Genomic DNA, 83020 nt, shown 5'->3' with positions numbered 1-83020 from the left:
CTGATTAATCACGAAAATTGCCGTTGAACAGGTGGAGAGGTTTGCAGTATGATGCGTTCAAGAAGATAGAGTGGGAGACGATTATCCATGCAGATCCCTGTACGACCAGACAGTGTTAGCGACTTGCACCGCCTCGCCGCCTTCATCCTCGTCGGCGCGACGGCGACCGGCAAGAGCGCCGTGGCCCAGATTCTGGCGGAACGCCGGGGCGCGGCGGTGGTGTCGGCCGATTCGATGCTGGTCTATCGCGGCCTGGATATCGGCACGGCCAAGCCGTCCGCCGCCGAGCGCGGCGCGGTGCCCTACTTTGGCCTGGATCTCGCCGATCCCTCCGAATCAAACAGTGCGGGCGCGTGGCTGCGGGCGGTGACGCCGGCGTTCCGCGCGCCGGCCGCAGCCGTTCCGATCGTCGTCGGCGGCACCGGGCTGTACATCCGGGCGCTCCTCGACGGTCTCGACGCGCCGGCGGCGGGCGGCGACGCCCGCGCGCGCTGGCAGGGCGTGCTTGCGGCTGAAGGCGTCCCGGCGTTGCAGCGGGCGTTGCGCGCGCGCGATCCGCGGGCGCTGGAGGCGCTGGCCGACCCGCTCAATCCGCGCCGCCTGATCCGCGCTCTGGAGCGTCTCGATGCGGGGGGCGGCGCCGCGCCCCGCAGCGCGCCTCCGGCCGGGCCCCTGATCGTGGGGCTGCGCATGCCCCGGCCGGTCCTGCATCGCCGCATCCGCGAGCGCGCCGAACGGATGTTTGCCGGCGGCCTCGCCGAAGAGGTGCGCGCCTTGCGCGCCCGGTTCCCGGTCTGGTCGGAGACCGCCCGCGCGGCCATCGGCTATGCCGAGGCCGGCGCATGGCTCGACGGGCGCATGACCCGCGCGGAAGCCATCGAGCGCACGGTGATCCGCACGCGTCAGCTCGCCAAGCGGCAGGAGACGTGGTTTCGGCATCAGGCGCAGGTCGTCTGGGTGGACGCCACGGGCTTGGAATCGGCCGCAGCCCTGGCGGACCGCGTCAACGAACAGTGGGAGGAACATGGAGCCGCAATCCTCAGAGGTCTTTGACCCGACAACCGCTTACAGCGCCAGCGCGACCTGCATCAAGAACATCCCGACGGAGCTTCGTCCGCGCGAGGAATTCGTCCGCCGGGGAGGGACGGCCGTTGCGGATGAGATTCTGATCGCGATCCTGTTGCGGAGCGGCACGCCGAAAAAGAATGTGATCGCTCTGGCCCGCGAACTGCTGGTTCGGGCCGGCGGCATGGCGGCCCTTTCCAAAATGGGCTTTGAAGAACTTCTGGCGCTCAAGATCAAAGGATTGGGGCCGGTAAAGGCGATGGAGCTGGCTGCGGCCATCGAGATCGGACGACGGGCCTGCGCGCGAACGCCCGGCGAGAAATCGTCTCCGGTGCGCGAGCCCGCGTCGGTCTATCGTCTGGCCGCGCCGCTCGCCCGCGAGCAGACCCAGGAGGTGTTCTGGGTGCTGCTGCTCGATATCAAAAATTGCCTGATCGGCCGGCCGATCGAAGCCACCCGCGGACTGATCAATTCCAGCCCGGTTCATCCGCGCGAGGTGTTCAATCGCGCCATCCGCCACGCCGCCGCCGCCGTGATCCTCGTTCACAACCATCCATCGGGAGACCCGACGCCCTCGGCCGAAGACATCACCATCACCAAGCGGCTGGTCGAGGCGGCGCGGATCATCGGCATCAAGGTGCTGGATCATGTGGTGATCGGCGCACCCGGCGCCGACACGCCCGGCTATCTCAGTCTGCGCGAGCGGGGCCTGGTGAATTTTGACGCGTGAGGCGCTTGCAAAACCTCCTTCGTCGGTTCTGCAAGCGCAGTATTCAGAAGCCAGAATTCAGTATTCAGAATTGGAACCCTCTCACGGGCAACGTGTTCAATTATTCTGACTCCTGTCTTCTGTATTCTGACTTCTCTCTTGCAAACACCCCGGAGGGGTTTTGCAAGAGCCTCGCGTGACGGCGCGCCACGCCTCCAACTGCCGCTCCGTGGGCGCGCCGACGATCTCAAAGAGGCGCCACGGTCCGTAATTGTTGTAGACGAGCATACGGCCGCCCCCCGAGGCGTAGAGATCCGGGTGACGGATATGGACGTTTTCGGCGGCGGCCGCGCCGACGGGCGCGGGGACGAGCAGGTAGAGGTTTTGGCCGTAATAATCGGCGCGGAGGGCCTGAACATACAGGTCGAGGTTGGGCTCGATGCGTTCGCTCGCTGAGCCGGTGAGCAATTGAAGCCCGGCATAGCCACACACAAAGACCCGCGCGTGAGGCGAACGCGCATGGACATCGGCATCCACCTGCTTTGCAATCGCCCCGGCAGGATGCGCCACCGGCGCGGTCAAGCCCCGCACACCGATCACCGCGACGACCCCAAAGAGCGCCACATCACCCGCCGTCACCCAGGGCGTCCGCCAGACGGGGCCTCCGTGTCGGAGATGCCAGAGCGCGAGCGCCCCCGACACCATCAGCACGGTTCGTCCGGCGGCATCAGCCCATACCGCCGACCCGCCGCGCAGCACCACCAGCCAGACCCAGAAGAGCAGACCAAGGATGCCGAGGGCGACGGCGCGACGGTTGCGGGTCAGCAGGCCCGCCGCCAGCGCATACGCAGCGGCAGCGGTCGCCGCGATCTCTTCCGGCCGATTCGGCAGCCACTGCGCGCCGTTCCAGTGCAGAACCCGACCGCTGCCCAGACTTTCCAGGAAAAACAGGCTCGATCCGAAAATGAGCCTGTTCATCAGCACCCAGACGCCAAGCGCGTAGAGCATCGGCAGCCAGCCCAGAATCAGTACAGCCGGGAGGCGGTGCCGGGTATCGGCGCCGACCCCTGCGCCCAGCGGCACGGCGAGCGCCAGCGCCAGCGTGATCCCCAGGACGGGCATGCCGCAGAGGATCAATCCGGAGAGTCCCGCGCCGAGTTTCACCAGATCGCGCAGCCGCTGCTCGCGGCTCCACAGGGCCGCCGAGCGCAGCGCGAAAACGGCAAGCGCCGCAGGCACGGCGGCCGCGGGCGACGCCCCCCCTCCAGAGGCGGTGATGCCGCAGGCCGCCAGGGCCATGAGGGCCACGCCGGCCCAGGAGCGCTCCACGATGCGTCCGCAAATCACCAGGGCGAACGTCCACGCCAGCCACGCGGTCGCCCACCCCGCCAGCGGTGTTTCACCCAGCAGCCAGACAAACGGCAGCGCGACGACCGTCACGAGCGGGCTGAACCAGCAGGATCCCACAAGCGCCTGCCGCCCTTGATCGGTGCCGGCCACCACTTCCCGGCATACGGCGAGGGCGGTGGTGTCGCCCGGCCCGGCCGTCAGCAGTCCGATCCAGACAATCGCACAGGCGATCAGCGCGGCGGGGACGCCATCATAGAGTCTATTTTTGAACGAGCCCATGCTGGGTCTTCTCCCAATAGAACGGATTGCTGAAAAACTGGAACAACGCCCGCCAGCCGCTGTAGCTCATCAGCATCCAGTAAATCGGCGTCAGCAGGTTCCACAGCAGCAGCGCGTCATAGCGCCGTTTGTAGCAGCCGAGCAGGTTGACATAGACAAAGGCGAAGTTGCCCACGAACAGGCAGAACGTCCCCGCCGCAAAGACAGGCCCGGGGAACAGCGCCGCGACTCCGATCGGCTGGACGGCGAACCACACGATCGCCAGCGTCCAAAAGACCGGGTTGACCAGCGCCGAGAAGACGACGCCGCCGACCAGAAGCTGGAAGTGGAAAAAATTCAGCCAGCCGATGTCGCGCGCCAGTCCAAACGGCCGGCGCATGTGGACGAACCAGGTCTGGATATACCCTTTCTGCCAGCGGGTGCGTTGTCGAATCCAGAAGCGGAGGCTGGAGCAAGCCTCCTCCCAGGTGGTCGTCTGCAGCATGCAGGTGGTGTACCCAGCGCGGCAGAGGCGCACGCCCAGATCGCAATCTTCGGTCACGTTGTAGGCGTCCCAGCCGAGCAGGCCGCGCAGAACCTCCGTGACGAAGTGATTCGACGTGCCGCCGAGGGGAATCACGGTTCGCAGCGCGGCGAGGCCCGGCAGTTGCATATCGAACCAGGCGGAATATTCAGCGGCGAACCAGCGGGTGAGGAGATTCTGGCGCGGATTGTAGTAATTGAGCCGCGACTGCACGCATGCCGTCTGGGCGGGCGCCTGTTCAAAGGCCAGAACCGCTTTCTTGAGCTGGTCGGTCTCGGGCTTGTCCTCGGCATCGTAAATCACCAGATAGCGGCCGCGCGCATGCTGGAGGCCGACATTGCAGGCCTTGGGCTTGGTACGGGGATGCGAGGCCGGAATCAGGGTAATTCGGAAACCGGGCGGCAGGGTCATCGCCTGTGCAGCGGAGACGGTGAGGGCGTCGTCTGCCTCCAGCAGAAGCTGGACATCCTTGCGGTCGGCGGGGTAATCGAGCGCCTGCAGTCCGGCGACCATCTGCGGCAGCGTCTCCGGCTCCTTGTACATCGGCACCAGGATCGAATAGAGCGGCCAGTCGCGCGGCCCGGCTGCGGCGATATCGGCCTGCGAAAAAGCGAGCGACGCGCCAGGCTTGATCGATGCCCGGATCAGCCAGAGTTTGTAGAGGGTGACGGTCAGATAGAAGGCGGTGCAGAAAAAGATCAGCGCCCGCCCCGTCGCAAGCGGGGCGACGCACAGGCCCGTCACAAGGGCCGCGGCCAGCACCGCCAGAGCCAGCCACTGCGGGCGGGTCACGGGCTCGGCGGCGCTCCACTCGGGATGAATTCGCGCCAGTGCCAGCGGCTCGCGGGCCAGATCGGGAGGTGTGTTGTCGGGGTCAGTCATGGTTTCGATAATAGCGAGATTATCGATAATGTCGATATTATCGATTCATGGGATAAAGAACCCGGCGGAACACCTCCGCCGCCTTGCGCATCCCGCTCGGCGTCAGGACACCGCCGACGATCAACGGCTGATCGCCCGCGTCGAGCGAGAACGCTGTGTAGAGATCGGCGACGATCAGTCCATAGGCGTCGGCCACCCGGTAGACGATTTCGGCATAGAGGCGGCCGGCGCGAGCATGGACGCAGGGCGCGGGGCCCGGCTTGCAGCCGCAGCCAGGCAGAACGTCGAACGCAGGCGGCGCCACCAGAATCAGGTGTGTCTGGCCAGCCTCGGTCAGCGCTCCGGCAAAAGCGGCGAGCATCCGCTCAAAACTCTCGAGCGTTTCACCGTCACGGGCGCCGGACAGATCGGGCGCCAGCAGCACGGCATCGACGGGCAGCACTCCCCTCAGAGCGGCGAGCGGCGTGAGCCGCGCCCCACCGCGCGGATCATCCGCCTGCTCCAGCGTCTGCAAACCACGTCGTTGATAGGCCACCGAAACACCGTCTGGTCCGTTGGCCACGGCGCGGTCCAGCTGTTCCGCCGCCGCTGGATCGACCACGCCAGCGGCGGCCACAAAGCCATCGAGAAAGAGCAGGCGCTGTCCGCGACGCAAACCCTTGAAACGGGCATCTTCGCCCCGCGAGGCCCGCCGGGCGATCAGGGTCACGCCAGCCCCCCCGCGCAGGAGCGAGACACCGTCCACGGCATCGGGGAGACTTTCAAACGGCGGGACGTCAAAGACCCAGCGGCCGCTGTGGAGCACGACCCCCGCGTGCAGCACCTGCCAGCGGATCTCACGAAAGGTGTCCGCTTCGCCCGCAGGCAACACAACGCGTCCCCACGAGCGCGTGAGGGTGAGGGGCGTCTCGCTGACGACCGGAGGTCCGTCGTGGCCGTCCAGTTCGACGCGGAGGATGAAATCGGTGGCATCCGGTGAGGTCGCCCGCACTTGGATTTCCGGGTTCACGGGGTCATTGCCATAGCACACCGCCGGCGCTCCAATCAACACCGATGAGAGGCGGTATTCGGCGGCCGGAACCGTTGCGGCGGGCAGGGTGATGGTCGTCGACCCATTGGTTCCATCCGCAGCGCGGGACACCGTGAGTCCGACCACGAAATTCGTGCCATTGGTCGCAACCAGAATCGTTTCGACACGCCGGCCGTTCCCGACCGGGGCACCGTTGATCTGCCACGCATACGCCAGCGTTCCGCCCGACCAGCAGACACTCTCGTCCTCGAGCGTCACGGGGCAGAACAGCGCCGGGATTCCCTGAAACCGATAGGGCAGCCCTCGCCGCGTGCGGGCGAAGACGTGCAGGTCGCCATCCCGGCGCTCCACGCGCCCCTCCATGAGGGCGCCGCCGGTGACGAGCGTCGGCCGTGCGGCGTTGGTATCGACCGGGCGCCACTGCACACCGAGGCTGTAGTTGGTGCGGACAGCGGTGTCGACAATCAGACGGTGGAGGCCGGCGGTGAGGGTGATCGGAGGGCCCTCCTGGATGGTTGGCCGGCCGCAATTGTACTCCTGCCCCACGACCTCCTCGCCGTTAATCTGCAGCCAAGCGGCGTTTTCTCCCGACAGGGAGAAGACATAGCGGCCCTCCTGGGGCACCGCCAGCCAGGACGTCAGCCGCAGTAGCGCCAGAGGCCGGTCCCAACCGGCGCCCTTGGAAAACCTGCCGAGACCCGCCGCAACGGCGTCGAAATCCGGAAACACGAAGAAGGTCGATTGCGGACCCCGACGGATCACCAGCCGATTGAGGTCGTTCAGTGTCGCGGGCGGGTCCTGCCCAACCGAATGGCGCGCGGCGACGCGGATCGGTGTGGGGTCCACAACACCCTCTAATTCCGGATCGACGCGCTGCTCCCCCGCAATGCCGTAAACCGCAACCATCGCTTTTTCGGGAAGTTCCTGGCAGTCGACCAACACATGGATTTGCCGGTCATCGGCCGCGACGACCCGTATCGGCTGCGCCTCGCCGGCGGCGTCCGCCTTCACCGCAGCCACGGGGCGTCCGCCCACTTCCGACGGCAAGACGCACAGGGCAAACGCATCCTGCGCCCCCCGGACAAACACCATCCGAATCGCCGACTCTCCCACACACCAGGGCGGAACCGGCTCGGATGCGACAACGGGCCGGGTTGCCGCCATGGTCAGCACGCAAAAAACAACCGCGAATACGCGCACTCCAGTATGCACTCCCGTGTGCGCACGCGCAGCGAGACGGCTGGCGCAAACGCGACGCGCAACGTCCCACACCCGCGCGCAGCGGGTGCTAGGCATCTGCGCAACCCTGTAGACAAACTCCAAAATGCAAACTCCAAATGCCCTTGGTCTTGATGACTGTCAACCATCTATTCCGTTTGGCACGCATCCTGCGTTATTTCCTTGTGTGAATAGGAAACCAGCCATAGAACGGGGGGGAGAGCGTACCAAAGTCCGTCCCCCCCTTCAATGGAAACATTCGCAATATCCGTGCCAGCCCTTGGCTAACGATGGTGATTTTGATCGGCTCTATGATGGCGCCTGGAGGCGGATCCAAAGGCCTTGGCAATCGTCTTTCCGTTCCGGATTTACGCTGCTGGAGATGTTGGCTGTGATGTTCATCCTCGCCATTCTCTCCACCATGATGGCCAGCGTGGTGAGTGCGGGTCGGCGTCAGGCTCGCCAGACCGACTGCAAGTCGAACCTGCGTCAGATGGGCGTCGCGATTCTGGTCTACCGCGGCGAGCACAACGGCGCCAACCCGCCCTGGCTCTCGAATCTCTACCCCGAGTATCTGGATGACAAACGGGTGTTTGTCTGCCGGAGCGACAAAGGGAAGGGGCTGGGGCCGATCAGGCCGACCGATCTCCCCAAAAAGGCGGAGCCGGAGCGTTTTCCCGAAGTGATCGACAACGACTCCGAGATTCATGCGCGGCACGAGGCGCAAAATACCGACATTCGCGCCAACAGCTATTTTTACGAGTTTTCATATGCCGAGTGTTCCTGGGACTCGCAGGTTCCGAAACGCAAATGGTGGGAAGCCAAGGAGGAGCAGCTTCGCTTCGGCGATGCCGCGAACGGTGGCGGGGTGGCTCCGGCTGTTCCGGCCCCTTACAGCCAGTCGAAGCTCCCGATTGTCCGCTGCTATCATCATCACAAGGAATCCCGGATACCGGCTTATGCTGATGTGGCGGCCAAAACGGGCCAATTACTCTCTGATGAGGGCATCACCATCAACGTCGCCTACGCGGGCAACGTTTATGTGGGTCCACTCTGGTGGGAGGGAATGCCCGAACCCGGCGAGCAGTAATGCTTTACCATTCTCTCTGCTCACGGTACACTGCTATATCTTGAAACCAGCGATTGCCCCTGTTCAGAGATCCGATCACCACGCAGAAGCGACCAACCAATAACCGATAACCCGTCACCGCTTATGAAAACACTCCTCCTGCGACGCTCCTTCCGTTGCGTTCTCTCAGCCGCGTTGCTGACGCTCGCCGGCTGCACGACGTCCGATCCGGCCGTGTCCGCACGGCCCGCAGCCGAGCCTCCCGCACGGGCGGTGCGCGATGCTGAAGAGCTGTTTCAGCGCGGACGCGCGACCGAGGCGATCATGGCGTGCATTGAGATCGCCCGCAAGGACCCCCTCACGCCCGGTCTCCCGGACCTGCAGCGCCGCATCCTGACCCGGCTGAACGAGCAGCGCAGCGCGTCGATCAGCGCACGCGCCGCCGCCTCGCACGAAGCCATGACCCAGGATGCCCGCCGCCACGGCATCGTCCCCGACACCTACGGCGTCTCGCGCCACATCATCGGTGACGTCTCTTCACACGACTCGCCGCGAACCCAGATGCAGCAGGCTCTCACCAACGAGATCTCCATGCATCTCGAGGACGTCGGCCTGGCCGACATCATCGACGAACTCGGTAAATCGGGCATCAACCTCGTATCCGACAGCGATGTTTCCAGCAAGACGCTCACCATCCACACCGAGAACACCCCCTTGCGCGAGCTGCTCGAGTTCATCGGCCGCAACCTCGACGTCTCCTTCAACGTCGGCGAGACGCTCATCTGGGCCACCTCGCGCCTGCCGACCGACGGCCCTGTTCCCCTTGAAACCCGCGTCTACCGGCTGCGCAAGGGCCTCTCAGGCGCCGAAGTCCCCGGGGGCACCGTCCTGGGCACTGCCGCCGGTGCCAGCACGGGTGAGCCCTCCATGATCGAAGCGATCACCCGCTTCGTTCCCCAGCCCGAAGGATCCGACATGCTCTTCGATCCCCGCGCCCATGTCCTGCTGGTCAAGAATACCAAGGAGAACCTCGTCTCCACCGAGGCGATCATCAACGCCATGGACGTTCGGCCCAACCAAGTCCTCATCGAAGCGCGATTCGTCAAGACCAAGGTCAACGACCTGCAAAAACTCGGCATCGATTGGCTTTTCGGATCCCCTGTCAGCACCGGCGCGGAGGGGTTTGAGAACACGCTGGACCTGACCGAGTCGACTGAAGGCGCTCCAGATATCTCGCTTGCGGGAAGGGATATTCTCATGGGACGCGCGCCAGTCGAGGGGGGGCTGACTGCGGGTTATTTCGGTGTGATCGACCGGATCCGTCTCCGTGCCGTGATCAACGCCCTCGAATCATCCGGACAAGGACGCACGCTCACCGTGCCGCGCCTGACGACCGTCAACAACAAGACCGCCTCGATTTTTATCGGTCAGGAGTTCCGTTATTACGAGAACTATGAACTGGCTGAGGTTTTAAATGAAACCGAAGAGAATCGTACGACCTATCAATCGCAGCCGGTTCCAGAGGGAGACGCCGTCGTAAAAGAGCTGGGCTATCAGTTGAAAGTAACCCCGAGTGTGGGCGCCGATCTTTCGACCATCAACCTCGTTCTACTGCCAGAGATCAGCGACGTGGAGAACGGAAAAGCCTGGGCCGACGCTTACAAACCGACCCCGAGCGGCGCGGGCAACGATTTCTCGTTAATGGGTAAGCTCCCCATATTTAACCGCAAAACGATAGAGACCGAGGTCGTTGTGCGCAGTGGCGAGACGGTCGTGTTGGGCGGTCTGGTCACCAGCGAGCAGACCCATGACGACAAGGGAATCCCCTGGATCTCCCGCATCCCCCTCATCAACAGGTTGTTTGGTTCCAGGTCGGACGAAGACATCACCGAAAATCTGATCATTTTCGTCACCGCCACCCTCATCTCCGACATGGGCGAGGACTTGATCCCACTCACCCCTCGCACCATTCCCGGAACCGAGGTGCCGACGACCCTGATTCGCGAGGAACTCGGCATCGAGGAACACCAGCCCGAACCTCTGTTGGCGCCCCCTGAATGATTTGAAAGCGTCGATCGTATCGACTTAACACAACCCCTATGCCGCGCATCAAACAGATCGTTGGACTCGACATCGGCTCCCGGACCGTCCGGGCCGCGTGGGTGTGCATTCGCGATCACAAGCCCGTGGTCGTTCGAACCGAGCACCTGGCCCTCCCGCCCGATGTTCAGGATTCGGCGGGCATCATTCGCGCCTGGATCGCCAAGTGCGGGCTGACCCGGCAGTTCTGCGCGATCGCTTTGCCCGGATGCAGCACCATCTTCCAGCCGGGCAAGATCCCGCACGCCGATCCCCGCAGCGCCCGTCAGGTCGCCGCGATGGAGCTGGCCGCGTTCAATGACATGGCGGGCGACTCGATGACCTTTGACGTCACCGACTACCGTCTCGCGACCGATCCGGCCCATCGTTACTACCTGATGGCCATGGCCCGCCCGGTCATCGTTGATCGCGCCATCCAGTTCGCCGCGCAGATCGGGGTCCGGCCTGCCGACCTCGTGCCGGCGCCCGTGGCCCTCTTCAACCGCCTCGAACGCATCGCCGGACCCCATGCCACGCCCAATCTCTACCTCGACATCGGCCACCAGCAGACCGAAGTCGCGGTCGGGCTCCCGGCTGGGCTGCTCTTTGCCCGCTCCATCCCGATCGGCGGCAAGGCCCTCACCGACACCCTCGCCCAGGCGGCCGGCATCTCGGCCCATCAGGCCGAAATCCGCAAACACGCCGACGGCCTGACGGGCGAGACGGCCGCCATTCTCAAGCCTGCGGTCGACCGCTGGCTTTCTCAGGTGGCCTCGTGCATGAGCGTCTGCCGCAGCACCCTGACCTCGCCGGCCCTGGCCCCTGGCCAGATCGTTCTCGCCGGCGCCGGCGCCGCGCTGACCGGCCTGCGCGACGTCCTCGCCGACCGCTTCAAGTTGCCGGTATGCCTGGCCTCGGAACTTCCGGGATGTACGGATCTGGCGGAAGATGACGCGACGTCGCGTGCTGCGGTCTCCCCATTCAGCCTCGCGGTCGGCCTGGCCGTCTCCGCTCTGGAACTGGGTGCCACGCATCTCTCGATGCTGCCCAGCCACCTCCGGGATGAGGTCGTCTTCCGCGACAAAAAGCCCTATTGGATCGCGGCGGCCATCTGCGCGGCGCTCACCCTCGGCGTCTTCACGGTTGGCGGCCTGCGAGCGCTCGCGCGCGAAGCTCGCCTGCTCCAGGATGAGCGGACGCATCTACTCGAACGCGAGCAGATCGACAAACAGATCAGCGCCATTCGCAGTCGCGCCAGCAACCACCGCACCCGCGCCGATCTCGTGCTGGATCTGCTGATGAACGCGCCGCTGGCCCGCGAGGCTCTCACCTGGGTCGCCAACAGCATGGGGCCCGACGATTGGATCGTTCTCTTCTGTGACGAATCGAGTTACACCCCGCAAGCCCCCGATCACACGCCTCCCGCCGCCAGACGACCGGCTTCGGGCGGGTCCCGCTTTTCACCCATCACCCTCGCACCGCCCAAGGCGAAGCCGTTGCCGGTCCCCGCGCCCGTGCGGGCACCCGCGTCGGGTGTCCTCGCGCCCCGTGCGGCGACCCAGACCTTCATCGTTGAGGGCTACACGACCGACCCGAGCTGGGATTCGGTGAAGAAGATCATCAGCCGTCTGCGCACCTCCCCTCGAGTCGCTGCGGTCGACCTGCGCGCCGATGATCGTGTGTTGCCGCCCGTCGGACTCTCCGGGTCGGTTGATCTCGCCACCCTGCCGGTATTCAGGCGGTTTGTCATCTCCCTGGAGGTGAAACGCCCATGATCCGACGCCCCCATATTTCCGAGCGCCAGCAGGTCGCGCTGATCCTTTTTCTCGCCGTCCTCGGCCTGGTGCTGGTCTGGACCCTGCTGCTTCAGCCGCAGATGCGCGTCCGCGCCGAAAACGAACAGATTCGCCAGCAACTGGCCAGCAGCCCCTACGCGAACCTGAGCATGGAAAGCCTGAAGGAGGTGGCCGAGCAGGAGACTCTGGCCGAACAGCGTCTGCAGAACGAATGGACGGCCGCGTGCCTGAGGCTGGCCACCTTCTCCAATCAGAAGGCGTTGCGCCGCGCCAATGTCGCGCGCATCGAATACAAGGTCGAGCTGTTCAATACCCGCCAGCGTCTCCTCGCCAAGTCCGATTCGCTCGGCATCCCGCTCATCCCGGTCGATCTTGGGCTTGACGAGTCCCTCGCCACCCATGCGCAGATCCGCGACCGTATGCTCCAGCTCAAGGCCGTCGAATACCTGGCCGACCTCGCCCTCGACAACCGCATTCAGCAACTGGTCGCACTCGCGCCGATGGGGGCGGTTGAACATCCCGGTCCGGACGGCCGCATCGTGTTCACCGAATATCCGGTCCAGGTCACCTTCGACGCCGACTTCGTCAATCTCTATCAGCTCTTCCAGTCCGTCTTTGAGGAAGACCGCGTCTTCGCTTTTCACGCCATCCGGGCGATGTCGGGCCCCGATCTCGAATCGCGCCTGCGGATTCAGGCGGTCCTCAGCGCGCTTGTCTTTGAGTAAATTCGGGGAGCATCCACATGGAAAAACTTTGGAAATTCCTGATGCAGACCAACGCGAAGGCGCTTTTCGTGCTGGCGCTGGCGGTCTTGCTAGGCGTTTCCGCGTGGCGGGGGTGGGTCGAGATTGCCGCCGCCCATCGTCCACCGCCTGAAGAACCGGTCACGGGGCGCGCGCTGTTCAAGCCCGGCAAGGATCTCGGTCTCATCGCCTTCGCAACCAACCAGCTCGCCGCCGTGCATGAATTGCCGGTCAATCCGTTTCGGCCCACCCTTGAATCACTCGCGGCCAATCCCGACACGCTTGAGGCCATCAGGAAAGGCACGTGGACACGGCCGAACCTTTTGACGAACAACCCGATAACGTTCTCCGCCACCAACTTGTTCGCTCACCTGCGTCCGTCTCCCAATAACACCACGGGGGGTGCCGTCGCGACCCCGGTCGTCGCGCCCCGACTGACCTACACGGGGTTTTTCAAGCGGCCAGACGGCCGGACTGCGGCTCTATTCCACGACTCGATCGCCGACACCTCGGTCTTCAAGCTGCCCGGCGACACCCTGCGCGGCGCCACCCTTGTGGAGGCCGATATCCGTCACGCCACACTTCTCCTCCCGAGTGGCACAGAGGTTCTCCTGGCCATCAATGAAGCCATCGATCTGCCCCCGGAGCCGACGAAGCCATGAGCGAACCCGACACCCCTCTTTTGGCGGCCGCCAACCGGCCGGACGAGAAGCGCCCCGATCACGGCGCCTTTCTCCGTTATTACGACGCCGGCATGGTGCTCGAACTGGCCGAACGCCTGATTCAGGACGGCCTGCTCACCGAGGCCCAGCTCGGCGAGATGCAGGGGCGCGCCTCGCTCACCGGCAAAACCCTTGACACCCTGCTTTTCGATGAATCGGCCATCGACGAGAAGGCGCTCCTCGCGCGCTTCGCCGAGTTGAGCGGCATCCCTTTTAAAAATATCGGCGAGTTCAAGATCGATCCTGACGCCGTCGCCAAGGTTCCGGCCAAAATCGCCTTGCGCCACCGCATCGTCCCGCTGACGCTTCACAGCGGCATTCTGTCCCTGGCCGTGAACCGTGTCCCTTCGCTCACCACCGTAGATGGCCTGCGGATGGTGCTCGATACCGGGATCGACTGGGTGCTCGTCCCCACGACCGATGTTGCCCGCTCGCTGACCCATTTCTATGGCTTGGGCGCCGAGACGATCGACCAGCTGATTGCCGAGGCCGAGGACGCCGAGAACGTCGCGAGCGACGCAGACATCGCCGTCCACACCGAAGAGACCGGTATGGTCCGGTTCATCAACATGGTGATCGCCGAGGCGATCCGCATGGACGTGACCGACATTCACATCGAGCCGTTTGAGCACGCCCTCCGCCTCCGCTACCGCGTGGACGGCATACTGCAAGAGATCCCCCTGCCCAAGGGCGTGGAGCGCCTCAAGCGCGCCGTCGCCTCGGCCGTCAAGATCATGGCCAACGCCGACATCACGGAACGCCGCAAACCCCACGACGGGCGCATCAAGGTTCGTTGCGGGGCGAGCGACTACGACCTACGCGTCTCGGTATTGCCGACCGGATGGGGCGAGACCTGCTGTCTGCGCATCCTCAACCGCGGCTCCATTTCGGTCGACCTCGACAAGCTCGGGCTCTCATCCAACCAACTTCCCAAAATCGCCAAGCTCACCGAACTCCCGCACGGGGTCATCCTGATGACCGGCCCCACCGGCAGCGGCAAGACGACAACCCTCTACGCCCTTCTCTCCCGGATCAACACCACCGGGGTCAAGATCATCACCGTCGAGGATCCCGTCGAATACCAGATGGCCGGCATCAGCCAGATGCAGGTTCACAGCAAAATCGATTTGACGTTTGCCACAGCCTTGCGCTCGATCCTCCGTCACGACCCCGACGTGATTTTGATCGGTGAAATCCGCGACTCCGAAACCGCCGACATTGCGGTGCGCGCGTCGCTCACCGGCCATCTCGTCCTCTCCACGCTGCACACCAATGACGCCCCGTCGGCCGTCACCCGTCTGACCGACATGGGGGTTGAGCCTTACCTCATCGCCTCGTGCGTCGAGGGCATTGTTGCCCAGCGGTTGGTGCGGCGCGTCTGTCCGCTTTGCACCGAGCCGTTCCACCCGCCGCAGCCGCTCCGCGACGAGATCGCCGCTTTCTACCCGGACCGCATCGACTCCGCCCGGTTTGTCATCGGCCACGGCTGTCCCAACTGCAATTTCACCGGGTATCGCAGTCGCAGCGCCATCAACGAAGTGATGATCATGAACGATCCGCTGCGCGCGCTCGTTGTCTCCCGCCAGCCCGCCAACATCATCAAGGACGAAGCGTTGAAGCACGGCATGGTGACGCTCCGCCAGGACGGCTGGCTCCGCGTCATCGAGGGCCGCACTTCGGTCGACGAGGTGCTGCGCGTCGCCGGCCGGATGGAGGTCTAGCATGAGGGGTCGGGGTTCAGGGTTCGGCGTTCCGGGCGCGTCGCCCCGAAATCGGACTGCGGCGGGTGCCCGCGCCGGACTGACCCTCGTCGAGGTTCTCTTCGTCATGATCATCTTCGCCATCCTGATCGGGCTGGTCATCGGCCTCGGCCGCTATGCCGACACGGCCACCCGGATCAACCAGGCCCGGGCCGATCTCGGCGAATGGTCCGTGGCTTTAAGCCGGTGGCACGACACCTTCGGCGAGTATCCGACGTCCCCCGACGACACCGTTGGTGGCCTTGTGTCCAATACGGTTCCGATCACACGCCTCACGGTCGCCGAACAGCCAACGGATTACGCCGCCGCCGGTGCTGGGTCGAACACGCTCGCCATGACCGCATTCTTCCGCGACATGCCGCTTCAGGACCCGTGGCGGCAGTTCTATTTCTACGAGGCCCGCACCAACGCGGCAGCCACCGCGTCAAGCCATTCCCTGTATTCGGCGGGCCCGGACGGTAATCCAGAAACACCCCATGACAACATCTATTTTTCAAACTGACGTCCGCACACCCCTCGTGACGGACGGCTCCCGCTTCGGATTGGGCGCGGTTGGCCGCCGCGCCTTTACCCTCGTCGAACTCTTGCTTGTCATCTCCATCATCAGCATTATCCTCGGAATGCTCGTCAGCACCGTGCGCGCCGTCCGCCGCTTCAGCCGCCAAACCATCACCTGCGGCGAGATTAAAAACATCGAGGCCGCCTGGAAGCAATTTTACGCGCACTATCAGTATTGGCCGAACGCGGAGATGATCGGCGATGTCCCGCGCACGGATGTCAATGGGGATGCCCAGTACGAGCTCCTCGCCCCGCTCGCGCGGATGCTCGAAGGATCGAACATCACCAGCATCGTCGAGATCCCCGCCGGCATCACGACCTACAACGCCGATAAGATCGCGTTCCTCGAACTCGCCCGCTTCAATGCCCAGGCCGATCCGGTCAACGCCTGGGGGCGTGATCGCACGATTCCCCTCGCCGGCAAGACCCCCAACACCTATGTGGTCATTTTCGATAGCAATGGCGATAATCAGATCACGGTTCATTTTCCAAGCGAATTTGGGGTGCCGGCGACCAACATCTTCCGCTCGGTCGTCGTGTGGACCGAGAATCCCGAGTACAGCGTGGGCGCAGCCGCAGACGGCGGTCCGCCGCGCTATTTTGGGAGTTGGGTGGAGTAAATGAAACGCGCCTTTACCATCGTCGAGTTGCTCGGGGTGATGGTGATCCTCGCCACCCTCTTCGGCTTGATTCTCCCCGCCGTGAAACTGAGCATCCGCGCCGCCCAGAAGAAACAGGCGGCAGCCGACGCAACCGCCTTGTCCCAGGCGATCATCCGCTACCGCCAGACCTACGGATTCTGGCCGGGGCTCGAAGCCATTGTCGACGATACGGGGACCTCGTCCTTCCTCATCGTCGGAACCAACCTCCCGGCGTGGGCCAATCCGGCGGCGCTCAATCTCGATGCATCCGGCGCGCCAGACCTCGCTGACGTCATTCTCGCCCTGACACCGGCCGATGACAGCGCCAACCCCCGCGGCATTCGCTTTCTGGACATCCCGGACTCGCGCCTCCGAGACGGTGATCGCTTTCTCGATCCTTGGGGAACCCCCTACGCGATTGTGATCCATCCCCCAGACGAGATCGCGGGACGCCCGGTCGGATGGAGCGATGTCGTCGCCTTCTCCTTCGGTCCTCCCGGCCGCATCGTCTCAGACGCCGATAACCTGATCTTTTCCGCGGGGGTGCCCCGATGACTGTGCGCACACGCACTGGCCGACACGGCTTCTCCGTTCTCGAACTGGCATCCGTGCTCGCCATTCTCCTGCTGATCCTCGGCGCGATGACGGGGGCGTTTCTGGGCTGGCAACACGGCGCGGCGGTCCGGGGCGCCGAAGACCAGATCACTGCAGCGCTTTCCCACGCGCGCCAGATGGCCATTCTCAGGCGCATGCCCATCGGGCTGGCCCTCGGGGTGACAACGAACGCGCCCGGCTACCCGCCTCGAGGGTATTGCTTCGCTTTTACCAACGATTTCAACACGCCTGTCTCCGAAACCACCTTCCTCCCCCTGCGCTCGTCCCTCTCGGTTTCCAATGCATGGGCGACGATCCATCCGGATCTCGGCCCGTTTGTCATCCAATTCCTCCCCGACGGCCGCACCCAGCCCGATCTCGACAGCGACCCGGTGGTCGTCACCATCGGAATCACCCGCAACGGCGCATCCACCTCCCGCAGCATCCGCCTGGACCCTCTCACCGGCATCCCGCGCAGTCTGGAAGGTGAACTATGAACACTACGCCCGTGATCGTATCGCGCTCACGCCGACGCCGCGCAGGCTACACCCTCATCGAAATCGCCTTTGCCTCGCTCATCATCGGCGTCGCCTTTCTCGCGCTCATCGGCCTCGGCCGCCTGGCCGTGCAGGGAGCGGTTGACGCCGAGAACGATACCCGTTGTGCCCTCCTCGCGGATGATGTCTTCACCACGCTGCGCGGCGTCTCAGATACTCTGTGCGCCTCGGGCGGCCCGTCCGACTGGGCTGCGTTCTGGCTGGCGTTTACAACGACAGACGGCGTCTCCATCCCCTTTCAGACCGCCACGAACATCCCCGCCGGATACGTGGACGCCGTCAGCGTCGACCCCTTAACAATCAACGACACGCCCCGTCTTTACGGCGATGGCACCGTCACCCGTCTGGCGTTTGTCGACACCCACCGAACCCGCCAATGGACCGCCCAACTTCAGATCACCGCCACCGCCACCAACGCGCTCTACATCGGCGCGGATTACGAATACGTCACCGGCCCCGCGACGAACGTGAACCTGGTCGCCGTGACGCTCCACATCTGGCCCAATGCGTTCGACCGCCGCGATCGATCGCACAGCGTCCTCACATTCATCCCCTACCAAGGACTGAACCATGGCCGCGTGGTTGAAGATTGATCGGAAACCGATAAAATCGATACTATCGACAGTATCGAAAGCGTTGCCCGCGCGCCCCCCCCCGAGATCCGGCTTTACGCTCATCGAGTTGATCGCGGCCATGGCTATCTTCATGCTTCTGGTCGGCGCGCTGATCGTGGGCACAAACAACGCTTTTGACACCTGGCAGGGCGCCTCGTCGCGCACCCGAACGCTGGGCCGGGGCCGCGCAGCGCTCGGCCTCATCGTCGAAGACCTCCTGCATGCCACCAGCCTCTCCCATGCCTTTGTCCTCGCCCACGAGCCCACCCGTCCTCCATGGGCCTTTGACGACGATGACGCCGTTTGGTCAAACGTTGCGGAATTCGACCGCGTCGCGCCAGCCCCGTCTGCAGTCGGCGTTGCGCCGGATGGTCGTGTGCGCTGGCGACTCGAAACAACCAACACCATCTCGACCCTCATCCGGGAGATCACCTATGCGACGAACGACACCACCCGTGTCACCGAGGTGCTGGACGGCGTGACCCGCCTCCGTTTCGTTGCCCTTGCGGAAGACCCCGAAGCTGAATCCCTCACCGCGATCACAACCAACACCCTCCCGGCTTCCATCGATGTCTTGATCGAGCTTGTGCCGCCGGACGCCTTGCGCAAGGCCTCAGGGATGGCCGATGAAGACCGAAAGGCCTTTCTCGCCCGCCAGACGCTTCCGCTCACCGCCCGCGTCACCTTCCCGCATTCGCGCGTCCCGCCGCTGGTCTCAGCCACCAACAGGGTCGTCCTGTCGGGGCAGGTGTTGCAGGCGGACAGGACGCCCCTCACCGTCGCTATCGACCTCGCGGGCGGACAAACCGGGTTCATCCAGGCCGATGGAGGCGTCTACGGCGTCACGGCCCGCCAGACGAGCCGGCCCATCCGCCTCACGCCACAGGAACCCTCCAGCGGCCGCGCCGGACGCTACACCCCGCGGTGGCGCGTCTGGTGGCCCGCATCCGGCAGCCGCGACGGCTTCGATTTCATCTGGCGAGAAAGCGACATCACCCTCTCGGGCCTCATCACCCGCCAAGGAACGGCCGAACCTGTCCCAGGCGTGATCCTCGACTTCCCCATGGCCGGACAAGCCATCACCGGCAGCGACGGCACCTACCGCATCGGCGTGGATTCCGGTTGGCCTTACGACGGCTCGGAGGCGCGTGTCACGCCTATCCATCCCCGGACGCCCGGTGGCCGGTTCGAAGCCATCGGCACCGGCGCGGCTGGCGAACACCATCTCTTTCGGGATGTCCTCGAGGACCAGACCGACCGTGATTTCATCTGGTTCCCGCCGGACCTGGTCCTCACGGGCGAGGTGGTTTGCGGCGAATGCGCGACGCCCGTGGACGGCGTACGCCTCCGCGCCGCCGGCGACGGCATCACGCGGGATGACATCACCGCCGATGTCGGCCGCTACACGATCCCCGTGCCGTACGGCTGGAGCGGCACCCTCAACGCCGTCTGGTTCTGGGATGACGATGAAGATGACACTGTGGGCGTTTTCTTCAACAGCCCCGTCCGTTTCAACACGGTCACCGAATCGGCGTACACACGCTTCCGATGGCTTCCGAACGCGGTGATTTCCGGATCCGTTTATCGTGCCACCTTTGACACCCACACCGTTCCGTTCTCGCGCGCGTTCCATCTCTACACCCAGTGCCTCGACCGCGCCGAAATCCCGTCCGGGATTTACCCCGGTCGCACGGCGGCAATCAGCAACGGCACCTACACGATATCCGCCCCGCACCAGTGGTACCATACCGGGGAAGACCGCATCCTCTTCATCAACCCCACCCACAGCAGCGGCGGTGACAGCCACGGCGTCTACGACCCGCCTTTTGTTCGTTTCAGCGCACCACCGAGGAGCAACACCTCCGCCGATTTCATCTGGTTTCCGTGCGACCTCTCCATCAGCGGTGCGGTCACCAACGGTCTGGGCGAGGCGGTGGCGAACCAAGCGGTTTTCTTCATCTCCAATTGCCTCGACATCGCCCCGACCAACGCCATCGAACACCTCGTGCTCACGAACATCGTCACCACCACTACCCCGGCCGTGACCACCCTCACGGCCGTCGTCATTCTTAACGACACGACCAATCTGGCTTCTTCGGTCGAGATCGAGCGTGGCTTTGCCTTCCTGTTCAACGACAGCCGCCACGCCTTTGCCGAAACCCCGCGGGTCTACACCGCGACCACCGGCGTCTACACCAACTGGGTGAGCCTCGGCTGGAGCGGCGCGATCCTGCCGATCGCGACCAACCGGACGTTTCTGCCGACCGCGGTCTTTGTGGAGAACCTCACCAGCAACCTCACGGGAGTGGTCTTTGGCCGCGACTGACGCGGCGCCAGCGATCCGATAATCTCGATAATGTCGATATTTTCGATTCAGCAGATAAGAAAGGAGGACTCTTGGACACACCCCAAAAAACAAGCCCGCACCCTTTCGCCGCTCGTCAGTCCTCCCGCTCCGGCGTGGCGCTCGTGATGACGCTCGGTATCCTGGCCCTGATTTGCGTGGCGGCCATTGCCTTCATCGCCTCCATGCGACTCGAGCGCGCCACCGCGCGGCTCGAAGCCGACCGCGCCACCCTCCGCGGGATCCACCCGGTCGCGCTGGCCTCGGCCATGCGAGATGTCACCTGGCAGCTCTACGAGCGCGTCTATCCCATTGCGTGGTGGGATTATCATGATCCGGACGGCACGCCGCAGGCACCCCCTTCCTCCGGAGCCTGTCTGGGCAGTTTCTACCTGCAGGAAAGTGGCGTCTCCTTCCCCGCCACCTCCGTCAAACTCTTCACAGGTGCCGTAACCAATCTGGTCCCCGGCGCGGTCCACAGCAACGCCGCTGCGGTCGAATCGATCTGGGTGCCTGTCACCAGCGTCTTGACGGAAAGCTCGGAACCCGGAGAGCAAACCGACCCCCTCGCGCCGCTCATCGACACCGTTGTCATGAGCCGTGTCGCCTACCTCATCATCGACTGTTCCGGTTTTCTCCCGCCGGTCCCAACCAACGCGATGGACGCCAGTCCCGCCCGCTACGCCGCCCAGATCCACCTGCCACCCGAGCTGCGCGACCACACCTTCTACCTCGCCCACGACCCAGACCCCGAGCAGTTCTTTACGGTCCGGACAGAATTCGTCACGAACACCCCTCCGGCCCCAGGGCTCTTCAGCACGCGCGTCATCAATAAATTCGATGTGAACAGTTGGACCAACAGGCTGTCGACTCTCGCGGAGGGCGAGGCACCGCTCGCCTATGACCCTGCTGTCGGAATGCCCTGGCTCGCCGCCGACACACTCGAACCGTGGTATGCGGCCGTGACGCAAAACTTCTCTTACGCCGGTTTCACGGACGACGGTCATGCCGAGAAACTCACCTGGAACCTCCTCAACCTGCTCGATGCCGACCGCATCCCGCAATACCGTCAACGGGATGGCACCCCCGAGCCGCTGCCTCCGTCACGCATCCCCTACGGCTTTGAGGATCTCCCCATGATCAACGAGGTGGCGGTGAACGCGGTCGGGGGAGACGCCTACAGCGTCTCGGTGGAACTGTGGTATCCGTTCGAACCGGACACCGCTCCTGAAAATCTGGTGCTGGCGGTCGGCATCTACACCAACCGCGCCGACATCCCTGATCGGGCCACTGTCCCAGGGCCAGCCGAAGGCCTCGGAGCCTTCGGCTTCACCAACGTCATCCCGGTATTGTACAGTCCGGATCGGCAAGTCCATGTCGCCGTATCCACGCGACTGGTCGTCTTCGAGCCTGAGGGCGATCCGCCGAGACATCCACCACTCGGGCCCGCCCATCCCCTTTACATCTGGCCTCGCCTCTACCTCCTCGACACGAACACCACGCCGAACGTCCACGTCTGCGTCGACGAGGCCCTGCTCGTCGCTCCAGCGGGTTTCGAGGCTGTCGATACTGTCGATATTTTCGAATGGACCGACACCGGCTCCTGGCAAGCACGAAACCCCTTCTTTAACCGGGTGGCCGACGACGGCGATTTCGACGGCCCGCCGACCCTGTGGGAGCGCAATGCCACCCTCGAGAGCGGCTTCGAGTACCCGCGCTTTCATTTGAATCGCCCGATGCTATCCGTCGGCGAACTCGGCTATCTCGGGCTTGCGCAAGCAGGCACCGGCACGGTGGCGCTCGCAACGGCTGAAGGAGCCGCCTTGCTCGACCGCTTCACGACGCTTCCGACCAACCGTCTGGAGAAGGCATCCGCCAGTCGCCTGCAGCCGAACTCGCCCTACCCGGAAGTGCTTGCCGCGTTTTTTCGCGATCCGGTCTTCTCACGCCCCATCGGCCATGCCGACACCCCCGCGTATGAAACACTCACCCGCGCATGGGTCGAGGCCCGCACGGCCTGGACCAATGCCAATCCCGGCACCAGCTGGAACACGTTCTCAGATCTCTTCCCCGTACTCGCCCCGGCCCTGGACGCCGTGCTTCGCGAGACGTCTATCGGGCTGGATGAGACCGATCCGGCTGTGTTCACCGATATCACAACACTGCCGCGGGGGCAGATGGTCGAGGATCTGCTGCGCGGCCTAGTCGACCAGACAACCTTCCGGCAAAACCTCTTCGTCATCATTGTCGCAGCCCAACGCCTCTCGCCACCGATCGGCACCGCCACCCAGCGCGTCCTGGCCGACCAGCGTGCCGCCGTCACCGTCATCCGCGACGCTTACACCGGTCGTTGGTCCGTCCACGACTGGTGCCCGCTGACCGAGTGAGCCTGAAAGATCCCGCAACCCGTTGCACCACACACCTCGCACCGAGTGGCGCATCGGCTGTTGACTGTTTCGTCTCATTGACGGGGCACTGCCACTCGTGATACTCTAGCGCTACTGATCGTTTTGGGTTTGTCAACGGCGTTTCCCGGAGATTGAGCGGCGTGCAGAAAACAATCTATCTATCACGAGCCGGGCGACTGCGGGTCGTCGTCTGGGTCTTGGCGGCCCTGTGTTTCGCCATGCCGGCGTTCGGGCAGATCCAGGCGACCGTGCGCGAATTGCGTGAAAGCGCCTTCAAAAAATTCACTCTGGGCGAGTTCGAGTCGGCGATCCCTGAATTCCAGATGCTTATCGAGACTCTGGGATCTGTCACGAGCACACAGGGGCTGGCCGAGATGGAGGCGGTCTACTACAACCTCGGCCTCTGTTATTTCCTCACCGGGCAGTTTGCACAAGCCGAGCAGGCGTTTGTCGCCTATTGCAAGAAATACCCCCGCGGGGCGCGTCTTTCCGAATCGTTTGTTTACATCGCTGACAGCCTGCGCTTTGTTTCCAAGCATCAAGAGGCGATCAAGGCCTACAAGGCGGCCTTGGCCAAATTCAGTTACGGATTCGACATGCTCGCCGACATTCATGCCGCAATCGCACGCTGCTACCTGGCTCTGGACGACTGGGCGGCGGCACGCGAACCGCTGCGCGACGCCTTCCGCACAGCCCCCGATTTCCTGCGCCGCAACCGGGCCGCCACGCTGCTGGCCACGTCGTATTTGAAGACGCTGACGCTTGATCAGCTCTACCCCATGATCCCCTTTCTGCTGCGGCGTGACTCCCACGCCTCGCGCTCGATCGCCTTCAATCTTTCGGCCATCGAGGCGGGCGACGAATTGTTCGGCGACGAACGCTATCGTGAGGCGTTCTGGCTCTATCGGTTGGTATTTCCTTACGAAGAGGTGCAGATGCGCACCGAGTCCCATCTCGAATACCTCAAGCGGCTCGCGGAGTATGAGAAACGCTTCATGACCGATCCCCGGCGACTGATGCGGATCATGGAGTGGATTGGCGATACGGAATTCGAACTCAAATCGCTCGCGGAGGTCGAGAATTACGATCAAGACCTGTTCTACCGTCTCGCCCGAGGCTACATGGAGGCGCTCCGCTACCGCGAGGCGTGTGCAGGGTTTCTCCACCTCCACACCATCGCTGGAAAGGAACGAGCCGAGGAATCGCTCTATTTAGCGTTTGTCTGTGCCTCGCGCATCCAGCCCAACGACCGCTGTTACACCATCGCCCGGCAGTATATGGATAAATACCCGGCGGGCACCTATTACGACGACCTCACGATGTTGGTGGGTCAAATGATTGCCCAAGAAAAGCGCTGGCCCGACGTGATCCGTCACTTCACCGAAGTGTTGCAGGTTCGGCCGGATCACCAAATGGCCGCCGAGTGCCTCTTCCTCCTTGGCTACGCGCATTTCATGGAGGAACAGTTCGAGCAGGCGACGGCCCGGTTCCGCGAGCTGCGCGAGCGGTTCTCCGGCTGGGAGCAGATCGACGCGGCGATCTATTGGACGGCGATGTCCGAGATGTTCGCGACCCATTTCGAGGCGGCTGAGAAGGACTTTGGCCTGTTGCAAGAAAGCGGCGGGACCTCGACCTTCATCGAAGACGGCAGCTACCGCCGGGCGGTCTGCAACTATGCCTTGGGGCAGTACGATCTGGCCGACACCCGTCTGAAGGCATTCATCGAACGCTATCCCAAGGGGAGTCTGCGCTATGAAGCGCACATGCTTCGCGGCGACGTGGCGGGCACGGTCGGCCGCACCGACGACGCCGTGGTGTGCTATCAGACGGCGCTCACCGCCCCGGACGATCTGATGAACATCGAGTTTTACAACCATTGTGCTTTCCAGGCGGGGCAGATTCTGTACGACGCCGAGAAGTTTGAGGACGTGCGCACGCATTTTGCCTCCTACATCCAACGCAACCGCCCGGATTCAAACATCCCGCTGGCCGTTTATTGGACGGGCCGGGCGCTCTTTAATCAGGGCGAGCAGGTCGGTGCCATCCGTTACTACCGCGACGCCGTCACGACGTTCGGCGCTGATCGAAAAGCGATGGGGGTCGACCTGATCCTCGACGAGTGGATCGGGACCACGAAGCGCCTCTCGTCGAACGACGTCGCTAATGCCTGGTCGGAGATGGAGGCCGCCTGGAAGCGGGCGGCCGCCTCGGGCGACACCGTCAGCCGACTCCGCTACCAGCGGGTCCTGTTGTATCGACCCGGCTTGACGCCGAGCGTTTACAACAACATCCTCTCTAATTTGCTGCAACCCGAAAACCTCGAGCACGCCAGCCCGGCGGTGATGGAGACGATGCTGGAAGGGGCGCGGACACGCTTCCAGACCAATCTCGCAACCCGCGTGGCGCAGGCGATCCTCACCGACTACCCCGAAACAGATTTTGCCCTCGATGCACGTATGTTGCTGGCCCAGTTCGCCATCGAACAGGCGCGTGAAGCACCTGCCGAAACCGCGCAGAAACTCCTTGGCGAGGCCGTGGCCCATCTCACGATCATCCGGGATGTGTTCGCAACGAGCGGCGAAGCGGCCGAGGCGCTGTTGCTGCTGGGCGCGATCTTCCGGGATCAGGGCAAACTCGACGACGCTCAGAAATGCTTTGAATCGGTGTTGGGTGTCAAGGGCTGGCGCGGCGCGTGGCCCGAGGCGCTTCACGGTCTGGGCCTCTGTGCCGAGGCGCGCAAAGACTGGCTCAAGGCCACCGCCTACTACGAGCGGATCTACGTCATGTACGGCAACTACCGCGCGTGGACGGCCAAGGCCTACCTTCGGCGCGCGGAATGCTTGCGCCGCGCCTACCAGGACAAACAGGCGCGGGAGACGCTGGCGGAGATGCTGGCGCAAGACGAATTAAAGGCTTTCCCCGAGTATGTGCAGGCCGGGGAATTGCTCACCCAGTTGGAGGGGCGCGGCTTATGATGACTCAGGCCCATCACACCGTACGCACGGACCGAATGGCCAAACCGATTTTGGCGGGGGCATGTTCGCGGTGCGCGTTCCGCACGCGCACTCTCGCCGCGCTGGCGATCGCCGTCTGCGGGGTTTTGCATGCGCAAACCCCGGTGGCCGCTCCGCGGCCCGTGACGCTCCCGCCGATCAAGGCCCGGCTCCTGATCCGCGAAGGCGACAAGGACGCGACCATCAACCGCGAAGTCGTCCTGCTGGGGCACACCGCACAAACGCTGCTGGCGCAGGCGGCCCGTGGCGATTCCGCGTCCTTCCAAGTCGATAAGGCGCGGGTGTTGCGGTGTGAGTTTGCCCTTGACTACGACCACGCGGCGCTGTCCGCCGCCGTGCGGGACTATGACTGGGCGGCCGCCGTGCGGACGCTGGCTCCGAGCCTGCGCGTGGCGCTTCCCTACCTCGATCTGGCGGACAACAACGGTCTCGACCTGGCCATGGATCTGGGCACGTACATGATCTTATCGGCTGACCGCGAGCGGCGCGCGGCGTCTGACGCGGCCACCCGCGAGCGGGCGATGAAGCAATACGAAGCCGCGTACGATGTGTTTCGCGACGCCGGACGCGCCGACTGGTCGCCGCTCGCCCCCGTGGCGATCCTTAAGGGATGTCGCGCCCTGCTCTCTCAGGGCAAGGACGAGGCGGCCGCCACCAACCTCAAGCGGGTCGAAAATCCGGATCCCGGAGATCCCGCCTACGGCCACTACTGGCTCGTTCAAGCCGAACTGTTCCGCCGCGCCGGCAAGACACGCGAAGCGATCGATGCCATCGTCAATTCGATCGTCTTTGCCGACAAGGACGCTGAAACCTTCCCCTCGGCTCTGCTTCTGTCGGCCGACTGCTACACGGCGCTCGGCGAGCACCACCGCGCCCGCGACGTGTACTACGAGGTCGCTGTTCTTTTCACGGGAACCGACTGGGCGGCCGACGCTCGAATCGGCCTCCAAGCGATTATGGACGGTAAAAAGACGCTCGAACCCGAAAAAACGCCGATTGAGAATGTGTTCTTCAATATGACCGAAGACATGAACAAGCTGGCCGATGAACTGCTCAAAACCCCTGCCGAACCGAAAACCACAGTCGGCGCGCCGAAAGCAGTTGCATCCGGTAATTTCTGACGACGCCCCAGCGGCGCGTCTCGTGTGACAACAGGATGAAGGAGTGAGGATGATGAACGGGAAAAGTCAGGTAAAGCTTGGGGTGATGATGTTTTTGGCGACCGTGGCGGTGCTCGTGGTACACGCGCAAACCGGCGGCGACGGCGGATCAGCGGCGCCCAAGGCCGGCAAGTCTTTGCTGGACTTGTGGAACGTCGGCGGACCGGTCATGTGGCCGATCGGCCTCTGTTCGGTGCTCGGGATCGGACTGACGGTCTATTGCGCCATCCAGTATCGGCTTGAAAAGATGGTCCGGCCGGACATTCAGCCGACGCTGCGCAAGGCGTTCGGCGCGCTCGATTTCAAGACCGCGAGCGCCGTGTGCTCAGGCGCACCCTGCATGCTGACGACGATCCTGAGGGCTGGCCTGATACGGCTCGAAAGCAGTCAGGACGCCGATGTGGCCTCGTTTGAAAAAGCGATGGAGGAGGCATCCGTGGAAGAGGTCTCGGAATGGCAGAAGCCGCTTGGACACCTTTCGCTGGTGGCGCAGATCGCGCCGATGCTGGGATTGCTCGGAACCGTGACCGGCATGATCGGGGCGTTCGACAAAATCGGCCTGGGTGCCATGGGCTCCCCCGAGAAACTGGCGGCGAACATCGGCGAGGCGATGATCACGACTGCGGCCGGCTTGATTGTGGCCATTCCATCCATGTTCACCTATTTCTATTTCAAGGCGCAATTCACCAGCAACGTCGCCCGGGTGTCGCTCCTTCTCGGCAATCTTTCGCACCACCTCGGCATGGCGCTCAAGTGTGGCGGCCTGGTTGAGGAAAGCTCGCCTGCCGCCGCCCCGTCAGCCCCAATCGGACGAACCCTGTAACACCCTCCCTGAAGCGGCCGGCGGCGAGAGCGAGGTGCGTGATGCGCATACCGATGGATGATAAAGAAGAGACCAAGGTGCAGATGGCGCCGATGATTGACATGGTGTTTCTGCTGATCATCTTCTTCATGACGGCCTCTCACATGAGCGCGAGCCGGAGCAAGGATCTGGACATTCCGGTCGCGGATCGCGGCGTGATTCCCAAAGATCGGCCCGCCCGCTGGACGGTAAACATTGCTCAGGAGGGGACGTCCTTCCGGATCTTCAGCGGCCTCGAACCGGTGACGGTCGCCGAATTGAAGCGATTGGTTACGGAACGTCTGAAACAGGAACCGGATCTGAAGGTGTACCTCCGCGCCGACAAGCAGACGCCCCACAAGGATGTCAAAGCCGTGATGAGCGCCATGGCCGAGGCGGGGATCGGCGACTTTATCTTCGGCGTCTTCTCAACAGGCAAGAATGGGGGCGACCAATGAAAATGAAGCTCCCCGATCAAGGCGATCCCGATCTGGACATGGCGCCGATGATCGATATGACCTTTCTTCTGCTCATCTACTTCATCTGCACCTGCACGCTGATCATGCCAGAGGCCGATCTGGGTATCCGGCTGCCCGGCATGATTGCACAGGCCACGACGGTTGACATGCCCGACGAGCAGATGATCGAAGTCCGCAAGACCGGGGAGGTGTATCTGAACGACCGCTCGTTTGATTCCTCCACCTCGACCGATCTGCCCGATCTGGTCGCCACGCTCACCCGTTACCGCCTGAGCGCGGAAGCGGCAAGCGGCAAAGCGTTAATCACCATCATGGCCGATGGCGACACGTCGCACCAACGGGTGATCGACGTCATGAACGCCTGCGCGGCGGCCAAGCTCAAGGACATCTCGTTCGCTGGGGCGTCCGAATAATGCTTCGGATGGGGAGAAGTCGAGTATGAGTTTTATAAAAACGTTAAAACGCTGGGTCAATCCAGATGGTCACGCCTCGTCGCGCAAGCAGGTATTGCGCCTGGTCCTGATCGGCAGTCTGGGCCTCCACGCGCTGGGCGCTGTCATTTTTGGCGGCATCCGGCTCGTCACCTCGATGATGAAGGAAGAGACTGTCTTCGTGGCGCAACCGCCGGTGCGGACCTACGAGCCGCGCCAAGTCGAATTAAAGGTTAAGGTGCAAAACAAACAACGCAGTTCAAGCCGACCCCAGGTGGTGCCGCGACTGGTGGCGGCCCGCCCGGCCAACATTTCACTGCCCGACATCAAGGTTGACCCCAAACTGGTGACCACGACGTTCCAGCCGAAGTTCAAGGCCGTGAGCGGAACGGGCTTGGGCGTCGGTCTCGGCTCTGGCTACGGAACGTCGGGCTTCGGCCAGGGAGTGTCGCAGGTGAACTTCTTCGGCATTCAGGCGGTCGGGGAGCGGATTGCGGTGTGCGTCGATGTGTCGGTGAGCATGGTCGAGGAGGAGCGCGGCGGACCGGCTGGATTCCTTCGGGTCAAACAGCGGGTCGGCGACGTCATCGATGCCATCAAGGACGGCACGCAGTTCAACCTGATCGTCTTTGCCGACGGATGCTCGATTCTTGAACCGGGAAAAATGCTTTTCTCCACCCCGGAGACCCGCACCCAGGCCAAACAATTTTTGACCCCGTTCAACACGGAAGGGCAGTGGGGCCATGACGGCGGAAATTTCAGCGGATTCGCCCATGGCCTCAAGGGGGGCGGCGGCACGACGCGACTCGATCTCGCAATTGCGGCGGCGATGTCTCAGGGCGCCGACACGCTGCTGATCATCAGCGACGGTCTGCCGCAGGTGCGGAAAGTGTTGACCGAAGAGCAGCGTGAGGCCCGCAACCGCATGCTGGCGGACTGGCAAGCCCAGAACGCGGGGGCCCTACAGGCTTACGAACGGGCCGCAGCGGCCGCACCGCCGGCCCAAGTTCGCACCCGCCGCGTCTGGGTGCCGCCACAGGCCGCGCAGCCGGCGCGGCCGCCGTCCAAGGCAGCGCCCCGCGAAGGGAAACCAATTGATCGCGGCAGTCCCGCCCGTCCCGCCCGCGAAGGCTATTGGACCGAGGTGACGGAAACCATCGGCGGCGGTGGCGGCGGTGGCCCCCCCCGGCCGACACCGCCCGCGCCCCCGCCGCTCGGCAATTGGACCCTAGCCGATTTCGTGCAACATATCAGTCTGATCTATAAGGATGTTTACGTCGCCAAGGGCCTCAAGCTGCCCCGCATTCACTGCATCGGCTATCAGATCGACAAGGACGGCGGTGATTTCCTGAAGCGGCTGTCCGAGCAGTATAAGGGACAGTTCCGTATGGTGCGCAAACTGCAGTAGGGATACATGGCGACTCACGCGCCACGGCCTCGAACCAAACAATCGCCCCTCACATCGGGTGGAGGACTCCCGCTCGGGCTGCTGGCGCTGGTGCTTCTGACGACTGCGGTCGCATGCGTCTCCGTTCTGGCCGTGACCCTCAGACACGATCCAAAAACCTCGTTGGATCAGCTTGTTCCCTTCGGCCTGTACGCCGCATCGCTGCCGCTGGTGTGGGTGTGGCTTCGGCTTTCAGGGTATCGCGGCGACGGAGTCATTCCCGCAGCGGCGCTGCTGCTGACGGGTCTCGGGATCGTCATGCACTTCCGGATGGGAACTGATGCCGGGACCCGCCCCGGGGCCATGGCCTGGCTCGCCTATCCACTGGGGCTGGTGGGCTTTCTCGCGGTGATCGGACTTCTGGGAAAGCAGCGGGTGGCCGCCTTGAACCGTATCGGCTGGCTCTGCTATCTGCTGGCCATCGGCGTGCTGCTGGCGATGGAGGTCTGGGGACGGCGGTACCGCGGCGGCGTCTACATGCCCGGCAATTTGAATCCGTCGGAAGCGGTCAAGCCTTTGTTGACACTCTTTCTCGCCAGCTTTCTCGCCCGGCGGACGCAGGCGTTCTCAGAAACCCAAACGGGGCGGCCCGTTCCGCCCCTGCGGGACCTGCTCGTGCTGGGCGCGCTGTGGAGCGTGCCCATGGTGCTGATTCTCCGGCTGAACGATCTGGGTCTGCTGGTCCTGTTGAACGGGGTCTTGATCGTGATGCTCTTTGCCAGCACCCGCCGCCTGGGTTATCTTGCGTGGGGTGCGCTCGGCATGGCGGTCGTCGGATTTGCCGCAGCGACGGTTTCGCATCACGCGCGGCTCCGGCTGGATGTCTGGCGGAACCCGTTTGCCGATCCGACAGGCACCGGCTGGCAGATCCTCCAGGCACTTTCGGCGATGTATTCCGGCGGCCTGTGGGGTTCGGGGATCGGCGCAGGTGCGCCGCACACCGTGCCGATCGTCACGTCGGATTTTATTTATGCGGCCTGGGCCGAGGAACTCGGTCTGGTTGGTTGCTCGCTTTTGCTCGCCGTGTACGCCATCCTGTTCGCACGGGGATGGCGGGCCTCAGCCGCTGCGTCCACGCCTTTTGTAACCACAGTCGGCGCGGGTCTAACCGCAGCGCTCGCCTTCCAGACGATCCTCAACGTCGCGGGCGTCACCAAGGCGATGCCGATCACCGGAATCACCCTGCCGTTCATCAGCCACGGCGGCAGCAGCCTCGTCACCTGCCTGATCATGGCCGGGCTGCTCGCCGCCGTATCGGACAGGCGGTGACCCGCGAACCCACCGGATGAAACAGGCGCGCCAGATCACAGTTCGCAGAATGCGCCGTCGTCCGCGAGCGTCTTGCACGGATAGCGCCAGGTCCGCCCGTCGCGTGCGAGGATCGCCTCGGCTTCCGCCGGGCCCCATGTTCCGGCCGGGTATTCAAACAAGCTGCCGGCTTGCGCATGGTAGCTCAGAATCGGATCAATGAACGCCCAGCAGGCCTCCACGGCATCGCCCGACGCATAGAGCGTGGCATCGCCGTTCATGCAGTCCAGCAGCAGCCGCTCGTACGCATCCGGTATGGCCGTCGCTGCGAGATCCTTGTAGTGAAAATTCATGTTGACATTCTTCACCTGAAAACCGGCGCCCGGCTCCTTCATGCCGAAGGTCATGAGCACGCCCTCGTCGGGCTGAATCCGTATCACGAGCTTGTTCGGCAGGGCGCCGGGAACCGCCCCGAAGACGGGATGCGGGCTTCGCTTGAAATGAAGCACGACTTCGGTGACGCGGGTGGGCAGCCGCTTCCCCGCTCGCACATAGAACGGCACATTGTGCCAGCGGGAATGATTGATGAAGAGCTTGATGGCGGCATAGGTTTCGGTGCGGCTGCCGGGCGCGACGCCCGGTTCGTCACGGTAGGCCGCGACGGCCTCTCCGCCGATGCGGCTGGCCGTGTATTGTCCGAACACGACATCCCGCGCCAGTTCGTCCTGCGTGAGCGGCCGCAGGCCGCGCAGCACCTTGAGCGTCTCGGTATGCACGCACGCGGCGTCAAACTGCTGCGGCGGATCCATGGCGGTCATGGCCAGCACATGAAGCAGATGGTTCTGGATCATGTCGCGCACAATGCCGCTGTGATCAAAATAGCCGGCCCGGTTCTCCACGCCCAGACTTTCCGAAGCGGTGATCTCGACCGCCTCAACGTAGCGGTAGTCCCAGACCGCATCGAACAGCACGTTGGCGAATCGGAGCACGACGAGGTTCTGCACGGTCTCCTTGCCGAGGTAGTGGTCGATGCGAAAGATCTGATGATCGGCAAACCGGCGACGGAGCGTGTCGTGCAGCTCCCCGGCCGAGGCGCCGTCGTGGCCAAACGGCTTTTCGATAATCAGACGCTTGAATCCATCGGCTTCGTTATGCAGGCCATGCTCAGCCAGAAATACGGGAATTCGGCGGGAGAGATCCGGCGGCGTGCTCAGGTAGAACACGACGTTCGCCGGCAGGTTCCGACGGGTCTGAATGTCACGCAGCCGCTCCGCGAGGCGGACGTAATCCGCGCCATCACCGGTGTTTAACGTGAGATAGGAAAAGCATTGGACAAAACACAAACGCTCCTGCGGGTGCTCGTCGGCGCGGACGGGAACAAACCGATCCAGACTCGTGCGCATCTCGTCACGGAATTGATCGTCGGTAAAAGGCGTTCGCCCAACGCCCAGCATCACAAACGGCAGCGGCAGCAGGTGCTGCCGGTGGAGGGAGAAGAGGGCCGGGAAGAGTTTGCGCCGTGCCAAATCGCCCGAGGCGCCAAAAATGACGAGGCTCTGTGGGACAGGGACGGTCGCCGACATACAAGATTCCCCGCGTCCGCTGTAACTGGCACCCCCTAGGGGAGTCGAACCCCTCTTACTAGGATGAGAACCTAGCGTCCTAGCCGATAGACGAAGGGGGCGCTTTGAACAACGAACGGTGGGCACTATACGCATTTTAGCCCCCGCTGTCAAGACGCTGATTTTTGTCGCATACAAACACACGAATTTGTCGCGCATGCCCCTGGCCGTGACGCAACGGATCGGCCGGCTGCCCGGCGTGCAGGCCACGCACTGGCAGTGCTGATCGTGCGTGAGACTGCTAGCGATGGGTCCGTCGCGGCGTCTGGTCGGCGACGCGCTTCATGGCTTGGATGTGCGCCGGTGTTGTCCCGCAGCATCCACCGATGATCGCGGCGCCAGCCTGGATCAGACGGACGACCTGGCTGGCCATGTCTTCCGGTTCTTCGGGAAAGAGATCGACGCCGTTGACGTTCCGCGGCAGGCCAGCATTGGCATGCACCAGGATCGGCGTGTCCGGGGCGACAGCGGCCATCGCCGTGACGATGTCGATCATCCCCGCGATCCCATTGCCGCAGTTGGTGCCGATGATGTCGGCGCCCGCCGCGATCATCGCCCGAGCCGCCTGTTCCGGTGATACGCCCATCATGGTGCGGTAATCGCCGTTTACCGTTTGGGCGAACGTGAAGGTCGCGATGGCTTCACAGGAGGTGTTCTCTTTCACCGCCCTCACCGCCAGCGCGGCTTCCGTAATGTCGCTCATGGTTTCAATGCACAGGGCGTCCGCGCCGCCGCGGGCCAGCGCCAGCGCCTGCTCCCGAAAGCTGTCATACAGCTCCTGCTCGGTCACGTCTTCCATCACCAGCATCTTGCCCGTAGGCCCGATCGAGGCGATGACCCATTTCTCACCACCGGCTTCGGCAGCCGCCTCCGCCGAAAGACGGGCACCGGCTTCATTGATCTCAGCCGCGCGGTTTTTCAAACCGTAGTGGTCCAGCTTGAAGGAATTTCCGCCAAACGTGTCGCTCTCGACCATGTCGGCGCCGGCCGCGAAGTAGGCCTGGGCGATCGCTTTCACGTCGGCCGGACGCTCCACCGCCCAGAGCTCCGGGCATTCGCCCGGTTTCAGGCCTTTTTTCTGCAGGAGCGTGCCCCAGGCACCGTCCGAAATCAGCACCCGTCCACCTTTCAGCGCTTCCATTAGTTTTCGCTTTTGCAGAGCCATTGGCATCCTCCTTTTACTACGAGCAGCAACCGTTCACGGCAAGGAACGCCACCGTCTCTGTTTCCAAGGCCGGTCTCAAGCAGCCCCGTGAACGGCTAAAACTCCTCAAAACTCTCTTTGCGCGTCTCGTTGATATCCTTGATCTGCGCCTTGGCGCGCTGACCGGCGTCCACGGATGTCTTGCCGGTGAAGCCTTCGATCACCTGATTGACCGTCGATTTTTCGGGAGCCGTCGCAGTGGGAAAAGCCGTTCTTTCCGCAGGCGTGCATCCGGCCAGGCCGAGCGCTGTCATTCCGGTCAGAAAAAAGAGCCGCAGAGCAGACGATGCCCGAATGCACCCGCTGCTGCCAGCATGAATAAACGTTTTCATAGTCAGAAAATACCAGATCTGCGGCGGAAGGGCAAGCGGGCGCATGGCATTTCCAGCAATTCTAATCATGGGGTGGATTGCAGGTTACGTCCAAAGCGGGTATGATATAAACGCCACATCGACGAGGCGCGGACGTGTTCCGGCCCTTCAGACGATGTGCGCGCGGAGTGTGCGGTGTGACGCGTTACATTGTGCGGCGAATTCTGGAGGTCATCCCGACAACGGCGGGCGTGCTGCTGTTGACGTTCACGCTTTTCCATGTGGTTCCGGGATCGCCCGCCGAGGTGGTGCTGGGTAAAAACGCAACCGCCGAGTCGCTGGCGCTCTTTGACGCGAAGCACGGCTATGACAAGCCGTTGCTGGCGGGCAACTGGGCCGCGTCGCGCGCCCTGGCCCCCGGCGCGGTGATCGCGCCCGACGGAACCGTGCCGCTGGCTTTTCCAACCGGTCCGGGCATCTGGCGGCTGGCGGGACGGTCATCCGAAGCCTGGTCGGTGCGCATCCGCGTCGTGCTGCGCAGCAGCGTTTCGGGCGAGCGTGAAACGCAGCGTGTGGACGCTGACGCGGGCGGCACGGGCGGGGCGGACTGGTCGGCGCGCATCACGATCCCCGAAGGCGCAGTGGCCGAGGCGATCACCGTCGAGGGCGCGGCCGGCGCGGCGGTGTGGATCGCGCGCCGCACGGCCCATTTCTTCGATTCGCAACTGGTCCATTTTCTGGCCGGCCTGCTGCGGGGCGACCTGGGCGAGTCCTCGGATCTCGGGCGCCGGGTCGGCGCGGTGCTGCGCGAGGGGGTCGGCCCGTCGCTCGCGCTGACCGTGCCCATTCTGACGGGCGGCACGGTCCTGGCGGTGATGTGCGGGCTGTGGTGCGCCCTCTGCTGCGGTGGCACGGCGGACCGTTCGGTGCTGGCCGTCTCGACGCTCCTGATGAGCGTCAACTACGTGATCTGGGTCTTGGCGGGTCAGTTTGTGCTGGCGTACAAACTCCGGCTTTTCCCGATCTGGGGGTTCGAACATTGGACCTATCTGGCGCTGCCGGTGCTGATCGGCATTGCCAGCGGACTCGGACGCGACATCCGCTTCTGCCGCGCGGCGATTCTCGACGAAGTGGACAAACCCTACGTGCGGACCGCGCTGGCCAAAGGCCTCTCGACGCAGCGGGTGATGGTCCGGCATGTGCTCCGCAACAGCCTGATTCCTATCATCACCTATGTGAGCCTCTCGGTGCCGTTCCTCTTTACGGGAAGCCTGCTGCTCGAGAGTTTCTTCGGCATTCCGGGGCTGGGAAACGTCAGCCTCAACGCGATGCATTCGAAAGACATGTCGGTCGTCCGCGCGGTCGTGGTGATCGGCGCGCTGCTGTATCAAGGGGTGAACCTGTTGGCGGACCTGAGTTACGCGTGGCTCGACCCGCGGGTCAGACTGAGGTGAGCGAATGAGCGGTGGCATGAGATCGGTGGGTCAACGGCTCTGGGCGCGACGGGACGCCCGGTGGAGCCTGATCGTGGTCGGGATCTACCTGGCGGCCGCGATTTGGGGCGAGTGCATCTACCGGATCAACCGTCAGGCCGACCGCACCGCTGCGTACAACCGCGTGGACGAAACCCAGCGCTACCTCCCGCCGGCCGCGCTGCGCTGGGGACGGGGCGCATCGGCCTATCCCGGCGTCTCCGCTTGGACTTATCCGCTGGGCAGTGATAACCTCGGCCGCGATGTGTTGGGGCGCGTGGTTCAAGGCGTCCGTATCGCGTTCCATGTCGGCATCATCACCTCGCTGATCGCCCTGCCGCTTGGTGTGATTCTTGGTTGTTTGGGGGGGTATTTTGGCGGTCGCACCGACAGCGTCGTCAACTGGCTGTGCGCGACGGTCGCCTCCATGCCGGGGCTTCTCTTCATTCTGGCGGTGGCTCTGGTGGTCGGGCAGGGGCTGGCCGGTCTCTATCTCGGCATCGGGCTGACCACCTGGGTCGGCGTGTGCCGGAACGTGCGGGCCGAAACGATCAAGCATCGTGATCGGGCCTATGTCCAGGCGGCGCAGGTGCTGGGGTACAGCCACGCGCGAATCTTGTTCAGGCACATCTTGCCGAATGTCCTGCATATTGTGCTTATCTGTTTCTCGTTACGGTTTCCTTCGGCTGTGGCGACCGAGGTGTTTGTCAGCTTTCTCGGCATCGGCGTACAGGGCGAGCCCTCGTGGGGAGTGATGATCAACAATGCGCGCCTGCGCCTGTGGCAGGGCGTCTGGTGGGAGATGACTTTTGTGTCGGTGGCCATTTTTGCGCTGGTGATGAGTTTCAATCAGTTGGCCGATGCGTTGCGTGACGAGTTGGATCCGGCCTTGCGGACGAGTGCGTGACGACGGGGCGGCTCAGGGGGAAGGGAGCGAAACATGAAGATCGCGGTGATCGGTGCGGGGCATGCGGGTGTTGAAGCGGCGGCAGCGGCAGCGGCAGCGGGCGCGGAAGTGGACCTGTTCTCAAATGAAGGGGTGCTGCCGTATTTCCGTCCGCGGCTGATCGCGGTGGCCTGTGGCCAGTCCGATCCGCATGCGATCATCATCCATCCCGCTGAGTGGTACGCTGCCAGGGGGATCCGGGTTCACCTCGAGACGCCGGTCATGGTGTTCGATCCGGAGACGCGGCGGGTGGTGTGCAAGGCGACTGACGCGGCCTATGTCGCCGTGGTGCTGGCCTGCGGATCGTTGCCGATCATCCCCAAGATTGCCGGGTGGGGTGACGGCCTGCCGGTGATGACGCTGTGGACGATGCGCGAGGCGGTCCTGCTGCGCGACCGGATCACGCCCGGGGCACGGGTGCTGGTGATCGGCGGCGGCGTACTCGGCGTCGAGACTGCGCTCCGCGCGGCCGCAGTTGGCGCGAAACCGGTTGTGGTCGAACGCCTGCCGCGTTTGCTGAGCGCGAATTTGGGCGGGACGGCCGCAAGCCTGCTGAATGAACAGGTCGCCACCGCCGGGGTGGACATCCGCTGCAACCGATCCGTTCAGATGTTCCGGCGCGAGGCCGGCGGTGCGGTGACGGCCGTCCTAGACGACGGCTCCACAGTCGAGGCGGATGTCGCGGTCTGCTCGATCGGGGCGTCACCCAACCGGACGCTGGCGCAAGCCGCAGGGATAGAGACCGATCGGGGCGTGCTGATTGATGCCAACCTGCAGACGCAGTGGCCCGGTGTGTTTGCGGCGGGAGATGTGGCGCAACGGCGGGGAAGCGGGGTGCGTTGTTCGGCGCGTGAAGCGGCCCTGCAGGGCAAAGTCGCTGGCGCGAATGCGGCCGTCTGCGCCACCCCGCAGGACCTTCAGCCGTACACGCCGCCGCAACCGGTGATCGCGCTCAAGGTCGGCGAGGTTGAGGTCTATGCCGCCGGAGAGGCGGGGGGTGGCGAGGCCCACCGCGAAGAGCGATTGGACGACGGTTCGCTGCGCCGCGTATGCCGGTTGCTGGTGCGCCGCGGCGATGCAGTCGTGAGCGTACAGATGGTCGGCTCGCGCGAGGGTTTTGACGCCGCATGCAAACACTGGAGCGGACAATGAGCCACGTATTCAACGAGCCTGCCGCCTATCCGGCGGTACACCACGTCGGCATTGTGGTCGAAACGGCGTTCTCATCCTTGGGTTTGCTGGAGGCGGTGCTGGCCGACGTAGAGATCGTCACGCCGCTGCACGACGGGCGCACCTCGCGCACCGGCAAATACCGCACGCTGCGCGTGTCGATACGGGTCGGATCGCGCGCCGAACTGGATGCGCTAGACCGCAACCTGCGGGCGGTCGCAGGCGTGAAACTGTTGTTGTAGGGGACACACGATGACTCGATTGGGCATATTGGGCGGGACGTTCAACCCGGTTCACAACGGCCACCTGCTGATGGCGCATACCGCCGCCGCCGCATTTGGGCTGGAGCGGGTGCTGCTGGTGCCGTCGTCTCTGCCCCCTCACAAGGATCTGGCGGGCGGCGTGTCGGCGGAGCACCGGTTGGCCATGCTCCGGCTGGCGGGCGCGGGCGATCCGCTAGTGGCCATTGACACAGTCGAGATCGACCGCGGCGGCGTCTCGTATGCCATCGACACCGTGCGCCACCTGACGGATCGCTATCCTGGACACGAGTTGTTCTTCATCATCGGCCTGGACTCGCTGCTCGAACTCCATCGGTGGAAGGACATCGCGACCTTTCTCAAACTATGTCGCGTGGTCACCGTCAACCGGCCGGGGATCCTCGGCCGCCCGTTGCAGGAAGAGGACTTGAACCTCCCTGAAGCGCTGGCGCAGCGCCTGCTGGCGGACGTCGTCACGCGCGCGATGAGCGACGCATCATCATCTGAGATACGAGAGAGAATTGCCAAACGGCTGCCAATCAGCTATCTTGTTCCCCAATCGGTCGAGCAGTACATCCGGGATCACGCGCTGTACGGATCGTCGAATCAGGAGGCGGACTATCAAAGCACAAGAGATTGCATCTGAGATCAGGGTGGCGCTGGAAAACAAGATTGCCAAGGATATTCGCGTCTGGGATGTCCGGGGGATCTCTTCGATCACCGAGTTTTACGTGGTGGCAACGGGGACATCCGGGCCACATCTGAAAGCGTTGCTTTCAGAGGTGCAGCGGCACATGAAAGACCTCGGTGTGACGAGCTACCGGACTTCCGGTACGCCCGACAGCGGCTGGATGGTTCTGGACTTCGTTCACGCCGTCGTCCATATCTTTGCGCCCGAGGCGCGCGGTTATTACGCGATCGAGACGCTGTGGAAGGACGCCAAGCCGCTCTAGCCAAACCGTGGCATTCACCGTTCAGATCTCGTCGCTGTTTTCCGTGTCCCCATCGACGAACCCCTGCAAATCCAGCATCCGGCGCGTCAGCGCCTCGATGTCAGTGCTGATCGGATGCATGACGACCAGTTCTTCCTCCCAATCGGTATCCATGGCCATGGCCAGCATCAGAACGCCGTCCAGCGTAACCAGCGGGTGCACCGGTTCTGTCTTTTCGGGGGTGCGGAGCGCCAGCAGGGTTGCCGCACCGACTATGGATGCGGCGGCCGCAGACACCAAAAATGGCCGGATCCGAGCGAGAAAGACCCGCTGGCGGCGTGTGCGGAGTCCCCGCGCCGCTAGAGCGTGGATGCGGGCAAGCGTCTCGGGGGACGGTTCTCCAGAACTGACGGCCTGGACGGCAGGCCCCCACGTTTCAGCAAAGGCATTCAACCTCGCCTCATCGATCAGGTCCTCGGTTTTCATCGTTCCCTCCATTCGCTGGCCAAGACATTGCGCAAACGCGCGACCGCATAGTGCATCCGCCCCAGGGCTGTGTTCAGCGGAACCTTCAGGATCTTCGCTATTTCTTCGAAGCTCAATCCGCTGGTCGTTCGCATCAAAAAAACCTCCCGCTGCGGGGGCGGGAGCCCCGCCACGCACGCAGCGATTCGGACGCCGAGGTCGGCGCCATCCACCTGATCGGGAACCGATAGGCCGTCGGCGGCGATCTGGTCGGCGAGCCGCAAACCATCCTCCCCGACCGGCCGATCGAGGCTGTCATTCGGTTTGCGTCGGCGCATGCGGTCAATGACCGCATTCTTCGCGATCCGCCAAATCCATCCGCGAACGGTGCCCCCGCGGAACGACGCCTCATGCCGGATCACCCGCGCCCATGCGTCCTGAAAGATATCCTCTGCCTCCTCCTGGTGGCCCACCATGCCGCGAATATAGGAGAAGAGCGCACGCGAATGGCGACGCACCAGCTCGTCAAACGCATCAACCTCGCCGGCCCGGTAGCGTTGCAACAGAACCTCGTCATCGCTCAGAAGGCTCGCGGCCATAGGTAACCAGATAGAACGGTTTAGACGGTGAATTATTGTGCAGGCTGACCACCGAATGCAGCCCCTCACCCTGCCCGGTCGAGCGTGCGGTACTGGATCGCCTCGGTGATATGGGCGCATTGGATGGCATCCGACTGGTCGAGGTCGGCGATGGTCCGGGCGACCTTGAGGATGCGGTCGTAGGCGCGCGCGCTGAAGCGGTATTCGGTCATCGCCAGCCGCATGAGGTCTTGCGTGCCGGCGTCCAAGGCGCAATGGGCCTGGATGTCGTGCGGCCCCATATCGGCATTGCAGAGGATGCGCGGACGTTTCTTGAACCGCGCGTGCTGGCGTGTGCGGGCCGCGCAGACCCGGTTCCGGATGATCTCGGATGTTTCGCCGCGCGGTCCGGAGGCCAATTCGGCGTAGCGGACGGCCGGAACCTCGACATGCAGATCAATCCGGTCGAGCAGGGGCCCGGAGATGCGGCTGCGGTAGTGGAGCACGGTCTGGGGCGTGCAGCGGCATTCATGGGCTGGGTCGCCATAATACCCGCACGGGCAGGGGTTCATGGCCGCGATCAGCATGAACTGACAGGGGAAGGTGACGGTGCCTGCGGCACGGGAGATGGTGACCCTGCCGTCTTCCAGGGGTTGGCGAAGCACCTCGAGGGCATTGCGGCTGAACTCGGGAAGCTCGTCGAGGAACAAGACCCCCCGGTGGGCGAGCGTGACCTCGCCGGGTCTGGGATTGGCGCCGCCACCGAGCAGCCCGATGTCCGAAACGGTGTGATGCGGCGAGCGGAATGGCCGGTTGAGCACCAGCGCCTGATGGTCATCGAGCAGGCCCGCGATGCTGTGTACGCGGGTCGCCTCCAACGCCTCGTCCATGGTCATTTCGGGAAGAATCGCGGCCACGCGTTTGGCTAGCATCGACTTGCCCGACCCCGGCGGTCCAATCATCAGAATGTTATGGCCGCCGCTGACGGCTATCTCGAGCGCCCGCTTGGCCGTTTCCTGTCCCTTGACTTCGGCAAAATCATCGCACGGCCGTCTGGAGCGGAGACACACGCTGTCGAAATCGAGAACGATCGGCTCGATGTCTGCGAGACCCGACAGGAAATCGACGGCTTGGCGGAGCGAGCGGACGGGATAAACGCGGATGCCCTCGACAACTGCGGCCTCCTCCGCATTGTCGGCCGGCACGATGACCCCTTCCAATCCGGCCCGCCGCATCTCCAGCACGATCGGTAGCACACCGCGCACGCGGCGGACCTCGCCGCTGAGGGCCAACTCGCCGATCAGGCCGATGCGGCCGATGCGGCCGCCACAGTCGGCCTCATCCGAAGCCGCAATGAGGCCCACCGCGATGGGCAGGTCAAAACTCGGTCCCTCCTTGCGCACGTCGGCGGGCGCGAGATTGACCGTGACGCGACCCACGCGGGGGCGGAAGCCCGAGTTGTGGATGGCGGTCCAGACGCGATCCTTGCTTTCACGCACGGCGGCGTCTGGGAGGCCCACGATGACCGTCAGGAACTCGCCGCCTCCCGTATGGACTTCGATCCGAACTTGGAACGCGTCCACGCCAAAGACAGCCCCAGACTCAACTGTTGCCAATGCCATAATCGCGTACCCAGACGAGCGATCTAGCTGCGGCCGCGCTTGCCGAGCTGCTTGTCGGCCATAAACAGGGCGCCTTTGGATCCGGCGCTCATTTCGAGCATCCAGATAACGTCATGGGCGTTGGATTCTTCTTCCACCTGCTCGTTGATGAACCACTGCAGCATGTTCTGTGTGGCGAAGTCCTTCTCCGCAGCGGCCAGCGCGGCCAGCTCGCCAATCCACGCGGTCACCTTGTTCTCGTGTGCCAGCGCATCCTGGAACATCTCCAGCAGATCGGCCCACTCGGTCTTCGGTGCATCGATCGCCGAGAGGACAACCTTGGCGCCTTGGTCCTCCAGATATTTGGCGAAGCGGAGCGCATGTTCCTGCTCCTCCTTGAACTGGACGGTGAACCAGTTTGCGGCCCCTTTGAAGCCCTTGACTGTGGCATCCTTGGCCATCGCCAGATAGAGGAACGCCGAGAAGAACTCGCGGTTGATCTGTGTGTTGATTGCCTGTGCGCATTTCTTGCTGATCATGGTTGTCTCCTTTTCTCAGGGCCCTTCCCGGCTGATCTGTTGATCGCCGCCAATCGACCCGTTTTGTCAGCAGTGTATCACATCCCAACCTCCGTTGCCACTGTCATTAGCGTCCCGTGGAAAAACGGTCGATACCGGTCGATACCGCGTCAAGGTCAGCGGCCGACCCGCGCCACGCCGCCGCCGTCGGACAGATCGCGCAGGGCGGCCGCGGTCGCGCCGATCATCGCGTCGGCGCCGACCGACACGCCGGGGATCACCACCGCATTGGACCCCACCAGCGCCCGCGGACCGATATGGCACCCGCCCGACACACGGGCTCCCGGGCATATCTGGGCAAAGGCGTCCACCGCCGCGTCATGCCCCACCGTCGCCTGATGGTTGACGATCACGCCGGCACCGAGTTGGGTGCCGCACGAGATCACGGCACCGACGCCGATATAGCATCCCTCCCCCACCCGGGCATCGGCGGCCACCACAGCCGTGGGGTCGCACACCGTCAGTGGCCGCCAGCCGCACGTGATCGCCCGCACCGTGAGCCGTTCCCGCGCCGCATTGTCCCCCACGGCCACATGAAACCAGACCTCGCCACCACCGACGCAGGCGGCCCCAAGCGGTCCCAGTAGCGGCAGTCCGCGCCACACCCCGCACTGTTTTCCGGGCGCGTCATCGCAAAACCCGATGGTCGCCGTTTCGCCGAATTGCGCGGCCATCCGTTCCAACACCCAGGCGACCTCGCCGCCAAAACCGCTCGCGCCGATGATGATGACCTTTTTCATGGTTGTGCACTCCTCCGTTTTGCGGCTGCGTCCGCCCGAATCACCACTCGTAGCGGATGCAGTTCCTCTTCCAGCGACAGCGGCATCGACCCGGTGCCGAGGCAGTCGGCCACGACACACCCCAGCCAGTCGGGAGGCCTGACCGAAACGTCCAGCGGTCCGCGATCTTCCCGCCCCACCACCAGCCGGGTGCGGCTGCCGCCATCCGTTGCTTCGGCCATCCCGTCCGTTCCGAACACGCGCAGCATCTCATTGCCCCAGCTTCCGCTGCCCGGCGGATTGAGGTAGTTGGCCGTGACCGAGGCGAGTCCTCCGTTCTCCAGCCGCGCCATCAGCACGGCCGCCAGGCGCAACCCGCCGTCACCGCCAGGATTGCCGCAGGTCGTCTCCATCGCGTCGACCTCGGCCACACGAACCCCCGCCACCTGCTCAATGAAACGGACGGCATGGATCGCGCACTGCCGGATCAGGCCGCCGTCGAGGGATTCGTCCCGGGGGCGTCTATCGTGCCAGGGATACGATTTCTGCGCCGCGACTTGGACAACGGTTCCGATCACTCCTGAGCGCACGGTCTCGCGCATGCCAAACCACGGCTGCTCAAACGCGCTCCCGGCCATCTCGTGAAAGCGCCTGTCCGACGCCTGGGCGGCGGCGAGGATCGCGTCGAGATCCGCCTCGGTCAGCGCGGCCGGCTTCTCGGCATACACATGTTTGCCGGCCCGCAGGCAGGCGATAGCATCGGCGGCCTGATCGCCGCGCCGCGGGGAGCAGAGCGCCACGAGATCGACATCGGGGCGCAGCAGAAGCGCAGTGAGATCCTCCGCGACGGCAACCGCACATCCGCTGGCGCGCAGCGCTTTCACCATGCCGTCTGGAAATGCGGCCACGGCTGTCAGCGCCGCCGGGTAGCGGTGGGGACGCATCAACGCGTGATGGATCTGATGCCCGTGGGTCCCGTACAAACCAATGCGCAACAGGTTCATGCGCTCCTCCATCTGTTGCCTCTAAGCATAGCCGAAAATCGTCCGGACATGCGAAACAACGGCCGCTTTTATACCAGCCATATCGACCGCCCGGCCGAGGACGCACGCCATGGAGGTGACCCCAGCCGAGGTGAGTCCACACGGCACAATGCCGCCGTAATCGTCGAGGCGGGTGTTGACATTCAAGGCAAACCCGTGCATGGTGACCTGACGGGATACGCGGATGCCGATGGCGGCGATCTTGTCGTTGCCGACCCAGACGCCGCGGTTGCGCGAGTCGCGTCCGGCAGGAATCGCAAAATCCGTCAGCGTCCGGATCAGCACCTCCTCAACGGCTGTCACATAGGCCAGCACGCTCAGGCCGCGTTCGCCGAGATGGATGATCGGGTAGCCGACAAGTTGACCGGGGCCGTGGTAGGTGACATCGCCGCCGCGCGAGGTGGCGAACCGCAGGATCCCGCGCCGCTCCAGTTCAACCGCATCCAGCAGGATATGACTCGCGTTGGCTGAACGCCCCAGCGTGTAGACAGGCCGATGCTCCAGCAGCAGCAACGTATCGCCAACCGTCCCGGCCACACGCCTGGCGTGAAGCTCATCCTGGAGCGCTGCGGCGGCACCGTAATCCACGCCGGCCCCAAGATCGCGCAGATCAATGCCTCCAGACTCCATCGCGCACCGGGCCTTTCCCGAAACAAAAAACCGTACAACCGGCGCAGGCCGGATGCACGGATGTCGCGCCTGGAAAAAGAGATGCTACCGCTCTCACGCCATTGCGCTGACGCGGGCGTGCAGACGGGATTTCTTGCGGGTGGCGCAATTGGCGCTGATAAACCGCCGTTTCGCTGCCTTGTCCAGGACCGAGGTGAAAGCGGAATACTGCTTCTCGGCCTCGACCTTGTTGCCAGCTTGAATCGCCTCTTCCAGCTTGCGGCCGCCCGTCAACACCTTGCTCTTGCCGGCACGGTTGTTCGCGCGGCGCTTCAGGGCTTGGGTCGCCCGCTTCTCTGCACTCTTGATGTTCGCCATGTAACAATGCTCCTTGATCGTCCACTTCTTGCCTAAACGCGTCACTATGATACCGTATAAACGGCCGGGGTCAATAGCGAATTTCACAATCGGTGTCTTTAGCGGCCGAGCGCCAGCCGATTGATGAACCTCTGGGGGATGTTGGCGTGGATATTCCGATCCATCGCCGCATCGACATCATAGGCCACGCGACGGAACTCGACCCGGCGTGTCTTGGAATTAAAAATGACGTATGAACTCCGCGTGTCGCCATCCCGCGGCTGTCCAACACTGCCCACGTTGATGAAGTATTTCGTTCCCATCCCGGCGTGGAAGGTTGCAGGATCAAACCGCATGACATCGTTTCCCTGCTTCGCAAAGACCAGCGGCACGTGCGTGTGTCCATGGAATGAAAGCGTGGTGGTCTGGTAGGTGAAATGGGCCTCCGCGTCCAATAGATCAAAGACGTAGCCCCACCGATCGGGCATGTCGAGGGTGCTGTGGACAAGTCCGATCCCCATGTGCAGCTTCTGCAACGGCAACGCGCGCAGCCAGGCCATGTCGATATCGGACAATTGCCGCCGCGTCCAGTCGATCACGCTTGCGGCCAGCGGCTGGAAATCGTCCAGCAACTCCTCGCTGAAGGCGCAATAGTGGTCATGATTGCCGCGAACCGTCACGGCGGCCAGTTCGTCGCGGATCATCGCGACGCAGCCCGTGGGGTCGGCGTTATAGCCGACAATATCGCCAACGCAGAGAAAGTCGGTCACTGACTGGCTGCGGGCGTCGTCCACAACGGCCTTCAAGGCATCGATGTTGGAGTGAATGTCGCCCAGAATGGCAAATCGCTTATCCATGCGTAAGGAGTCCGGCCTTTCGCCTCGCGATCAACCGTTGATCCGCAACAGGGCAGCCGCCACCGCCAGGTCATCGACCGTGGTGATCTTGACGTTCGGCTTCTGCCATTCCACCAGCCGCACAGGCTCGCCCAGCAATTCAACGGCCGCCGCCTCGTCGGTCACCGTGACGCCCTCGGCCTCGACCTTCTGATAGGCGCGCAACAACAAGTCCAGCTTGAACGCCTGGGGCGTCTGCACGGCCCAGAGCTTCGTCCGGTCGACCGTGTGATCGACGACCGTCCCCCGTTCAACATGCTTGACGGTGTCGACGATCCGGTTGGCCGCGACGCCGCATCCCGTCTTCTGCGCCGCCTTGATGGTCTCCGCGATCAGTTCGGCTGTGACGCAGGGGCGCGCCCCATCGTGGATCACAACGATCCGCGTCTCGGGAGCGAGCGAGGCCAGTCCTTTGGCCACCGAATCCTGCCGGCGCCCGGCGCCAGCCACGATCTCAGAAACCTTGGAAAGCCCGAACATCTGAACGACAGCCTTGGCCGCCACCATTTGCTCCCGGCGCACAACGAGGACGATCTTGTCGATGTCGGCGCTGTCCTCAAAGGCCAGCAACGACCAGACGACCACGGGCTTGGGCCCGAGACTGAGGAACGCCTTGTCCGTTCCCGTCCCCATCCGCTCGCTGCGGCCGGCGGCCACAATAATCGCTGATACCATAGAAGCTCCTTGTTACTCGATGATCGCCTTGAAGAACGTGTTGGCGTGGGTTGGAAATGCCGGAAGCGTATAGCGTCCGCTGACATTAAAATTGGCATTGCTCACGGTCGCATCCGCAATGACACTCCAGTCGGCCGTATTCAGGGTGGGCTTGCCATACAGCTTCACCGCGCCGTTGATCGTGGTTGATAGCGGATCGCCGCCGTCAGACAGCTTCACCGTCACCGTGACGGCATTGCTGATCGTGATCGATTCTATGGCGAAGCCAATGGCATGGCTGTTGGTGGGGCTGATGTTCAGCAGATAATCTCTGGCGATGTTCGCGTTCGCGACTGCTGCGGCTTCGCTCGCGGGATAGTAAGCGGCGGCCCAGGAGACGGGGACGCTGTTCGTCAGCCCGGTCTGCGTCCAGGTTGCGTTGGTGAATGTCACCTGATTGCTGATGGCCGACTGGACGTTCACAAACGCCTGTGTGTAAACCTTCAAGCCCGGGGCCTCAGCGACCGCCACACCATTGGTCCGCATCGTGCCGAGGCGATACCACTCGTTCGCGGTGTAGACAATGCTCGTCGAACCCCCCGGCGCGACTTCGATGCTCTCCACGGCATCAGAGCCGAGACTGTGCGCCCCGTTAGGCCCGATGACCGAGTAGATCATGTAGAAGCTGACCGGGACCGCCGAGTTGTCAATCAGGCGCTGGAACTTGTTGACGGCGTCTGGCGTGGCCTCAACGGTGCCCCACGTGAAATCGCTGGCTTTGGAGCCGAGATTGGTGCTGGTGCTTCGCAGCGACAGCGTGTATTCCGAGTCTCTGGCACCCGCATAGGTGTACCCATACTGATTGACCAGCGATTCGGAGCCCCAGCCCCAGGCGACGCGATCTTCCCATGCGCCGTTGCTCCGAACCACGCGCACTCCGCCGGCCCGCGGCATGTCATCCCATCCCGCCGCCCACCCGGGGAACAGCATATGATCGCCGTAGCTGGACATCGCGTCATCGCCCCAGATCAGGAAGCCCCATCCGTTGGTGACGCTCTTCAGAACGAAGCCATTGGTAATGACGCTCTGCTTGTTCACGGTGTTTTCCGTGCTCATCATCTGAAGCTGCCACCCGCCCAATGAGGCTCCCGCAGGCCCGATGATTTCGATGAATTCCGTGTCGAGTTCCGGCCAATCCCAATAAAAGTACCGCAACTCATTGACCCACACGGATCCGGGCGGACAGGCATAGACATAATAATAGGGCGACCATCCCAGACCGCCGAGCGCCGGCAGTCCGGGCTCCCTGGGCGTCACGGCGTTGAGGTCGGCGGGATAATACCACGGCGGATTCACGAAGGAGTTGGTGTCCTGCAGGATGGGCCTGTCGCCATGTTCAATGTCGATGCCGCCGTGGACACCCCAGACAAAGAACTGCACGACGTCGTCAACCGCGCCGGCGGGCAGGACCACGTCATCCGGGGTCTGGAAGACCCGCAGCGCGCCCGGACTGTTCGTCAGTTCGACCTTCGGATAGGCCGTCGTCCACCAGTTGGTATAGCCCCAGGTATTGGTGCCAACGAACCAGCTCGCATAAATTCGGATATTCGTGGGATTCATGATGAATCGGCCGATCTCAACCTTCAATCCCGGCGGTTCCCCCACCAGCGGCTGCGCCGGGAGGAGACTGACCAGACGGAACTCGTAGCCCGCTCGCACCGGCTCGGTCATCAGCACGTTGTCAATGCACACGCGGTTCGCGTTGGTTGAGCCGTACAATCGCAGGACTTTGAGGTCTGGCTCGTAGATCTGGTCGTTCGAGAAATAGAGATAATTCGTCTGCGTGCTCGCCACGACGAGGTTGGTCAAGGTCTTCCAGGGGCCGTTCTCATTCTGTGCGGCCTGCAGCGAAATCACGGCATCCCCGCCGTTGGTGTCCCAGACGCGGTACCAGAAGGTGATCTCGCCGATGCCGGTCCCGACATTGGGCGTCTGGATGAAAGGCTGGTGTTGATCCAGCCGCTCGCTCAGCGCGACCCCATTCGTCGGGTCATTGTTCAGGAAGGCGGTCTGCGCACCCGGCTTGGTCGGCTCAAACGCCCGGGACGGCTGTGCCTCGGTGATGAGCGCGTTATACGCCTGCCAGGTGGTGTCATCCCGCGGCGGGTAGTCGCGCACGACCAGGTTGTCAATCTTGAACACGGCGTTGGGGGCGGTCCCCTCGCACAGGCGTATGCGGATCCGTCCCGGATAATCGGTTCGGATGGAGAGATTCACCGTGCCGGAGAGCGCGTCGTTGGTGACGATCAGGACCGGACTTGCAACCCAGGCGGGATAGGCAAACCGGTCGGTCCGGTCGATGGCAAAAACGACGTTGCTCACGCCGCTCGCGCGCCAGTCGAAGGCGATCGAGCCGATGTTGTTAGCCAGATAGGGACTGACGAGCGCCTGCACCAGATTGGTGTTGGCTCGGCTGCGGATGAACTGCGCCTCGCCGCCCTTGGATCCGGCGGATGTGTTTAACCATCCTTCCATCACCAGCCAGCCTGTATTGTCTGCCGCGTCCATCCACGCTTCCTGCTGGGCCTGCGACGTCCAATCGTAATACAGCACATTGTCGACCTTGGCCTCCTGCAGGGCCGTGGTCTTGTCCGAACGGGTCACGGCCCGCCACGGTGACAGGGAGAGCTCGTCAACCACAGCGTTGATCTCGCCTGACGCGGCGTTCTGGATCTCCGCAAAATGGGGATCCCAGGCCATAATCGGGACGGAAAACAACGTGTAGCCGAGGCTGGTCACGACGAGGTTGGTGATATTCCTCTTGGTTCTGAAATCATCAGGATGCCAGTTGTTCCCGTCAGACATGGGATAGGTGTAAATCTTGAGCGTTTGGGATGGAATGTCTCGGACAAGGGAATTTCCGCTGATCCTCCAGCGAAACGCCCCGTCTGTGGAGATCCGTTTCCCGCCCATGTTCCAGTTGGTGCTGCTCAGACCGCCCGCAGGGCCCCAGTTGTCACCGGGAAGCAGGTTGATGGTGTTCGTTCCGTCAAACACCTTGAGGGATGAGATTTCAGGCTGCGCATCGTAAGAGCCGAACCCCACGGTTCCGATGTCCGTCAGCGGTGCCGGATCGCTAAAAGCGGCGGTGTAGTACCAGATATTCGTGCCCGTGGACTCCTCGATTCTGCCGACACGGGCGGTGACGGTGTTGCCGCTGGCGGGCATTTGAACGCGCAGGGCTTTGGGCGTGGTCAATTCGTTCTCGTTGGGCTGCCCCCCGGTCACCGTCTGCGGAGTGCCCACGAGCGTCTCAACCCCGTCCTTCCATCGGTACAGCGCCAGTTGAAGCTGGCTGGCACCCCCCGCCGTCGGATCGGCCTGCGTCACACGCGTCTCATAATAACTGGGCTCGCCCGATTCGGTTGACGCCCCGGGCGTAAACCACGTGAGTACCGAGCAGGATGCCTGTCCCGGCGACAGGGATGCGGCTCTGAATTGCGTCTCCACGCGGTAGCCCTTGGGCCAGGTCGGGCTCTCCATGAATGGATTGAATCCGTTGGTCCCCTTGAAGTAGGAGAAGTACCGGTCATTCAACGACAGTCTCGCCTGGAATCCGAACTTCTCGATCCCCAGCGTCTTGGACGCAGCCGTATTCCAGACATGCCCCCGCGACGCGCCGCCTTCCAGTTCGATCGCGCCACGGGCCGCAGTCAATACATTCCGCTCCTTCACGACACGGGCGTAATCGTACGCCCAGAAATTCCATGTCAGCGCAGGCGATCCACGGACAAACCCGGACACCGGTGTGGTGTCGACGGGTTCCGAAGCGTATCGGCCGGGCGCGTAGGCGTCATAGCCATACCCCCAGAGATTCGTGTTGAAATCCTGCTTGAAGGTCTGAATCGCGAATAGTCCGAGACTCTCCTCGAAATCCGTCTGACTGGCCGGCCAGACGTCGAAGTTCTGGTAGACCGCGCGTTTGACGAGGTATTCGCCGGTCTGGCCATTCATCCGGATCAACAACGTGCCGTTATAAACCAGATCAGCCTGGATGCTGTTCGTGGCACTGCGCTCGGCATATCCGGCCACCGGCGGATAGGGAAAATCCTGATCGTTGTCGCCCCAGGACCAGACGTTGGTGTCGAAGGCCTCCGCGTCGTTGACATATCCATTGGTGCCGACAAACGTCCACAGCAGGTTGGTGATCCCCGACACGAGCGTCAGGCCCTGCCACACGTGGTCACCCACCAGGTCCATGGGATCAATGGATGCCGAGGGCACATTGGAGCAGACGACCCGCATGACGTCGACGTCGGACCGGTAGCGCCGGATCTCGTAGTTGCGATAGGCGTCCTCGCCCTTTTCGATCAGGTAAACCGGACTCTGCCCGTCCTTCTCGTTACGGGTGGGCTCCGGCCCGCCGGGTCCGTCTGGATCACGGCTGTAGAAGTAGCCGTCCAGGTCGCACTGGAACCAGTAATACATCCTCCCCGCACCGTGCTGCGGGATCACCCCCTCGTAAACCCCCCTCTCGGCCGTTTCCAACAGGTTGGTCTGGGTCCACGGCCCGCTTTCGCTCTCCCAACTGTACCAAACCTTCACGCGCCTGTTGACGGACGGCACGGTGAGATCCACGTCGTCCACCTGGCACCGCACGTTCACGTCCTGATCCTGCGCGGGGTAGCCGGGGTTGTACAGCTTCTCGGCGAGCGTCACCCCCGTGGGCGGGCGCGAGATGTAGATGTTATCGAGATAGATCGCTCCCAAAATTGGAGATATGGGCAACGTTCCGTCCGATCTGGCGCCGTCATCCGTCCGCCAGAATCGCACATAGCGCACATTGCGGTTGTTGAGGACAACGGGTATAGCGTTTGTGCCCTTGGCCCACCGATCAGGCAGTGCGGGGTAGTTATTGTAGTTGTTCGTCCATGCGTTCTGCCAGTTCTCCGGCAGGTTGTTCGTCGTGTACTGGATGATCATCTGGGCCGAGTAGCCCACTCCAGACATGACACTGGTGTAATAGATCGTGCCCACGCCCTCAGCCAGATAGGGCGTCTGCAAATAGGAGCCTCCTTCTTGGAGCGAATAGAGGCGAAGCACCGTGTTGCTCCCGCCGGGCGGCCGATCAAGAGCGATGGGCGTCAGGAAGATGTTCGCCTTTTCCGCCGTCCATGTTTTCGACCCGGTGGTATAGACCCAGTTAGATGTTCCAGGCGTGTTCACCCACGCGTTATCGATCGCAACCGCGTTGGTGACATTAAAATCGGCATAACGCACGTAGTCGAGCAGCGTCGACGACACGGCATTCGAGGCTGTGGATGACCCCGCCGCGTAGGTCGCGCCGTCCAACGTGTACTGCCAGGCAACCGAATAGGACAGGGATGTGACTGCAGGGGGGATCGTCGCCGTATACAGATTGGTCCCCGCCACGGCCGTCATCGCCTGAGTGATGACGCTGCCGTTGTTCCAGAGGTAGGAGAGCACGACGCTTCCCGTGACGACTGCCGCGCCGTTGCCCGCAGTCAGTTGCACCACGACCGTCACCGGGGCGCCGTTCGTCAGTCCCGCCCCGCTCGCCGGCGACAGGACTTGCGGTGTCACATAGGTTTCAGTCACGACTCTGTAGCGGCCATTCGTGCCGTTCATTTCGATCGTCAGCAGGCCGTCTGCCAGACCGGTGATCACGATATTGGTGGTCGAGCTGCGGACCGCGACCCCGTTGGTGATCGGCAGGCCAAGGGGCGTCAGGTTGGTGACGCCCCAGACCCACGGCGCGACCGCGTAACCGGCTGCATCGTTCGTATAGCCATCCACGCCGGCAAACGTCCAGCTCAGGCCCGTGATCCCGAAAACGGGCGTCCGGACGCGCCACAGGTGGTTGGACACCAACTCCATGGACAGAGCGGACGCGGAGACGTTGGTCACCACCTGCATGACCCTCACGTCGGACCGGAAAGGCCGGATCTCGTAGCGGAGGGGCGCCTCCGTCGTGCCCAGCGAGGCCGGATTGATGGCCTCAGCCTCCTGGTGGCTGGGCTGCGGTCCCGCGCCGTCAGGATCGTGGCCGTAGAAATACCCATCGTAGCCACAGGTGAAGTAGTAATAATTCGTGCCTGCGCCAAGCGGAGGAATCGTCCACTCGTACACGCCTGCGCCGTTCAGAACCATGTTGGTCTGCGTCCACGGTCCGCTTTTAGTGTTCCAACTGTAATGCACCTGAACCACCCGGTTCGTGGACGGATTCCCGGCGTCCACGTCGGCTACCCGGCACCGCACCGTCACCGCCTGATTCGACGCCGGGTAGCCCGGATTGTGCAACGCCTCGGTAATCGTGACTTGCGTCGGCGGCGGGGAGAGGTAGATGTCGTCAAAATTGATCAGGCCGACGTCGAGACCCCCGATGCTGTCCTGCCGCACAAAGCGCACATACCGGACGGCGCTGTTGTTCAGGGTCACGGGGGCCGAATTCGTCGCGCGGTATCCTGAACTCGCGGCATAAACCAGGGTCGTCGCCGTCTGCCAGTTTTCGGGCACGCTGTTCGTCGTGTATTGAACCGCCACCCGGCCACCCTGCCCGGTGTCGCCCATGACGCTGGTGAAGTAGACGGTACCCACCCCGTTGGTGAGGCGGGGCGATTGTAGGAAGGCATTGGTCTGCGCACGGAGGCCGAACGCCGGAGACACCGATCCGGGCGGCAGGGGCGCCCCGTTGGTCACGGGGTATTTGCCCATCTCGGCCATCCACCAGGTCGAGGTGGCCGCCACGTCCACCTGGTACGCGTAATTGGTTTGTTCGGCGTCCTCAGGGGTCCACGTGCCCAGGCGGAAGTCCGTGAACCGCGACGCGTCCAGAGCATCCGTCAGCGTGTAACCAATCCGTTGCGAGGTGATGGCGTTCGTGACCCCGCCGATGTTGTAAAGGGTTAGCACGTAATTGGTCAATGCCCCGGCAGCCAGCCGCGGCACCACCCCCTCGTAGCGGTTCGCGGTCGTCGCGGTCATCTGGTTGGTGACAACGGCGCCGCCCCCCCAGGAGTAGACCAGCCAGACGCCGACGATCTGGACCTCGCCTGGAATCAACGGCGTGATGTCCGCACCCACGGTGAAAGCCCGGCCGATCGGCACGTGGGTGCCCGGAACGGGCGAGATGTTCCAGAGCGCCAGATCTTCGGCGGTGGCGATGTACTCCCCGGTCTGGCTGTTCAGCCGGATCATCAGATTGCTGGCGATCCCCGTGGCCGCGATGGGGGTCGCCGTGTCACGCTCCGCAAAGCCGTTGAGCGGGATGTCATGTGGGGCCGGCTGATTGGTGTCACCCCACGTCCAGGGCGAGGCATCATACGCAGACGCATTGTTCGTATAGCCCGCGAGGCCGGCAAACGTCCAATCCAGCGTGCTGCTCGTCGCATTGGTCAACGTCCACTGCCACACATGGTCACCCACCAGATCCATGTTGACCGCCGCCGATGGGTTGGTGACGACCTGCATGACCTCCACATCCGATCGGAACGGCCGGATGCCGTATTCGACCTGGTTCAGCTCGGCGCGCCCGATCCGTTCGTTCCGGTTGGTTTGCAGATCGCACGCAGGGCCGTCTGGATCACGGCTGTAAGAATACCCGTCGAACTCACAGGTGAACGAACAGGAATTAGTCCCCACACTATGGGGGGGTATCACGCCTTCGTAAACACCCCCGCCGATGGGAACCAGATTGGTCTGCCCCCAACTGTGCGTCACCGTGACCCGCCGGTTGACCGACGGGATCGCGGAATCGACATCGTTCACCTGGCACCGCACACGGACCTCCTGAGCCTGAGACGGATAGCCCGGGTTCTGCAGCAACGGGGTGATCGTCACATCCGTCGGCGGACGGGAAACATAGATGCCATCGAGGTAGATCGCCCCCAACGTCGGCAGGGGTGGCAATGCGCCGTCGTGTCGTTGGCCGTCATCCGTCCGCCAGAACCGCACATACCGAACGTTGCGATTATTGAGGACAACGGGGATTGCGTTAGTGGTCTTGGCGAGCTGCGCAGGCAGCGCAGGATAGTTGTTGTAGATGTTGGTCCAGGCGTTCTGCCAGTTCTCCGGCAAACTGTTCGTCGTGTATTGGATGACCAACTGAGCCGAATAGCCCGGGTGGGACATGACGCTGGTGTAGTAGATCGTCCCAACGCCCTCTGCGAGGTAGGGCGTCTGCAAAAAGGAGCCTCCTCCCTGACGCGAAAAGAGGCGAAGCACCTGATTGCTCCCGCCGGGCGGCCGGTCGAATGACAAGGCCGGCAAGATAAGGCCAGCCTTTTCCACCGTCCACGATTTCGACCCAATGGCATAGACCCAGTTCGATGTCCCGGGGGTTTGCACCCAGGCGTAGTCCAAGGCGACCGCGTTGGTGACCTCAAAATCCGCATACCTCACGAAGTCGGGCAGCGTGGTCGCGACGGCATTCGTGATCGACACCGCCACGCCGGTGGTGTCGTACAAGCAGGTCACATAAAAGGCGAGCGAACTAACAGCGGGGGGTATCGTCGCCACATAGTTGGTGCCCGACACCACCGACATCGTCTGGGTGTTCCAGTCGCCGCCATTCCAGGCATAGGCGAGTTCGACGCTCTGGACCACGGACCCGTCGTTGGTGGCCAATTGCGCGGTCACCGTCACCGGCGCGCCGTTGGTCACCTCTGCCCCGGCCGCCGGCGTCAGGCCGCTGATCGTCACGCCAGCCTCCAAGGTCAGGGCCGCGCCCATGCAGGCGATGAATGCCGCACCCACGGCGAATCGTTTTTTCCAAGCGCTGCTTGTCTTCATAGGCACCTCAACTGACCTCACCCGATCAATCCTATGGACTTATCGGATACAGATATTCCGACAATTTAGTTGGCGGTATTATATTCTTTACCGGATGCGGTTACAAGCCGTATGTCAGGAAAAATCGCGTCCTCAACGTGTTTGTACTTGAATCTCCAACCCTTATTATTTTATGATTGCAACGCTAAGACAAAATAGGCTCGGAGCGTTCAAACATGGTTCTCGATAGTCTGACTCAGGCCTCACGCTACGCCACCCTCCTTCCCGGTCTGTCCGACGCGTTTGCCTTCGTGCAACGCCCCGACGCCGACCGGTTGCCTGACGGCCGTTACCCGATTGATGGCGACCGCGTGTTCGCCTTGGTGCAAACCTATGACACCCAACCCGTTCAAGACGGCCTCCCCGAGGCCCACCGCCGCTATGCCGACGTGCAAGTCGTCATCGCCGGGGCGGAATGGTTCGGTTATGCACCCCTGGCCGATCAACCGATTGAACGCCCGTATGACGCAGACCGCGACATCCTGTTCGTCTGCGGCGACACCACGTTGTATAGGCTGTCGCCCGGCGCGTTTGCCCTCTTTTTTCCGCACGACGCGCACCTGCCGGGCCGGACGATGACGACGCCGGATCGGGTGCGCAAGATCGTCGTCAAGATACAGATGCCCCAATCGCCTGATTGACCCCTTTTTCATAATACGACCACTCCACAAAGATAAGCGAGGACCCATGCCGCTGAAAACGATGATATTTGTTGACGGAACCTGGCTCTATCACAGCCGTCAAATCCTGTTCGACGTGCTCGGAGCCGACGGCTTTGAGATTGATTACAAGCGGATACCCGATGTCATTGCCGATGACCTGAGCCAATGGCAGGAAGATCGGATTGATATCGTCCGTACCTGCTACTTTGGAACCCTTCCCATCAACAAGCCCGGATGCAATCCGGCCAAGCAGAAAGCTTTTTACGATTTCCTGGCCTTCCACTGCGGCTACGACACCGAGATTATCGACGTCGATTACCGGCGTGACCCGGGCGCCCGGCCCGACGAGCGCTCGGTCAGTGTCGCACTGGCGTCGGCCATGGTCTATTACGCATCGCTGCCGGGCGTGTTCGACGTCGCCGCGCTCGTGGCCGGCGATTCGGAATACATCCCCCTGCTGCGCCGCGTCAGGGCCATGGGCAAGCGAACACAACTGGTCGCCATCACCAACACGTCCACTCGCGCGCCCACCAGCACCCTGCTTCAAACCGAGCCAGGCGTGCTCGACTTTCCGCCGGTGTTTCTCGATGATCATGCCCAAAATCTCCGCCTCGTGCGCGAGGAACAGACCCGGAACTGCAAGATCTGCGGCAAGGATGAATTGACGACCTGGGCCGGCCCCGACTTCTTCTGCTCGATCTGTCGGAACGAGCACCGCAAGCAAGTTCGCACCTGCGACGCCTGCGGGCGTGAAGAAGAGACCACCTGGGACAAGCCGTTCTTCTACTGCACCCAGTGCCGCAAAGAGTACCGGGACAACCGCCCGGAATCGGCCTGACCGCGCGAGGTGCCTGCACAACCGGTGGTGAGTGCCGGCCGCATAATGAAAAAGCCGCCTGCGCGGGTGCGCAGGCGGCTTTTTGGCGCTATTGCGACAGCGCCTCACTCTTCCTGCTGCCGCTGTTCCTGCTGGTCGAGTTCGGCCAAGGCCGCGCGACGGGAGAGCTTGATCCGGCCGCGATCATCGACGCCGATGCACTTGACCGTGATCTTGTCGCCCACGTGGCAGACATCCTCCACAGATGCAATGCGGCGGTCGGAGAGTTCCGAGATGTGGCAGAGGCCGTCCTTGCCCGGCAGGATTTCGACGAACACGCCGAAATCCTTGAGCCCGGTGATCGTGCCCTCGTAGATCTTTCCCTCCTCAGCCTCGGCGATGACAGCCGAGACTTCACGCTGGGCGATCGCCATCGCCTCGCCACTACGGGCAAAGATCGAGACGGTGCCATCGTCCTCGATATCGATCTGAGCGCCGGAGACCTCGCAGATGCGGCGGATGTTCTTGCCGCCAGGGCCGATGAGGCCGCCGATCTTGTCGACCGGAATCATGATCTTTTGAATCCGTGGCGCGTGGGCCGATAGCTCCTTGGGCGCAGCGATGACCCCCTCCATGAAGTCGAGGATTTTCATGCGACCGGCGCGCGCCTGGGCGAGGGCCGCCTCTACAATGTCCCACGTCAATCCGCGAAGCTTCAGGTCGACCTGAAAGCCGGTGATCCCCTTGCGGGTGCCCGCGACCTTGAAGTCCATGTCGCCACAGTGATCCTCGGAGCCGAGAATGTCGGTGATGAGGATCTTGCGGCTCTCGTCAGGCGTGGTGAAGAGCCCGATCGAGACGCCAGCAACATGGCCCTTGATCGGCACGCCAGCATCCATCATGGCGAGGGAGCCGACGCAAACCGAGGCCATGGAGGATGACCCGTTGGACCCCATAATGTCGGAGACCACGCGGATCGTGTAGGGGTAATCGTCTGGAACCACGGGCGCCAGCGAGCGCTCGGCGAGGGCGCCGTGACCGACTTCGCGGCGACCGAGGGCGCCCAGCCTGCCGACTTCGCCGACACAGTAGGGCGGGAAGTTGTAGTGTAGGATGAAGGACTTGGACTTCGCGCCGCCTGTGATGGCGTCCAGCTCCTGGGCATCCTTCTTCGTGCCGAGCGTGATGGTGCCGAGGGACTGCGTTTCGCCGCGGTTGAAGATCGCCGAGCCGTGGGCGCGGGGGATCGGCGCAAGCTGGGCGTAGAGCGGACGAATCACGTCGTTGGCCCGGCCATCGATGCGTCGGCCATGCTCGATGATGTTGCGGCGGACCAAGTCGATCTCCAGCGCGTCAAAGAAATGGACAAACTCCGGGGCGCCGATCTCAGACCATTGCTCGCTCACCTTCGCCAGAGCGCCGTCCTTGATCGCCTTGATCGCAGCGTGACGTTCCTGCTTGCCGGGCACGAGCAGTGCATGACGCAGGGACTCCTCGCAGAGGCTGCGGAGGAATGCCATTTTCTCGGCGTCCGGGGCGACGTCGACTACGACTTTGTCTGGCTTGCCCAGCATGCGCCGCAGCTCGTGCTGCGCGTCGATCAGCTTCACCACCTCCGCATGGGCACATTTCATGGCGGCAAGGAAGTCGGCCTCCGAAATCTCGTTCGCGCCGCCCTCCATCATCAGAAAACGCTCGCGTGTGCCGGCGTAGACCAGATCCAAATCGCTCTCCAAGCGCTGTGCCTGAGTCGGATTGACGATCCACGCGCCGCTGACGCGGCCGACGCGAACCGCGCCGATCGGACCCATAAACGGGATTTCTGAGATGTGGATGGCCGCGCTGGCGGCGTTGACCGCGACAATGTCGGCCTCATTTTCGCCGTCGGCCGAGATGACCATGCTGTTGACCTGCACGTCGTTGCGATAGCCATCGGGGAACAGGGGGCGGATGGGGCGGTCAATGATCCGCGCGCAGAGGATTTCCTTCTCACTCGGACGCTGTTCACGCTTGAAATAACCACCCGGAAAACGGCCGGCCGCAGAATAGCGCTCGCGGTACTCCACTTGCAAGGGGAAATAGTCGATCCCTTCGCGGGGCTTGTCGGTGTTGGTCACCGCGCAAAAAACGACGGTGTCGCCCAGACGGACGCTCACGGCGCCGGCGGCCTGACAGGCCAGAAGACCAGTTTCAAAAATCAGGTCTTTCCCGCCAACTGCGGCGGAGACCGAACGGGTGTCATTCATAATAATTCTGCCTTAATTTGAGGACCAGGAATCGAGCGCCATTAGCGGCGGATATTCAGTTCCTTGATCAGGGACTGATAGCGCGGTTCATCCGTGCGCTTGAGATAGTCCAGCAAGCTGCGGCGCGTGTTGACCATGCGGATCAGCCCGTAACGCGAGCTGAAATCCTTCTTATGGCCTTTCAAATGCTCCGACAGCACTTCGATCTTCTTCGTGAGCACGGCGATCTGAACTTCGCTGGAACCCGTGTCGCGCTCATGCCGGGCGACGGGTTTGCGAATAGCGGCTTTGTCAATTTGGATCATGTGTCGTTGGTCCTTACGCCGTTGGCGCTTTGCGGTTGCTTTTTTCAACGGCGCATGACCCGGACGAAGGGTCCGCCTTGTCAGGCCAAAAAGGCCACCGGGCGACTGGCCCGGCTGGGCGGATCCACAACGGGGAGGCAAACCACCTCCTGAGACGCGTCGCAGAAAAGATGCACAATAGCCGTTTTACCGATCAAAGGCAAGCGGAATCGTTTTCAATCCAGCGGATTGTCGTCCAACTGGAATTTGACTGTTGACACAACCGCCCGAAAACCGGACACTTGTCACGTACCTCGCGAGAAGGGTTGTATGAGCCTCTGAGACAGAAAGGGTAGTCAATGCGGACAGTTGGCGTGATTCCGGCCCGTTGGGGGTCAACGCGTTTCCCAGGAAAAAGCCTCCATCCGATCTGCGGTCGGCCGCTGGTGGTCTGGGTGGCTGAAGCTGTCCGCCGTGCCCCGGGATTTGACGAGGTGATCGTGGCGACGGACGATGCGCGCATCGCCGCCGCCGTCCGCGACACGGGCGTATCGGTGGTGATGACCCATCCGGACCTGCCCTCCGGGACCGACCGGGTGGCGGCGGCCGCTCAGCCGGCCGACGACGACATCATCGTGAACATCCAGGGGGACGAGCCGCTGATAGACCCCGGCCTGATCAAGGGGCTGGCGGCGCGTCTGCGGACGGACGAGGCCTATCAGATGGCGACCGCAGCCTGCCCGATCAGCACCCTCCGGGAGTTGGAGGCCCGGACAGTGGTGAAAGTGGTGTGCGACGCCGACGGCGGCGCCCTCTATTTCTCCCGCCTGCCGATCCCGTGCCGCCGCGACGGCGACCCCGACCTACAGTCGGGCCTTTACCTGCGCCATGTGGGCATTTACGCCTACCGGGGGGCGTTTCTCAAACGGCTCGTTCAGGAACCGCCCTGCGCCCTGGAACGCGCCGAATCGCTTGAACAGCTGCGGGCGCTGTACATCGGCGGGCGGATTGCGGTGCTTCGGACGGCACACAGCGGCTGCGGGGTGGACATCCCGGAAGACGTGGCGATCGTCGAGGCGGAAATGCGAAAACGGGGGGGCGTGCGCGGTGCGTGTGATCGGTGATCGCATGCGCCTCCTGTCAATGATGGAGTATCGAGTCACGGGTCCGTAACCACCATTTGGGAGTACGAAATCATGGCAAAAGTCAAGACGGTTAAAGCCGGGCCGGTCTGTTTCGGCGACGGACAATTGGCGATCATTGCGGGGCCTTGCGTGATCGAGTCGCGCAAGGGTTGCTTGGACTTGGCGGCCCGGCTGGTCCGGCTCGCGGCCCGGCTGGACATGCCGCTGGTGTTCAAGGCCTCGTTTGACAAGGCTAACCGCACCTCGGGTGATGCCTATCGCGGCCCGGGGATCTTTGAGGGTCTGGCCATCCTGCAGGAGGTGCGCGACACGTTCAAGGTGCCCGTGCTGACCGACATTCACGAACCGCAACAGGCCGCATTGGCGGCGGAGGTGGTCGATATTCTCCAAATTCCGGCCTTTTTGTGCCGGCAGACCGACCTGCTGCTTGCCGCCGGCGAAACGGGCAAGACGGTGAATATCAAGAAGGCGCAGTTCCTCGCCCCCGAGGACATGGTGAATGTCGTGGCCAAGGTCGAGAGCACCGGCAACCGCAAGATTATCCTCACCGAGCGGGGGTCGAGCTTCGGCTATCGCAATCTGGTCGCCGACATGCGCAGCTTGTTGATCATGCGCGAACAGGGGTACCCCGTGGTCTTTGACGCGACACACAGTGTGCAGCGTCCGGGCGCTGCTGGGACCAGCAGCGGCGGCGATGGCAAGTGGGCCCCCGCTCTGGCGCGCGCGGCGGTGGCCACGGGGGTCGACGGCGTGTTCATGGAAACACACGTCAATCCCTCGGAGGCGCTCTCGGACAAGGCCAACGCGATCGCCTTTGCCGCGCTGGCGGGAATCTGGAAGACACTCAAGGACATTCATGCACTCGTGCGCTAGCCACCTGATGCGGCGCTGTGCGGCGGCCATGCTGGTCGGCATTGCCGCCGGCGTTCGCGCGGAGGAACCGTCCGCCGCGCCCCAACCGGCACCGTCCGCGTGGGCCGACCTGTGTGCGGCCTACGACGCGAACGCCGGGGTGAGCGGCGCGCCGGTGGACCAGCTGACGCTGCCGCTCGAACATTACGAGAGCGGCCGGGTGCGCGCCCTCCTCCGGGCCGCCCAGGCGACCCGCACAGACGATGGCTTTGTCCGGGCCCTGCGGGTGAGAATCGAGCTGTTCAACGAGGCGGGAGAAGACGACGGTGTGATCGTGGCCGAGCATGCGCTGTTCAACCTGGAGTCGCGGCGGGGCTATTGCCGGGGCACCGTGAGCTTTCGCCGGCCGGATGTCGAGATTGCGGGGCGCGACCTCTACTGGTCGATGCCGCAACAGCGTGTCGTCGTGATCGCCGATGCGCGCGTGGTGGTGAAGGATTTGAATCAACAAAGGAGAGACAAGCTGTGAGCGTGATGATAACCAGAATGGGATGCGTGCTCGGCGCTGCGCTGGCGTGGACCCTGTGTGGGACGCTATCCCGCGGAGAAGACGGAACGGTGTCCGCAGCCGACGAGCCGGACCTGCAGGCGCACGCCGCTCCGGCTGTTCAGGCACCGACAGCGGGCGAAGCCCCTGCCCCGGCACCGGCACCTGCCCCGGCACCGCAGGTCGCTCGCGCAGCGAGACCGACGGACGTGTTGAAGCGTGTCGATCTCGGGGGATCGAAAGACCAGCCAACCGTGATCACGTCGACGCGGATCGAATTCGACTACCGGGAAATGGTCGCTATCTTTGATGAAAACGTCCGGATCGATAACCCCGAGTTCCTGATGCTCGCCGACCGGGTTCTGGTTTTTCTCGAAGGCACCAACGACATCCAGCAGATCATGGCGATCGGGCGCGTCTCGGTGACGAACGGGTTACGCAGCGCCTCGTGCGACAAGGCTGTTTATACCCGGGCGGCCGAACAGCTTGTTCTGACCGGACACGCGCGCCTGCTGCGTGGCAGTGATTCCGTCAGCGGCGACCGCATCGATATCTGGCTCAACGACGAGCGGATGGAGGTTACGCCTGGGACGGTCGTCTTTAATCCGGCAGCGGCCAAGAATCAGGCGGATTCGAAGCCGGTCAAACCGGAGCAACCGTAAGCGGGAGCGCGACAATACCTATGGAAACACGCATCGAAGATCCCGCCTGTGCGGCGACGACGCGGCCCGATATTGAGGCGTTGGATCTGGGCAAGAGCTACCGGAGCCGAACGGTCGTGAACGGCGTCTCGCTGTCTGTCCGCTGTGGCGAGATCGTGGGCCTACTCGGTCCCAACGGCGCGGGCAAAACCACGACCTTCTACATGATCGTCGGGCTGGTTCGTCCCGACTGTGGAAAGATCCTGTTCAAGGGACTCAATGTGACCCGCCTGCCGGTGTACCGCCGGGCGCGCGAAGGACTCGGTTATCTGGCGCAGGAGGCGTCGGTCTTCCGCAAACTCACGGTTGAGGAAAACCTCTTGGCGATTCTGGAGTCCCTACCCCTGACCCGCACGCAGCGGGCTGCCCGCTGTGAAGAGCTGCTCGATGGACTGAAATTGACAAAGGTGGCCAAGCAGCGCGCCTATACCTTGAGCGGCGGCGAGCGACGCAAACTCGAAATCGCCCGCTCGCTCGTGCGTCGGCCGGCCGTGCTCATGCTCGACGAGCCCTTCAGCGGCGTCGACCCCCTGGCCGTCCACGACATTCAGCAGATCATTCTGGGGTTGCGCAATCAGGGGTTGGGCATTATGATTACCGATCACAACGTGCGCGAAACCCTTTCGATCGTCGACCGGGCCTATCTGGTCTTCGACGGGCGGGTGTTGCGCGAAGGAACCAGCGATTTTCTGATCAACGACGATACGGCCCGGGAGCTTTATCTCGGCCGCGGGTTCAGAATGTAACAACAGGCGGCGCGAGCCGCCCAACAACGAGGAGGCTATATGCCGATTGAAATGACGGTGCGACACGTGTCCGTGAATGCCGGGCTTCAGGAACAGGCCAAGGCCAAGGCCGACGCCTTGATCGAGGAGTTTCCCAAGATCGAGTTTGTCCATGTGATCCTCGACCAGCAACACAAGGCGTATGAAGTCGAATACATCGTGCAGCACAAGCACGTCTCGCAGATGAGCGGCAAGGCGTCTGATGAAAACCTTCTGACCGCCGCCGACAACGCCTACACCAAAGTGTGGCGTCAGTTGCGCAAGCATTACGACAAGGTCGCCGACTCCCATCACGAACGGAGCACCATCCGTGAGCCGAAAAACGGCTAAGACTGAGCCCCTGAATCCGGCACCCGCCAGACGCCCCGGCCTGCGGCAGACGCCGCGCCGGGACGTTCCCGCGTGCGCCGCGTCAGCCACAGCCCCGACGCCCCCGGCCCGGACGCATGGCGGAGCCAACGTCGTGACCGTGGGCGCGTTTTATGAACGCGGCCGCGAACGGCTTGGCTTGCGCCTGGACGTCGGCGGCGGCGGCTTGGCGCATGTGATCGAGGAGCCCGTGCTGTACCGCTGCGGGCTTGCGCTCTCCGGATTTTACGACTTCTTCGCGTTCCGGCGCATCCAGTTGATCGGCTCCGCCGAACACGCCTATCTTGCGGCCATGCCCGAACCCCGGCGGATTGCGGCGCTGCAACGCTTGTTCCAAGCTGGCATTCCCTGCGTGATTTTTTCCGGCGGGCTGCCCGCCTTCCCCGAGACCTCGAAACTGGCGGACAGCCTGAATGTGCCGGTCTTCCTCACCGCGATGACCACGCTTCGGTTTACCTCTCAGGCGACCCTACTGCTCGAACATCTGAGCGCGCCGCGCCGCAAAGTTCACGGCACAATGATCGAGGTCGCCGGATTGGGCGTCCTGATTGAGGGACCTGCGGGCATCGGGAAGAGCGAGACGGCGCTGGGGCTGATCAAACGCGGCCACGCCCTCGTGGCCGACGATCTCACCGAGCTGCGCCGGGACGCCGACGGCGTCATCCACGGGGCGGCGGTGGCTGTGACCCGCCACTACATGGAAATCCGAGGCATCGGCATCATTTATGTTCCCGCCCTTTTCGGGGTTGCTGCGGTCCGGGGTGAGAAGGCTCTCGATCTGGTGATTACGCTCCTGCCGCAAAGAGAGGGGGAGCACGATCTCGACCGCAGCGGGGACCAGAAGCGCACCCGCGAGCTGCTCGGCGCAAAGATTCCTCAGTTGATCATCCCGGTGGCTCCGGGGCGAGATCTAGTTAATATTGCGGAAACCGCCGCAATGGAGTATAAGTTGAAATTGTCGGGGCAGGTGGCACATCGCGACCTCGACGAGCAAATCAAGCGGCATCACACAGGGAGTGGAGTATAGGCGTGTCAAAAGCAAATGGTGGAAAAAGCGAAACGCGCGAGCTGGTTTTGCTGAATAAATACGGGATGCATGTCCGGCCAGCCGGGTTGTTTGCCAAGATGGCGGCTCGCTACAACGCCGACGTCCAGGTGGAGAAGGACGGCGACGTGGTCTCGGGCCGGAGCATCATGGCGCTCATGACGCTGGAAGCGACCTGCGGCACGGTGCTGCGCGTGTCGGCAACCGGCCCTCAGGCCGTGGATGTGCTCGACGAGCTGTCGGCGTTAGTGGCACGCAAATTTGACATACCCGATGAACAGTAGCCCCGCCAACCCGCCGCCGCGAGACGGCGCCTGCTTTGAGGGCATCCCGGCTGTTTCCGGCCGCGCCAGCGGCCCCGCGTGGGTGGTTCATGCGCGCTTGGACGAAATCCCTGATCGCACTATCTCGCCGGATAAGATCGATGCTGAAATCTCCCGCTTTCATCTGGCCATCGCAGTCACCCGGCAGCAGATTCTCACTCTGGTTGAAGAGGTATCCCGGCGCATCGGCCCGAGCGAAGCCGCTGTGTTTGACGCCCATCTGATGGTGGTTGATGACGGATTTCTCAAATCCTGCGTGGAGAAACTGATCCGAGAACGCACCGCGTGCGCCGAAGTGGCTGTTCATTGGGTCGCCGAGGAGTTCAGCGCCAAGTTCGCCGCCATGCACGACGCCTACCTGCGCGAACGGAGCGCCGATATCCTGGACATCGGCCGCCGCATCCTGCGCAACCTGATGGGGGTCTCGGAAACAATCCCCGCCGCGTTCGACCGACCCCACATCATCATCGCAGACGACCTCACCCCGTCCCAGACGGTCGGGCTACCGCGCGACGGCGTTCTGGGGCTGGTCATCGACCACGGGAGCGCCACCTCGCACACCGCGATCATCGCGCGCGCCCTCGGCATCCCGGCGGTCGTCGGCCTCAAGCACGTCTCCTCCGAGGTCCGCTCCGGCGACGAAGTCTTGCTGGACGGGTACAAGGGTACGGTCATCGTGCGCCCGACGCCCGCCGAGTTGACGAATTTCAGACAGGTATGCGCGATACACCGCAAGGCCTCCATCGATTGGCAGCGGTCGCGCAATGTGCGGGCGGAAACGCCCGACGGCCATGGGGTGACCATTCTGGCAAATGCCGACCATACCTCCGATCTATCGCAATTGGCGATGCCGGGAAGCGAAGGCATCGGCCTGTACCGCACCGAGTGTCTGTGGATGCAACTGGGGCGGGAACCGGACGAAGATGAACAAACCGAGGCTTACCGAGCCATCGCGCGCGCCATGACCGACCGCCCGGTGGTCATCCGTGTGCTCGATCTCGGTGGCGATAAGGTTTGCGGTGCGACGTCCACCCAGCCCGAGGCCAATCCGTTTCTGGGGCTGCGCTCGATCCGTTATCTGCTCAAGGAGCCGGAGGTGTTCCGCAGGCAACTGCGCGCGATTCTGCGCGCGAGCGCCTGGGGCGATGTACAAATTATGTATCCCATGATCTGTGACGTGGAAGAACTCCTCGCAGCCAACGCCCTCCTGGAACAGTGCAAAAAAGAGCTTCACGCCGAAGAAGTCGCGTTCAAGGAGTCTATCCCCGCAGGGGCCATGGTCGAAATTCCATCGGCCGCGCTGACGGCCCATATTCTGGCCCGTCATGCCGACTTCCTCTGTCTGGGCACGAACGACCTGATCCAGTACACGCTGGCGGTCGACCGGGTGAATGAGACCGTCGCCTCGCTCTACCAGCCGACGCATCCGTCCGTGCTGACCCTGATCCGCCATACGGTCAAGGCCGGCTTGCGCTACAAACGGCCGGTCAGCGTCTGCGGCGAGATGGCCGCAGACCCGGCCCTGGCCCTTTTATTGATGGGCATGGGCGTGAACACGCTCAGCATGACACCGACCGCCATACCCGAGGTCAAGCACGCGATCCGAAAAACCCGCTATGCCGAGGCAACCAAGCTCGCCCGCGGTATCGCCGCACACGCCTCAACCGCTGCGGATGCTTTGCGGATGTGTCGCGCCCTCCTCCATCGCACCGCACCGGAGCTTCTGACATGAGGGTTCCGTACCGAGGATTGAGCGTATGAGCAAAGCCACGAGCAGGCCCCCAGATGCGGCCGCAGAACGAACCCGAAAAACGATTGTCGGCGCCGTCCACCCCGATGTGCTCCGTTTCACGGTCGGCAAAGATCCGGTGCTCGACCTCGATCTGGTCGAGTGGGACTGCATCGGAACGGCCGCGCATGTGCGGACACTCGAGGCGATGCCGGTCACGCCCGCCATCATCTCCCGCCAAGACCGGGAGGCCGTGGTGGGCGAATTGGTTCGCGTGATGCGCACGGCCCGCGAGGGACGGTTTGCCATCACCGAAGCCGATCAGGACGTCCACCTGGCGGTCGAGCGCCGCCTCACCGAAACCCTCGGCGATCTGGGGCGGCGCGTGCATACGGGGCGCAGCCGCAACGATCAGGTGGCCGTGGACATCCGGCTGCACGGCCGTGAGCAGCTTCTGGGGCTGATCGTGGAAACGGCCGAACTGGCCGACGGCCTGTTACGGTTCGCGCGCAAACACGAGCGGCTGCCGATGGTGGGACGCACCCACCTGCAACCGGCCATGCCCAGCACGGTCGGGCTGTGGGCGTCGGCCTATGCCGAGGCGCTGCTGGACGATCTGGTCACGGTCGAGGCCGCCTATACCTACAACGACCGATGTCCGCTCGGCTCTGCGGCGGGCTATGGCGTGCCGCTGCCGCTTGACCGCGCGCTGACGGCGAGGCTCCTCGGATTCTCCGCTGCGCACCACAACGTCTTCTACGCCAGCAATGCGCGGGGCAAGTGCGAGGCGATCACGCTGGGCGCGCTCACGCAGGTCATGCTGACCCTGTCGCGGCTGGCTGAAGACCTGATCCTCTTTTCCATGCCCGAATTCGGCTACTTCATCCTGCCAGCCGAACTGTGTACCGGCAGCAGCATCATGCCGCAAAAGTACAATCCCGACGTGCTCGAACTGATCCGAGCCAAAGCGGCGCGCCTCCTCGGTCACAGCACGGCCGCCTGCGCCGTGATCAAGGCGCTCCCTGGCGGCTATAACCGCGATCTCCAGGAGACCAAGGAGCTCTATCTCGACGGCATGGCGACAACCCGCGCAACGGTGCGCATCCTCTCGGTCATGGCCCGTTCGCTCACCGTGCGGGAACAGCGGCTGCGTGAGGCGTTCTCGCCGGGCGTGTTTGCCACCGACCGGGCGCTCGAACTCGTGGCGAACGGAATGCCCTTCCGCGACGCCTACCACCACGTCCGCGCTCACCTCGATGAGCTGCGGACCGCCGACGCCGATGCGGCCGTGGCCGCCAAAACACATCTCGGCGGAACCGCCGGCCTGGATTTCGCGTGGCTGGCCGGTCGCGTCCGTGCAACCCGCGCTGCCGCGATCAAGCGCCGGAAGGCGTCACACGCAGCCCTCGCACGTGTGCTCGGCGTCGGCTATCCCGGTTTGGCCTGATTTCTGCTTTTTTGCGACTTGGAGGTTTTTCGATGACACGAACGATCCTGTTAGGCGTCTGCGCCACCCTGCTGATGCTGACCGCACGCCCGTGCGCGCGCGCCCAGACGGCCGAAGGGCCAGCCAGCGGCGCGTTCGCCGATGCCGCCGGCAGCGTTGGGGGGCTGGGCCCCGTGTTGATGCCAGTGCCGCAGAGCGGCATGTCGATCCGCGATGCCTGGCGGTGCGGTGGCTGGATTATGTGGGTGCTGGCGGGCGGCTCGGTGATCGGACTCGCCCTGATCCTGTATCTGTTCGGGACGCTGCGAACCAGCCAGATGGCGCCGCCAAGCCTCTTGAGCGAACTGCTCATGCACGTCAAGTCCGGCGACCTGGCGACGGCGCGCCGCGCCTGTGAGGTCCGTTCCAGCCCGCTGGCGCGCATCGCGCTGGCGGCCTTTGACCACCTGCGCAACACGACCGCTTCGGAACCGGCGCTCCTGCGCGCCGACGTGGAAGCGGAAGGCGTCCGACAAGCCGAGGCCATCCAGGGCGAGACTCAATTGCTGCTTGATCTGTCGGTTATCGCGCCGATGCTCGGGCTGCTCGGCACGGTGATGGGCATGCTCAAGGCCTTCGGATCGGTTGCCACCGATGTGGCCAGCGCCAAACCGGTGGTCCTCGCCGCGGGCATTTCACAGGCCATCGTGACCACGATTTTCGGCCTCCTCGTGGCCATTCCCGCCATGGTGGCCTACGCCTATTTTCGCCGGCGCGCATCCCGTCAGATCGCCGCCCTCGAGGCGGCATCAACAGCTCTGGTGACCGCTGTGGCAAGCAGGTTTGAGCGATGAACTTTCGCAAACGCGTGGCGGCTGAACTGCCGCAGTTTCAGATTACGCCCATGATCGACGTGGTGTTCCTGCTCCTATGCTTCTTTGTCACGACTGCGGTCTTCTCGCAATGGGAATACGAGGTTGACATCGTGCTTCCAACCAGCACGAGCGGTAAGCTTCCCGACCGGCTCCCCGGCGAGGTGATCGTGAACGTGAACCGTGCCGGCGCCATCACGGTCAACAGCAACGTGCTGACGCCCGATGATCTGATCAACCGGCTGGCGCGGCTGGCGCGGCTGTTTCCGGGCCAGCCGATCGTCATCCGGGCCGACCGCGAGACCGACTATCAGCATGTGATGACCGTGGTCGACGCCTGCCGGCAGACGGACATCTGGAATATCTCGTTCGCGACCGGAGAGGCCGATGCGAAGCCGTGAAACTATGCCCCGCCGCCATCGCCGCATCATGCGCCTCGCCCTGTGCGCAGCCGCACTCTGCGCCTGCGGTCTCGCGGACGCGGCCGACGAGGTGATCGGCGCGACCGATCGCCGATTGCTGGCCGATGCCCTTTTTACGCGTGGCATGCACGAACAGGCCATGCAGGAGTATGCCGCGCTCGCGGCCATCCCCGCCCTGGAGGAGCGCGATGTCGTGCTCTTCCGCTTGGGCGAGAGCTGCCGTCGGCTCAACCGAAACGCCGACGCTGAACACGCCTACGCCCGGCTGGTGAAAGAATTTCCGAAGACCGCTTTTCGAGCGCCGGCCCAAATCCAGCGGGCCTTGCTGGCAGCCGGGGAGACGCGGTTCACGGACGCAGCGGCGCTGCTCACCCCGTTTGTTGAGGATGCGGCGGTGCCCGCAGACCTCGCGCCGGTGGTCCTCCAGACCCTCGCCGACATTCTGGAACGCGGCGGTGACGCAGCGGGCGCGCTGGCCCGCTACGACCAGATCCGAACCCGCTTTCCCGACAGCGAATTCGCCGCGCCGGCGGCCATCCGCCAGGCGTATGCCTTGGCGCAGTCGGCGAAGCCAGCGGACCTGGCGCGCGCGATCGAACTCTACCGCGAAGCCGCCGCTCGCGCGCAGACGCCGCGTGTCGCAGCGGAGGCGCTGTTTCAGCTCGGCCAGTCGCTGGCGTCCGCAAATCCGCCCAAAGCCGCCGCCGCCTTTGCCGAACTCCGCGAGAATCACCCCGAGGACCTGCGGACGCGGGACGCTGCCCAAACTGCCGCCTGGGCATGTCATGACGCCGCTCAGTTTGAGGCTGCTCTGGCGTGGATCCCGGCCGACGGCGGCCTCCCCGACGAACGTGAGTCGTTCCAGTACATCCGCGCGAATGGCGCGCGACAACTGGGGCGCCTCGATGACGCAATTGAAGCCTACCAGGCGTTCGTCCGCGATTATCCCAAAAGCCCACGCCTGCAGCGGGTCCGTTACGAAACGCTCCTGACGCTCGCCCGCGCCGGCCGCCACGCTGATGTGCTGGCCGCAGCCACTGGGTTTGATCCCGGCACCGAGTGGGCGGCAGATGTCTTGTGGCTCCAGGCGGAGTCTGCCGCCGCGCTGAGAAAAAACGATCTGTCTGTGGCGTTCTACACGAAAGTGACCGAATCTCATCCGAAGCACGCGTTGGCGGGCGATGCCTGGATCCGCATGGGCTGGCTACACCACGATCATCAGGCGTGGCGTCAGGCGGCCACAGCCTTCACGCAGGCCGTCACCCGCTATCCGGCACACCCGCAGGCGGCTCAAACCCTCTACGCAGCCGGGGTCTGTCTCTCGCGCGCTGGCGAGTCCGAGGACGCACTGGCTCGCTGGCGGAAACTTCTGGTCAACTATCCGTCCTATGACAGCCCCGATGAGGTGTGCTTTCAAATCGCGATGGAGCTGCTGCGGTTGAAACGCGATGCCGATGCCCTCCCCGCGCTTGACCGTCTGATCACCCGGCATGCGGCGTCCCAGCGTGCCGGCGAGGCGCTTTACTGGCGCGGCGTGTTGCGACAGCGGCAGTCCGACGGCGCTGACGGCGCCATCGCCGACTTCCGGGCGGCGATCAAGACCGGTCTGCCGGACGAGCGACTGCGAGATGCGCGGCTGGCGCTCGGCGCGCTGCTGCTGCAGCGCCAAGGCGCCGAGGAGGCCGCGACCGTCTTTCAGCCCCTCCTGGACGCATCGACACGCGACGCGCTGCCGCCCGACCACCTCGCTTGGCTGGCCGAGTTCCATTATTCACGCGGCGCGTTCGCCGAGGCGGAGCTCGCCGCGCGGACACTGGCGGGGGGAAACCACGGCCTTCCTTGGACGCAGACGGGATGGGCGCTGCTGGGCCGGGCGTTGCGGGCCCAGAAACGCGCGCCAGACGCCATCGATGCCTACACGCGCGCGGCGGCGGTAACCGCCGACACCCCTCATCTGCCCGAAACCCTGCTGCGCCTCGGCGAGCTGCTCGTCGATGCCGGGCGGTTGGATGAGGCCGACACGCGCTTGCGCGAGGCGGTGGCCAAGACGTCCGCCCCGGAATGGCAGGGGCTGCGGGCCCATGCGTATGCCGGTCTCGGACGCTGCGCCGAAGCCCGCGATCAAAAAGAGCTGGCGCTCCGTTATTACCTGAGTATCGCCCTGCTCTATGATGATCCCGTCCTGGTTCCTGCGGCGCTGGATAAGGCCGCTAGCCTGCACGCCGCCCTCGGCCACCCCGCCGAGAGCGAGGCGACCGGCCGTGAATTGCTCGAACGCTATCCCGAAAGTGCGCAAGCCAACGTCTGGAAGGCGCGACGGTCCGCGAACCCGGAGAAAGGAAAGGACCATCCATGAATAGTCCCCAGGGCTTCGTCCATCGGCGTCCCTGCCGCGACAGCCACTGGGTTCTCGCGCTGGCCACCCTGCTCCTCTCCGCTTTCCTCCACCTCCTGTTCCTTTCCTTCATCGCGGATATGCGCCTGGACGCCTCGGATCTGGTGGAACGGGTGCGGGCCAAACGAGAGGCGCCTCCTCCGCTGTCGCCGCCCTTGCATGTCGAGCGCCTGCCACACGACCCGTTCCGATCCTCCTCTGTCGAACGGCCAGATCCGTCGATTCACGCGCCGGACACCCCGCTGGAGAAACCGCCGCAGCCGGAACTGGTCTCGCCGTTGAGGCCCGCAGACAGGGGACAGGCGGCCGACACGGTGCCGGCGTCCGTCTACCGCGACGCGATTGCGACACGGGAACCGATGATTCCCCGGCAGGAGGTCATCGCCGTCTTGCAAAAACGGATCGACGACCGGCTCGCGGCCATGAAACGGCGCGAGGTGTCGCTCATCGAACGGCGTCCTGAAGCACCGGACTTTGCGCCTGCCGTGGATGCTGCACACCGCCGATTTGAAGGCGGCACGGGTCTCCGCCCCACCACTGTCCCCTTCGGCTTCGGCGGGATCGAGGCCGGCCGTCCACCACCCGGGTCGGATGCGCCACACCCCTCGCGTCCGAAACGCCTCGCGAACGAGACGGAGGAGGACGCTGCTGCCCTCCTGAGCGAACGGCTCGCCGAACCGCCCGGAAAAGCGCGGCACTTTGTCGCGCTGGATGACCGATTCGCCATTGAATTTCACACCTATCGCAACCCGCAAGAGGGTGGCCGCATCTACTTCCGCGTCGCCATCCAGCCGCGTGCCGACACGCCGATGCCGGTGCTCCCCAAAGACCTGCTCCTGGTCCAGGATAGCTCGGCCAGCCTGGCCGAAGAGCGTCTCTACTTCAGCCGTCTGGCGCTGGCCGATGCGCTCACCCAGCTCGGACCCGCTGATCGCTTCAACGTGCTCGCGTTCAGCGACCAGAGCACGCTGTGCTTCCCCGAGTGGGCGCCCGCGAATGAGACGAACCGGGAGACCGCGCGCACGTTCATCGGCGCCTTGCGATCAACGGGCGAAACCGACCTCTTCGGGTCCCTGCGTCGGGTGCTCGATCTTCCGCGTGATCCGGAGCGCCCGATGGTGGTGGTGCTGGTGACGGACGGACGGCCGACGGCCGGCACGCTGGCGAGCACGGAGATCATCGGCACCTTCACCAAGCTCAACGACGGCGCGCGCTCGCTCTTCGGCTTCGGCACCCATGCGCGGGCCAACACCTACCTGCTCGACCTGCTCACCTACTGCAACCGCGGCGAGACGCGGCTCAACCGCGCCAGCCGCTGGACGCTCCACAAGGAGATCACCAACTTTGTGGCGAGCGTGAGGCAACCGGTGATGCACGACATCCGCTTTGCGTTTGACTCGGCCTCTGGCAGTGAAGTTTATCCCAAGCAGACGACCAACCTCTACGCCGACCGGCCTCTGGAACTGTACGGCACGTGCGGCGGCGATGTGCCGAAACTGACGTTGCAATTGCGCGGGCGGGCGGGCGGGCGCGATTACGACGCGGTCATCCGGCTCGATGTGACGCGTGACGCGCAGGCCGGCGATGCCGTGTTGCGCGCGCGCTGGGCGTGGCAGCGGATGTATCACATCGTCGGCCTTTATGCCCGCGATCCCAAGCCGCTTTACCGGAGGGCCATGGAGCGCCTGAATGAAGACTATGACATCCCGATCCCCTATGGGACCGAGATGGGGAGATGACCATCATGCTGGCGGTGTCTGATCTGAAAGTCTGTTACGGCGCCGTCGAAGCGGTTCGTGGGGTCTCTTGGCGCGTGGCCGCAGGCGAGACGCTGGGCATTGTCGGATCGAGCGGGTGCGGCAAATCCACGACCGTGCGGGCGGTGGTCGGACTGGTGCGGCCCTCGGCGGGGGAGATCATCTTTGACGGCTGTCCCTGCCACGCCATGACTGCGGCCAAACGGCGGACGTTCCGGCGACGGGTACAGATGGTGTTCCAGGACGCCCCCGGCTCGCTGAATCCGAGGATGACGGTACGCGCGATCCTGACGGAAGCGTTGACCGTACACAGGATGGTGACCGGCCGCGCCGGGATTGAAGCCCGGTGCCGTGAGCTGCTGGAACAGACCGGGCTCTCCGACGCCGCGCTCGCCCAATATCCCCGCGAGCTGAGCGGTGGACAGTGCCAACGGGTCAGTCTGGCGCGCGCACTCGCCGTGGAACCGCAGGTGCTGCTGGCCGACGAGCCGGTCTCCGCCCTCGATGTGTCGGTTCAGGCCCGAATCATCAACCTGCTGCGCGATGTACAGCGACGCCTCGGCCTGGCTCTGGTGCTGATCGCCCACGACCTCGCGGTGGTCCGCAATGTGTGCGACCGCGTGTGCGTCATGTCCGACGGTCTGATCATCGAAGAGGGATCGGCCGCCGCCGTGATCGGCAATCCACAGCACGAGCAGACCCGAATGCTGATCGCAGCCGTGCCGAGAATTGGCATCATGAAGTAGCCGATAGACAATTTTGTATGGACACTGTTGCAGCTATGACAGTATTGTCATTCGATATCAAGTCGTTAATTTCTCTATCTTGCGGTCAATTCCAAGCGTGATCCATTTGAATGCTGGTTTTTTGCGCGACGCGCACGCCCGCCTCCCGGCTGCACGTGTTCTTTCTTCCTGTTTTGGCACAGCGTGTGCTAAAGTCCTTACGACCGCGCGATGACCCGTGTGGGGGCACGACGATTAACCCTAGGAACACAACCATGACAACCAAGAACAGTGCAATGAAGGCCAAGGCGGATCAATTCGGCGAAAACGTCTTCAGCTTGAAGACCATGCGCAACTATCTTTCGGAGCGGGCGTACAAATCCCTGGCCTCGACAATCGTGAACGGATCGGCCCTGAATGCGGTGATTGCCGATGAGGTGGCCGACGCCATGAAGACGTGGGCGCTCGAGAAAGGCGCGACGCACTTCACGCACTGGTTCCAGCCGTTGACGGGGATCACCGCCGAGAAGCATGACTCGTTCTTCATGCCCGACCGCGAGGGCGGGATATTGGCGCAGTTCTCGGGCAAGGAGCTGATCCAAGGGGAGCCGGACGCATCGAGTTTCCCGTCGGGCGGGCTGCGCGCCACCTTCGAAGCGCGCGGCTACACAGCTTGGGATCCCACCTCGCCGGCGTTCATCAAAGATTTTGAAGGCGGTTCGGTGCTCTGCATACCCACTATCTTCTGCGGCTACTATGGCGATGCGCTCGACAAGAAGACGCCCCTGCTCCGTTCGCAGCGCGCGCTGTGCGAGCAGCTCGATCGGATGGCCAAGCTCTTCGGCATCGAATGCACGACCCACGCCTACGCCACCCTCGGCCCCGAGCAGGAGTACTTCCTGATCGATCTCGAATTCTTCAAGGAGCGCCCCGATCTGATCCAGTGCGGACGCACCCTTTTCGGCTGCCGTCCGGCGCGGCATCAGCAGTTGGAAGACCATTATTTCGGCAACATCAAGCCGCGGGTCATCAGCTTCATGGCTGAGGTTGACAGCGAGCTGTGGCGTCTGGGCGTGCCCGCCAAGACCCGCCACAACGAGGTGGCACCGGCGCAATTCGAGCTTGCGCCGGTCTTCGAGGAGCAAAACTTGGCCGTGGATCACAACATGATCACCATGATGGTGCTGCAAGAGGTCGCCGCGCGGCACGGGCTGGCCTGTCTGCTTCATGAAAAGCCGTTCGCGGGCGTCAACGGCTCGGGCAAGCACAACAACTGGGCGGTCTCGGGCCCCGACGGCAAGAACTGGCTGTCCCCCGGCTCCACGCCGCATGACAATGCGAAATTCCTCACCATGATCGCCGCGATCATCAAAGGCGTCGACACCTTCGCGGGATTGTTGCGGGCGACCGTCGCCACGGCCGGCAATGACCACCGTCTCGGCGCCAACGAAGCGCCTCCCGCCATCATCTCGATCTTCCTCGGCGAGCAGCTCACCGATATTTTCGAGCAGATCGCGAAGGGTGGCGCCAAGTCGTCGAAGCACGCGGGCGTGATCGAGCTGGGCGTCTCAACGATTCCGCAGCTCCCCCGCGACGCGACGGATCGCAACCGCACCTCGCCCATGGCCTTCACCGGCAACAAGTTTGAATTTCGCGCGGTTGGCTCGAACCAGAGCTGCGCCGGAACCAACGTCGCCTTGAACGCCATCGTGGCCTGGGCGCTGGACGAGATCTGCACCGAGCTGGAGGCCTCGAAGGCCAAGGGCGGCGACTTCAACGCCACCCTGCAGAAGGTGTTGAAGGCCATCGTCCAGAAGCACAAGCGGGTGCTGTTTGACGGTGACGGTTACAGCGACGCCTGGAAGCGGGAGGCGGCCAAACGCGGACTGCCCAATCTCACCTACACCCCGGAGGCGCTCAAGGAGCTGCTCAAACCGGACGTTGTCGAGCTGTTCGAGACGTACAAGATTCTCTCCAAGCGTGAACTCCACTCCCGCTACGAGATCTATGCCGAGACGTACGTCAAGACCATCGCCATGGAGGCCGAGTGCGCCCTGCGGATGGCCCGGACGATGATCGCCCCCGCAGCTATCGAATATGCCGCTCTGCTCGCAAACGGCGCCAAGGGGCCTGCCGTCACCAAGCTGAACAAGCGGGTCCAGACGCAAATAAACGCCCTGCTCGCCGCCTGTGACACGCTGGAGGCAGTGGTCAAGGGCCACAATTCCGCCAAGCAGATCGCCGCCATCGGGGCTGTCCGCGATGCGTCAGACGCATTGGAAAACATCGTCCCCGAATCGCTCTGGCCGCTCCCCGGCTACGGCGAGATGTTCTTCCTGCTGTGAGCAACCAGGTTGTCAAGCATCCTGTCCTAACCGTTGGGCGTGATGCAATGAACGATCATCGCATCTGATAATTCCCGATCTTGCCCCACAGGCACGCTCGTGGTATTGTGTACGTTCGTTCTCGGCGGATAGTCCGCCGCACGACACCCTTTGCGAGCCCACCGATGAAAATTGTCATTGCCTCTGACCATGGCGGTCTTTCCGTGAAAACCAGCGTGGCTGAGCGTCTGGCCGCCCGTCATCTGGAGTTTGAGGATCTCGGAACGTGCTGCGCAGGCAGCGTGGACTATCCCGATCTGGCCGTGCAACTGGCGGAGCGGATGGTTGAGGGGCGGGCCAGCCGGGGTGTGCTGATCTGCACCACCGGCATCGGCATGTCGATCACGGCGAACCGATTCAGCGGCATCCGCGCCGCCTTGTGCGCCACCCCGCAGCAGGCCTTTCTTGCACGCAGCCACAACAACGCCAACGTGCTGGTCCTCAACGGGCAAGCCAACCCCGCCGTGAATGCTGCCATTCTGGACACCTGGCTCGACACCCCGTTCTCCGGCGATGCCCGCCATTCCCGCCGAATCGCCAAACTCGAACGGGCCGGTCGGCTCGCCGAGATCGCTCATCTGGCCCAGGCCGACCCCGAGATTCACGCGGCCGTTGTCGCGCAGATCGGACAGGAAGACGCGACCATCAATCTGATCGCCTCGGAAAATACCGTCACCCGCGCCGTGCGCGAGGCGTCGGGCAGCGTCCTCACCAACAAGTACGCCGAGGGCTACCCCGGCAAGCGCTGGTATGGCGGCTGCGGACCCGTCGATGCCGCGGAAAATCTGGCCATTGAACGGGCCAAAGCCCTGTTCGGAGCGGACCACGCCAATGTGCAGCCTCACTGTGGCAGCTCAGCCAATATGGCGGTCTATTTCACGGCGCTGAATACGGGCGACACCATCCTCGCGATGTCGCTCGACCAGGGCGGACACCTCACCCACGGCAGCCCCGTCAATTTTTCGGGCAAGCTCTTCACGATCATCGCCTACACCGTTTCGCCCGAAACCGAGATTCTGGACTATGACGCCATCGCGCAGCAGGCGCTCGCCTGTCGGCCAAAACTGATTGTGGCGGGAGCCAGCGCTTATCCGCGCATCCTCGATTTCGCCCGTTTTAGGGCCATCGCTGATGCCTGCGGCGCCCTCCTGATGGTGGACATGGCGCACATCGCCGGCTTGGTCGCGGGCGGTGTCCACCCCTCGCCTGTACCTTTCGCCGACTTCGTCACCACCACCACGCACAAGACCCTTCGAGGCCCGCGCAGCGGCATGGTTCTGTGCAGGGGCGCCTACGCTCAAGCGCTTGATAAGACCGTCTTCCCGGGACTCCAGGGGGGGCCCCTGCAAAATATCACCGCCGCCAAGGCGGTCTGCTTCGCTGAGGCGATGCGCCCTGAATTCAAGGCTTATGCCGCCCAAGTCGTCGCCAACTCCCGCACCCTCGCCGCGACCCTGACCAGCCGGGGCTTCCGCCTCGTCTCGGGCGGCACCGACAACCACCTGATGCTCGTCAACGTCGCGGCGAGTGGACTCACGGGCAAGGCGGCCTCGGCTGCCCTTGACGCCGCCGGGATCATCTGCAACAAAAACGCCATCCCGTTCGACACTCAAAGCCCCTTCGTCACCTCGGGCATCCGCATCGGCACGGCAGCAGCAACCACCCGCGGCATGGGCGGCGCCGAGATGACCCGCATCGGAAACTGGATCGCCGACATTCTCTCCAACATCGGCAACACCGCCATGCAGGGGCGCATCCGCGACGAGATCGCCGATTTGACCCGCCAGTTCCCCGTACCGTGAAACTCGTGAAAGGAGCCTGATGAAACGTCTGATTGATGCCCTGCTGATCCTGACTGCCTTGTCCGTGGCTGGATGCTTCAAAAACCGCGAGGCCCCGCGCCGTCTGGTTATCTGCACCACCCTGGAAGCTGCGGTCGCGCAGCGCGACGGGGTTGGCGAGTTGGACCTGCACGGCCAGACGTTCGACACGTTCCCTCCGGAAATCGCCACCTTCTCCAAGTTGGAACGACTGATTCTGCGTGACGCCCGCATTGCGACAGGCTTTGATCCGATCGCCGGAGCCCGCAGCCTGCGGATGCTCGACCTCTCGGGAATGCATCTCGCCGAAATCCCAGCCCCCGTGTTCGCCCTCTCCGGCCTTGAGCACCTCTATTTCAGCGGCAATACCGCAACCAACCTCACGGGCGATTTTGCCCACCTGCAATCCCTCACCTACCTCAATCTTGATCGGACTCCGCTCGAGGCCCTTCCCGAGTCCATCGGCGCGCTCGTCCGCCTCCGCTGGCTCCGCCTGAACAAGACCCGCCTCGCCAGCCTCCCCGAAAGCGTTGGACGCCTCATCGCCCTTGAACGGCTCTACGTGAGCAACGCCCTGTTGTCCGAGGTTCCATCAGCCGTCAGCACACTCACCCGGCTGGAGGATCTGTCGCTCAGCGGCAACCCGATCAGCGCCTTTCCCGACTGGATCGCCACTTTGCCCCGCCTGCGTAACCTGGACCTCAACGATACCCGCATCGCCGCGCTTCCCGCCAACCTTCAGTCGATGAAGGCGCTGCGCACGCTTTCCCTCTCGCGCTGCCCGGTTCCTGCTGCCGAGAAGGTCCGTATCCGCGAGGCTCTCCCCGCCTGTCACGTCATCTTTTGAACACCGGTCACCGGAACCGTATGACCTTCACACCCCTGGCGATTCCCGACGTCATCCTGATCACGCCGCGCGTGTTCAGCGACAGCCGCGGGTTCTTCCTGGAAACCTTCCAGGCGTCCACGCTGCTCCAAGCGGGCCTTCCTGTTGACTTTGCGCAGGACAACGAATCCTGCTCGCGGCGCGGCGTGCTGCGCGGCCTGCACTACCAGCTTCCGCCACACGCCCAGGGCAAGCTGGTTCGCGTCGCCCGCGGCCGCGCGTGGGATGTCGCCGTCGACCTCCGGCCCGGGTCGGCGACCTTCGGAAAATGGGCCGGCACCGAGCTTTCGGCCGTCAACCACGCCATGCTCTGGATTCCGCCCGGCTTCGCCCACGGCTTCGTGGCGCTGGAGGACGACACGCTCTTCCTCTACAAATGCACCTGCCCCTACTCTCCCGAAGCCGAACGGGGAATCCGCTGGAACGATCCCGATCTCGCCATCGCCTGGCCCGGCGACGTCTCCTGCGTGTCGGCCAAGGATGATGCCCTGCCGCTGCTGCGGGATGTTCGGGAAGCCTGAGGCGCGCGTGCACAAACCTCCGGTTTGTGCACGAGAGGATTCAGGGTTCGGGGATCCACCGGTACCAAGCAGTCAGATGAAACCGGGCGTGATCCCGGAAAACGAAACAGCCTCGTCACACGTGACGAGGCTGTTTCGTTTGATTCCACTCGGGAATACGCTACGGCGTTACCACACGCACCCGGTAGAAGCCTGCGGGGCGATTGTGTCTGTCCGTCCCCAGATCAAATGCGCCTGCCTTCTCCTTCGATCCCACCTCCGTCACCGGGATCCAATTCGGTGTTGCCAACGAGTCGGTCCGCTCCAGGACATACGTCACGGGTTGAGCGAGCGTGGTCGTCGACAGCGTGCCGACGGCATCGGGATCAGACATCAAGGTCCAGTTCAGTTGGTTGTCAGCGTCTAGCCCGGTGATATGCAACTCATCGGTGGCCGTTGCCGACAGACCCAGATCGAACTCCCGCTTGTCGTTCAAGCCATCACCGTCGTAGTCTCCGTAAACCGAGCTGCCTGTGACGAGACCCAAGACTCCCAACCAATCCGGGCTGACCTTCTCGTCTCCGGACTCGCCCACCACAAGCGGCGTGATGGGCCCACCGGCCGGAATTCCGGACAACCCACCGCTGACGGCGTATTCATACGCATCTGCGATCCGGTCCTGATCCGTATCGGTGTACATAATGGTCAGCGGAACGAGCGGCGCCTGATTGAGCTTGCCCGCCTGGATCATTACCGGCTGGAACCAGAACTCCGGGTTCACGTCGATCAAGCGGTAGTAGCCCCATGATTCCCAGATCGCGCGGGCATTGTCTGTATTTTGATCGATGTAGGCCGCGACAAAGTAGGGCTTCTGATTCTGCAGCCCGTTCAGCGTCACGATCTGCGGCAAGGTGTTCACGTTGCTCAACGTCCGCTGCACGACCGGCAGGTCGTTGAGCGAAGCGGTTGTGAACGCCTGCACCCGGATGCGAGCATTGGGCGGCAGATAAGGCGCGGCAATCTCAACCCTGATGCTCCCCAGCCCCGTGACCGTGTCGCTCAGGTTGACCCGCACCGTCTCGCTGCTCGAATACGCGCTAATGCTGCTGGAATAGGTCGTCCCATCCGTGAAGCCCGTGACCAACCGGGGCTGGAACGCACGCACACGCCACTGGAATGCGGCATTCGTCAGCACCCCATTGCCTCCGTTCAGCGCCGGCACGATGTCACCCCAGTGAATCGGCGGCGACCACACGCGCAAACCGTCGGCGTTGCGCGACGGCGGCGCGGCGTTGGTGCCCGAACTGTACACCACCACAGGGGAGGCGTTCGTCGTCAGGATCTGCAGTTCGAACGCCGATGCATAGGTGGTCATGGTCCAGCGGAACTCCGGCCGTGGCGACGTGACAACCGCCCCGCGCGGATACTCCGCGACGGGCGTCGGCAGCGTTGTGCCCAGATAGTTCAGGGCGAAGTAGTTGGTGGTGCTGACGTTGTTAACCCTGAGCTCGTACGTGCTTGTCGTTCCGATTGGATAGACTGGCATGCCAGAGATCCGCCCATCCCAATCCAGACCCGATTTACCGCCGCCCACCGCTGCGTTGGGATCCAGGATGTCGCCCTCGTGGATCCAGTTGCGAGGTCCTTTGATATACTTGAAGAAGACCCGCGTGAATATGGGATTTGTTCCACCCAATCCGCCCCACGTAATACGGCCGATGTCAACGCCGTGCGAGCCCGTTCCGGTCACCGCCGGCAACTTCATACGGACAAACCCGTTGATCGGGGCGTCGCTGAGGGTGAAGGCCATCGCGTTCTTGTCCCAGCCCACATCATACGGGAAGCGCTCGGCCAAGCCGGCCGGCTCGCCCGGATCCCACTCTCTGTTGCCGCTCAGGTCAATGAAGGCGAAGAACCAGTTGCTTCCCTGACGCAAACGTCCGACTGCGGGGACGCTGTTGGTCGAGATCGTAACCGGGAAATACTCCGGCGCGTCCATCTCGAAAATCGCGTCCGGATCGCCATCCATCGCCCGACGGCTGTAAGCCAAAACCACCAACGACCCGTTTTTGAACAGTCCGGGGTAATGGAAGGTGAATGCGACCTCGGGCATCGGCACGCTCGTCGCTTCATGAGCCTGGTCGGGCCGTGTCGTCAGCCCGGACTTTGAAGTATAGCGCGCCTCGGACCAGTTGTCCCATCCGTCATCATCGCGGTCCATGTGGGAATCGTACACATCCGAATTCGCATAGTAGGGATCGTAGAGATCTTCCCACCAATCCTCGGTGTAATCCCCATCCTTGTCGACGAATGCGTTATCGGGGTCATCCACATCATCCTCGTCACCGCCGCCATCCAGATCGAGAATCGGAAGCTGTGCTGCATACGTGACGTCCGTCCCGCGCACACCGGCATAACGCCAGCCGTCAAACGGATCGAGGCCGATGCGATGGGTGCGGTCTTCAACCCAGACGCCGCCGTCATTTCCGAGGAAGAGTCC

At 63.4% G+C, this 83020-nt stretch carries 68 protein-coding genes and 1 tRNA gene; 49 read left to right on the top strand and 20 right to left on the bottom strand.

Annotation, left to right across the window (positions count from 1 at the left end; all coding sequences use genetic code 11):
• The first annotated feature begins 87 nt into the window (after nucleotides 1–87).
• The gene (miaA, locus tag FJ222_00345) at nucleotides 88–1053 is read left to right on the top strand and encodes a tRNA (adenosine(37)-N6)-dimethylallyltransferase MiaA (GenBank protein MBM4162888.1); all 966 of its coding nucleotides are present in this window, start codon (nucleotides 88–90) and stop codon (nucleotides 1051–1053) included.
• On the top strand, nucleotides 1025–1795 hold the full coding sequence (locus tag FJ222_00340) for a JAB domain-containing protein (GenBank protein ID MBM4162887.1): 771 nt from the start codon (nucleotides 1025–1027) through the stop codon (nucleotides 1793–1795). The genes miaA and FJ222_00340 overlap by 29 nt, the downstream gene beginning before the upstream one ends.
• A 96-nt stretch (nucleotides 1796–1891) precedes the next feature.
• Here the strand turns inward: FJ222_00340 and FJ222_00335 are convergent, their stop codons facing one another.
• The 3 genes from FJ222_00335 to FJ222_00325 are packed head-to-tail and all read right to left on the bottom strand — an operon-like array spanning nucleotide 1892 to nucleotide 7002.
• Nucleotides 1892–3403, bottom strand: a complete 1512-nt coding sequence (locus tag FJ222_00335) for a hypothetical protein (GenBank protein ID MBM4162886.1) — start codon at nucleotides 3401–3403, stop codon at nucleotides 1892–1894.
• Nucleotides 3384–4808 carry a glycosyltransferase gene (locus FJ222_00330; GenBank protein ID MBM4162885.1) on the bottom strand — a complete coding sequence of 475 codons (1425 nt, stop codon included), beginning with the start codon at nucleotides 4806–4808 and terminating at the stop codon, nucleotides 3384–3386. The genes FJ222_00335 and FJ222_00330 overlap by 20 nt, the downstream gene beginning before the upstream one ends.
• 37 nt (nucleotides 4809–4845) lie before the next feature.
• Complete coding sequence (locus FJ222_00325) at nucleotides 4846–7002, bottom strand: hypothetical protein (GenBank protein MBM4162884.1); 2157 nt, start codon at nucleotides 7000–7002, stop codon at nucleotides 4846–4848.
• Nucleotides 7003–7162: 160 nt separating this feature from the next.
• On the opposite strand from FJ222_00325, the gene FJ222_00320 reads away from it, so the two are divergent.
• The 20 genes from FJ222_00320 (at nucleotide 7163) to FJ222_00225 (ending at nucleotide 31582) form a co-directional block, all read left to right on the top strand.
• Complete coding sequence (locus tag FJ222_00320; protein MBM4162883.1) at nucleotides 7163–8146, top strand: type II secretion system protein; 984 nt, start codon at nucleotides 7163–7165, stop codon at nucleotides 8144–8146.
• A gap of 123 nt (nucleotides 8147–8269) precedes the next feature.
• A complete protein-coding gene (locus tag FJ222_00315; GenBank protein ID MBM4162882.1) occupies nucleotides 8270–10186 on the top strand; it encodes a hypothetical protein in 1917 nt (638 codons plus the stop codon).
• Between the two features lie 38 nt (nucleotides 10187–10224).
• Nucleotides 10225–11979, top strand: a complete 1755-nt coding sequence (locus FJ222_00310; protein ID MBM4162881.1) for a hypothetical protein — start codon at nucleotides 10225–10227, stop codon at nucleotides 11977–11979.
• On the top strand, nucleotides 11976–12725 hold the full coding sequence (locus tag FJ222_00305; GenBank protein ID MBM4162880.1) for a hypothetical protein: 750 nt from the start codon (nucleotides 11976–11978) through the stop codon (nucleotides 12723–12725). Before FJ222_00310 ends, FJ222_00305 begins: the two co-directional genes overlap by 4 nt.
• Before the next feature lie 17 nt (nucleotides 12726–12742).
• Nucleotides 12743–13405, top strand: a complete 663-nt coding sequence (locus FJ222_00300; protein ID MBM4162879.1) for a hypothetical protein — start codon at nucleotides 12743–12745, stop codon at nucleotides 13403–13405.
• Nucleotides 13402–15186, top strand: coding sequence for a type II/IV secretion system protein (locus FJ222_00295; GenBank protein MBM4162878.1), 1785 nt, complete (start codon nucleotides 13402–13404; stop codon nucleotides 15184–15186). The genes FJ222_00300 and FJ222_00295 overlap by 4 nt, the downstream gene beginning before the upstream one ends.
• A 1-nt stretch (nucleotide 15187) precedes the next feature.
• Nucleotides 15188–15727, top strand: coding sequence for a prepilin-type N-terminal cleavage/methylation domain-containing protein (locus FJ222_00290; GenBank protein ID MBM4162877.1), 540 nt, complete (start codon nucleotides 15188–15190; stop codon nucleotides 15725–15727).
• Nucleotides 15702–16403, top strand: a complete 702-nt coding sequence (locus FJ222_00285; protein ID MBM4162876.1) for a prepilin-type N-terminal cleavage/methylation domain-containing protein — start codon at nucleotides 15702–15704, stop codon at nucleotides 16401–16403. The genes FJ222_00290 and FJ222_00285 overlap by 26 nt, the downstream gene beginning before the upstream one ends.
• Entirely contained in the window at nucleotides 16404–16979 is a 576-nt protein-coding gene (locus tag FJ222_00280; protein ID MBM4162875.1) for a hypothetical protein, read from the top strand.
• Entirely contained in the window at nucleotides 16976–17515 is a 540-nt protein-coding gene (locus FJ222_00275) for a hypothetical protein (GenBank protein ID MBM4162874.1), read from the top strand. Before FJ222_00280 ends, FJ222_00275 begins: the two co-directional genes overlap by 4 nt.
• Nucleotides 17512–18168: a hypothetical protein gene (locus FJ222_00270; GenBank protein MBM4162873.1), complete on the top strand. Its 657-nt coding sequence runs from the start codon at nucleotides 17512–17514 to the stop codon at nucleotides 18166–18168. The genes FJ222_00275 and FJ222_00270 overlap by 4 nt, the downstream gene beginning before the upstream one ends.
• Nucleotides 18146–20515, top strand: a complete 2370-nt coding sequence (locus FJ222_00265) for a prepilin-type N-terminal cleavage/methylation domain-containing protein (GenBank protein MBM4162872.1) — start codon at nucleotides 18146–18148, stop codon at nucleotides 20513–20515. The genes FJ222_00270 and FJ222_00265 overlap by 23 nt, the downstream gene beginning before the upstream one ends.
• A gap of 71 nt (nucleotides 20516–20586) precedes the next feature.
• Nucleotides 20587–22920: a hypothetical protein gene (locus FJ222_00260; GenBank protein MBM4162871.1), complete on the top strand. Its 2334-nt coding sequence runs from the start codon at nucleotides 20587–20589 to the stop codon at nucleotides 22918–22920.
• A 161-nt stretch (nucleotides 22921–23081) separates the two neighbouring features.
• Nucleotides 23082–25916, top strand: a complete 2835-nt coding sequence (locus tag FJ222_00255; protein ID MBM4162870.1) for a tetratricopeptide repeat protein — start codon at nucleotides 23082–23084, stop codon at nucleotides 25914–25916.
• A complete protein-coding gene (locus FJ222_00250) occupies nucleotides 25913–27076 on the top strand; it encodes a hypothetical protein (GenBank protein ID MBM4162869.1) in 1164 nt (387 codons plus the stop codon). Before FJ222_00255 ends, FJ222_00250 begins: the two co-directional genes overlap by 4 nt.
• 49 nt (nucleotides 27077–27125) lie before the next feature.
• The gene (locus tag FJ222_00245; GenBank protein ID MBM4162868.1) at nucleotides 27126–27938 is read left to right on the top strand and encodes a MotA/TolQ/ExbB proton channel family protein; all 813 of its coding nucleotides are present in this window, start codon (nucleotides 27126–27128) and stop codon (nucleotides 27936–27938) included.
• A 41-nt stretch (nucleotides 27939–27979) separates the two neighbouring features.
• Nucleotides 27980–28414 (top strand): biopolymer transporter ExbD, encoded by a 435-nt coding sequence (locus FJ222_00240; protein MBM4162867.1) that lies wholly within the window; start codon nucleotides 27980–27982, stop codon nucleotides 28412–28414.
• On the top strand, nucleotides 28411–28848 hold the full coding sequence (locus tag FJ222_00235; GenBank protein ID MBM4162866.1) for a biopolymer transporter ExbD: 438 nt from the start codon (nucleotides 28411–28413) through the stop codon (nucleotides 28846–28848). The genes FJ222_00240 and FJ222_00235 overlap by 4 nt, the downstream gene beginning before the upstream one ends.
• A gap of 25 nt (nucleotides 28849–28873) precedes the next feature.
• Nucleotides 28874–30274 (top strand): VWA domain-containing protein, encoded by a 1401-nt coding sequence (locus tag FJ222_00230; GenBank protein ID MBM4162865.1) that lies wholly within the window; start codon nucleotides 28874–28876, stop codon nucleotides 30272–30274.
• A gap of 6 nt (nucleotides 30275–30280) precedes the next feature.
• Nucleotides 30281–31582 (top strand): FtsW/RodA/SpoVE family cell cycle protein, encoded by a 1302-nt coding sequence (locus FJ222_00225; GenBank protein MBM4162864.1) that lies wholly within the window; start codon nucleotides 30281–30283, stop codon nucleotides 31580–31582.
• A gap of 35 nt (nucleotides 31583–31617) precedes the next feature.
• On the opposite strand, the gene FJ222_00220 is transcribed toward FJ222_00225, so the two are convergent.
• The 4 genes from FJ222_00220 to FJ222_00205 form a co-directional block, all read right to left on the bottom strand.
• On the bottom strand, nucleotides 31618–33144 hold the full coding sequence (locus tag FJ222_00220) for a glucose-6-phosphate dehydrogenase (GenBank protein MBM4162863.1): 1527 nt from the start codon (nucleotides 33142–33144) through the stop codon (nucleotides 31618–31620).
• Nucleotides 33145–33170: 26 nt separating this feature from the next.
• Nucleotides 33171–33245, bottom strand: a tRNA-Glu gene (locus FJ222_00215).
• 179 nt (nucleotides 33246–33424) lie between these two features.
• Entirely contained in the window at nucleotides 33425–34324 is a 900-nt protein-coding gene (locus FJ222_00210) for a methionine synthase (GenBank protein MBM4162862.1), read from the bottom strand.
• Nucleotides 34325–34443: 119 nt separating this feature from the next.
• Entirely contained in the window at nucleotides 34444–34719 is a 276-nt protein-coding gene (locus FJ222_00205) for a hypothetical protein (GenBank protein ID MBM4162861.1), read from the bottom strand.
• Between the two features lie 176 nt (nucleotides 34720–34895).
• Between FJ222_00205 and FJ222_00200 the strand changes: the two genes are divergently transcribed.
• The 6 genes from FJ222_00200 to rsfS are packed head-to-tail and all read left to right on the top strand — an operon-like array spanning nucleotide 34896 to nucleotide 39499.
• On the top strand, nucleotides 34896–36152 hold the full coding sequence (locus FJ222_00200) for an ABC transporter permease (protein ID MBM4162860.1): 1257 nt from the start codon (nucleotides 34896–34898) through the stop codon (nucleotides 36150–36152).
• 4 nt (nucleotides 36153–36156) lie between these two features.
• Entirely contained in the window at nucleotides 36157–37077 is a 921-nt protein-coding gene (locus tag FJ222_00195) for an ABC transporter permease (GenBank protein ID MBM4162859.1), read from the top strand.
• 33 nt (nucleotides 37078–37110) lie between these two features.
• Nucleotides 37111–38268 carry a hypothetical protein gene (locus tag FJ222_00190; protein MBM4162858.1) on the top strand — a complete coding sequence of 386 codons (1158 nt, stop codon included), beginning with the start codon at nucleotides 37111–37113 and terminating at the stop codon, nucleotides 38266–38268.
• Complete coding sequence (locus tag FJ222_00185; GenBank protein ID MBM4162857.1) at nucleotides 38244–38528, top strand: DUF493 domain-containing protein; 285 nt, start codon at nucleotides 38244–38246, stop codon at nucleotides 38526–38528. Before FJ222_00190 ends, FJ222_00185 begins: the two co-directional genes overlap by 25 nt.
• Before the next feature lie 10 nt (nucleotides 38529–38538).
• Nucleotides 38539–39192: a nicotinate (nicotinamide) nucleotide adenylyltransferase gene (nadD, locus tag FJ222_00180; protein MBM4162856.1), complete on the top strand. Its 654-nt coding sequence runs from the start codon at nucleotides 38539–38541 to the stop codon at nucleotides 39190–39192.
• Entirely contained in the window at nucleotides 39050–39499 is a 450-nt protein-coding gene (gene rsfS, locus FJ222_00175; GenBank protein ID MBM4162855.1) for a ribosome silencing factor, read from the top strand. Before nadD ends, rsfS begins: the two co-directional genes overlap by 143 nt.
• 21 nt (nucleotides 39500–39520) lie before the next feature.
• Here the strand turns inward: rsfS and FJ222_00170 are convergent, their stop codons facing one another.
• From FJ222_00170 to FJ222_00120, 11 genes are all read right to left on the bottom strand, one after another.
• Complete coding sequence (locus FJ222_00170) at nucleotides 39521–39964, bottom strand: hypothetical protein (GenBank protein MBM4162854.1); 444 nt, start codon at nucleotides 39962–39964, stop codon at nucleotides 39521–39523.
• Complete coding sequence (locus tag FJ222_00165; GenBank protein ID MBM4162853.1) at nucleotides 39961–40662, bottom strand: sigma-70 family RNA polymerase sigma factor; 702 nt, start codon at nucleotides 40660–40662, stop codon at nucleotides 39961–39963. The genes FJ222_00170 and FJ222_00165 overlap by 4 nt, the downstream gene beginning before the upstream one ends.
• Nucleotides 40608–42143: a YifB family Mg chelatase-like AAA ATPase gene (locus tag FJ222_00160; protein MBM4162852.1), complete on the bottom strand. Its 1536-nt coding sequence runs from the start codon at nucleotides 42141–42143 to the stop codon at nucleotides 40608–40610. Before FJ222_00160 ends, FJ222_00165 begins: the two co-directional genes overlap by 55 nt.
• Nucleotides 42144–42166: 23 nt before the next feature.
• Nucleotides 42167–42661, bottom strand: coding sequence for a ferritin (locus FJ222_00155; GenBank protein ID MBM4162851.1), 495 nt, complete (start codon nucleotides 42659–42661; stop codon nucleotides 42167–42169).
• Between the two features lie 155 nt (nucleotides 42662–42816).
• Nucleotides 42817–43440, bottom strand: coding sequence for a hypothetical protein (locus tag FJ222_00150; protein ID MBM4162850.1), 624 nt, complete (start codon nucleotides 43438–43440; stop codon nucleotides 42817–42819).
• Nucleotides 43437–44435 (bottom strand): Gfo/Idh/MocA family oxidoreductase, encoded by a 999-nt coding sequence (locus FJ222_00145; GenBank protein MBM4162849.1) that lies wholly within the window; start codon nucleotides 44433–44435, stop codon nucleotides 43437–43439. The genes FJ222_00150 and FJ222_00145 overlap by 4 nt, the downstream gene beginning before the upstream one ends.
• Before the next feature lie 9 nt (nucleotides 44436–44444).
• On the bottom strand, nucleotides 44445–45092 hold the full coding sequence (gene lipB / locus FJ222_00140) for a lipoyl(octanoyl) transferase LipB (GenBank protein ID MBM4162848.1): 648 nt from the start codon (nucleotides 45090–45092) through the stop codon (nucleotides 44445–44447).
• Between the two features lie 93 nt (nucleotides 45093–45185).
• Nucleotides 45186–45449: a 30S ribosomal protein S20 gene (gene rpsT, locus FJ222_00135; GenBank protein ID MBM4162847.1), complete on the bottom strand. Its 264-nt coding sequence runs from the start codon at nucleotides 45447–45449 to the stop codon at nucleotides 45186–45188.
• Between the two features lie 98 nt (nucleotides 45450–45547).
• Complete coding sequence (locus FJ222_00130) at nucleotides 45548–46285, bottom strand: metallophosphoesterase family protein (protein MBM4162846.1); 738 nt, start codon at nucleotides 46283–46285, stop codon at nucleotides 45548–45550.
• Nucleotides 46286–46315: 30 nt separating this feature from the next.
• On the bottom strand, nucleotides 46316–46999 hold the full coding sequence (ispD, locus tag FJ222_00125) for a 2-C-methyl-D-erythritol 4-phosphate cytidylyltransferase (protein MBM4162845.1): 684 nt from the start codon (nucleotides 46997–46999) through the stop codon (nucleotides 46316–46318).
• Nucleotides 47000–47011: 12 nt separating this feature from the next.
• Nucleotides 47012–55789 carry a hypothetical protein gene (locus FJ222_00120; GenBank protein MBM4162844.1) on the bottom strand — a complete coding sequence of 2926 codons (8778 nt, stop codon included), beginning with the start codon at nucleotides 55787–55789 and terminating at the stop codon, nucleotides 47012–47014.
• Nucleotides 55790–56004: 215 nt separating this feature from the next.
• Here FJ222_00120 and FJ222_00115 point away from each other — a divergent pair, with 215 nt between their 5' ends.
• Together FJ222_00115 and FJ222_00110 are read left to right on the top strand one after the other, a co-directional pair.
• Entirely contained in the window at nucleotides 56005–56469 is a 465-nt protein-coding gene (locus FJ222_00115) for a DUF386 domain-containing protein (GenBank protein ID MBM4162843.1), read from the top strand.
• A 46-nt stretch (nucleotides 56470–56515) separates the two neighbouring features.
• A complete protein-coding gene (locus FJ222_00110) occupies nucleotides 56516–57328 on the top strand; it encodes an NYN domain-containing protein (protein MBM4162842.1) in 813 nt (270 codons plus the stop codon).
• 104 nt (nucleotides 57329–57432) lie between these two features.
• Here the strand turns inward: FJ222_00110 and FJ222_00105 are convergent, their stop codons facing one another.
• Together FJ222_00105 and rpsO are read right to left on the bottom strand one after the other, a co-directional pair.
• On the bottom strand, nucleotides 57433–59553 hold the full coding sequence (locus FJ222_00105) for a polyribonucleotide nucleotidyltransferase (protein MBM4162841.1): 2121 nt from the start codon (nucleotides 59551–59553) through the stop codon (nucleotides 57433–57435).
• Nucleotides 59554–59594: 41 nt separating this feature from the next.
• Nucleotides 59595–59858, bottom strand: a complete 264-nt coding sequence (gene rpsO, locus FJ222_00100; GenBank protein MBM4162840.1) for a 30S ribosomal protein S15 — start codon at nucleotides 59856–59858, stop codon at nucleotides 59595–59597.
• Between the two features lie 338 nt (nucleotides 59859–60196).
• On the opposite strand from rpsO, the gene kdsB reads away from it, so the two are divergent.
• From kdsB to rfbC, 19 genes are all read left to right on the top strand, one after another.
• Nucleotides 60197–60961, top strand: a complete 765-nt coding sequence (gene kdsB / locus FJ222_00095) for a 3-deoxy-manno-octulosonate cytidylyltransferase (GenBank protein ID MBM4162839.1) — start codon at nucleotides 60197–60199, stop codon at nucleotides 60959–60961.
• Nucleotides 60962–61033: 72 nt separating this feature from the next.
• On the top strand, nucleotides 61034–61855 hold the full coding sequence (locus FJ222_00090; GenBank protein ID MBM4162838.1) for a 3-deoxy-8-phosphooctulonate synthase: 822 nt from the start codon (nucleotides 61034–61036) through the stop codon (nucleotides 61853–61855).
• The gene (locus tag FJ222_00085) at nucleotides 61839–62363 is read left to right on the top strand and encodes a hypothetical protein (GenBank protein MBM4162837.1); all 525 of its coding nucleotides are present in this window, start codon (nucleotides 61839–61841) and stop codon (nucleotides 62361–62363) included. Before FJ222_00090 ends, FJ222_00085 begins: the two co-directional genes overlap by 17 nt.
• The gene (locus FJ222_00080; protein ID MBM4162836.1) at nucleotides 62360–63043 is read left to right on the top strand and encodes a hypothetical protein; all 684 of its coding nucleotides are present in this window, start codon (nucleotides 62360–62362) and stop codon (nucleotides 63041–63043) included. Before FJ222_00085 ends, FJ222_00080 begins: the two co-directional genes overlap by 4 nt.
• Nucleotides 63044–63063: 20 nt before the next feature.
• Entirely contained in the window at nucleotides 63064–63828 is a 765-nt protein-coding gene (lptB, locus tag FJ222_00075; GenBank protein MBM4162835.1) for an LPS export ABC transporter ATP-binding protein, read from the top strand.
• Between the two features lie 39 nt (nucleotides 63829–63867).
• Nucleotides 63868–64197, top strand: coding sequence for an HPF/RaiA family ribosome-associated protein (locus FJ222_00070; protein MBM4162834.1), 330 nt, complete (start codon nucleotides 63868–63870; stop codon nucleotides 64195–64197).
• Nucleotides 64133–65263 (top strand): HPr(Ser) kinase/phosphatase, encoded by a 1131-nt coding sequence (gene hprK, locus FJ222_00065; GenBank protein MBM4162833.1) that lies wholly within the window; start codon nucleotides 64133–64135, stop codon nucleotides 65261–65263. The genes FJ222_00070 and hprK overlap by 65 nt, the downstream gene beginning before the upstream one ends.
• Nucleotides 65264–65328: 65 nt before the next feature.
• Complete coding sequence (locus FJ222_00060; GenBank protein MBM4162832.1) at nucleotides 65329–65565, top strand: HPr family phosphocarrier protein; 237 nt, start codon at nucleotides 65329–65331, stop codon at nucleotides 65563–65565.
• Nucleotides 65555–67336: a phosphoenolpyruvate--protein phosphotransferase gene (ptsP, locus tag FJ222_00055; GenBank protein ID MBM4162831.1), complete on the top strand. Its 1782-nt coding sequence runs from the start codon at nucleotides 65555–65557 to the stop codon at nucleotides 67334–67336. The genes FJ222_00060 and ptsP overlap by 11 nt, the downstream gene beginning before the upstream one ends.
• A gap of 25 nt (nucleotides 67337–67361) precedes the next feature.
• Nucleotides 67362–68780, top strand: a complete 1419-nt coding sequence (gene argH / locus FJ222_00050; GenBank protein MBM4162830.1) for an argininosuccinate lyase — start codon at nucleotides 67362–67364, stop codon at nucleotides 68778–68780.
• Between the two features lie 32 nt (nucleotides 68781–68812).
• Nucleotides 68813–69613, top strand: coding sequence for a MotA/TolQ/ExbB proton channel family protein (locus FJ222_00045; GenBank protein ID MBM4162829.1), 801 nt, complete (start codon nucleotides 68813–68815; stop codon nucleotides 69611–69613).
• Nucleotides 69610–70032: a biopolymer transporter ExbD gene (locus FJ222_00040; GenBank protein MBM4162828.1), complete on the top strand. Its 423-nt coding sequence runs from the start codon at nucleotides 69610–69612 to the stop codon at nucleotides 70030–70032. Before FJ222_00045 ends, FJ222_00040 begins: the two co-directional genes overlap by 4 nt.
• A complete protein-coding gene (locus FJ222_00035) occupies nucleotides 70019–72409 on the top strand; it encodes a tetratricopeptide repeat protein (GenBank protein ID MBM4162827.1) in 2391 nt (796 codons plus the stop codon). Before FJ222_00040 ends, FJ222_00035 begins: the two co-directional genes overlap by 14 nt.
• The gene (locus FJ222_00030; GenBank protein MBM4162826.1) at nucleotides 72406–74187 is read left to right on the top strand and encodes a VWA domain-containing protein; all 1782 of its coding nucleotides are present in this window, start codon (nucleotides 72406–72408) and stop codon (nucleotides 74185–74187) included. Before FJ222_00035 ends, FJ222_00030 begins: the two co-directional genes overlap by 4 nt.
• On the top strand, nucleotides 74184–74951 hold the full coding sequence (locus FJ222_00025; protein ID MBM4162825.1) for an ABC transporter ATP-binding protein: 768 nt from the start codon (nucleotides 74184–74186) through the stop codon (nucleotides 74949–74951). Before FJ222_00030 ends, FJ222_00025 begins: the two co-directional genes overlap by 4 nt.
• 254 nt (nucleotides 74952–75205) lie before the next feature.
• Nucleotides 75206–77275, top strand: coding sequence for a glutamine synthetase type III (locus FJ222_00020; protein MBM4162824.1), 2070 nt, complete (start codon nucleotides 75206–75208; stop codon nucleotides 77273–77275).
• Between the two features lie 164 nt (nucleotides 77276–77439).
• Nucleotides 77440–79116, top strand: a complete 1677-nt coding sequence (locus FJ222_00015) for an RpiB/LacA/LacB family sugar-phosphate isomerase (protein ID MBM4162823.1) — start codon at nucleotides 77440–77442, stop codon at nucleotides 79114–79116.
• A gap of 19 nt (nucleotides 79117–79135) precedes the next feature.
• Nucleotides 79136–79981, top strand: coding sequence for a leucine-rich repeat domain-containing protein (locus FJ222_00010; protein ID MBM4162822.1), 846 nt, complete (start codon nucleotides 79136–79138; stop codon nucleotides 79979–79981).
• Between the two features lie 20 nt (nucleotides 79982–80001).
• The gene (rfbC, locus tag FJ222_00005; protein MBM4162821.1) at nucleotides 80002–80541 is read left to right on the top strand and encodes a dTDP-4-dehydrorhamnose 3,5-epimerase; all 540 of its coding nucleotides are present in this window, start codon (nucleotides 80002–80004) and stop codon (nucleotides 80539–80541) included.
• Nucleotides 80542–83020 lie beyond the last annotated feature (2479 nt).

Source organism: Lentisphaerota bacterium, from assembly GCA_016873675.1.
Classification (GTDB): Bacteria; Verrucomicrobiota; Kiritimatiellia; order RFP12; family JAAYNR01; genus VGWG01.
This window is presented reverse-complemented; position numbering and strand designations above follow the sequence as displayed.

Coding starts and splice junctions, on each gene's coding strand:
- miaA (MBM4162888.1), top strand. CDS start 88: ATGCAGATCCCTGTACGACCAGACAGTGTTAGCGACTTGCACCGCCTC.
- FJ222_00340 (MBM4162887.1), top strand. CDS start 1,025: ATGGAGCCGCAATCCTCAGAGGTCTTTGACCCGACAACCGCTTACAGC.
- FJ222_00335 (MBM4162886.1), bottom strand. CDS start 3,403: ATGGGCTCGTTCAAAAATAGACTCTATGATGGCGTCCCCGCCGCGCTG.
- FJ222_00330 (MBM4162885.1), bottom strand. CDS start 4,808: ATGACTGACCCCGACAACACACCTCCCGATCTGGCCCGCGAGCCGCTG.
- FJ222_00325 (MBM4162884.1), bottom strand. CDS start 7,002: ATGGCGGCAACCCGGCCCGTTGTCGCATCCGAGCCGGTTCCGCCCTGG.
- FJ222_00320 (MBM4162883.1), top strand. CDS start 7,163: ATGCAAACTCCAAATGCCCTTGGTCTTGATGACTGTCAACCATCTATT.
- FJ222_00315 (MBM4162882.1), top strand. CDS start 8,270: ATGAAAACACTCCTCCTGCGACGCTCCTTCCGTTGCGTTCTCTCAGCC.
- FJ222_00310 (MBM4162881.1), top strand. CDS start 10,225: ATGCCGCGCATCAAACAGATCGTTGGACTCGACATCGGCTCCCGGACC.
- FJ222_00305 (MBM4162880.1), top strand. CDS start 11,976: ATGATCCGACGCCCCCATATTTCCGAGCGCCAGCAGGTCGCGCTGATC.
- FJ222_00300 (MBM4162879.1), top strand. CDS start 12,743: ATGGAAAAACTTTGGAAATTCCTGATGCAGACCAACGCGAAGGCGCTT.
- FJ222_00295 (MBM4162878.1), top strand. CDS start 13,402: ATGAGCGAACCCGACACCCCTCTTTTGGCGGCCGCCAACCGGCCGGAC.
- FJ222_00290 (MBM4162877.1), top strand. CDS start 15,188: ATGAGGGGTCGGGGTTCAGGGTTCGGCGTTCCGGGCGCGTCGCCCCGA.
- FJ222_00285 (MBM4162876.1), top strand. CDS start 15,702: ATGACAACATCTATTTTTCAAACTGACGTCCGCACACCCCTCGTGACG.
- FJ222_00280 (MBM4162875.1), top strand. CDS start 16,404: ATGAAACGCGCCTTTACCATCGTCGAGTTGCTCGGGGTGATGGTGATC.
- FJ222_00275 (MBM4162874.1), top strand. CDS start 16,976: ATGACTGTGCGCACACGCACTGGCCGACACGGCTTCTCCGTTCTCGAA.
- FJ222_00270 (MBM4162873.1), top strand. CDS start 17,512: ATGAACACTACGCCCGTGATCGTATCGCGCTCACGCCGACGCCGCGCA.
- FJ222_00265 (MBM4162872.1), top strand. CDS start 18,146: ATGGCCGCGTGGTTGAAGATTGATCGGAAACCGATAAAATCGATACTA.
- FJ222_00250 (MBM4162869.1), top strand. CDS start 25,913: ATGATGACTCAGGCCCATCACACCGTACGCACGGACCGAATGGCCAAA.
- FJ222_00245 (MBM4162868.1), top strand. CDS start 27,126: ATGATGAACGGGAAAAGTCAGGTAAAGCTTGGGGTGATGATGTTTTTG.
- FJ222_00240 (MBM4162867.1), top strand. CDS start 27,980: ATGCGCATACCGATGGATGATAAAGAAGAGACCAAGGTGCAGATGGCG.
- FJ222_00235 (MBM4162866.1), top strand. CDS start 28,411: ATGAAAATGAAGCTCCCCGATCAAGGCGATCCCGATCTGGACATGGCG.
- FJ222_00230 (MBM4162865.1), top strand. CDS start 28,874: ATGAGTTTTATAAAAACGTTAAAACGCTGGGTCAATCCAGATGGTCAC.
- FJ222_00225 (MBM4162864.1), top strand. CDS start 30,281: ATGGCGACTCACGCGCCACGGCCTCGAACCAAACAATCGCCCCTCACA.
- FJ222_00220 (MBM4162863.1), bottom strand. CDS start 33,144: ATGTCGGCGACCGTCCCTGTCCCACAGAGCCTCGTCATTTTTGGCGCC.
- FJ222_00210 (MBM4162862.1), bottom strand. CDS start 34,324: ATGGAAGCGCTGAAAGGTGGACGGGTGCTGATTTCGGACGGTGCCTGG.
- FJ222_00205 (MBM4162861.1), bottom strand. CDS start 34,719: ATGAAAACGTTTATTCATGCTGGCAGCAGCGGGTGCATTCGGGCATCG.
- FJ222_00195 (MBM4162859.1), top strand. CDS start 36,157: ATGAGCGGTGGCATGAGATCGGTGGGTCAACGGCTCTGGGCGCGACGG.
- FJ222_00190 (MBM4162858.1), top strand. CDS start 37,111: ATGAAGATCGCGGTGATCGGTGCGGGGCATGCGGGTGTTGAAGCGGCG.
- FJ222_00185 (MBM4162857.1), top strand. CDS start 38,244: ATGCAAACACTGGAGCGGACAATGAGCCACGTATTCAACGAGCCTGCC.
- nadD (MBM4162856.1), top strand. CDS start 38,539: ATGACTCGATTGGGCATATTGGGCGGGACGTTCAACCCGGTTCACAAC.
- FJ222_00170 (MBM4162854.1), bottom strand. CDS start 39,964: ATGAAAACCGAGGACCTGATCGATGAGGCGAGGTTGAATGCCTTTGCT.
- FJ222_00165 (MBM4162853.1), bottom strand. CDS start 40,662: ATGCGCCCATATCACCGAGGCGATCCAGTACCGCACGCTCGACCGGGC.
- FJ222_00160 (MBM4162852.1), bottom strand. CDS start 42,143: ATGGCATTGGCAACAGTTGAGTCTGGGGCTGTCTTTGGCGTGGACGCG.
- FJ222_00155 (MBM4162851.1), bottom strand. CDS start 42,661: ATGATCAGCAAGAAATGCGCACAGGCAATCAACACACAGATCAACCGC.
- FJ222_00150 (MBM4162850.1), bottom strand. CDS start 43,440: ATGAAAAAGGTCATCATCATCGGCGCGAGCGGTTTTGGCGGCGAGGTC.
- FJ222_00145 (MBM4162849.1), bottom strand. CDS start 44,435: ATGGAGGAGCGCATGAACCTGTTGCGCATTGGTTTGTACGGGACCCAC.
- lipB (MBM4162848.1), bottom strand. CDS start 45,092: ATGGAGTCTGGAGGCATTGATCTGCGCGATCTTGGGGCCGGCGTGGAT.
- rpsT (MBM4162847.1), bottom strand. CDS start 45,449: ATGGCGAACATCAAGAGTGCAGAGAAGCGGGCGACCCAAGCCCTGAAG.
- FJ222_00130 (MBM4162846.1), bottom strand. CDS start 46,285: ATGGATAAGCGATTTGCCATTCTGGGCGACATTCACTCCAACATCGAT.
- ispD (MBM4162845.1), bottom strand. CDS start 46,999: ATGGTATCAGCGATTATTGTGGCCGCCGGCCGCAGCGAGCGGATGGGG.
- FJ222_00120 (MBM4162844.1), bottom strand. CDS start 55,789: ATGAAGACAAGCAGCGCTTGGAAAAAACGATTCGCCGTGGGTGCGGCA.
- FJ222_00115 (MBM4162843.1), top strand. CDS start 56,005: ATGGTTCTCGATAGTCTGACTCAGGCCTCACGCTACGCCACCCTCCTT.
- FJ222_00110 (MBM4162842.1), top strand. CDS start 56,516: ATGCCGCTGAAAACGATGATATTTGTTGACGGAACCTGGCTCTATCAC.
- FJ222_00105 (MBM4162841.1), bottom strand. CDS start 59,553: ATGAATGACACCCGTTCGGTCTCCGCCGCAGTTGGCGGGAAAGACCTG.
- rpsO (MBM4162840.1), bottom strand. CDS start 59,858: ATGATCCAAATTGACAAAGCCGCTATTCGCAAACCCGTCGCCCGGCAT.
- kdsB (MBM4162839.1), top strand. CDS start 60,197: ATGCGGACAGTTGGCGTGATTCCGGCCCGTTGGGGGTCAACGCGTTTC.
- FJ222_00090 (MBM4162838.1), top strand. CDS start 61,034: ATGGCAAAAGTCAAGACGGTTAAAGCCGGGCCGGTCTGTTTCGGCGAC.
- FJ222_00085 (MBM4162837.1), top strand. CDS start 61,839: ATGCACTCGTGCGCTAGCCACCTGATGCGGCGCTGTGCGGCGGCCATG.
- lptB (MBM4162835.1), top strand. CDS start 63,064: ATGGAAACACGCATCGAAGATCCCGCCTGTGCGGCGACGACGCGGCCC.
- FJ222_00070 (MBM4162834.1), top strand. CDS start 63,868: ATGCCGATTGAAATGACGGTGCGACACGTGTCCGTGAATGCCGGGCTT.
- FJ222_00060 (MBM4162832.1), top strand. CDS start 65,329: ATGCATGTCCGGCCAGCCGGGTTGTTTGCCAAGATGGCGGCTCGCTAC.
- ptsP (MBM4162831.1), top strand. CDS start 65,555: ATGAACAGTAGCCCCGCCAACCCGCCGCCGCGAGACGGCGCCTGCTTT.
- argH (MBM4162830.1), top strand. CDS start 67,362: ATGAGCAAAGCCACGAGCAGGCCCCCAGATGCGGCCGCAGAACGAACC.
- FJ222_00045 (MBM4162829.1), top strand. CDS start 68,813: ATGACACGAACGATCCTGTTAGGCGTCTGCGCCACCCTGCTGATGCTG.
- FJ222_00040 (MBM4162828.1), top strand. CDS start 69,610: ATGAACTTTCGCAAACGCGTGGCGGCTGAACTGCCGCAGTTTCAGATT.
- FJ222_00035 (MBM4162827.1), top strand. CDS start 70,019: ATGCGAAGCCGTGAAACTATGCCCCGCCGCCATCGCCGCATCATGCGC.
- FJ222_00030 (MBM4162826.1), top strand. CDS start 72,406: ATGAATAGTCCCCAGGGCTTCGTCCATCGGCGTCCCTGCCGCGACAGC.
- FJ222_00025 (MBM4162825.1), top strand. CDS start 74,184: ATGACCATCATGCTGGCGGTGTCTGATCTGAAAGTCTGTTACGGCGCC.
- FJ222_00020 (MBM4162824.1), top strand. CDS start 75,206: ATGACAACCAAGAACAGTGCAATGAAGGCCAAGGCGGATCAATTCGGC.
- FJ222_00015 (MBM4162823.1), top strand. CDS start 77,440: ATGAAAATTGTCATTGCCTCTGACCATGGCGGTCTTTCCGTGAAAACC.
- FJ222_00010 (MBM4162822.1), top strand. CDS start 79,136: ATGAAACGTCTGATTGATGCCCTGCTGATCCTGACTGCCTTGTCCGTG.
- rfbC (MBM4162821.1), top strand. CDS start 80,002: ATGACCTTCACACCCCTGGCGATTCCCGACGTCATCCTGATCACGCCG.